Annotated in this window: 99 protein-coding genes, 1 tRNA gene, 1 pseudogene and 2 riboswitches (2 of these 103 running past the window's edge); of the genes and pseudogenes, 64 read left to right on the top strand and 37 right to left on the bottom strand. The window is 47.0% G+C overall.

Annotation, left to right across the window (positions count from 1 at the left end; genetic code table 11):
* The 8 genes and pseudogenes from nagB to HGH90_RS07715 all read right to left on the bottom strand — a co-directional run.
* Positions 1–1,438, bottom strand: a pseudogene (gene nagB / locus HGH90_RS07750) (glucosamine-6-phosphate deaminase) (its annotated part extends 494 nt beyond the left edge of the window); the annotation flags it as partial.
* Between the two features lie 239 nt (positions 1,439–1,677).
* Positions 1,678–3,975 (bottom strand): beta-N-acetylhexosaminidase, encoded by a 2,298-nt coding sequence (locus HGH90_RS07745; protein WP_211092849.1) that lies wholly within the window; start codon positions 3,973–3,975, stop codon positions 1,678–1,680.
* 98 nt (positions 3,976–4,073) lie between these two features.
* On the bottom strand, positions 4,074–4,844 hold the full coding sequence (locus HGH90_RS07740; protein WP_168762229.1) for an endonuclease/exonuclease/phosphatase family protein: 771 nt from the start codon (positions 4,842–4,844) through the stop codon (positions 4,074–4,076).
* A gap of 7 nt (positions 4,845–4,851) precedes the next feature.
* A complete protein-coding gene (locus HGH90_RS07735) occupies positions 4,852–5,736 on the bottom strand; it encodes an alkaline phosphatase (protein ID WP_211092850.1) in 885 nt (294 codons plus the stop codon).
* A gap of 108 nt (positions 5,737–5,844) precedes the next feature.
* Complete coding sequence (locus HGH90_RS07730; protein WP_168762231.1) at positions 5,845–6,600, bottom strand: copper homeostasis protein CutC; 756 nt, start codon at positions 6,598–6,600, stop codon at positions 5,845–5,847.
* A gap of 139 nt (positions 6,601–6,739) precedes the next feature.
* Entirely contained in the window at positions 6,740–7,795 is a 1,056-nt protein-coding gene (locus HGH90_RS07725; protein ID WP_168762232.1) for a N(4)-(beta-N-acetylglucosaminyl)-L-asparaginase, read from the bottom strand.
* A 45-nt stretch (positions 7,796–7,840) separates the two neighbouring features.
* Positions 7,841–8,806, bottom strand: coding sequence for an ROK family protein (locus HGH90_RS07720; RefSeq protein ID WP_168762233.1), 966 nt, complete (start codon positions 8,804–8,806; stop codon positions 7,841–7,843).
* Entirely contained in the window at positions 8,778–10,694 is a 1,917-nt protein-coding gene (locus tag HGH90_RS07715) for an MFS transporter (protein WP_211172583.1), read from the bottom strand. Before HGH90_RS07715 ends, HGH90_RS07720 begins: the two co-directional genes overlap by 29 nt.
* Before the next feature lie 197 nt (positions 10,695–10,891).
* Between HGH90_RS07715 and HGH90_RS07705 the strand changes: the two genes are divergently transcribed.
* Positions 10,892–12,211 carry a sugar MFS transporter gene (locus HGH90_RS07705; protein WP_168762234.1) on the top strand — a complete coding sequence of 440 codons (1,320 nt, stop codon included), beginning with the start codon at positions 10,892–10,894 and terminating at the stop codon, positions 12,209–12,211.
* 183 nt (positions 12,212–12,394) lie between these two features.
* Positions 12,395–13,558 carry a galactokinase gene (gene galK, locus HGH90_RS07700; protein WP_168762235.1) on the top strand — a complete coding sequence of 388 codons (1,164 nt, stop codon included), beginning with the start codon at positions 12,395–12,397 and terminating at the stop codon, positions 13,556–13,558.
* 76 nt (positions 13,559–13,634) lie between these two features.
* On the opposite strand, the gene HGH90_RS07695 is transcribed toward galK, so the two are convergent.
* Positions 13,635–15,029, bottom strand: a complete 1,395-nt coding sequence (locus HGH90_RS07695; RefSeq protein WP_211092852.1) for a Gfo/Idh/MocA family protein — start codon at positions 15,027–15,029, stop codon at positions 13,635–13,637.
* A gap of 256 nt (positions 15,030–15,285) precedes the next feature.
* Here HGH90_RS07695 and HGH90_RS07690 point away from each other — a divergent pair, with 256 nt between their 5' ends.
* The 12 genes from HGH90_RS07690 (at position 15,286) to HGH90_RS07635 (ending at position 30,276) form a co-directional block, all read left to right on the top strand.
* Positions 15,286–17,355 carry an alpha-L-fucosidase gene (locus HGH90_RS07690; RefSeq protein ID WP_169190760.1) on the top strand — a complete coding sequence of 690 codons (2,070 nt, stop codon included), beginning with the start codon at positions 15,286–15,288 and terminating at the stop codon, positions 17,353–17,355.
* A gap of 516 nt (positions 17,356–17,871) precedes the next feature.
* Positions 17,872–18,651, top strand: a complete 780-nt coding sequence (locus tag HGH90_RS07685; protein WP_168762237.1) for a GNAT family N-acetyltransferase — start codon at positions 17,872–17,874, stop codon at positions 18,649–18,651.
* A gap of 50 nt (positions 18,652–18,701) precedes the next feature.
* A complete protein-coding gene (gene argG, locus HGH90_RS07680; protein WP_211092853.1) occupies positions 18,702–19,892 on the top strand; it encodes an argininosuccinate synthase in 1,191 nt (396 codons plus the stop codon).
* A gap of 11 nt (positions 19,893–19,903) precedes the next feature.
* The gene (argC, locus tag HGH90_RS07675; protein ID WP_169190759.1) at positions 19,904–20,887 is read left to right on the top strand and encodes an N-acetyl-gamma-glutamyl-phosphate reductase; all 984 of its coding nucleotides are present in this window, start codon (positions 19,904–19,906) and stop codon (positions 20,885–20,887) included.
* Positions 20,888–20,916: 29 nt separating this feature from the next.
* The gene (locus HGH90_RS07670) at positions 20,917–22,044 is read left to right on the top strand and encodes an aspartate aminotransferase family protein (protein ID WP_168762239.1); all 1,128 of its coding nucleotides are present in this window, start codon (positions 20,917–20,919) and stop codon (positions 22,042–22,044) included.
* Positions 22,045–22,119: 75 nt separating this feature from the next.
* Positions 22,120–23,076 (top strand): N-acetylornithine carbamoyltransferase, encoded by a 957-nt coding sequence (locus tag HGH90_RS07665; RefSeq protein ID WP_168762240.1) that lies wholly within the window; start codon positions 22,120–22,122, stop codon positions 23,074–23,076.
* Positions 23,073–23,861, top strand: coding sequence for an acetylglutamate kinase (gene argB / locus HGH90_RS07660; protein WP_169190758.1), 789 nt, complete (start codon positions 23,073–23,075; stop codon positions 23,859–23,861). The genes HGH90_RS07665 and argB overlap by 4 nt, the downstream gene beginning before the upstream one ends.
* 3 nt (positions 23,862–23,864) lie before the next feature.
* Positions 23,865–24,929, top strand: a complete 1,065-nt coding sequence (locus HGH90_RS07655; protein ID WP_168762241.1) for a M20 family metallo-hydrolase — start codon at positions 23,865–23,867, stop codon at positions 24,927–24,929.
* 1 nt (position 24,930) lies between these two features.
* Positions 24,931–25,512, top strand: coding sequence for a GNAT family N-acetyltransferase (locus HGH90_RS07650; RefSeq protein ID WP_168762242.1), 582 nt, complete (start codon positions 24,931–24,933; stop codon positions 25,510–25,512).
* A 39-nt stretch (positions 25,513–25,551) separates the two neighbouring features.
* Positions 25,552–26,886 (top strand): argininosuccinate lyase, encoded by a 1,335-nt coding sequence (gene argH / locus HGH90_RS07645; RefSeq protein WP_169190757.1) that lies wholly within the window; start codon positions 25,552–25,554, stop codon positions 26,884–26,886.
* 239 nt (positions 26,887–27,125) lie between these two features.
* On the top strand, positions 27,126–28,274 hold the full coding sequence (locus HGH90_RS07640) for a TlpA family protein disulfide reductase (protein ID WP_168762244.1): 1,149 nt from the start codon (positions 27,126–27,128) through the stop codon (positions 28,272–28,274).
* 193 nt (positions 28,275–28,467) lie between these two features.
* A complete protein-coding gene (locus tag HGH90_RS07635) occupies positions 28,468–30,276 on the top strand; it encodes an alpha-L-fucosidase (protein WP_169190756.1) in 1,809 nt (602 codons plus the stop codon).
* Positions 30,277–30,342: 66 nt separating this feature from the next.
* Here HGH90_RS07635 and HGH90_RS07630 read toward each other — a convergent pair whose 3' ends face one another.
* Positions 30,343–32,718, bottom strand: a complete 2,376-nt coding sequence (locus tag HGH90_RS07630) for a TonB-dependent receptor (protein WP_168762246.1) — start codon at positions 32,716–32,718, stop codon at positions 30,343–30,345.
* 14 nt (positions 32,719–32,732) lie between these two features.
* Positions 32,733–32,826, bottom strand: a riboswitch (TPP riboswitch).
* A 133-nt stretch (positions 32,827–32,959) separates the two neighbouring features.
* On the opposite strand from HGH90_RS07630, the gene HGH90_RS07625 reads away from it, so the two are divergent.
* The 5 genes from HGH90_RS07625 to HGH90_RS07605 all read left to right on the top strand — a co-directional run bounded on the left by HGH90_RS07625 (position 32,960) and on the right by HGH90_RS07605 (position 36,186).
* Positions 32,960–33,364, top strand: a complete 405-nt coding sequence (locus HGH90_RS07625; protein ID WP_168762247.1) for a single-stranded DNA-binding protein — start codon at positions 32,960–32,962, stop codon at positions 33,362–33,364.
* 110 nt (positions 33,365–33,474) lie between these two features.
* Positions 33,475–33,546, top strand: a tRNA-Met gene (locus HGH90_RS07620).
* A gap of 100 nt (positions 33,547–33,646) precedes the next feature.
* Positions 33,647–34,516, top strand: a complete 870-nt coding sequence (era, locus tag HGH90_RS07615) for a GTPase Era (protein WP_211092854.1) — start codon at positions 33,647–33,649, stop codon at positions 34,514–34,516.
* Positions 34,517–34,573: 57 nt separating this feature from the next.
* Positions 34,574–35,887 (top strand): ribosome biogenesis GTPase Der, encoded by a 1,314-nt coding sequence (der, locus tag HGH90_RS07610; RefSeq protein WP_168762248.1) that lies wholly within the window; start codon positions 34,574–34,576, stop codon positions 35,885–35,887.
* 83 nt (positions 35,888–35,970) lie between these two features.
* A complete protein-coding gene (locus tag HGH90_RS07605) occupies positions 35,971–36,186 on the top strand; it encodes a hypothetical protein (protein ID WP_168762249.1) in 216 nt (71 codons plus the stop codon).
* Between the two features lie 100 nt (positions 36,187–36,286).
* On the opposite strand, the gene HGH90_RS07600 is transcribed toward HGH90_RS07605, so the two are convergent.
* Positions 36,287–37,159, bottom strand: coding sequence for a transglutaminase-like domain-containing protein (locus HGH90_RS07600; protein ID WP_168762250.1), 873 nt, complete (start codon positions 37,157–37,159; stop codon positions 36,287–36,289).
* 127 nt (positions 37,160–37,286) lie between these two features.
* Positions 37,287–39,635 (bottom strand): type I DNA topoisomerase, encoded by a 2,349-nt coding sequence (gene topA, locus HGH90_RS07595; RefSeq protein WP_168762251.1) that lies wholly within the window; start codon positions 39,633–39,635, stop codon positions 37,287–37,289.
* Between the two features lie 459 nt (positions 39,636–40,094).
* On the opposite strand from topA, the gene HGH90_RS07590 reads away from it, so the two are divergent.
* From HGH90_RS07590 to HGH90_RS07575, 4 genes are read left to right on the top strand one after another with little or no spacing between them, the layout of a single operon-like run.
* Positions 40,095–40,859, top strand: a complete 765-nt coding sequence (locus HGH90_RS07590) for a Rossmann-like and DUF2520 domain-containing protein (protein WP_168762252.1) — start codon at positions 40,095–40,097, stop codon at positions 40,857–40,859.
* Positions 40,860–40,903: 44 nt separating this feature from the next.
* Positions 40,904–41,425 (top strand): KdsC family phosphatase, encoded by a 522-nt coding sequence (locus HGH90_RS07585; protein ID WP_168762253.1) that lies wholly within the window; start codon positions 40,904–40,906, stop codon positions 41,423–41,425.
* A gap of 14 nt (positions 41,426–41,439) precedes the next feature.
* Positions 41,440–42,381, top strand: a complete 942-nt coding sequence (locus HGH90_RS07580) for a geranylgeranylglycerol-phosphate geranylgeranyltransferase (RefSeq protein WP_168762254.1) — start codon at positions 41,440–41,442, stop codon at positions 42,379–42,381.
* 2 nt (positions 42,382–42,383) lie between these two features.
* Positions 42,384–42,953, top strand: a complete 570-nt coding sequence (locus HGH90_RS07575) for a Maf family protein (RefSeq protein WP_168762255.1) — start codon at positions 42,384–42,386, stop codon at positions 42,951–42,953.
* Between the two features lie 59 nt (positions 42,954–43,012).
* Here HGH90_RS07575 and HGH90_RS07570 read toward each other — a convergent pair whose 3' ends face one another.
* The gene (locus tag HGH90_RS07570; protein WP_168762256.1) at positions 43,013–44,194 is read right to left on the bottom strand and encodes a homoserine dehydrogenase; all 1,182 of its coding nucleotides are present in this window, start codon (positions 44,192–44,194) and stop codon (positions 43,013–43,015) included.
* A gap of 96 nt (positions 44,195–44,290) precedes the next feature.
* On the bottom strand, positions 44,291–45,469 hold the full coding sequence (locus tag HGH90_RS07565; protein WP_169190755.1) for a trans-sulfuration enzyme family protein: 1,179 nt from the start codon (positions 45,467–45,469) through the stop codon (positions 44,291–44,293).
* A gap of 185 nt (positions 45,470–45,654) precedes the next feature.
* Positions 45,655–45,773: riboswitch (SAM riboswitch) on the bottom strand.
* A gap of 129 nt (positions 45,774–45,902) precedes the next feature.
* Between HGH90_RS07565 and HGH90_RS07560 the strand changes: the two genes are divergently transcribed.
* The gene (locus HGH90_RS07560; protein ID WP_169190754.1) at positions 45,903–47,186 is read left to right on the top strand and encodes a DUF2851 family protein; all 1,284 of its coding nucleotides are present in this window, start codon (positions 45,903–45,905) and stop codon (positions 47,184–47,186) included.
* Between the two features lie 101 nt (positions 47,187–47,287).
* Here the strand turns inward: HGH90_RS07560 and HGH90_RS07555 are convergent, their stop codons facing one another.
* Complete coding sequence (locus tag HGH90_RS07555; protein WP_169190753.1) at positions 47,288–47,695, bottom strand: OsmC family protein; 408 nt, start codon at positions 47,693–47,695, stop codon at positions 47,288–47,290.
* Between the two features lie 169 nt (positions 47,696–47,864).
* Between HGH90_RS07555 and HGH90_RS07550 the strand changes: the two genes are divergently transcribed.
* The 5 genes from HGH90_RS07550 to HGH90_RS07530 all read left to right on the top strand — a co-directional run bounded on the left by HGH90_RS07550 (position 47,865) and on the right by HGH90_RS07530 (position 55,747).
* Positions 47,865–48,701 (top strand): hypothetical protein, encoded by an 837-nt coding sequence (locus HGH90_RS07550; RefSeq protein WP_168762260.1) that lies wholly within the window; start codon positions 47,865–47,867, stop codon positions 48,699–48,701.
* A 36-nt stretch (positions 48,702–48,737) separates the two neighbouring features.
* Entirely contained in the window at positions 48,738–49,637 is a 900-nt protein-coding gene (gene lipA / locus HGH90_RS07545; RefSeq protein WP_169190752.1) for a lipoyl synthase, read from the top strand.
* Positions 49,638–50,045: 408 nt separating this feature from the next.
* The gene (locus HGH90_RS07540; protein ID WP_169190751.1) at positions 50,046–51,380 is read left to right on the top strand and encodes a TolC family protein; all 1,335 of its coding nucleotides are present in this window, start codon (positions 50,046–50,048) and stop codon (positions 51,378–51,380) included.
* A gap of 19 nt (positions 51,381–51,399) precedes the next feature.
* Positions 51,400–52,536, top strand: coding sequence for an efflux RND transporter periplasmic adaptor subunit (locus tag HGH90_RS07535; protein ID WP_169190750.1), 1,137 nt, complete (start codon positions 51,400–51,402; stop codon positions 52,534–52,536).
* Between the two features lie 28 nt (positions 52,537–52,564).
* On the top strand, positions 52,565–55,747 hold the full coding sequence (locus HGH90_RS07530; protein WP_168762264.1) for an efflux RND transporter permease subunit: 3,183 nt from the start codon (positions 52,565–52,567) through the stop codon (positions 55,745–55,747).
* A gap of 57 nt (positions 55,748–55,804) precedes the next feature.
* Here the strand turns inward: HGH90_RS07530 and HGH90_RS07525 are convergent, their stop codons facing one another.
* The gene (locus tag HGH90_RS07525; RefSeq protein ID WP_168762265.1) at positions 55,805–56,188 is read right to left on the bottom strand and encodes an SdpI family protein; all 384 of its coding nucleotides are present in this window, start codon (positions 56,186–56,188) and stop codon (positions 55,805–55,807) included.
* A gap of 86 nt (positions 56,189–56,274) precedes the next feature.
* Positions 56,275–58,974: an AsmA-like C-terminal region-containing protein gene (locus HGH90_RS07520; protein WP_169190749.1), complete on the bottom strand. Its 2,700-nt coding sequence runs from the start codon at positions 58,972–58,974 to the stop codon at positions 56,275–56,277.
* Positions 58,975–59,085: 111 nt separating this feature from the next.
* On the opposite strand from HGH90_RS07520, the gene HGH90_RS07515 reads away from it, so the two are divergent.
* The 6 genes from HGH90_RS07515 (at position 59,086) to HGH90_RS07490 (ending at position 63,483) form a co-directional block, all read left to right on the top strand.
* Positions 59,086–59,694: a TrmH family RNA methyltransferase gene (locus HGH90_RS07515; RefSeq protein WP_168762267.1), complete on the top strand. Its 609-nt coding sequence runs from the start codon at positions 59,086–59,088 to the stop codon at positions 59,692–59,694.
* Positions 59,695–60,102: 408 nt separating this feature from the next.
* Positions 60,103–60,696, top strand: a complete 594-nt coding sequence (locus tag HGH90_RS07510) for a hypothetical protein (protein ID WP_169190748.1) — start codon at positions 60,103–60,105, stop codon at positions 60,694–60,696.
* A 292-nt stretch (positions 60,697–60,988) separates the two neighbouring features.
* Positions 60,989–61,552, top strand: a complete 564-nt coding sequence (locus HGH90_RS07505; RefSeq protein ID WP_169190747.1) for a tyrosine-type recombinase/integrase — start codon at positions 60,989–60,991, stop codon at positions 61,550–61,552.
* Positions 61,518–62,210 (top strand): site-specific integrase, encoded by a 693-nt coding sequence (locus HGH90_RS07500; protein WP_169190746.1) that lies wholly within the window; start codon positions 61,518–61,520, stop codon positions 62,208–62,210. The genes HGH90_RS07505 and HGH90_RS07500 overlap by 35 nt, the downstream gene beginning before the upstream one ends.
* 31 nt (positions 62,211–62,241) lie before the next feature.
* Positions 62,242–62,670, top strand: a complete 429-nt coding sequence (locus HGH90_RS07495; protein ID WP_169190745.1) for an ORF6N domain-containing protein — start codon at positions 62,242–62,244, stop codon at positions 62,668–62,670.
* A gap of 51 nt (positions 62,671–62,721) precedes the next feature.
* Positions 62,722–63,483, top strand: a complete 762-nt coding sequence (locus HGH90_RS07490; protein WP_168762272.1) for an SDR family oxidoreductase — start codon at positions 62,722–62,724, stop codon at positions 63,481–63,483.
* A 1-nt stretch (position 63,484) separates the two neighbouring features.
* Here HGH90_RS07490 and HGH90_RS07485 read toward each other — a convergent pair whose 3' ends face one another.
* The 3 genes from HGH90_RS07485 to HGH90_RS07475 all read right to left on the bottom strand — a co-directional run bounded on the left by HGH90_RS07485 (position 63,485) and on the right by HGH90_RS07475 (position 67,657).
* The gene (locus HGH90_RS07485; RefSeq protein ID WP_168762273.1) at positions 63,485–64,054 is read right to left on the bottom strand and encodes an ester cyclase; all 570 of its coding nucleotides are present in this window, start codon (positions 64,052–64,054) and stop codon (positions 63,485–63,487) included.
* A 144-nt stretch (positions 64,055–64,198) separates the two neighbouring features.
* Positions 64,199–66,577, bottom strand: a complete 2,379-nt coding sequence (locus HGH90_RS07480) for a ribonucleoside-diphosphate reductase subunit alpha (protein ID WP_168762274.1) — start codon at positions 66,575–66,577, stop codon at positions 64,199–64,201.
* A gap of 105 nt (positions 66,578–66,682) precedes the next feature.
* Positions 66,683–67,657: a ribonucleoside-diphosphate reductase small subunit gene (locus HGH90_RS07475; RefSeq protein ID WP_168762275.1), complete on the bottom strand. Its 975-nt coding sequence runs from the start codon at positions 67,655–67,657 to the stop codon at positions 66,683–66,685.
* 450 nt (positions 67,658–68,107) lie between these two features.
* On the opposite strand from HGH90_RS07475, the gene HGH90_RS07470 reads away from it, so the two are divergent.
* Both HGH90_RS07470 and HGH90_RS07465 read left to right on the top strand, forming a co-directional pair.
* Complete coding sequence (locus HGH90_RS07470; protein WP_169190744.1) at positions 68,108–68,749, top strand: ATP-binding cassette domain-containing protein; 642 nt, start codon at positions 68,108–68,110, stop codon at positions 68,747–68,749.
* A 1-nt stretch (position 68,750) separates the two neighbouring features.
* Positions 68,751–69,878 (top strand): hypothetical protein, encoded by a 1,128-nt coding sequence (locus HGH90_RS07465; RefSeq protein ID WP_169190743.1) that lies wholly within the window; start codon positions 68,751–68,753, stop codon positions 69,876–69,878.
* Here HGH90_RS07465 and HGH90_RS07460 read toward each other — a convergent pair.
* Both HGH90_RS07460 and HGH90_RS07455 read right to left on the bottom strand, forming a co-directional pair.
* A complete protein-coding gene (locus HGH90_RS07460) occupies positions 69,873–70,436 on the bottom strand; it encodes an NADPH-dependent FMN reductase (protein WP_211092856.1) in 564 nt (187 codons plus the stop codon). The two genes, HGH90_RS07465 and HGH90_RS07460, sit on opposite strands and share 6 nt — an antisense overlap.
* Positions 70,437–70,469: 33 nt before the next feature.
* Positions 70,470–72,023: a hypothetical protein gene (locus tag HGH90_RS07455; protein ID WP_168762279.1), complete on the bottom strand. Its 1,554-nt coding sequence runs from the start codon at positions 72,021–72,023 to the stop codon at positions 70,470–70,472.
* 152 nt (positions 72,024–72,175) lie between these two features.
* On the opposite strand from HGH90_RS07455, the gene leuC reads away from it, so the two are divergent.
* The 6 genes from leuC (at position 72,176) to HGH90_RS07425 (ending at position 78,161) form a co-directional block, all read left to right on the top strand.
* Positions 72,176–73,573: a 3-isopropylmalate dehydratase large subunit gene (gene leuC / locus HGH90_RS07450; RefSeq protein WP_169190742.1), complete on the top strand. Its 1,398-nt coding sequence runs from the start codon at positions 72,176–72,178 to the stop codon at positions 73,571–73,573.
* Positions 73,574–73,584: 11 nt separating this feature from the next.
* On the top strand, positions 73,585–74,337 hold the full coding sequence (locus tag HGH90_RS07445; RefSeq protein WP_169190741.1) for a class I SAM-dependent methyltransferase: 753 nt from the start codon (positions 73,585–73,587) through the stop codon (positions 74,335–74,337).
* Between the two features lie 15 nt (positions 74,338–74,352).
* The gene (gene leuD, locus HGH90_RS07440; protein ID WP_168762282.1) at positions 74,353–74,952 is read left to right on the top strand and encodes a 3-isopropylmalate dehydratase small subunit; all 600 of its coding nucleotides are present in this window, start codon (positions 74,353–74,355) and stop codon (positions 74,950–74,952) included.
* 43 nt (positions 74,953–74,995) lie between these two features.
* Positions 74,996–76,075, top strand: a complete 1,080-nt coding sequence (gene leuB / locus HGH90_RS07435; RefSeq protein ID WP_168739482.1) for a 3-isopropylmalate dehydrogenase — start codon at positions 74,996–74,998, stop codon at positions 76,073–76,075.
* Between the two features lie 27 nt (positions 76,076–76,102).
* Positions 76,103–77,608, top strand: coding sequence for a 2-isopropylmalate synthase (locus tag HGH90_RS07430; RefSeq protein ID WP_169190740.1), 1,506 nt, complete (start codon positions 76,103–76,105; stop codon positions 77,606–77,608).
* A gap of 160 nt (positions 77,609–77,768) precedes the next feature.
* A complete protein-coding gene (locus tag HGH90_RS07425; RefSeq protein ID WP_168762284.1) occupies positions 77,769–78,161 on the top strand; it encodes a hypothetical protein in 393 nt (130 codons plus the stop codon).
* 2 nt (positions 78,162–78,163) lie between these two features.
* Here HGH90_RS07425 and HGH90_RS07420 read toward each other — a convergent pair whose 3' ends face one another.
* Entirely contained in the window at positions 78,164–78,841 is a 678-nt protein-coding gene (locus HGH90_RS07420) for a M15 family metallopeptidase (protein WP_168762285.1), read from the bottom strand.
* Positions 78,842–78,985: 144 nt separating this feature from the next.
* Between HGH90_RS07420 and HGH90_RS07415 the strand changes: the two genes are divergently transcribed.
* From HGH90_RS07415 to HGH90_RS07375, 9 genes are all read left to right on the top strand, one after another.
* The gene (locus HGH90_RS07415; protein ID WP_248276972.1) at positions 78,986–79,771 is read left to right on the top strand and encodes an SDR family NAD(P)-dependent oxidoreductase; all 786 of its coding nucleotides are present in this window, start codon (positions 78,986–78,988) and stop codon (positions 79,769–79,771) included.
* Between the two features lie 74 nt (positions 79,772–79,845).
* A complete protein-coding gene (locus tag HGH90_RS07410) occupies positions 79,846–80,595 on the top strand; it encodes a hypothetical protein (protein ID WP_168762286.1) in 750 nt (249 codons plus the stop codon).
* A 22-nt stretch (positions 80,596–80,617) separates the two neighbouring features.
* On the top strand, positions 80,618–81,469 hold the full coding sequence (locus HGH90_RS07405) for a fumarylacetoacetate hydrolase family protein (protein ID WP_168762287.1): 852 nt from the start codon (positions 80,618–80,620) through the stop codon (positions 81,467–81,469).
* 5 nt (positions 81,470–81,474) lie between these two features.
* Positions 81,475–81,804 carry an L-rhamnose mutarotase gene (locus HGH90_RS07400; protein ID WP_145671464.1) on the top strand — a complete coding sequence of 110 codons (330 nt, stop codon included), beginning with the start codon at positions 81,475–81,477 and terminating at the stop codon, positions 81,802–81,804.
* Between the two features lie 60 nt (positions 81,805–81,864).
* Entirely contained in the window at positions 81,865–82,692 is an 828-nt protein-coding gene (locus HGH90_RS07395) for an amidohydrolase family protein (RefSeq protein WP_169190739.1), read from the top strand.
* 20 nt (positions 82,693–82,712) lie between these two features.
* On the top strand, positions 82,713–83,495 hold the full coding sequence (locus HGH90_RS07390) for an SDR family oxidoreductase (RefSeq protein ID WP_168762289.1): 783 nt from the start codon (positions 82,713–82,715) through the stop codon (positions 83,493–83,495).
* 61 nt (positions 83,496–83,556) lie between these two features.
* A complete protein-coding gene (locus HGH90_RS07385) occupies positions 83,557–84,795 on the top strand; it encodes a sugar MFS transporter (protein WP_168762290.1) in 1,239 nt (412 codons plus the stop codon).
* A 62-nt stretch (positions 84,796–84,857) separates the two neighbouring features.
* A complete protein-coding gene (locus tag HGH90_RS07380; RefSeq protein ID WP_168762291.1) occupies positions 84,858–85,607 on the top strand; it encodes an MbnP family protein in 750 nt (249 codons plus the stop codon).
* Between the two features lie 8 nt (positions 85,608–85,615).
* Positions 85,616–86,665 carry a cytochrome-c peroxidase gene (locus HGH90_RS07375; protein ID WP_168762292.1) on the top strand — a complete coding sequence of 350 codons (1,050 nt, stop codon included), beginning with the start codon at positions 85,616–85,618 and terminating at the stop codon, positions 86,663–86,665.
* Between the two features lie 59 nt (positions 86,666–86,724).
* On the opposite strand, the gene HGH90_RS07370 is transcribed toward HGH90_RS07375, so the two are convergent.
* From HGH90_RS07370 to HGH90_RS07355, 4 genes are all read right to left on the bottom strand, one after another.
* The gene (locus HGH90_RS07370) at positions 86,725–87,303 is read right to left on the bottom strand and encodes a DNA-3-methyladenine glycosylase I (RefSeq protein WP_168762293.1); all 579 of its coding nucleotides are present in this window, start codon (positions 87,301–87,303) and stop codon (positions 86,725–86,727) included.
* Positions 87,291–89,492 carry a DUF4954 family protein gene (locus HGH90_RS07365; RefSeq protein ID WP_168762294.1) on the bottom strand — a complete coding sequence of 734 codons (2,202 nt, stop codon included), beginning with the start codon at positions 89,490–89,492 and terminating at the stop codon, positions 87,291–87,293. The genes HGH90_RS07370 and HGH90_RS07365 overlap by 13 nt, the downstream gene beginning before the upstream one ends.
* Before the next feature lie 100 nt (positions 89,493–89,592).
* Positions 89,593–91,428, bottom strand: a complete 1,836-nt coding sequence (glmS, locus tag HGH90_RS07360; RefSeq protein ID WP_168762295.1) for a glutamine--fructose-6-phosphate transaminase (isomerizing) — start codon at positions 91,426–91,428, stop codon at positions 89,593–89,595.
* A 262-nt stretch (positions 91,429–91,690) separates the two neighbouring features.
* Positions 91,691–94,057: a S9 family peptidase gene (locus HGH90_RS07355; RefSeq protein WP_169190738.1), complete on the bottom strand. Its 2,367-nt coding sequence runs from the start codon at positions 94,055–94,057 to the stop codon at positions 91,691–91,693.
* A gap of 102 nt (positions 94,058–94,159) precedes the next feature.
* Between HGH90_RS07355 and HGH90_RS07350 the strand changes: the two genes are divergently transcribed.
* The gene (locus tag HGH90_RS07350) at positions 94,160–94,693 is read left to right on the top strand and encodes a histidine phosphatase family protein (RefSeq protein WP_168762297.1); all 534 of its coding nucleotides are present in this window, start codon (positions 94,160–94,162) and stop codon (positions 94,691–94,693) included.
* A gap of 43 nt (positions 94,694–94,736) precedes the next feature.
* Here the strand turns inward: HGH90_RS07350 and mgtE are convergent, their stop codons facing one another.
* Positions 94,737–96,113: a magnesium transporter gene (mgtE, locus tag HGH90_RS07345; protein ID WP_168762298.1), complete on the bottom strand. Its 1,377-nt coding sequence runs from the start codon at positions 96,111–96,113 to the stop codon at positions 94,737–94,739.
* 58 nt (positions 96,114–96,171) lie between these two features.
* Positions 96,172–97,050: a bestrophin family protein gene (locus HGH90_RS07340; RefSeq protein ID WP_168762299.1), complete on the bottom strand. Its 879-nt coding sequence runs from the start codon at positions 97,048–97,050 to the stop codon at positions 96,172–96,174.
* Between the two features lie 125 nt (positions 97,051–97,175).
* On the opposite strand from HGH90_RS07340, the gene HGH90_RS07335 reads away from it, so the two are divergent.
* The 6 genes from HGH90_RS07335 to hutG all read left to right on the top strand — a co-directional run bounded on the left by HGH90_RS07335 (position 97,176) and on the right by hutG (position 103,824).
* Complete coding sequence (locus tag HGH90_RS07335; protein WP_145671451.1) at positions 97,176–97,577, top strand: SET domain-containing protein; 402 nt, start codon at positions 97,176–97,178, stop codon at positions 97,575–97,577.
* A gap of 200 nt (positions 97,578–97,777) precedes the next feature.
* Entirely contained in the window at positions 97,778–98,257 is a 480-nt protein-coding gene (locus tag HGH90_RS07330) for a MarR family winged helix-turn-helix transcriptional regulator (protein ID WP_145671450.1), read from the top strand.
* 30 nt (positions 98,258–98,287) lie between these two features.
* Entirely contained in the window at positions 98,288–99,856 is a 1,569-nt protein-coding gene (gene hutH / locus HGH90_RS07325) for a histidine ammonia-lyase (protein ID WP_168762300.1), read from the top strand.
* Complete coding sequence (gene hutU, locus HGH90_RS07320) at positions 99,834–101,501, top strand: urocanate hydratase (protein WP_168762301.1); 1,668 nt, start codon at positions 99,834–99,836, stop codon at positions 101,499–101,501. Before hutH ends, hutU begins: the two co-directional genes overlap by 23 nt.
* An 89-nt stretch (positions 101,502–101,590) precedes the next feature.
* A complete protein-coding gene (hutI, locus tag HGH90_RS07315) occupies positions 101,591–102,823 on the top strand; it encodes an imidazolonepropionase (RefSeq protein WP_169190737.1) in 1,233 nt (410 codons plus the stop codon).
* Positions 102,820–103,824: a formimidoylglutamase gene (hutG, locus tag HGH90_RS07310; RefSeq protein WP_169190736.1), complete on the top strand. Its 1,005-nt coding sequence runs from the start codon at positions 102,820–102,822 to the stop codon at positions 103,822–103,824. The genes hutI and hutG overlap by 4 nt, the downstream gene beginning before the upstream one ends.
* 3 nt (positions 103,825–103,827) lie before the next feature.
* Here the strand turns inward: hutG and HGH90_RS07305 are convergent, their stop codons facing one another.
* Complete coding sequence (locus HGH90_RS07305) at positions 103,828–104,658, bottom strand: CHAD domain-containing protein (protein ID WP_168762304.1); 831 nt, start codon at positions 104,656–104,658, stop codon at positions 103,828–103,830.
* 72 nt (positions 104,659–104,730) lie between these two features.
* On the opposite strand from HGH90_RS07305, the gene HGH90_RS07300 reads away from it, so the two are divergent.
* The gene (locus tag HGH90_RS07300; protein WP_168762305.1) at positions 104,731–105,318 is read left to right on the top strand and encodes a hypothetical protein; all 588 of its coding nucleotides are present in this window, start codon (positions 104,731–104,733) and stop codon (positions 105,316–105,318) included.
* A 117-nt stretch (positions 105,319–105,435) separates the two neighbouring features.
* On the opposite strand, the gene purU is transcribed toward HGH90_RS07300, so the two are convergent.
* Complete coding sequence (gene purU / locus HGH90_RS07295) at positions 105,436–106,302, bottom strand: formyltetrahydrofolate deformylase (RefSeq protein WP_168762306.1); 867 nt, start codon at positions 106,300–106,302, stop codon at positions 105,436–105,438.
* 36 nt (positions 106,303–106,338) lie between these two features.
* On the opposite strand from purU, the gene HGH90_RS07290 reads away from it, so the two are divergent.
* Together HGH90_RS07290 and HGH90_RS07285 are read left to right on the top strand one after the other, a co-directional pair.
* A complete protein-coding gene (locus tag HGH90_RS07290) occupies positions 106,339–106,827 on the top strand; it encodes a metallophosphoesterase family protein (protein WP_168762307.1) in 489 nt (162 codons plus the stop codon).
* Positions 106,828–106,853: 26 nt separating this feature from the next.
* Complete coding sequence (locus tag HGH90_RS07285; protein WP_168762308.1) at positions 106,854–107,897, top strand: DUF4421 domain-containing protein; 1,044 nt, start codon at positions 106,854–106,856, stop codon at positions 107,895–107,897.
* Here the strand turns inward: HGH90_RS07285 and HGH90_RS07280 are convergent.
* From HGH90_RS07280 to HGH90_RS07270, 3 genes are all read right to left on the bottom strand, one after another.
* The gene (locus HGH90_RS07280; protein ID WP_168762309.1) at positions 107,894–108,475 is read right to left on the bottom strand and encodes a TIGR00730 family Rossman fold protein; all 582 of its coding nucleotides are present in this window, start codon (positions 108,473–108,475) and stop codon (positions 107,894–107,896) included. The two genes, HGH90_RS07285 and HGH90_RS07280, sit on opposite strands and share 4 nt — an antisense overlap.
* A 9-nt stretch (positions 108,476–108,484) precedes the next feature.
* Positions 108,485–109,117, bottom strand: a complete 633-nt coding sequence (locus tag HGH90_RS07275) for a hypothetical protein (RefSeq protein WP_168762310.1) — start codon at positions 109,115–109,117, stop codon at positions 108,485–108,487.
* Between the two features lie 152 nt (positions 109,118–109,269).
* Positions 109,270–111,531: an aconitate hydratase gene (locus HGH90_RS07270; protein ID WP_168762311.1), complete on the bottom strand. Its 2,262-nt coding sequence runs from the start codon at positions 111,529–111,531 to the stop codon at positions 109,270–109,272.
* A 332-nt stretch (positions 111,532–111,863) separates the two neighbouring features.
* Here HGH90_RS07270 and HGH90_RS07265 point away from each other — a divergent pair, with 332 nt between their 5' ends.
* Positions 111,864–112,085 (top strand): PspC domain-containing protein, encoded by a 222-nt coding sequence (locus tag HGH90_RS07265; protein WP_145671437.1) that lies wholly within the window; start codon positions 111,864–111,866, stop codon positions 112,083–112,085.
* 165 nt (positions 112,086–112,250) lie between these two features.
* Here HGH90_RS07265 and HGH90_RS07260 read toward each other — a convergent pair whose 3' ends face one another.
* Both HGH90_RS07260 and kdsA read right to left on the bottom strand, forming a co-directional pair.
* Positions 112,251–112,652: a hypothetical protein gene (locus HGH90_RS07260; protein ID WP_168762312.1), complete on the bottom strand. Its 402-nt coding sequence runs from the start codon at positions 112,650–112,652 to the stop codon at positions 112,251–112,253.
* 63 nt (positions 112,653–112,715) lie between these two features.
* Positions 112,716–113,531, bottom strand: coding sequence for a 3-deoxy-8-phosphooctulonate synthase (gene kdsA, locus HGH90_RS07255; protein ID WP_186452541.1), 816 nt, complete (start codon positions 113,529–113,531; stop codon positions 112,716–112,718).
* 246 nt (positions 113,532–113,777) lie between these two features.
* Here kdsA and HGH90_RS07250 point away from each other — a divergent pair, with 246 nt between their 5' ends.
* Positions 113,778–114,716, top strand: a complete 939-nt coding sequence (locus HGH90_RS07250; RefSeq protein WP_168762313.1) for an NAD-dependent epimerase/dehydratase family protein — start codon at positions 113,778–113,780, stop codon at positions 114,714–114,716.
* 69 nt (positions 114,717–114,785) lie between these two features.
* Here HGH90_RS07250 and HGH90_RS07245 read toward each other — a convergent pair whose 3' ends face one another.
* Positions 114,786–115,343 carry the 3' end of a sulfate adenylyltransferase subunit 1 gene (locus HGH90_RS07245; RefSeq protein ID WP_168762314.1) on the bottom strand. Its footprint extends 690 nt past the window's final position, so only the last 558 of its 1,248 coding nucleotides appear in the window; the start codon falls outside the window, past its right edge; the stop codon is at positions 114,786–114,788.

Here is a 115,343-nt window from a genome sequence, read left to right as displayed (position 1 = left end):
GTGCGTTTTCTTCGGGAATACCCACGTAACGGCAGGTAGCTTTGGCTTCGCAACGACGAATCAATCCTTTGATAGCGCGGATTTCCGGGGTATCTTTCTGGCTTGGTTTCTTGGTGCGGATAAACGCTTTGGCCTCATCCAGGATCATAGAGCTCTTGCTCTTATCAATGTCGAACATCCCTTCGAACCCTACGGCAAAGTCGATAAAGCGCAGCAGGAACTCGTCTGTTACGGCGATATTACCGGAAGTCTGGTAAGCTACATGTACATCATGACCCTGCTCATGCAGACGGATAAAAGTACCACCCATAGAGATGATATCGTCATCGGGGTGCGGAGAAAAGATCAGGGCACGTTTTTTAGCCGGCTCTGAACGTTCCGGGTGGTGAGGCAACTGGGGACCAGGTTTGCCGCCGGGCCAGCCGGTAATGGTATCGCGGATAGCGTTGAATTCTTTGATATTGAGCTCATAAGCGGAACCGTATTGTACGATCAGGTCGTTCAAACCATTTTCGTTATAGTCCTTATCGGTGAGCATCAGGATAGGCTTGTTCAGCTTTAATGCCAGGCTGGTTACTGCTTTGCGGATCAAACCAGGGGTCCATTCGCAATCGCCAGTGAGCCAGGGTTCATTGAAACGGGTAAGGTCTGCTGCAGCTTGTTCATCGATGGTGAACTTGCAGTTAGGATGCTGCTGAAGCAGGGAGGCAGGCACCTGGTCGGTACTGTGACCTTCTACGGAGCGGCGTACAATTTTGGCTTTGTGCGAACCCCAGGCCATCAGCAAAATGCGTTTGGCTTTGAAGATGCTGCTAAGACCCATTGTAATGGCCAGACGAGGTACCTGGCTCATGTTAGGAAATTCGTAGGCGTTAGCCAAACGGGTACTGTTGTCGAGTGTTACCAGGCGGGTGTGGGAGTTGATATTGGCGCCGGGTTCGTTGAAACCGATATGACCGTTGTTACCGATACCCAGTACCTGGATGTCGATACCACCTAAGGCTTCAATGCGTTTATCATATTCTTCACAGTATTTTTTGATCTGATCTTTCGGGATCGTACCATCCGGAATGAAGTACTGGCCTTCCGGGATATCTACATGATTGAAGAGATGTTCTTTCATAAAGCGGTTGTAGCTCTGTAAAGCATCCGGCTCTATGGGATAATATTCATCCAGGTTAAAAGTAATCACATTTTTGAAGCTCAAGCCTTCTTCCTTGTGCATACGTACGAGCTCTGCGTACATGTATTTAGGAGTAGAGCCTGTAGCAAGTCCTAAGATACATTTTTGACCGGCAGCCTGCTTTTCGCGGATCAACGCGGCAATTTCCTGCGCCACTGCTTTGGAGCCCTCTTTGGCAGAAGGGTGTATTTCCACAGCAATTTGTTCAAAGCTGTCGATCAGTTCGATTTCCTGATGATTAATCGTCATTTGTAAACGTTTTTGATTAGATGCGGTTTAAAAACGAGCCGGAAAATTAAAGAATTTACTGCTAATGCACATTATCATTTAGCAATATTTAATTTTTTATTTCTTTAGCTTGTATGAAACCATTTAATATTTTGTCTCGTTAATATGTTTAGTATACAGCGGCTGAAAGCCGTATCACATATTTTGGTGTAGGAGTCATAAGATGAAAACCGTTAGTACAATTGCACTAACGGTTTTCTATTTTTCTAGTTGATGATCAACTCATCGGCAAACAGCCAGGCGCCATTTCCGGCTCCTGCTGCACCTGCAGGGATTTTACCAAAATTCTGCATTTGCAGTTTCACAAAACGGCCGCGAACCTGTTGCAGTTGTCCCCGTACTTTATTAATTCCCTGCTGTGTGAAAGTATTCTGTTTATACACTTCCTTAAAGGTTTTGCCATCGTCTGAAACCGAGAAAGTAACCTGTTTGGGAGGATAAATCCAATCGCCTTTTGCGTTGATGGTGTTAATACCTACCAGGTGAATATCCTGTAAGCTATCCAGTTCCACTATTGCCAGCATATCACCGCCTTTAAATCCGAACCACTCGCCATCGTTATAGGCCGCATTACCTTCAATACCGTTTACCAGTATAAAGTTGCTGACAGGGCTATGGCTCTTGTCGGGGGCTGTAGCCAGTGTTACCTTTTTAGCAATACCCTTATGGAAGAGGAATGTTTGGTTATACTCACCGCCAAAAGGTTTACCATCCAGGAATACCTGCGCTCGTACGGTACCGGATTTGGTGATCTGTACAGGTTGTGTATAAGGAGTCGCCTGAGGGGTAGGGGCGGTACTATCGGTTGTGAAAAATATTTTACCACCGTCCAGCTTGGCGGCCAGCACTACTTCCACCCCACCTTTGCCATTATCGACCGCTTTACCGGTCACTTCAAATACATGCTTGGCATAATTTACCTTTTTCAGATCGAGCCGTTTTACATGTACTTTCAAACGGTCTACAAAGTTGTCGTAGTTACGCTTGTCTTTAGGAGACCATAATACTTCTGCCAGTGCACAGGCACGCGGATAAGCCATGTACTCCAGGTAATCAGTGTTGCCGATGTATTCTGTCCACAGGTTGGCCTGTGCACCTTTGATATATTTTCCTTCTTCGGGGCTCAGTTCTGTTGGTACCGGCTCGTAGGAATATACCTGGCTTACCGGCAGGAAGCCGCCAATAGCCAGCGGTTCGTTGGGACTTTTAGATTGGTAGTGGTCGAAGTAGCAGTACTCTCCAGGCGTCATGATCACGCCATGTTTTTGCTGGGCAGCTGCAATACCTCCTTCAATGCCTCTCCAGCTCATCACCGTGGCGTTGGGTGCCAGGCCGCCTTCCAGGATTTCATCCCAGCCAATGATCTGCCGGCCTTTGCTGTTCAGATACTTTTCCATCCGGTGAATGAAATAGCTCTGCAGTGCGTGTTCGTCCTTCAGGCCTTCCTGCTTCATGCGGGCCTGGCATTTAGGACATTTCTCCCAACGTACTTTTGGGCATTCATCACCACCGATGTGAATGTATTTGCTGGGAAACAGTTCCAATACTTCATCCAGCACGTCCTGTAAGAACAGGAATACGCTGTCGTTGCCGGCGCAGTATACGTCGTCATATACGCCCCAGCGGGTACCTACTTCGTAGGGGCCACCGGTACATCCCAGGTTAGGGTAGGCGGTGAGCGCTGCGAGTGAGTGGCCTGGCATTTCTATCTCCGGGATAACGGTTACAAAATGATCAGCGGCATATTTCACTACTTCTTTCACCTGCTCTTGTGTATAATAGCCACCATAAGGTTTGCCATCGTATTTATTGTCGGCATAACGACCAGCCATGGTTTCCTTCCTTTTGGAAGCAATTTCCTGGAGGCGGGGATATTTTTTGATTTCGATGCGCCAGCCCTGGTCTTCTGTCAGGTGCCAGTGGAAGGTATTCATCTTATGCATGGCCAGCAGGTCGATATACTTCTTGATGAAATCAACGGAAAAGAAATGGCGGCCCACATCGAGGTGCATGCCACGGTAGGCAAATCGGGGAGCATCAGTAATGCTTACGCCCGGAATGTACAAGGCATGGGCCTTTTCTACCGGTAATAACTGGATTAAGGTCTGTACGCCATAAAAAGTACCCGCACCGCTGTTACCATTAATGATAACACTGTTGTGGTCTGTATTCAGCGTATATCCTTCGGCGTTAGTAGTATCGGTGCCGGTATGGAGAATGATCGCATTTTTATCGCCCTGGTCTTTAACTGCCAGTTCATAACCGGTGAGTTCTTTGAGCCATGCGTTGAATAAAGCGGCGTTTTTTTTGTCGCCATCGTTGTTGGCTACGATGATCGTTTGCTTATCTAGCAGGAAAGAATCTGCTTTTTCGCTGATGCTTGCCGGCATAGGAATGATGCTCACCTTGCCTTTGGGAGCAGTGACACCTTGTGTGCCCGAGCAGCCCCACAATCCCGCGAAGGCGGCGACCAGGCATAGGTGTAATACATTTTTCATTGTCATATAATGGATTGTTTTTTATAAAAGCTAAAGGCTGAAAGCAAAAGCAATTGTAGCGGACAGGTATTTAGCTTTACGCTTTCAACTTTCCGCATCCTGCGTTACTTCAGCTCCAGTTCACAGAGTACGGGCCGGTGATCGGATGCTACAGTTTCTTCGATAATACGTGCTGCCACCACGGTCCATTTGTGTTTGGGAGCTGCCATGATATAATCTATTTTGATCTTCGGCGTATCCGATGGGAAGGTAGGTCCCATCTGGGAGGTAGCATCAGCAAATACTTCTTTAAGTATAGCTATCTCCTTAGAAGCAGGCAGCGAGTTGAAGTCGCCTGCCATGATCACAGGGGTAGCGGTTTCTTTGAAGTAGGTAGCCAGTGCATTGGCTTGTGCAATACGATCGGTAGCGCGCTTCCCTGCGTCGAGATGGGTGGTGACGAAGCTCAGGGTACTGTCGTTCCCGGGTAATTTCACAGTAACAATGCCAGCTGCCCGGGGCTCATTGCCTTTGGTGGAAGGTAATGGGAGGGTAGTGCTGCTGTTGATAGGGTACCGGGAAAGGACACCGGTACCATATCCGCCGCCATCGAAGTCCATCGCTTTCACGAAATAGGTGTACATGCCTGTAATGGAAGCTAATTCCTTGAGTTGATCTGACTGGTGGGTACGGCCGGTAACGCTATCTACTTCCTGTAACGCCACCAGGTCGGGATTGGTGGCCAGTATTACATTGGCGATGCCCTGAACGTCCAGCACCTGCTTCATGTTTTCTGCATGGTGAATGTTGTAGGTCAGTACTTTCACTTTTTGTACCTGTGCAAAAAGTGTGAAGCTGGTAAAACATACCAGGGTACTCAGCAGCATTTTTTTCATAGCATTCTTATTTAAAAGCTTCCTTTACTGGTCTGCCCGTCCATACCTGTGGTGTTTTTAAACCAAAGATCCAGGCGAGCGTAGCCGCAGTGTCATAGGTCATTACACTGCTTTTAATCTCTTTATTTTTAGCGATGCCAGGCCCCCGGATGATCCAGGGAACCTGCATTTCTTCCATCGTTTTGCCACCATGTCCTTTGTTAATACCGCCATGATCTGCGGTGAGCAGGATAATGGTATTGTCCCACATGCCGGCATCTTTTACCGCCTGTAATATTTGTCCCAGCAGCACATCGTTTTTGTGTACCTGGTCAAAGTAAGGCGGAATGTTATGACCAATATTATGCCCCGTGTGATCCGGTTCATCTAAGTGGACGAACAGGAAGTCCGGTTTCTTTTCTTTAATATACGCAATAGATGCGGCTGTTGCTAAACTGTCGTTATCATGACAGGCCATATCCTTGTTCACGGCTGCTTTTGGGAAGAGATACCCGATTCCGCTCCAGCTGTAAATGACACCGATCTCTGATTGGGGTTTTTGTTCCCGCAACAGGGTGTAGATAGAGGGGAACATCCCATACTGATCGAGTTCCCGGGAGGGAAGTTCCGGTTTTTTACTATCCCATTCGGTATAGCCGTGTAATTCGGGGCCTGCGCCCATCACCATGGAAGCCCAGTTCACCGCACTGGAAGAGGGTAATACACTGCGGGCCTGAAGCGTCCATGCGCCCTCCTGCATCATTTGTTTCATGTTGGGGTTGTCGACCTTTGGAAAGCTGTAAGCCCCAAAGCCATCCATGCCAATCAGGATGACATGTTTTACCCCTTTGATTTGGGCTTGCGCAAAAAATCCGCCAAGCAACAAGCCCGTTGCAATGATTAGTTTTTTCATTTCGTTGTTCACTTTGTGTGGTCAGCCCCTGGCCGCCAGCTTATAATTAATAAATAAGGGTTTCAGATACAACAGCTAAAATCAGGATAGTCAGCTCAACAATGAGGGCTAAGATAATAATGTTTTCTCGCCAATTTCACGGATTAATGCGACTTCTTTTTTCTGGGTAACGGAGATACCGTATTCCGGAACGCCGGGAATCCCGCCCATGCTTACATTGGGATTTCTGTACACCATTTTACTTTCTTCGTAAGCTTTGGCGGTAGTGTGGAATTCGGTAATGCCGGTGGTTTGGATGAGTTGAGCAATATTGGTAGCGCGCACGCCGGAACCGGCCATGATGGCAATACGGTCGTTGGCGCGTTCCAGCAGGTCTTTGAGGAGTGCAGCGCCTTCTACTGCTGTATTGCGGGCGCCGGAGGTGAGAATACGTTCGCAGCCAATGGAGATAATATCTTCCAATGCTTCAAACGGGTTGTCGGTCATGTCGAATGCGCGGTGAAAGGTAACGCCCATGGGCCATGCCAGTTGGGTGAGTATGCGGCATCTTTCCTGGTCTACCCGTCCGTTGGGTAGCAGGATGCCGATCACTACGCCATTACAGCCCAGTTGTTTGCATAGCTCAATATCTTTTTTCATGACTTCAAACTCCAGGTCGGAGTAGAGGAAGTCGCCGCCGCGTGGGCGTATAATAGGGTAGAGATCTATTTTTACTTTTTCCCTGGCCAGTGCAATGGTCGCATAGCTGGGGGTGGTGCCACCTTCCAGCAGGTTGTCGCAGAGTTCTATGCGGTTAGCGCCTCCTTCTGCTGCAGCGAGGCAGCTCGCTACTGATGCGGCGCATATTTCGAGGGTAAAAGCCATATGATTGTTTTTAGGAGCGGAAAGCAGAAAGCAGAAAGCAAAAAGTTATTGAAGCGAATGACCTGTGCGAATTGGTATTCGCACTATTTACCCGCTTCAATAGCTTTTTGCTTTCTGCTTTCTGCTTTCCGCTCATTTATTAAAAGTAATGTTTACCATCAATTAAAATATTGCTGGTATCGCTGGTGCAAACGGCGTAATTGAATCCTTTTTGGAGGCAATAGGCGCCGTGTTCGCCTTTTTTATTGAGTGCGAGGAAACCCACTTGTATTTCTTTTGCTTTGGAAGGGCTTCTTTTCACAATGCGTTCTACTGCTTCCTTGCAGGCTTTTTCCGGTGGATAACCCTGGCGCATCAGTTCTACAACGAGGTGGCTGCCAACTATTTTAATTACTTCTTCTCCAACACCGGTGCTGGTAGCAGCCCCAACTTCGTTGTCCACATAGAGGCCCGCGCCAATGATGGGGGAGTCTCCCAGGCGGCCATGTAATTTGAAGGCCATACCGCTGGTGGTGCAGGCGCCGGAGAGGTTACCTTCGGCGTCCATGGCTACCATGCCGATGGTATCATGGTTATACACATTCCCTGGCAGCATCAGCGGATTGAAGGCGGTGGCGCCGTTGGTGGGTGTATAGGATTTGTTTTCTATGTTAATAACCGGTTTGTATTCTGATGTTTTAAGCCATTCCTTCCATGCTTTTTCCGATTCTGGTGTGAGCAGGTTTTCTTTCTGAAAGCCGTTGGCCAGCGCAAACTGCAGGGCGCCATCGCCTACCAGCATTACATGTGGCGTTTTTTCCATCACCATACGGGCTACGGAAATAGCGTGGGTAACATGTTCGAGGGCGCCTACGGAGCCGCAGTTGCCGTGTTCGTCCATGATACAGGCATCGAGGGTCACGCGGCCATCGCGGTCGGGATAGCCGGAATAGCCTACAGTGTGGTTATTGGGGTCGGCTTCGGGTACTCTAACACCTGCTTCAACGGCATCAAGGGCGCGCCCTCCTTTTTTCAGGATTTCCCAGGCGGCGGCGTTGGCGGCGCGTCCAAAATCCCAGGTCGATACCACGATGGGCTTTCCCTTTACGAATTTACTTTTCCCCTGTGAACGTGCAGGCGTTCCCGTTACTCCATCCAAAGAGAAAACAGCGGCGCCAAGGGCCGCTGTTTTCAGGAATGATCTTCTATCTTTCATAAAAAGCATTTTATATGCGTTTAGCTTGCAACACCGTGGCGGCAGCTAGTCTTTCATCTCCCATGCCAATGCGCTGGCGCCCAGGATCGCTGCATCGCTTTCTCTCAGTTCAGAGAACAGCAATTTAACTTTATTCTGGAATATCGGGAGCAGGTTCTTTTCCATATGTTCCCGCACAGGTTTCATGATCAGGTCGCCGGCTTTGGTGAGGCCGCCGAAAAGTACAATGGCTTCAGGGCTGGAGAACATCACGAAATTGGCGAGCGCTTCACCCAGTATTTTACCGGTGAACTCATATACTTCCATGGCCAGAGGATCGCCTTTCATGGCAGCTTCATAAATGAGTTTGGAGTTGATTTCCTCTTTGGTGTGTTCGCGCATCAGGCTGGGAGTGTCCGGACGGGTAGCCAGGAACTCGATGGCAGTGTTGGTAACACCGGTAGCGGAAGCGTAGGCTTCCAGCGAGCCATGTGCGCCGGTGCCCGGATGGTAGCGGCCGCCGGGAATCACGATACAGTGACCCAGCTCACCAGCAAAACCATCATGACCATAGATCAGCTGTCCGTTGGCAACAATACCGCTGCCTACGCCAGTACCCAGCGTGATCACGATAAAGTCTTTCATGCCCCGTGCAGCGCCATAAATCAGTTCTCCCAAGGCAGCCGCATTAGCGTCGTTGGTGAGTACGGTGGGCAGGCCAAATTTCTGTTCCAGTAAACTGGCCAGAGGTACAACACCTTTCCAGCGCAGATTTGGCGCATATTCGATATTACCGGTATAGTAGTTGCCATTGGGGGCGCCTACGCCGATACCTTTTATATTTTCAATACCTCCCACCTGCTCAATCAGCGCAGCCAGGTGTCCGTGTAATTCATCGAGAAAGCCAGATACTTCTTCATGTTGGTTGGTCAACATACGACCATCACATAAAATATTTCCCCTGCGATCTACAATTCCAAATTTGGTGTTAGTGCCTCCAATATCAATGCCCACCGCTAACTGCTGACTCATAATCAATACCTTGAGATTTTAAAATGGTTTTAACTCTAAATGCGAAGAACGCGAGATAAGCAAAGCACAGCGCCGGGATAATGTAAGAGGCGTGAATACCAATGCTTGAAATATCTGCCAGACCACCTTGTACCGGAGGTACCAGTGATCCACCAAGAATCATCATTACCAGGAAGGCAGAGCCCTGACCGGTATATTTACCCAGCCCTGCGATCGACAAGGCGAAGATGCTGGGCCACATCACAGAGCAGAATAATCCGCCACTGATAAAGGCAAAAGTAGCCAGCTGACCGGAAGTGAATAAACCGATGAGGATAGAGGCTACACCCAGCAGACCGAAGACCATCAGGGTTTTAGCAGGTTTATCCTGTCCCGCGAAGAAGCCGATAATCTGTACTACGATACAGATGGCATAGGGGAATAATACTGTGATATCGTTGCCTTTAATGCTGTTGGCGCCAAGAATTACGCCATACGCCACAAACGGAACGATGACACATAATATGTTACGTACGGTTTTAGAAACATTGAATACGCTGATGGCGCCTGTCCAGCGACCGATCATCATACTGCCCCAGAACAGGGAAACATAAGGATCCAGTTCTGATTCCGCCAATCCTTTTTCTGTGAGGAAGCCCGGATGTTTCAGTAAGGCGCCGAGGTTGCTGGCGATGGTTACTTCCACGCCTACGTAAATGAAGATGGCCAGCATACCCAGGATCAGCTGAGGATATTTCATGGCGCCCCAGCCTTCACTATTGTTGGCAGACGATATTTTAGTGTAGAAGAGGATGCCGATGATACCTACGATACCGGCGATGAAGAGTGGCAGTTCAAATTTCAGTACCAATCCCATGAGGATCAGGATGAACATGAAGGTGATACCGAGTAATGATTTCGTCGCTTTGGGCGAAGACTCAAACGCTTCAGTGTCCTGGCTTTCCGGCATCTTCACAAAAGCAAAGATGGCCGCGGCAATCAGGAACAGGGCAATCAGCAGGAAGTATAAAGTGTTGATCTTGCTGATATCTGTACTTACTTCTCCGCCTTTGATGTTACCGAAGAGCAGCATGCTCACGATAATGGGACCGATAGTAGTACCGAATGAGTTGACGCCACCTGCCAGGTTCAGGCGATGCGCACCTTTGGCAGGATCGCCGAGCAGGATGGCAAATGGGTTGGCAGCTGTTTGCTGCAGGGAAAATCCTAAAGCCACAATAAACAGGGCCATCAGGATCAGTGCAAAATAACCGAAAGTAACTGTTTGTTTATAGTCTGTATCCAGTACGGTGATCACCTTTTCCAGGTTGGCTTTGGTGAAGGTAGCCTTATACTGGTGATGCTCGTCGTCTTTGGTAAAGCCACCGGAAACTGCGGAAGCCAGCTGGGTATTGGAAGTATACTTCTCCGCTGATTCGTTGTTGCTGATCAACAGGGAGTAAGTGTCGGCCTCTTTCTCGCGGCGGATTTTCACCTGGCGGTCAGAAGTCTGTAACTGTTGATCTACCTGGAAACCGTTGATATCTGTGATGGTTTCTTTAATAGGAACAATCTTTTCTTTGTTGACACATGGAATCATGATTACTGATCCCAGTACGGAGATCAATAAACCGTAAATAATACCCTTTTTATACCCGATCTTATTCAGGATATCTACTTTCCTCGCCGTAGACGCCAGGTACAGGATCAGGGAGCCGATAAAGTAGGCGCTGTAAAAAGAGAAGTCGATCAGTTGAGACTCCAGTTGGGTAAGGTTAAAGTGCGATTTGCAAAAAGGGATAAAGATACTGTTGGACGCAGCCAGAAATCCCCAGAAAAAGAAAACCAGAATAAGCACAAAGAACGAAGGATGAGTACTTTGTGCGCTTTGTTTTGATTGCTGAGTCATAAACGTGTTAAGTTACAGTGAAATTTTGCCGGATAAATGTATAATTATTTTTTTAAAAATTTTTAAAAAGTAAAATAATTCTTGCAATTTACTAATTAGGTAAAACGTTTTAGCAAAAATATTTGCGAAATATACAAGAAATATAGGAGAAGTTTGACTATGTTCGTGTTTATCAAAAAAAATAATTCAGACAGATTATGTCCAACCAAACAGTAACAATGAACGTACCTACCAGGCAGGCCGGGTATGCGCAATCAATGGCCATTATCGGCATATTGTTCTTCGTATTCGGGTTTGTTACCTGGCTCAATGGCACCCTGATCCAGTTTTTCCAGATAGTGTGTGAATTGAATGTATCACAGGCGCTCCTGGTAACCATGGCCTTTTATATGGCCTATTTCTTCCTCTCCATTCCTTCTTCCATGATCCTGAATAAAACAGGGTTTAAGAATGGGATGGCTTTAGGACTCCTGATTATAGCCATTGGGTCGCTAGTGTTTATCCCTGCAGCCAATGCCCGTAGTTTTGGTATGTTCCTGACCGGGTTATTTATCCAGGGAGCCGGATTATCCTTACTGCAAACCGCTTCCAACCCTTACGCCAGTATCATCGGACCAAAAGAAAGTGCGGCCAAACGTATCAGTATTCTGGGCATCTGTAATAAAAGTGCCGGTGCATTAGCACCATTGATTCTCAGCTCTATCGTATTAAAAGGAGCTGAAAAACTGGAAGCCGATATCAAGGCAGCCGTAGATGCAGCACAGAAAAACGCTTTACTGGACAGCCTGGCATCCCGCGTTATCGGACCCTATGTAGCTATCGCCATCGTATTAACCATCCTGGCTTTCCTGCTCAAACGTTCTTCCTTACCTGAAATAGATACCAACACAGAAGATGAATCTACTGCTGCCGCTACCACCGGTAAAACCAGCGTATTCCAGTTTCCACAATTGCTGCTGGGCGTACTCTGCATCTTTGTATATGTAGGAGTGGAAGTAATGGCCGGCGACGTAATCGGTCAATATGGCAAATCCCTGGGAATGAGTGTAGACGATACTAAATACTTCACCACCTTTACCCTGGTAGCCATGCTGGTAGGGTATGTGATCGGTATTGCCACCATTCCAAAATATCTCAGCGGTAAAAAAGGATTACAGATTTCTGCCGTACTGGGCGTACTGTTTACCACTGCGGCTTATTTTACTACCGGCTTTTCTGCAGTAACTTTCATCGCCCTGTTGGGACTGGCCAACGCCCTGATGTGGCCTGCGATCTTCCCAATGGCGATTGATGGCCTGGGCCGCTTTACCAAAATCGGTTCCGCCCTGCTGATCATGGGTATTGCCGGCGGTGGTGTAATCCCCCAGATCTATAGCGGTATGTTCGATCAACACAGCATGTTCAGTTTCCTGTACAGCGCCAGCATCGACTTCAGACACGCCTTCCTGTATTGCATGGTGCCCTGCTATATCTATATTCTCTTCTACGCCTTGGTAGGAGATAAGATTGGTAAATAGCGCCGGAGGCTCAAAGAAAGCCTAAAGCAAAAAGTCTAAAGCAAAAAGCTATTGCGAAGAAGAATTTAGCGAGTATTTAAATTCGCTTTAATCATTCTCCACAATAGCTTTTTGCTTTGGGCTTTTTTTTCTGAATCATTATTTATATTTTTAGGTGTAAATTTTACGTTTAATATTTTTTGAATGATACAGAACACCAGGGAGCAGTTTATCCACTTATTTGAAAAAGAGCCGTTAATGGTTGTTTCCCCAGGAAGAATCAATCTGATAGGAGAGCATACTGATTATAATGATGGTTTTGTTTTACCGGCAGCTATCGATAAGAAAATAGTCTACGCTATTGCGCTCAATAATACCCGGCAATGTAATGCCCATGCGGTATTCATGAATGAAACCGTATCTTTTTCGCTGGACAATGTAAAGCCTACGCCAGGATGGATCAACTATCTCATGGGTGTAGTATACCAGTTACAGGAACGTGGATTACCTGTTCAGGGATTTGACTGTGTGATAGCAGGTGATATCCCGGTAGGGGCGGGCATGTCTTCCTCCGCTGCGGTAGAAGGTGGCCTGGTAGCCGCGCTGGACCACCTGCTCGGTTATGAGCTGGGAAGAATGGATATGGCGCTCATCGGTCAGAAGGCAGAACATACCTTTCCTGGTGTGAAATGTGGTATCATGGACCAGTTTGCCAACCTGCATGGTAAAAAGAACCAGGTAATGCGCCTGGACTGTCGCAGCCTTTCTTTTGAATATTTCCCGTTTAATTTCCCTGATTATAAAATTGTACTGTGTAACTCCATGGTACATCACTCCCTGGCATCCTCAGAATATAATGTACGCCGCCAGCAATGCGAGGAAGGCGTAAAAGCAATACAGGCAGGCCACCCGGAAGTTAAATCCCTGCGCGACGCTACCATGGCTATGCTCAATGAGGTGCAAGGACAACTGCCGCCTAAAGTATATGATCGCTGTGCTTATGTGATTGCAGAAATACAGCGGGTACAGGATGCCACTACCTTATTGAAACAGGGCGACCTGCAGCAATTTGGTGCCCTGATGTACGCTACCCACGAAGGGCTGAGCAAATTATATGAGGTAAGTTGCCCGGAGCTCGACTTCCTGGTATCGCTTGCAAAGCAAAGAAAAGAAGTTGCCGGCGCCCGTGTAATGGGTGGAGGCTTTGGCGGTTGTACCATCAACCTGGTAAAAGCCGACCAGGTGGACGATTTCGTGGCCTATGTGCAATCAGCCTATGAAAAGCAATATGGTAAAACTCCGGAGGTATATGTAACCACTATTGAAGATGGTGTAACAGTAGGAGCTGCCGTGGCAGCAGAAGCTTAAGCATAAAGTAATATAAAACGAAAGCAGCGAAGGAACCTGGTTCCTTCGCTGCTTTCGTTTTATGCGGTATTCGCTTTTAGTATTGATCATCCAGTGCAAAAATCGGCGTTCTGTTCATCCAGCGACCACGGGTGAAGTCAGGAATGAACTGTACGCTGCCGCTTTCTGCTACAGACTGTTCGCTCAACGGTGTGATGGCGTACCAGGTAGCCATGTCGTATACGTCGAGTGGATAAGGTGCACCGCGTTTTACACACTCCAGGAAAGAGTTGAGTACAAACCAGTCCATACCACCGTGCCCCGCGCCAGCAGCGTCGTTGGCATATTTCTTCCACAGGGGGTGGTCGTATTTGCCAAAGTAGCTTTCAGCATCTTTGAAATCGCCGGTTTTTTCCCATTCGTCGAATTTACTTTTCTTCTCGATATAAATAGACTGCTGGTCATCCATCCACAGGCCATTGGTGCCCTGTACGCGGAAGTTCAGGGAGTAAGGGCGCGGGGAGTTGGTGTCGTGCGATAACATGATGGTTTCGCCATTGTTGGTTTTAATCAGGGTAGATACGATATCGCCCAGTTTAAACTCTACTTTGGCATTAGGATGGTTTTCACCACCATTGTCAACGATGTATTTATGTAAACCGCGTGATTTGGTAGCCACGGAAGTGAGCGACAGCAAACGGTTACCGCGGTTAATATTAATCATGTTGTTGATCGGCCCCAGACCATGGGAAGGGTACAAATCGCCGTTGCGATGTACGGAGTGATTAGTTCTCCATTTGGCTTCGGACAGGCCTTTTTCACCAAATTCTACTCCTCCACCATAATATTGCTTGCCGTTGTTGAACTTCACGCCGCGCAAGTCGTGCTGGTAGCCGCCCTGCAGGTGGATCAGTTCACCGAATAAACCCTGGCGTACCATATTCAATACGGCCATTACGTCTCTGCGGTAGCACACGTTTTCCATACCGAATACAGGGATACCGGTTTGTTCACTGGTATTTACCAGCTCCCAGCACTCCTGGATGTCGGAGGCGCCACATACTTCCACAGCAGGTGTTTTACCGGCTTTCATAGCGGCGATAGCCATGATAGAGTGCCATTCCCAGGGTGTGGCAATCACCACTGCGTCGATATCGTCGCGTTTCAGCAGGTTACGGAAATCTTCCGGACCATTGGTGTATTCTGCTACTTTCTTTTTAGTGCCGTAGGCTTTTTCGATCATGGCTTTTGCCTTCGGAACGGTGAATGCAGTATCCGGATCTGCGAAAGCGATTACTTCCGCGTCTTCACGGTGAAGGAAGAAATTCAGGTGACCCAGTCCGCGTGCGCCCACGCCAATAACACCGATTCTTACTTTGGGTTTCTTCTCATTGGCAAATAATTTGGCTGAAGAGCCGAGCATAGAGAGACCTACGCCTGCAGCTACTGTGTTCTTCAGGAAGCTTCTGCGATGCAGTGGTTGTTTAATCATTGTTCAAAGTTTATCAGCGTATACATTAATACGTTAAGGAGGGACTAAATTTATAAAAATTGCTTTATCTATGCTATCCCTACCCACAATATTCTTACATTTTTGTGATAAACGGTAGTGCCGGGGGAGAAAGCGCCAGGCGGCCATATCCTGCTAAGGTGAAAATTCAATTATGAATAGGGAATTTGGGATTGGATCTGTATAGTTATCTGGTATATCTTCGCTTTCATCCGTAATCCGAAATTTACTGCTGTTAATGAAGAAAAAAACGTTACTCCTTGCAGGTTTGCTGGGCTTTAATATCGCGATGGCCCAGGAGATCAAGCCTTACGGCAGCTTGCCGTCAAAAGCGCAGGTGGCCTGGAATGACATGGAATATTACATGTTCATACACTTTGGTCCCAATACCTTCACCAATAAAGAGTGGGGACATGGAGATGAAGATCCGAAAGTATTCAATCCCACTCACCTGGATGCCCGTCAATGGGCGCGTACCGCCAAACTGGCCGGTATGAAGGGAATTGTGATTACGGCCAAACACCATGATGGCTTTTGTTTATGGCCCAGCAAGTACAGTACGCATACTGTGAGAGAAAGCGCCTGGAAAGATGGAAAAGGGGATGTGCTGGCAGAACTTTCTGCTGCGTGTAAAGAATATGGGTTGAAGTTCGGTGTATACCTTTCTCCCTGGGATCGTAACCATCCTGAATACGGTACCCCTACATACAACCAGGTATTTGCCAATACCCTCAACGAAGTGTTATCCGGCTATGGTCCTGTGTTTGAGCAATGGTTCGATGGCGCTAACGGCGGCAATATCAAACAGCCATACGATTGGAACCTGTTTCACAGCGTAGTATATAAAAATCAACCCAACGCCGTTATCTTCAGCGATGTAGGTCCTGGTTGCCGTTGGGTGGGTAATGAAAATGGTATTGCCGGTACTACCAACTGGAGCACGCTCAATGTAAAGGGTTTTACGCCCGGTGCTGGCGGCCCTCCTACCAAATCGCTGAATGAAGGTAATGAGGACGGCGAACAATGGATTCCTGCTGAATGTGATGTGTCTATCCGGCCAGGATGGTTCTACAGCCCCGATACCAACGATAAAGTTAAATCAATATCCCATCTGCTGGATATCTATTATGGTTCCGTAGGCCGTAATGGTAACCTGATCCTCAACGTGCCGGTTGACCGCGATGGGCTCATTCATCCGAACGATTCTACCCGGTTGATGGAGCTGCGCCGCGTGCTAGATGCTACCTTCAAAAACAACCTGGCAAAACAGGCTGTGGTGACTGCCACCCATACGCGGAGCAATAACGCGGCGGTGAAAGTAGCTCACCTCAATGATGGCACCAACGGCACCTATTGGGCTACCAGCGATGATGCCACCACCGCTGCTATTACCTTGACATATAAAAAGCCGGTTACTTTTAACCGCGTAGTACTGCAGGAATATATTGCACTTGGACAACGGGTAAAGGCCTTCAGTGTAGAAATACTGGAGAAGGGAAAGATGAAGGAAGTGGCCAGGGAAACTACTATCGGCCATAAGCGCATATTACTGTTACCGGATTATACCACCACGCAGGTGCGTATCAATATCCTGGATGCTAAGGCAGCGCCAGTGATCAGTGAAGTGCAGCTGTATAAGGCGCCTGGCGTGCTGGCTACCCCCGAAATCAGCCGGGACAAAGCGGGGCATATTAATATTACCTGTGCGTCGGCCGACCCGGTGATCCACTTTACTACCGATGGCAGCATGCCTGAGATGAAGTCGCCCGTATTTGACAAAAACACCCAGTTATCCTTACCGCGTGGAGGTACTGTAAAAGCGAAAGCATTTCTGAAAAATGGCAATGCGAGCGACCAGGCCATTGCTGCTTTTGATGTGGCGCCCGCCAAATGGCAGGTAATACAGGCTGATGCGGCAGCAAAGGACCATGAAGCGGGAGCTGCGATAGATGGTAACAAGGCTACCGTATACGTGACTGATCGCCAGGCGACAGCCAAATATCCGCATGAGTTCCAGGTAGACCTGGGCGAAACGCTTTCTCTGAAAGGATTTACCTATATGCCGGCTACGAGCGAATCTCTAGGCGGTATTGTATATGGATACGAATTTTACACCAGCACCGACGGTAAAAACTGGGGTAAGCCAGTGGCCAGCGGGCAGTTTGCCAATATTAAAAATAGTCCTGTGCAGCAAAATGTGGCTTTCAAGGCCACAGCAGCCCGCTACATCCGTTTTGTGGCGGTAGCGCCGGCAGATGCTTCACAGGATTGGGCCGGAATTGCCGAATTGGGAGTGATTACCCTGTAAGGAGCCCGGTACCCATATATTTAGTGAGTATGAAAAAAGAGATGGGCGAAGACAGGAGCGGGGCATTCCGTGCTTGTCTTCGCCCATCTCTTTCATACTCAATGTGAAAAATAATAATATATAAGACCTGCTTTTGCGTGTCAGCCGGACACCAGGAAGGTGGTTTGTTAAAATTCCTGCTTCCTTAAAAAAAATTCGACTATTTAAAAAGATATTGTTATAACTTTGCGGATAATCTAAACTAAAGACAATATTTATAACAATTTAACGCTGAACTGAAGTTGGAAAAAACCGCAACTCATACCAACATCTCTGCATATCATCCCGCTTTAAACAAAGGGGTATATTCTGTTGGGTTCAATGTCTTTAGATTCCTTTCCCGACGACCTAGAATTTGATAGCGCTTGTCTAAAAAATATTGGCCGCTATCGCACCGTGATTCCCCAATCATCCGGTGAGCCTTCCAGTAATGGAATTTCAATGTAGTTTATTGATTCACGATTTCAATTTAAAAAGTTGGAAAATCAACATATCATCGTTAGGGTAGCCACTCCTGACGATATTCACTATTCAAATACCATCACCGACGAGATGGAATCATCTGCCAAAGCAAGAGGAACAGGTATTGCAAAACGTTCTCCTGCTTATGTAGAGCTGAAAATGCAGGAAGGTAAAGCAGTGATTGCTGTTACTGACAAGGGCGACTGGGTAGGTTTCTGTTATATAGAAGCCTGGGGACATGAGAAATTCGTAGCCAACTCTGGTCTTATCGTGAATCCCGCCTTCAGAGGCCATGGCGTAGCTAAATCGATTAAAAAGAAAATATTTGAACTGTCCAGGGAGAAATATCCTGAGTCCAAAATCTTTGGATTAACGACCGGGCTGGCAGTAATGAAAATCAACTCAGAGCTGGGATATGAACCCGTTACGTATTCAGAACTGACCGACGATGAAGAGTTCTGGAAAGGATGCCGCAGCTGTGTGAATTTCGATATTCTCACCAGCAAGCAGCGGAAGAATTGCCTCTGCACAGCCATGTTATACGATCCGCTGGAAAAGCTGAAGGAAGCGGAAGAAAAAGCCATGGCGGAAAAAGCCGCTGCCGAAGCTACCGCTACTACGCCACAGCTGTCTGTCAACGCCAGCGGGCACATGCATCACGAACGCCGCCGCCGCAGATTTAAAGGAAATATAAGATTGTATGAGCGATGGTTGCGTTTTAAAAGATTTGTTTTGCTCAACAGCAAAAAAGAAGGTGGCGCCACCGGATCTAAAAAGAAATTTTTCCTGTTCTGATTACAGGCCTGTAAATATTGTTATCTGGAATTATAAAAAAAGATGTCATAATGAAAAAAGTAGTACTGGGATTTAGCGGAGGACTTGATACTTCCTATTGCGTAAAATATCTGACCCAAGAGAAAGGATATGAAGTGCATTCAGTGATCGTTAACACTGGCGGTTTTTCTGAAGAAGAGCTGCAGGAAATTGAAAAGCGCGCTTACAACCTGGGCGTTAAAAGTCATAAAACTGTTAATGCGATACGTTCTTATTATGATGGCGTAATCAAATATCTCATCTTCGGTAACGTACTGAAGAACAATACTTATCCACTGAGCGTAAGTGCAGAGCGTATGAGCCAGGCACTGGCCATCGCGGAATATGTGAAGGAAGTAGGCGCCGATGCAGTTGCGCACGGTAGCACCGGTGCTGGTAACGACCAGGTACGCTTCGATATGGTATTTCATATCATGATCCCCGGTGTGGAAATCATCACCCCGATCCGCGACATGAAGCTGAGCCGCGAAGAAGAAATCAGCTACCTGAAATCCAAAGGTGTAGACATGAACTTCGAAAAAGCCATGTACTCCATCAACAAAGGTATGTGGGGAACTTCCGTAGGAGGTAAAGAAACGCTGACTTCCAATGGTATGCTGCCGGAAGCCGCCTGGCCTACTCAGCTTACCAAACAGGGTGAAGAGCAGGTAAAATTAACTTTCGAAAAAGGAGAGCTCAAAGCAGTGAATGATCAGCCATTCGGTCACCCTTCTGAAGCCATTCAATATTTACAAACCCTCGCGGGTCCGTTTGCCATTGGCCGCGATATCCACGTGGGCGATACTATCATCGGTATCAAAGGCCGCGTAGGCTTTGAAGCTGCTGCGCCCATGGTGATCATCAAAGCGCACCACGCACTGGAAAAACACGTACTTACCAAATGGCAGCTGAGCTGGAAAGACCAACTGGCGCAATTCTACGGCAACTATATGCACGAAGGCCAGATCATGGACCCGGTAATGCGCGACATTGAAGCCTTCCTGCAAAACACCCAGGAAAATGTAACCGGTGAAGTATTTGTGACCCTGATGCCTTATCGCTTCCAGGTAACCGGTATCAATTCTCCGTACGACCTGATGAGCAGCAAGTTTGGTAAATATGGTGAAATGAACAGCGGCTGGAGCGGAGACGATGTAAGGGGATTCAGCAAAATTTTTGGCAACCAGACCATGATCTGGCACCAGGTTAAAAATTCTATCTAAATCAGCAGGTAATGGCAAACGATAAAAAAATAAAGGTTGGCATCATCGGGGGAGCAGGATATACAGGCGGTGAAATGATCCGGCTTTTATTAAACCACCCGGATGTAACCATTTCGTATGTACATAGCCGTAGCAACGCAGGTAACCCGTTATACGCTGTACATGCCGATCTGCTGGGGGAAACAGAACAATTATTTACCGGTGAACTTAGTAACGATATTGACGTAATGTTCCTCTGCCTGGGCCATGGCGAATCTAAGAAATTCGTGGAGGCAACAGATATAGCAGACCATGTGAAAATAATTGACCTCAGCCAGGATTTTCGCTTAGGCGAAACCGTGAAAGGCCGGACCTTTGTATATGGACTACCGGAAATGCAGCGCGACTTGATTAAAACCGCACAGAACATTGCCAACCCCGGTTGCTTTGCCACCGGCATCCAGCTGGGACTGCTGCCACTGGCTAAAGCCGAACTGCTGACAACGGTACATACCACCGGTATCACCGGTTCTACCGGCGCCGGACAAAGTCTGCAGTCCACTTCGCATTTTACCTGGAGAGCCAATAATATTTCTACTTATAAGGTACTGAGTCATCAACATCTGAAAGAAATACGACGAAGCCTGCAGCTCCTGCAGCCAGGCTTCGATGGTGAAGTTAATTTTGTGCCGGTACGGGGCGATTTCCCAAGAGGTATCTGGGTAACATCGTATCTGCACACCGACTTAACACTGGAGGCCGCTGTAAAGCTGTATAAAGATTTTTACGCCGGTCATCCGTTTACCCATGTAAGCGAAAAACAGATAGACCTCAAGCAGGTAGTGAACACTAACAAGTGCTTAATTCAACTGGAAAAAGTGGACGATAAACTGGTGATCCACTCCATTGAAGATAACCTGCTGAAAGGCGCTTCCGGCCAGGCTGTACAAAACATGAACCTGGTATGCGGACTGGATGAAACGGCGGGACTGAAACTGAAGTCCATCGTATTCTAAATGTTTTACCATTTTAATTTTTCGCCAACATGAAACTTTTTGATGTTTATCCTGTCAACGATATCATTATAGAAAAAGCCCTTGGATCCAATGTTTGGGATGATAAGGGTACACAATACCTGGATCTGTACGGTGGTCACGCCGTAATTTCCATTGGTCATACGCATCCGCACTATGTAAAGCGGTTAACAGACCAGCTGCATAAAGTAGGCTTTTATTCCAACTCTGTAAAGATGCCTTTGCAGGAGCAACTGGCGGCCATGCTGGGCAAAGTGTCCGGTAAGGAAGACTACCAGCTGTTTTTATGTAACTCCGGTGCGGAAGCCAATGAAAATGCATTGAAGCTGGCTTCTTTTTACAATGGTAAAAAGAAGATCATTGCCTTCAAAAAAGCCTTTCACGGCAGAACTTCCCTGGCAGTAGCGGCCACCGATAATCCGAAGATCGTAGCGCCGGTGAATGAAACTGACAACGTGGTATTTTTGCCATGGGAAGATGAAGCAGCGCTGGAACAGGCTTTTCAGCAATATGAAGTATCTTCTGTGATCATTGAAGGGATACAAGGTGTAGGCGGTATCAATGTAGCGAGCGAATCGTTCCTGCGGAAGATCCGGGCCTTATGCGACCAGCACAACGCAGTATTTATTGCAGACGCTGTACAGTGTGGTTATGGCAGAAGCGGTAAGTTTTATTCTCACGATTATGCAGGCGTGCAGGCCGATATCTATAGCATGGCTAAAGGTATGGGCAATGGTTTCCCGATAGGAGCCATCAGCATTGCGCCTAAATTCCAGCCGGTATACGGTATGCTGGGTACCACCTTTGGGGGTAATCACCTGGCTTGCGCCGCAGCATTGGCTGTGCTGGAAGTGATCCAGGAAGAAAAGCTGATCGAAAATGCCGCTACCGTTGGTGCGTACCTGATGGAGCAACTGCGCACCTTTGATAAAGTAATAGAAGTAAGAGGCCGGGGATTAATGATTGGTATTGAGCTGCCTGCTGAGCTGGCGCATGTGAGAAAGGAACTGCTGCATACGCATAAGATATTCACCGGCGAGGCTAAACCTAATGTGATCCGTTTGCTGCCTTCACTGGCGTTGACCAAAGCACATGCCGATGAGTTCCTCACCGCTTTCGGAAAAGAATTAAGTAAGTAACCAGACAAACAATATATATAGCCGGTAGTGTGCCTTTAAAATCTTTCCACTACCTGTTTAAAGCCTATAAGCGAAATGAAACAATTTATTTCTACAGCAGATGTTCCCAGTGTCCCGCGGTTGGTGGACATTGCGTTGAACTACAAGAAAGATCCTTTCAGGGATAAGGAATTAGGAAAGAACAAAACAGTGGGAATGATATTCCTGAATCCCAGTTTGCGAACACGGTTAAGTACACAGATTGCAGCGAAGAACCTGGGTATGGAAGCCATCGTGTTTAACATCGACAAGGAAGGATGGGCGCTGGAAATGAATGACGGAGTAGTGATGAACGGAAATACCACCGAACACGTAAAAGAGGCAGCCGCCGTAATGGGGCAGTACTTCGACATCATGGCTATTCGTACTTTTCCTGGTTTGAAGAATAAAGAAGAAGATTATACAGAGAAGTATATCAACCAGTTTATTAAGTATGCCGGAGTACCGGTAGTAAGCCTGGAAAGCGCTACCCTGCATCCTTTGCAGAGTTTGACAGATGTAATTACCATCCGGGAGAATTGGCAGCAAGCCCGCAAACCTAAGGTGGTGATGACCTGGGCGCCTCACGTAAAGGCGTTGCCACAGGCTGTTCCCAATTCGTTCGCCCAATGGATGAATGCCTGGGGAGAAGCAGACTTTGTAATTACTCATCCCAAAGGGTATGAGCTGGATGAGAAGTTTTCCGGTAATGCCCATATTGAACACGACCAGGATAAAGCCCTGCAGGATGCGGATTTTGTGTATGTGAAGAACTGGTCGTCTTACCAGGATTATGGTAAAATTACCTGCACGGATCCCAGCTGGACATTTACCAATGAGAAACTGGCACTCACCAATCACGCCAAAGTGATGCACTGCCTGCCTGTAAGAAGGAATGTAGTCATTGCAGACGAAGTACTGGATGGTCCTCAATCTATTGTGATTGAAGAAGCGGGTAACCGCGTATGGGCTGCCCAGGCTGTTTTGAGTGAAATACTGAAAGGTTCCTTATGATTGACTTATTTATCATTAAAGTAGGCGGAAACGTCATCGATAACCCGGCATTGCTGCAAACCTTCCTGGAGAAGTTTGCGGCAATACCTGGTAAAAAGATCCTGATACATGGCGGCGGGAAAATCGCTACCCGTATCGGGGATAAGCTGGGCATCGAGTCTAAATATGTAGACGGACGCCGTATTACCGATGCAGATACCATCGACGTGGTGACCATGGTGTACGGCGGATTGGTGAACAAGCAGCTGGTTGCCAAATTGCAGGCCAATGGCTGTAATGCGATCGGTTTAACCGGCGCAGATGCCAACATCATCCCTGCCGTAAAAAGACCCGTTAAGGAAATTGATTACGGTTTTGTAGGAGATGTATATACCGAGAAGCTGCATATTGCGCCCCTGCAAACCTTACTGGAAGCGGGTGTTACACCGGTGTTTGCACCGCTTACCCACGATGGTAACGGGCAAATCTTAAATACCAATGCAGATACTATTGCCTCTTCCCTGGCCATTGCCTTATCAGCCTTCTATAGCGTGCGCCTGATTTATTGCTTTGAAAAGAAAGGCGTATTGCGTGATCCGAACGATGATGAAGCGGTGATTAACCTGATCAACCAGGAAATTTACCAGCAGTTATTAGCAGAGAAAGTATTGTCAGACGGAATATTACCCAAGCTGCAGAATGCTTTCGGGGCTATTGGCAATGGCGTGAAAGAAGTACTGATAGGACATGCAGATGATGTGCTGAGTAATACAACAGCGCAAGTAGCGGGTACTTTAATATGCTAACCTATGTGGAACGAAAAATTATATGATGTGGCCGTGGCGCTGTTGAAACAGATGATTGCCACCCCTTCATTAAGCCGGGAAGAAGACGGCACCGCACAACTGATCAGTGATTTCCTGACAGCCATGGATATTCCGCACGAGCGGCATCTCAATAATATCTGGGCTTTCAATAAACATTACGACCCCGCCAAACGTAATATACTGCTGAACTCCCATCATGATACCGTAAAACCCAACCCGCAATATACCCGAGACCCATTTAGTCCGGATGTGGAAGATGGTAAACTGTACGGGCTGGGCAGCAATGATGCCGGTGGCTGCGTAGTGAGCCTGGTAGCTGCGTTCCTGCATTTTTATCATCGCAGTGATCTTAGCTATAACATCATTCTCACTACTACGGCAGAAGAAGAAATCAGCGGCTCCAACGGGATAGAAAGCATTCTGTCGCGATTGCCCGCTATCGACTTTGCCATTGTGGGAGAGCCTACCCAAACACAACTGGCGGTGGCAGAAAAAGGCCTGATGGTGCTCGATTGCACCAGCATTGGGAAAGCGGGTCATGCTGCCAGGGAAGAGGGCGAAAATGCACTGTACAAAGCATTGCCCGATCTGAACTGGTTTAAAGATTACCGTTTCCCAAAAGTATCAGATGCGCTGGGACCGGTGAAAATGAGCGTAACCGTTATCAATACGTCGAATAAAGCACATAATGTAGTACCGGCCGACTGCTCCTTTGTAGTAGACGTTCGTGCTACAGATCAATATACCCTGGAAGAGTTGCTGGATATTATCCGGGCAAACGTATCCTGCGAGGTAAAGCCAAGGTCTATGCGTATGCGGCCTTCATTTATCCCGATGGATCATCCGTTTGTACAGGCAGGTATCAGCATAGGAAAAACCTGTTATGGTTCCCCTACCACCTCCGACCAGGCCCTGATTCCAGCCACTTCTGTAAAGATGGGACCTGGCGATTCGGCCCGCTCTCATACTGCCGATGAATACATTTATTTGCAGGAGATCTGGGATGGTATTGATAGTTATATCCGTTTACTCGAAATGATACAATAATATGAACTTCGAGCCCGTACTGGAAAATAAACGCGTGTTACTGCAGCCCTTACAGGCATCGCACCTGGATGCCTTGTGGGAAATTGCTTCAGATGCTTCCTTGTGGGCTATCCAATTGTATACCATCGACAGTAAGGAAGACCTGGGGAAATATATCCAGGTCGCATTAACAGACCGGGCGGCGGGCATATCTATTCCTTTTGTGATCATCGACAAACAGGACAATAAGATAGTGGGATCTACCCGTTATATGGGGCTGTCTTTGCCGAACAAACGCACAGAAATCGGCGCTACCTGGATCACCCCTTCCCTGCATGGCTCGGGGCTGAATAAGGCGATGAAATACGCCATGTTGCGATACGCATTTGAAGAGCTGGAACTGAACCGTGTAGAATTCAAAACCGATGAGCTGAATACACAATCGCGTAATGCTATTCTGAGCCTCGGATGCACACAGGAAGGCATCTTTCGCCGGCATATGATTACCAGTACCGGCAGGATACGCAATACGGTGTATTTCAGTATGCTCCGGGAAGAGTGGCCTGAGGTGAAACAGCGGGTATTTGGTAAATATGATTTTTAATTTTGTACCGTTGTTACCGGTATAAAAAACTATAAGATTATGAAATTGTGGCAAAAAGATAAAGGTTCCCTGGCTTCCGTAGAACAATTTACGGTAGGGAAGGATCGTGAAATGGACGCTTACCTCGCACCCTTTGATGTGCTGGGATCTATGGCACATATCACCATGCTGCAAAGTATTGGGCTGCTGGAAGCGGAAGAACTTACCGTATTAAAGCAGGAGTTAAGAAATATCTACCATGAAATACAGGCCGGTAATTTTAAGCTGGAAGAAGGAGTAGAAGATATTCACTCCCAGGTAGAATTACTGCTGACCCGCCGTTTGGGTGAAGTAGGCAAGAAAATCCACAGTGGCCGTTCCCGCAACGACCAGGTGCTGGTAGACCTGAAGTTATTCCTGCGCCATGAGTTACAAACCATGGTGGAAGAAGTACTGGCGCTGTTTCATCTTTTGCAGCAAAAAAGCGAAGAATATAAAGGACACCTCATACCGGGATATACCCACCTGCAGATCGCTATGCCATCGTCTTTCGGATTATGGTTTGGGGCTTATGCAGAAAGTTTGGTAGACGACCTGACTATGTTACAGGGTGCTTATAAGGTGGTCAATAAAAACCCGCTGGGCTCCGCGGCCGGCTACGGCTCTTCGTTCCCCCTTGACCGTGAGTTGACCACTTCTTTGCTGGGCTTCGAAGCGCTGAACTACAACGTAGTGTATGCGCAGATGGGGCGTGGTAAAACAGAAAAGATCGTTGCTTTTGCTTTGTCAGGCATTGCCGCTACCATTGCTAAAATGGCTATGGACGCTTGTTTGTTCATGAACCAGAACTTTGGTTTCATCAGCTTCCCTGATGAGCTGACCACCGGTTCCAGCATTATGCCGCATAAAAAGAATCCCGATGTATGGGAGCTGATTCGTTCGCACGGCAATAAGTTACAGGCATTGCCAAATGAAATTGCGATGATGATTACTAACCTGCCTTCTGGCTACCATCGTGATTTACAGCTGTTAAAGGAAAACTTATTCCCCGCATTCCAAACATTGAAGGATTGTATCCGTATGAGCCGTTTGATGCTGGAAAATATACGTATTAAGGAAAATATCCTGGACGACGAAAAATACCAGTACCTGTTCAGCGTAGAGGTAGTGAATAACCTGGTGTTGCAGGGTACGCCTTTCCGCGAAGCCTATAAGCAGGTAGGTATGGACATTGAAAAAGGTACTTTTTCCCCGAAGAAAACAGTGGCACATACCCATGCAGGAAGTATCGGTAATTTATGCACCGAACAGATTGCGGCGCAGATGGACCTGGTAGTAAAAGGATTTCCTTTTGAATCGGTAGATAAGGCGCTGGAGCAGTTGTTGAATAAATAACCGTATTGTATACGATAATTCTTTTCAGAGAAACCGTCCCATGAGTAATGGCGACGGTTTCTCTATTTTTTAGTCAGGCTATCTTGTTGTTTTCTTGGCAATACTTTAACGTGTTGGTGGAGGTAATGACTGCGTGTTGATGATTTATTAGGTTATCTTAACATTGTTGAAATCCTCGGATATAGCGATCCTGACAAGCTGTGATGAGTTCCTGATCTGTAACCTCTTAAGAAATGTTAATGAAACGTATCTCTATTTGCAGTAATGTACTTTTAGGCCTGGTTTTCTTGTTCCCGGCAGCAGCCCATTGCCAGCATGGAGCTATATTAACCGGCATGTTTAAGGGAATAAAAAATAATGGAATGGTAAGTGTTTGTTCTTCAAAAGGCGTCCAGGATTCTGTTGTTATCAAAGATGGGGCATTCCGGTTTGACTTTCCTCCGCAAGAACAGTGGGAACTCTATTTTATTACACTCCATGGTAGCCCAATGCCATTTGCATTTCCTGTTTTTCTGGATGAAAAATCACGTTTACATCTGGTGGTTAGTAAAACACCAGATGGGTATGGGTATGCTTTTTCAGGCGACAAAAATGCGGAAGAGCAGGAAGATTTCTGGAAAGGATATGTTGGTGTTTCAACGGCATATCAGCAATTGGAAAAGGAAATAGCTGCTTCAGATACAACGGATACGCAAAAAACGGCGCAATTAAAAGCAGCATTGAGACGTAAAGAACAGCAGATAAATAATTACCCGGGAAATTGGGTGCTTAATCATAAACAAGTACCATTCAGTGCAGCCGCCATCTTTATGTTTATTCATCACAATATTAGTTTGGGAAGGGATACCGTTGCCGAACGCTATTTTGATGCGCTCTTGCCGGAGGCATTGGAAAATAACTATATAGCAGCAAGTCTGAAAAGCGATTTTAAATGGTTCAGCGACAAATATGCTACCAGTCCATTAGGAGGTAAAGCAAGGGCATTCAGTATTAAAGATACAACAGGAAATGCGATAACGTTAGATGGTATAAACGCGCCTTATTTGCTGATCGATTTCTGGGCGAGCTGGTGTGGACCATGTAGAGCAGATATACCTCGGGTAGCAGGAATATATGATAAGTATAAAGGACGTGGCCTGGACGTGCTCAGTATCTCCATGGATGAAAATCCGGAGAAATGGAAGGAAGCGGTGAAGGAGCACAAGATGGCCTGGTTACAGGGATCTGACCTTAAAGGAGGAAGAGATGGAATAGGATTCGATTACCAGGTTACCGGAATACCTTATTACCTATTACTGGATGCAAAGAGGAATATAGTATGGAGATCAACATGGGAAGCATACATGGATGATCTTGAATCAAAGTTGCAACAGATTTTTGGGAACTAGAAGTGTCTCTAATTATCATGATCACTCTTCGCCGTAGCAGCACGGTAATGATATCTTCCCGAAGAATAAACAAATATTGACAATTTAATGCCCGGATAACGGTAAATCTCCGGTTATTCGTTAATTCAATTGTGGCGGGCTGTATGGACGATGATCAGTTATTAATCTTCAACAACATCAACAGTTTGAACAAATGAAAAAGAGATTGCTGCAGGCATGCCTTTCGGGCGCGCTGTTTTTATCAACCAATGTTATGTATGCTCAGCAGGACGCCGGTTTGGTGGCCAATGCACAGGAGCCGGAAGCCATCAGGGATGCACGCATGCGCTGGTTCCGCGATGCCCATTTTGGTATGTTTGTCCATTGGGGCCTGTACAGTGTTGCCGCAGGCGAATGGAACGGCAAAAATTATGACGGCTGTGTAGAATGGTTACAAAATATGGCAAATGTTCCGGCAGCAGAATATGCCAGTAAGTTGACCCCCCTTTTTAAACCCAAAAAAGATTTCGCCAGGGAATGGGCTAAAACAGCCAAAGACGCAGGTTGCCGCTATGTGATCTTTACCAGCCGCCACCACGAAGGATTTGCGCTCCACGATAGTAAAACCACCACTTTTGATGCGATGGATGTGACCGGCCGCGACCTGTTTCGCGAAATCGTGAATGCCCTGCACGAACAGGGCTTACGGGTAGGCGTTTACTTTTCGCTGCTGGACTGGCACCAGCCCGATGCCTATGTAGAGCATGGTTTGCCTGCGCCGGGTGGGGTGAAGAATGATACCCGTGATAACGCGAAATATGTTGCTTACATGCATCAACAGGCGGAAGAGATATTTTCCAATTACGGGCCTATCGATGTAGTATGGTGGGATTACAGCTCCAAGGAGATTCAAGGCGAAAAATGGGGCGCTAATGCGCTGGTGGCGATGGTGAAAAAGCATCATCCCAACATCATTATGAACAATCGCTTATATGCCTTCGATAATAACAACGAATATACCCGTGCCAACGGCGACCTGGTAACGCCGGAACAGTTTATTCCTGAAACCGGCTTTAAGGGTATGGATTGGGAATCGTGCATGACCATGAATGGTACCTGGGGATACAGTAAGCATAACGATAAATGGCATACTGAGCAAGAGCTGGTGCGCAACATGATCGACATTGTATCCAAGGGCGGCAACTACCTGCTGAACGTAGGCCCCATGGGCGATGGTACTATACCTAGCCAGAGTATCATGTTGATGCATGGCATTGGCGATTGGATGCGGATAAATAGCGAAGCCATTTACGGTACACGGGCAAATTCTATTGGTCGCGTAAACTGGGGACGCATTACCACCAAGCCCGGCAAATACTTCCTGCATATTTTCAGCTGGCCGGCAGATAACCGTTTGTATGTGCCGCTGGCGCCGGATGCCGGTATGCAGCCACAGGCCTACTTCCTGGCAGATGCTGCCCGTACGCCGTTAAGTATCCAAACAGACGAGCGCGGTATATTCATTGACGTTAGTAACCATACCTTTAAAAGTAATAATGCCACTGTGGTGGAACTGGATGCTACTGGTAGCTCGTTAGTCTCCCGGGGTATATTCCCTGAAAAAGACGGCAGCTATGTATTGCAGGCCGGCGATGCGCAGCTGACAGGCGGTATTGTATATTCAGAAGGGGAGGTGCCTGCATTATGTAACTGGATGAATGTGGAAGATAAGGTCACCTGGCATGTAAATGTAAAGCAGCCCGGTGAGTATAAGGTAGTGTTAAACATGGCCTGTACAGATGCCTCCGCTGGCGCTAAGATCGAGGTTTCCGCGGGGAATACTGATTTGACCGATGTCGTAAAGAGTACCGATAATAGCTGGGGGGCTTATAAAGACCGGACACTGGGCACTGTTACTTTTGAAACCGCAAATGTTTATAATGTAGTAATAGCTGCTATCAATAAACCTGGTTTAGGCGTAATGAACCTCACAAAGATGCGTCTCATTCCTGTAAAAAAATAAATGCTCTTTTATGCAAAAAGGGGTGTTGATCGCTTAGATCAACACCCCTTTTATATGTTTATCTCCTTAAAAGCCTACGGTAACACCGGCAAAGAAGTTAATGCCAGCCATAGGATAGTAATAGCTGTCATAAGCCACCCGGTTGCCTTTCAGGTCATAGCTACTGTAAGTACTACCGTTGGGCTCATATTTGGTGTTGAAAATATTGTTCAGCATAAACTGTAATCCCAGCTCGCGGAATAACTGTTGCGGTACTACGTAGTTGATACGCAGGTTGCTCACAAAGTAAGGATCCAGGCTGCCATCTATATTGGAGGTGTTATCCATATACTGGCGGCTCACATATTTACCCAATACATCTACATTCAGATTTTTTACCGGCTTTACAGATAACGTTAAACCACCTACGAAAGAAGGAGAGAAGGAAATATTGGTCTTGTTGAACACCTGTGTATGTGTGGCGCCCAGCGAATCGTACGTAACGGCGTGATAGTCGAGTACTTTATTCTGGCTCAGCGCTGCATTGGCGGCCAGTGTTACGATGCTGGCCAGTTTCACGGTACCGTTTACTTCAATGCCCATACGATAGCTCTTCGGGATGTTTGTACGCATGTATGCTCCAACGTCAGTGAGCATACCGGTTTGTACCAGCTGGTTTTTATAGTTCATATAGTACACGTTGGCCTGGATGGCAGCGATGTTATTATTCCAGGAGTATCCGGCCTCTACATCGCGCAATACTTCCGGTTTGGGGGTAGCTACGCCATAATTGTTTTCAAAGTCGCCGCGGTTGGGCTCTTTGTTGGCGATGGCAATGGAAGCAAACACCCGGTTGGTAGGGTTGATAGCGTAGGAAATACCTGCTTTGGGATTGAAGAAATTGTAGTTGACATGTGCAATATAGGCAGGCGCAGCTTCGAATCCATCCATGTTGTACATGATATTACGGTATTGCATATCCACAAAGAGGCTGAGCGCACTGGTAAATTTATATTCACCTTTCCAGTAAACGTTGAAGTCGTTCTTTGCCGCAGGGTAGCGGTAATATTCGTGGTCTTTATCAAACTGGGTATCTGCCCAGATCACTTTACCGAAGTGGTCGCCGGTATACCTGTTCCAGCCGCCACCCAGGCTCCAGTTGAACTTTTCGCCGGTACGGTTTACAGAAAATACACTGCCATAGAAATAGTTGTCCAGCCATAACTGGTTGATTAAATCGGCAGAATCTCTTTTAACGCCATTGATGTTAACGATGGGAATGCCATAGTCAGCCAGGCTTTTGTGGCCATTATAATTTTCGTAATAGCCTCTTCCGCGGGTAAGATGGAAGGCTACGTTGAAATTTAAATTGGATTTGATTTCCTGGTTCAGGAACAACTGGTAATGATCCTGTTGGTAGTTGTCGGTTTGATTATCATAAGGGGCGCCTGGTTTGTCGGTGCCAGCCATGTTGTAAGTCCTGTCTGTGGCCAGTAAAGCTTTAGGCACGCCATACCAGGCCTGGTATGTTTTTTCTTTTCCGGAGAAGACATTAAGCCGTATGGCTGTCTTTTTAGAGATATATGCCGCGGAGGTATAGAAAGAGCGGAGGTCGGAAGAAGCACGGTCGATGTAGCCATCTGAGCTGATTTTAGACAGGCGTGCATCGATGGTAAAGTGATCGTTGATCAGACCGGAACCCGCTTTTACCGTATGTTTCCAGCTATTGAAAGAACCGTAGCTGTTGCTGATTTCGCCATAGGCTTTTTCATTGAATTCGTTAGTGCTGAGGTTGAGCGTAGCCCCAAAAGCGCCTGCGCCGTTGGTAGAGGTACCCACGCCACGTTGCAGTTGAATGCTGCTGACGGAAGAAGCAAAGTCGGGCATATTGACAAAGAAAGTTCCCTGCGACTCTGCATCATTTACCGGGATACCGTTCACTGTAACGTTGATGCGGGTGATATCGGAACCACGTACACGCATACCTGTATAACCTATACCGGTGCCGGCATCGGAGTTGGTCACTACGCCGGGTTGCTGATCCAGTAGTATGGGCAGGTCTTGTCCCAGATTTTGTTTTTTGATATCCGTTGCAGATATCGTGGTGTTGACGAATGGTGCGTTTTTACCTGCGCGGAGGCTGCTGATTTCCACGGGTTTTACCAGTAGCCCGGTTTCTTCCAGGGTAATATCCTGCAGCAGGGTATTGTTATGTGCCTGGATGGTGGTGCTGAAAGCCCTGAAGCCAAGGTAGCTGGCCGTGAGGGTATAGCTTCCTTTTTTAGGAAGCCGTATATTGAATTGACCTTTGCTGTTGGTTAATGTACCTGTTTGGTTGATGGAAATGGTAACGCCTTCCAGTGGCTGGCCATTGGTTTTGCTGGTTACCGTACCGGTTACTAGCGATTGTGCATGTAAAGCGCCTGCTATAGATAGCAGCGCTAATAACATTAGCTGTCTCATGTAAGTATATGTCTGTTTTCTGTTTTCGTCATTCCTAACCAGCATTACCTGGTCCAGGTTCATTGGGTGTGATCTCAGCCTGAAAGTAAGGCACCCCATGTGTTGTGTTAGTGCAAAGGTATAGCTGTAATCATTAAAAAGCAGAATTTATTTTTTGGTGGAGTGAAAATGGTGTAAATTCCATGGATACTTCTCTCAGTCATCTTTTATAAATTTTTAACCATTTAAATCTTTATTTCTGATGATCAAGCTTCAGTTAATCGGGCATTTAGGCCGCGATGTAGTGAAAAAAGAAGTCAACGGGGCCACAGTCTTTAATTTCCCGGTTGCCGTAAATGAGCGTTTTAAAAACGCGCAGGGTATACTGGAGGAAAGAACTACCTGGGTAGACTGTTCATTATGGGACAAGGGCAATGTAGCTCCTTATCTGACGCAGGGAGTGATGGTGTATGTGGAGGGCGCTCCCAAGGTGGAAGCGTACATAAGCAGCAACACCGGCGCTTTATCGGGTGCGTTAAGACTGAGAGTTTTTTCTCTACAATTACTCAGCCGCAGGGAAGAGGAAAGAAGAAAAGCTTTCACGGAGGTGCCCGTTCCTGAGGCAGAGCCCGTACAGGAACAGCCCGCTGACGATCTTCCATTCTAAATGTATGTTAAGCATTCCAATATGAAAGCCAACCATTTATGGTTGGCTTTTTCTATTTCTTTGAAAAAGATTTGGCGACAATTAAATTATTCTTATCTTTGCACCCTCATTGCGAGGTAGAGCAGAGGTAGCTCGTCGGGCTCATAACCCGAAGGTCAGTGGTTCGAATCCGCTCCTCGCTACAAACAGCGTTCAACGCATTAAAGAAATAAGGGCCGAAGAAATTCGGCTTTTTTTATTGGTACCAGTTCAGGGTGTCATAACAGTCTTTTAAATATCATCATGCATAAAGCAGGTTTTGTAAATATTTTCGGGAAGCCCAATGCGGGAAAGAGCACATTGCTGAATGCCATTATGGGTGAAAAGCTGGCGATTATATCTCCTAAAGTGCAAACTACCAGGCACCGGATTACGGGGGTGTTGACAGAGCCTGGTTATCAGATCGTGTTTTCTGATACTCCGGGTATCATCGATCCCAAATACAAGCTGCATGAGAAAATGATGGGCGCGGTAAAATCTGCTTTGGAAGATGCAGACGTGGCCTTATTGATTGTTGACGCCAAAGATTCGCTGGAGGAAAACCTGGAGCTGTTTGATTCCCTGAAGCTGAAAGTGCCGGTGATTCTCATCCTCAATAAAATGGATAATATCGTAAAGGAAGATATGGCTGTTTTATTGGAGCGTGCAAAGGCCTGGGGCAAAGCCACGGAAGTGGTAGCTATTTCTGCGATGCAGAAAAAAGGTATCAAAGAACTCTTGGCAGCTATCGTAAAGCTGTTGCCCGAAGCAAATGCCTTCTACCCGGATGACACGCTAACGGATAAGTCTACACGCTTTTTTGTAGCGGAGATGATCCGTGAAAAAATATTCCAGCTGTTCGAGGAGGAAATTCCTTATCACACCACAGTAATTGTTACACAATTCCAGGAGAAGGATACCCTCACGAAAATAACGGCGGAAATCATCGTTACCCGCGACACCCAGAAAGGAATTATCCTGGGAGAAAAGGGAAAATCTATCCGTGAGATAGGCACCCTGGCGCGCCAGGATATAGAGAAGTTTATAGAAAGAAAAGTATTCCTGGAGCTGTTTGTAAAAGTGAGAGGAAAGTGGCGGGATAACGATACCTTCCTGAAGGAATACGGTTATTAAAGAGTGAAAAATTCCTGGATGTATTATCCAGGTTAGTACGACAAAATATATAATAACATGGCAGGATTTACAGTAGCTATAGTAGGTCGTCCCAACGTTGGTAAGTCAACGTTGTTTAATCGTTTATTGGAACAGCGCAAGGCCATCGTAGATGACCAGAGTGGGGTAACCCGTGATCGTCAGTATGGTATTGCTGACTGGAACGGTAAAACCTTCAACGTAATTGATACAGGTGGATTTGTATCCAATAGTGACGATGTGTTTGAGCGGGAAATCCGCAAGCAGGCGAAAGTGGCCATAGAAGAGGCCAACCTGATTATTTTTATGTGTGATGTAACTACGGGCATTACAGACCTGGATTCGGATGTAGCAGATATCCTGCGCCGCACTTCCAAACCTGTATTACTGGTAGTTAACAAGGTAGATAACAGTCAGCGTCAGCTGGAAGCCACGGAGTTTTACAGCATGGGCTTTGAGCATATTTTCTTCCTCTCTTCTATGAGCGGAAGCGGTACCGGCGAACTGCTGGATGAAGTGGTAAGCCATATTACCCCTGAAATGGGAGAAGCTACCCTGAACTCAGATTTGCCTAAAATTGCCATTATTGGTCAGCCTAATGTAGGTAAATCATCTTTGCTGAATGCGTTGATCGGCGTAGAACGTAACATCGTTTCCGACATTGCCGGTACTACCCGTGATACGATTCATACCCATTACAATATGTTCCAGAAAGATTTTATGCTGATTGATACCGCTGGTATCCGGCGTAAAGCCAAAGTGCAGGAAGACCTGGAATTTTATTCGGTGATACGTGCCATCAAGGCAGTAGATGAATCAGATGTAGTGATGTTGCTGCTGGATGCAGAGAAGGGAATTACAGCGCAGGATCTGAGTATTTTCAGCCTGGCAGCGCGTAAAGGTAAGGGTGTGGTGATCCTGGTGAATAAATGGGACCTGATGGAGAAAGGTACCAACACTGCCCGCGATTACGAAAAAGAGCTGAAGCAGCGCCTGGCGCCATTTTCTGATGTGCCCATCATCTTTACGTCTGTAACAGAAAAGCAACGTATTTTCAAAGCGATAGAAACCGCGCTGGAAGTGTATGATAACCGCTTACGCCGGATACAGACTTCTGTGCTGAATGAAGTAATGCTGAAAGCGATCGAATCTTATCACCCGCCGGTAGTAAGAGGAGTGCCTATCCGCATCAAGTATGTAACGCAAATACCTACCCATACGCCGGCATTTGCATTTTTCTGTAATCTCCCCGATGATGTTAAAACGCCTTATCGTAATTACCTGGAGAACCAGATCCGCTCGAACTTTAACTTTAAGGGGGTGCCTGTGAAGATATTCTTCAGAAAAAAATAAACCTGCATAAATAGGGATTAGGTTTTGTATTTTATAAAATTTGCATACCTTTGCGCCGGTTTTAAAAAACAAAACGAACTAAAATGAAAAAATTATTTGTATTCGCAGTTGCCGCTGGTATGTTCTTCGTAGCTTGTAACGGTGGTAGCACTCCAGCTGCTGATTCTACTGCAACTCCAGCTGTTGACACTATGAACGCTGCTCCAGTAGCTCCAGCTCCAGCTGATTCTGCTGCTCACGTTGATTCTGCTGCAACTGTAGCTCCTGCTGCTGATTCAGCTGCAACTCCAGCTAAGTAAGATATTATTTCATATAATATATCTTTCTTGCAAGAAATTAAGAAGCCCATCGCTTATGCGGTGGGCTTTTTAATTGCATATAAAAAAGGGAAAAATATATTTAGTCTTCCAGTATACTCGCGAGGTTCATTAGTTCGTCCTGCTTGTATGCATCTTTATCATCCCGGAAACATTTGGATAGTTCTTCCAGCAGGAACTGGATAATCCGTTTGTTAGACTGTGGTTTAAAATAAGAGGGAACGGAAGGTACCGATACTCTTTTAAGGTAAGTATCCACGTCCTGCTGCGTATAAATTTGCCCCTGGATAGGATCTATAAAGAACAGGATGCGGTGGTCGGCAGGATCTACCGGTACAGAAAAATCGATGTAGCTATCGAAATACGCCAGGATAAACTGCCGGGGTATATTAACGGCATATACGGGCAGATCCAGCATGGCGCAGAGGCTTTGATAGATGATACCATTGGTAATGGGATTACCTTTCTTGGATTCTATCACCTGGTTAACGAAAAACTGGTTTTTACGCTGGTAGGATACTTCTTCTCCTTTTAGTCCAAAATAATTATACACCATGCTGTTCAGCACATTGATCTGTTCCAGTGGCGTCAGGTAGTTATTCAGTTCCAGCCAGATATTGCGTTTAATCCGATCTATTTCTGCTATAATCTGTGTGTCTATGAGGTCGGGAAACTGATACCGGGATGCCAGTATAGCTCCCTGCAACAAGCCCTGGGAATCTGAAAGTCCCCACGCACGTACCGCCGCCTGCAAATCCTGGTAATGTACCCGATGAATGAGCAGCTCTATCCTTTCCTGAATAGCCTCGTCAACTGTATTCTCCCACAAATTCTCCAGATTGGGAATGATATCTTTACCGTACAGTAATATCTTACTGGCAACAGTGTCAAATACCTCCAGATCAGGGTCATCCAACAGGTGGAACAAAGCGTTTATTTCTCTGTTTTCGTTCATGCCATTATTATGATCAGGTGGTAATCATCAAATAATGTGATCCTGTTGGCAAATTAAATAATACGCACATCACTCACACTGCAGTTATTTTCCTTGCCTTCATTTTTCATCATCTGTTACCACGGCTTTATTCAGCTTTCTTTTTACGAGGTGGCGCTTTCTTCTTCGGTGGATTAGCTTTCACATCTTCAATGATTGCTTTGGCTTCTTCCAGGGTGATGTCGGCAGCCGTTTCAATTTTTTCTTTCGGTATTTTATAATTCTTCAGGCCTTGCTTAATGTACGGGCCATAAGGTCCTTTCAGTATCTGGATCTTTTCCTTTTCGAATATCTTAATGGTGCGTTCGTCTTTAGCCGTACGTTTTTCTGCGATCAGCGGAGCTACTTCATCCAGCTCCACGGTATATGGATCCATTTCCTTTTTCAGGGAATAGAACTTTTTATCATGTTGTGCATAAGGTCCGAAGCGGCCAATATTGATGATCACATCTGTGCCTTCAAACAGTCCCAGGTTGCGGGGCAGTTTAAACAACTCCATGGCTTCTTCCATAGAGATGGTTTCAATGCTTTGTGTAGCTTTCAATTTAGCAAAACGAGGTTTTTCCTCGTCTTCCACACTGCCGATCTGGATCATGGGGCCGTAGCGTCCCATACGGGCTACCACCGGTTTGCCGGAGGCGGCGTCTACACCCAGGGGGCGTTCGCCTTTCACTCTTTCAGCATTTTCCAGGGTGTTTTCCACATCTTTATGGAAAGGAGAATAAAACTCTTTCAACATCTTATTCCACACCTTTTTACCGCTGGCAATTTCATCAAATTCCTCTTCAATTTTGGCGGTAAAGCCATAGTCCATTACGTTGTTAAAGTACTGGTTGAGGAAGTCGGTAACGATCATACCCAGGTCGGTAGGGAATAACTTGGATTTTTCTGCACCTGTATTTTCAGCTTCTGTCAGTTTGCTGATCTTATCGGCTTTCAGTATCAGGATGCGGAAATCTCTTTTTACACCTTCTTTATCTCTCTTTTCTACGTAATTACGTTTCTGTATAGTGGTAATAGTAGGTGCATAGGTAGATGGACGGCCAATACCCAGTTCTTCCAGTTTCTTTACCAGGCTGGCCTCTGTATAGCGGGGAGCCGGGCGGGAGAATCTTTCGGTGGCCTTCATTTCTCTCAGGTCCAGGGATTGTTTTACCGCCAATGGAGGTAAGGATCCTTCCTGTTCTTCTGTTTCATCTTCGTCATCGTGGCCTTCCAGGTATACTTTCAGGAAACCATCAAATTTCAATACTTCTCCACTGGCGGTGAGTTCATCGTGGTTGGTAGAGATGTCGATTTTTGCGATGGTTTTTTCCAGCTCGGCATCTGCCATCTGGCTGGCGATGGTACGTTTCCAGATCAGTTCGTACAGTTTGCGGGTATCGCTGTCCTCTACCGTGGCGTTTTCCATGTAGGTAGGACGGATGGCCTCGTGCGCTTCCTGTGCGGATTCGTTTTTATTTTTGAATTTACGGTGCTGATGATATTTTTCGCCAAAGCTGGCCTTGATCGCTTTTTCGATTTCAGTGATGGCCGTATCTGACAGGTTTACCGAGTCGGTACGCATGTAGGTGATATTACCGCTTTCATACAGCTTCTGGGCCAGCAACATGGTTTTGGAAACGCTGTAACCGAGTTTACGGCTGGCTTCCTGTTGCAGGGTAGAAGTGGTGAAAGGTGCTGCCGGCGATTTTTTGCCCGGCTTTACCTGGATGTCTTTTACTGTATAGGCGGCGCCAACACATTCCTGCAGGAATTTTTCGGCATCTTCTGCGGTCTTAAATTTACCAGGACCTTCGGCTTTGAAGGAAATGCTCTTGCCATTGATGTCTTTACCGGTAAACCACGCTTCTACTTTAAAGGTGCTAACCGTCTGGAAAGCATTGATTTCTCTTTCTCTTTCTACGATCAGCCTCACTGCTACCGACTGCACACGGCCGGCAGAAAGGGAGTTGCGCATGCTCATTTTGCGCCATAATACCGGGGAAATTTCAAATCCCACGATACGATCCAGTATACGGCGGGCCTGTTGTGCGTTTACGCGGTCCATATCCAGCTTGCGCGGATGCTGAACAGCATTCTCGATGGCCGGCTTGGTAATTTCGTGAAAAACAATACGCTTGGTAGTTTTTGGATCCAGGTTCAACACCTCACACAGATGCCAGGAAATGGCTTCTCCCTCACGGTCCTCATCCGTTGCCAGCCATACCTCATCGGTATCCTTCGCCAGCTTCTTCAGTTCCTTCACCACTTTTTCCTTGTCGTCCGGGATCACATACTTCGGCTTAAAGTTATTTTCTATGTCTATCCCCATGTCATCCTTCTCCAGATCACGTATGTGACCGAAGCAGGACTTGACTTCAAAGTCTTTGCCCAGTATTTTTTCTATGGTCTTGGCTTTCGCCGGGGACTCAACTATAACTAAATTTTTTGCCATGTATGCTTCTTTAATGTGCTGCTAAATACGCAAAATTCTGTGAAATAATTACTTCAATGAATTCTGCAATGATATAAAATTATATTGATATTGGTTGATATGGTACCCATTCACACCAGATATTTTCCGCCGGGGATATATAATATGGTAACCATTCATGATGGTTCGTTATCAAATAATTAACTATTCAGGCTTATAGAAAGACATCAAATGCCGGTCATTAATATAGATGATACCAGTTATTCCCGAGGGTGGTTAAAGATAATGAAACTATTAATATCGCTAATATTGGAAAAAATCGGCCAATCGGTCACGGCCAGATCCACCTCGTTGATACAATAGTCTTTATATTTGGGAACGCGTGCAAAAACGGCGCACCCATTAAATCGCGTATATTAGAAAAGATAAACCCTCCTGTATGGCGGTTGACAGATGGGTATTAATTTAAAACTAATTACAATGGATATAGTCATAGTTGGCACTGGCAATGTAGCACATTGTTTCGGACAGCTCCTGAAGATTCATGGCCACCAGGTAAAGCAGGTAGTGAGCCGGCAGCTGGAGCATGCACGGGAATTGGGGGAAATGCTGAACGCAGCTTATACAAACGATTTGCAGGACATTAATATGGACGCCGACATATACCTGCTGGCGGTAAGCGACTCGGCCATAGCGGAGTTAAACGATGAATTACGCCTGGGAAAGCGTATTGTAGCGCATACCGCCGGGGCAGTCCCTTTATCCGCTATCTCCCGGATATCGTCCAATACAGGCGTGTTGTATCCTTTACAGTCTATCCGCAAGGAAATTAAAAGTTATCCACCTATCCCGGTCATGCTGGAAGCCAGCAGCGATGAAGTGCTCCGGCGCCTGCAGGCTTTGGCGCAGAGTATTTCCGGCAGTGTAACTGTTACCACCTCGGCACAGCGGCTGAAATATCACCTTACCGCGGTATTATGTAACAATTTTACCAATCACCTGATTGCCCAGGCGAAAGCTTACTGTGAAGCCGAGCAGCTGGATTTCAGCTTGTTGCAACCCATTATAAAGGAAACTTTCGACCGCCTGGAAAAGTATCCGCCTGAAACGGTGCAAACAGGGCCCGCCCTGCGCCAGGATGAAGCTACCATGCAGCTGCACCGGCAGTTGCTGGCCAGCAACGAATACCTGCAGCTGGTATACCAGGTGATGTCTGACGCTATTTACCAGTTTCATAATAAATAGAGAATTACTGAGCTGTTAATCCGTAATTGGCTATTTTTGGCCCCATGAACGTATTGGCTTTATTTAAATCTATCCGCACTTTTGTGTTGGATGTGGACGGTGTGTTAACAGATGGTACCCTGCAATTGCTGCCAGGAGGAGAGATGTCCCGCAAAATGAATATCAAGGACGGTTATGCCATGCAGCTGGCGGTAAAAAAGGGATACCGGGTGGTTGTGATCTCTGGGGGAAAATCGGAAAGCGTGGTAAGCAGGTTACAGGGATTAGGTATAAAAGATATCTATACCGGTGTACTTGATAAAAAAGAAAAGTTACAGGATTATGTATTTGAGCTTGACCTGCGCTGGGATGAAGTTTTATATATGGGAGATGATATCCCGGACTACCAGCCTATGCAGCTTGTAGGATTACCTACCTGCCCCGCAGATGCAGCACCGGAAATAAAAAGCATTTCAAAATACATATCCCCTCTGCCCGGAGGCCACGGATGCGTAAGAGAAGTAATGGAAAAAGTGCTTAAACTGAACGGACATTGGTTAATGGATGAAGGAATTGCATCGAAATAATAAAAGAGAAAACTATGAAGCTCTGGGCTGCATTTTTTAAACTGATCAGGTACCCAAACCTGGTATATATTGGCCTTACCCAGTTTTTACTGCAGTATTGTGTAGTAGAACCGGTATTACGCAGCTCCGGGGAAGAGCCCTCCCTGCCTGTTCCCCAATTTGTATTATTAAGTTTGTCGACCATACTGGTGGCGGCAGCCGGTTATATCATCAACGACTATTTCGATATCAACATCGACATTGTGAACAAGCCGGATAAGATGATATTGGATAAGGTTATCAGCCGGCGCTGGGCTATGGCCTGGCATACCATGCTGAATATGGCCGGCGTTTCGTTAGGCTTCCTGGTAGCCTGGCGTATTGGCCAGTTTTACCTGGGCTTTACCCAGGTAGTATGTTCCCTGTTGCTGTGGTTTTATTCTACCTCGTTTAAAAGACAGGTACTGATCGGTAACGTGGTCATTTCCCTGTTAACCGCATTAGCGGTAGTAGTGGTAGGATTCTATGAAAAACAGATCTACCATAGCTTTGAAGCCATCATGTCGGCTACCGGCCGCAAACTGATCCAGGTAATAGGCGTATATGCCTTGTTTGCTTTCCTGATTTCAATGGTCCGGGAGATAGTGAAAGACCTGGAAGATATGATGGGCGACAGCAAAGATGGTTGCCGCACCCTGCCGATTGCCTGGGGGGTACTCGCCGCTAAACGCTTGTGTAATGTGCTGTTGCTGGCATTGGTAGTGATCATTGCCGCAGTAGAAATCCGCGTGTGGATATTGCAATGGTATATTGCAATTGCTTACCTGCTATTGTTTGTACAACTGCCATGCCTATACGTTTACCTACAGCTGAAGAAGGCTACATTGCCGGCGCATTACCATAAGGTAAGCACGTTGGTAAAAGTGATTATGCTGACAGGCATTTTATCAATGATATTTTTTAAACTGTATTTATAGTGATGTATAAAGGAACACCTGTTATCCTGGCTTCCCAGTCACCGCGCAGGAAGCAGCTGCTGGAACAGGCGGGCATCCCTTTCGAGGTAAAGGTGGTGGAAACGGCAGAAACTTTTCCTCCGGGATTGGCCATTGCGGATATCCCGGTGCATATTGCCCGTCAGAAGGCCATTGCCGTAGAAGCATTGTGTGCGGATACTGATATTATTATTGCTGCAGACACCGTAGTGGTATTGGATGATACCATTATCGGAAAGCCGAAGGACCGGGAAGATGCCATTGCTATTCTTTCCCGCTTAAGCGGGCGGGAACACCGGGTAATTACCGGGGTGGTAATCCGGAAAGGCGCTGAGGAAACCGCTTTTTCCCATACAACGGCTGTGCACTTTAATCCTTTAACTACTGAGCAAATCAGCTGGTATGTGGATCAGTTTAGGCCTTATGATAAGGCCGGCGCTTATGCCATACAGGAATGGATTGGCGCGGTGGGGATTGATCGTATCAACGGCTGTTTCTACAATGTAATGGGACTGCCGGTGAGCAAGGTAGTAGCTGCATTGAACCAGATGTAATTCGAACGGCGCAGGGAACTGCGCCGTTTTCATGATTGGTTTTTGCTTACTTAATATATTTACTCCAATATGAGGACATTCACGTCTTTATTTTTCAGCCAGCCGGCTTCCTTCAGCTTCTGTAGGTTAATCGTACCTACTACATAACGCCATTCTGATGATTCATACTTTTCAGAGATGCTGAAAAACTCTGCGAGGTCTACCTGGTTAGGTGTCTTATATCGCAGGTATATTTTCAGTTTTACATCGTTAGTAAAGCTGGGCTGATTATTTTGTTTAATCTTTTTATACTCGTAGCGATAGTTGTACAGCAGGGCGGAAATATCCGACAGTACGGCACTACCGGTGGCGGTACCGCCGGCTCCTTTACCTACAAAGAACTGTTTATCGGTGAAGGCGCTTTCCAGCAGGATACCATTGTATTCGTTGTACACATCAAAGAGCAGGTTATGTTCTTTGATCAGGTGCGGCAGTACATAAGCAGATACATGGCCATTCTGGCGGCGGCACTGTGCAATCAGCTTGATGGTACAGTTGCGTTGTTTGGCAAACTGTATATCAAAATCGTTCAGGTGGTGAATACCGAAATTGAACACTTCTTCCGGTTTTACGAAAGTACCGAATGCGTGCAGGAGCAGGATAACGATTTTAAATTTAGGATCATATCCTTCAATGTCGAGGGTAGGGTCCGTTTCGGCGAAACCCAGGTCCTGCGCTTGTTGCAGGGCTGTTTCGAAGCTGAGGTTTTCTTCGAATATTTTCGTGAGAATATAGTTCGTTGAGCCGTTACAGATACCTTCTACTGCATTGAGCAGATCATTGTCGTAGTATTCTTCCAGGTTACGGATAATGGGAATACTGGCGCAGCTGGAAGCTTCATACAGGAAGGGCACTTTATTTTCGGCCTGTAACTGGTACAGGGTAGGCAGGTTTTCTGCGATCATGCGTTTGCTGGCACTTACTACGGCTTTACCGTTGCGGAGGGCGGTGCTTACGATTTCAAAGGCTGCTTCTGTATCATTGATCAGTTCTACTACAACGTCAATGGTAGGATCTTCCAGGATTTCGTTTTTATCCGTAGTAAAATAGCTGCTGTCGATGGGTCTTGACTTGTTGGGATCTTTAATACATATCTTTTTGATACGTGCATTAATGCCCTTGGTTCTGTTCAATACTTCATAGAGGCCTTGTCCTACGACGCCGAATCCGAAAATACCTAAATTGATGATCTTATTTTCCATACTTTTTTTGAGCTTTCGCCTTTGGCAGTGAGCCTTGATACTACCAGGATTGATCAGGTACCGGAGGTGTCAAAGTTGCTGCTAACTGTCAACGGCTTATTGTAAAACAGTGATTTGCTTGCCGGCTGGATGATTTAGTTTATCCAGTGCCTGTTTCAGGTCGTTGATCAGGTCATCGGCATCTTCAATGCCTACTGATAAACGGATACAGGAGTCCTGTAGACCTGTTTTTTTCCGGAATTCTTCCGGGATGTTGCGATGTGTCATGGTGGCCGGGTGGGCCAGCATACTTTTTACGCCGCCGAAGCTTTCTGCCAGTTTAAATAGTTTAGTGGCATTTACGATGCGGATCGCGTTTTTTATGTTATCGCTTTTCAGGGAAAAGCTTACCAGTGCGCCATAGCTTTTTTGTTGTTTACGGGCAATATGATGGTTTTTGTGTGTAGCCAGTCCGGGATAAAATACTTTATCCACTGCCGGGTGGGTAGCAAGCCAGTTGGCGATAGCCGAAGCGTTGCTGCATTGTTTTTCGAACCGGAGGTATAGGGTTTCAACGCCGCGTATGGTAAGCCAGGCTTCAAACGGGCTTAATATACTCCCCGAAATATTTTGATTATAGCGGATCTGATCGGCCAGTACTTTAGAATTGGCTACTACCAGTCCGGCTATCACGTCGCAGTGGCCTGCCAGGTATTTGGAGGCGCTGTGTATCACGATATCGGCGCCCAGTGTTAGCGGTTGTTGTAACAGGGGGGTGCTGAACGTGTTATCTACTACCAGCAGTATATTATGTTGTTTGGCGATTTTACTGATAGATTTTATATCAGAAATGCGCAGTGTTGGATTGGTAGGGGATTCCAGCCAGATGATTTTGGTATGGGGGGTAATAGCCGCCAGTACTTTATCGAGGTTGCTGGTATCTACGAAATTAACTTTGATACCGAAGCGTTCAAACATGTGGTTAAAGATCTGGAAGATGCCACCGTAGGTGTCTTCCACTGCCATGATTTCATCGCCGGTCTTTAACAGCTTCAGTACCGCATCAATGGCCGACATGCCGCTGGCGAAAGCAAAACCTGCGAAACCTTCTTCCAGGTTGCAGATCAGGTCTTCCAGCACTTTTCTCGTAGGGTTGTTGGCCCTCGAAAACTCAAAGCCTTTATTGATGCCCGGTGATTCCTGCACAAAGGTGGATGTTTGATAGATAGGCACAGAAATGGCGCCTGTCAGTTCGTCTACCGGAATGCTATGAATCAGTTGTGTAGCTGTTTTCATTTGTCAAAATATTTTAATGATGTTCAATGTGCACAAAAATCTGCTGCAACTTTATCATTAAAGATCAACTTAAACAACGACAAATCCATGAATGGGGCGGGAAGTGGGCATAAAAAAAGCTCTTCCATGGTGTTGGAAGAGCTTTCTTAGAAAGTTATATATAGCTGTGAAGTATAATCTCTGCCAACTTATCTTTCCTCACGCTGTAGCGTGGGGCAGGAATTAGCACCTTTTTCCTGACCGTAATCAGGAAAGGTTGCTAAGGCATCGCAGGGCCAAGTCCCTCCGCCTTTCTGGATAAGTGATGTGTAAGAACTGGCGCAAAGGTAATATCACTTTTATCAAAATTCCAAATTGCGGTTACAATTTATTTATTAAATGATGATTTATTACCTTTGAATGATATTATTTTATACCCCAATCCTGTTTGTTTATGTTTGTTAATCCCCCGCTCTCAGAGGAGCTATTCCAGCATATCTGGGCCTTCCGGCTATTCCGCCAGGATCATTTGACAACTGTTACCGGGGAGCCGGTGGAGATATTACATCCTGGTGTACTCAATCATCATGGAGGACCTGATTTTTCCGCTGCCCGTATCAGGATAGGAACCGCCCTGTGGATTGGGCAGGTAGAGCTGCACCTGCGTACGTCGGATTGGTTCCGGCACGGGCACCAGCATAATCCGCAATATGGGCGGATCATACTCCATGTAGTATTTATACATGATATGCCGGGTAAGGGTATCCCGGGCGTTCCTTGCCTGGAGCTACAGGAGCGTATTTCCAAGCTGCTGCTGCAGCGTTATGAAGCGTTGCGGAGCCTGGCGCCTTTTGTGCCCTGTGCTGCCCAGGCGGCACAGGTGCCCCCGCTTACCTGGATCAGCTGGAAAGACCGGCTGCTGGCCGAACGCTGGGAACGAAAGATCAGTGGTTTGCAGTCCTGGTTACTGGCCACACATGGCAACTGGGAAGAAGTGTGTTACTGGGCCATTGCCCAGAGCTATGGTATCCCGGTAAATGCAGCACCATTTCTGCAGGTGGCCCAATCCCTTCCCTACAGAACGCTGATGCGGCACCGGCACCAGCAAATCCAGCTGGAAGCCTTTCTTTTCGGCCAGGCGGGGATGCTGGAAGCAGCCCACACGGATGCTTACGCATTGCAGCTACAGGATATTTTTACGCATCTGCGGCATAAATACCGGCTCCAGCCTATGGCAGCGCATCAGTGGAACTGGCTGCGCATGCGCCCTGCCGCCTTTCCTACGGTGAGACTGGCTACATTGGCAGCCTTGCTGGGAAAGACCACTCACATTTTTTCCCAGCTACTGGAGGCGAAAGATATGACAGCGCTGGAACAGCTGTTTTTCGTGCAGCCGTCTGCGTACTGGCGCACGCATTATCGTTTCGGTCAACCGGTGGCGCAAGCCCAATGCCCCGGCCGGCAAGCAGTACATACTATTCTTATCAACACGGTATTGCCGCTCCTGTTTTTTTACGGACAGCAAAAGCAACAGAAATACTACCAGGAAAAAGTGCTTCACCTGCTACAGCAGTTGCCGCCGGAAAAAAATAATATCACCCATCAGTGGGCATTGCTGGGGGTGAAGCTGGAAAATGCCCTGGAGTCGCAGGCCCTGCTGCAGTTAAAGCAATACTATTGTAATGAGAAGAAATGCCTGTATTGCGCTATAGGAGCGAAGATCATTAAAGGAGCGTAAAGCGAAAAGCTATTGTAGCGAATGACCAATGCGATTTTAATTCGCTAAGATCATTCGCTACAATAGCTTTTCGCTTTTCGCTTTATGTTTTCGCTTTCCGCTTACCAGTTAAACGTTACATCCTGCACTAAATCCGGGTGCAGGCTTTTAGCCACCGGGCAGGTAAGCGCAGCTCTTTCGAGGATGGTTCTTTCTTTTTCACCCAGGTTGTGGCCGGCAGGTAAATCCATTACGATGGTAACGCCGATAATGCGACGGGGGTCGGAGCCCATAATTTTTTGTACACTCACTTTGGTACCTTCAATATTCCATCCATTATCCATCGCCTTGATGCCCATGATGCTGAGCATGCAGGAACCCAGGGCGGAGGCTACCAGGTCGGTAGGGGAAAAACGTTCTCCTTTTCCACGATTGTCTACAGGAGCGTCTGTTTCGATCACTGTACCGGATTGCAGATGGGTAGAAGTCGTACGTAATTCGCCGTTATAAATAATTGATGCCGTTTGCATAGTGCTTGCTGTTTTTATGATCAGACAGTAAAATTAAATGTATTTTTAGTATAAGTGTAATATGGCAGGCGGCGGCGCTGTTAAACTCAAAAAAAATTGGCTACGTTTGTAATATATACATAACAATACCTTTGATAAAGCGTTAATTTATATATAATAATAGCCCACTGTGAAAAAAATATACTTGATCCTGTTTTTAGCGACACTATCCGGCGGTTTATTTGCTCAAACCACGACTCCTGCTCCTGCTACCAAAGCCCAGAAGGAGAAAGAGAAGGAACAGCGTAAGCTGAAGAAGATTGCCATTTTCCGTGAGCAGGAAGAGGGGGAAAATGTGTTTCAGCGCGATTTTTCAGCCGGTGCCCGTTTAAATACAGATGGCTGGTCCGGTTTCGTGGAGAAAGGATATCGTAAAAGCCGGAAAAAAGTGACTTATTTCCAGATTGAGTTTTCTGAAAAGAAAAACAACAAGGAATACAAGCAAAATGGAGGTTATTCCTTTACGCAGCGGCCTTATATATTTGGTAAACAGAATAATTTTTACCCGGTGAAGCTGGGTATCGGGCAACGCTACCTGATTGGCGGCAAAGCCAATAAGAATGGGGTTGAAGTTGATGCGATCTACTATGGTGGCTTGTCCCTGGGGTTGTTAAAACCTTACTATGTAAACGTACAGGATCCTGCGGGGGATAATATCGACTTAAAGTATAGCGACCAGAATGCCAATCTTTTCCTGAATAAAGATAAGATCAATGGAGCAGCAGGCTTCGGCAAGGGCTGGGACAATCTGAGTGTGGTACCTGGTGCTCATGCCAAATTGGGTCTCCGGTTCGACTGGGCCCATTTTAATGAGGTGGTAAGTGCCCTGGAAATTGGGGTAAACGCTGAGATGTATAGCAAAAAGATACCTATTATGGTGCCGGTAAATGGCACTGACTACAATAAACAGTTCTTTTTTAATGCATATGTGGGCATTCAATTCGGAAAACGCTGGAATAAGAGATAAGTATTAACTTTGCTTTTCTAAAGAAAGGAATAAGCGATGCAAGAACTACCCGTAATAGCCGCCGAACCGGCTACCACAAGAGTAAAGAAGCCTGACTGGCTGCGCGTTAAATTACCGATAGGCGAAACTTACAAACAGGTAAGAAACCTGGTTGACACCCATAAATTGCATACCATCTGTGAAAGCGGCAATTGCCCTAATATGGGCGAGTGCTGGGGCGCAGGTACCGCTACTTTCATGATCCTCGGAAATATCTGTACCCGTAGCTGCGGTTTCTGTGCCGTAGCCACCGGCCGCCCGGAACCGGCAGATTTTGATGAGCCTCAACGGGTGGCAGAAGCTATTTACCTGATGAAGGTAAAACATGCCGTTATCACCTCGGTAGACAGGGACGAACTGAAAGACGGTGGCTCTATCATCTGGGCTAACACCATCAATGCGGTAAGAGCCCTCAACCCACAAACCACCATGGAAACCCTGATACCGGATTTTCGTGGTCAATGGGAAAATCTCCAGCGCATCATCGATGCGGCACCTGAAATCGTGTCTCATAACCTGGAAACGGTAGAACGCTTAACCAAACAGGTAAGAATACAGGCAAAATATCACCGCAGCCTGGAAGTAATCCGCCGTTTGAAAGAAGGCGGTATGCGTACCAAAAGCGGTATTATGCTGGGACTTGGAGAAACCAAGGAAGAAGTAGTACAGGCTATGCAAGACCTGTACGACAACGGATGTGATGTGGTAACGCTGGGGCAATACCTGCAGCCTACCCCTAAACACCTGCCGGTAGTGCGCTTTGTACATCCCGATGAATTTGCCGAGCTGAGAGAGATTGGTTACAACATGGGCCTCGATTACGTAGAGTCAGGACCGTTAGTAAGATCTTCCTATCATGCAGAGAAACATATTTTCAGCGGTCGGAATAAAGGATAACTGGAGCTGATTCTCACTGAATTGTTAAAATCCACCCCTATGGGTGGATTTTTCTTTGCATAACATTATCTTAGCGCCCGAATTTACTTTTACCTAAGCAACGATAAGTTGTTCTACCTACTTCACTGTTAAACGTTGATACAGATACCTGGAACCACACCTGAAAACCGTGCTGACTAGTTTCAGATAGTATCGGATAAGCAACTCTCATATCAACCTGCCTGTTGGCTGTAGTAACTACAGCATAGACATGTTTTTGCAACTAATAATAATGTTACATAGATGTAAATCGTCTATGCAACAACCGGGGGAACAATGCTGCCATGTTATAAAAATCTGACTCGTTTTTATACGGGTATTATTCCCTTTCGATTGGTACAATGATGAACTGAATGTCAAAAGCCTTTTATGAAAAGAGCATTTTATTTTTTAGCTGTAACGTGCGGGATGTTTATCTCCCCGCAGGTATTTGCACAGCAACCTGCCGATTCCCTTTTAACCAGTGCCACGCTACAGGAATGTATCCAGTATGCGATTGCCCACCAGCCTGTCATACGTCAGTCGCTGCTGGATGAAGCCATTACTGATAGAACCGTGAAGAGTAAGCTGGCCGACTGGTATCCACAAATCAACCTGGATTATAATATCCAGCACTACATGGAACTGCCTACTTCCATTTTCGGTGGCAACCCTACAAAAGTAGGCGTGGCCAATACTTCTACGGCGCAGTTTGGGTTGAATCAGAATATTTTCACCCGCGACCTGCTACTGGCTACCAACACGGCAAAGGAAGTGCGGAAACAAAGCCGCCAAACCACCACGCGCAACCAGATAGACCTGGTAGCCGATGTCAGCAAAGCCTACTATGATGTATTGCTGACAGCAGAGCAGATTAATGTACTCAATGAAGATATCACCCGGCTGGAACGTAGTCTGAAAGACGCGAATAACCAATATGCCAGCGGCGTGGTAGATAAAATAGATGCCAAGCGGGCCACTATTTCACTGAACAATGCGAAAGCCCAGCAAAAATCAGCCAGGGAACTGCTCACCGCCAAACAGGCCTACCTGAAGCAGTTAATGGGATATCCTGCCAACAGCGGCGATGTACCGCTGGTACAGGACTCCTCCTCCCTGGCAGCACAGGTAACAGGGGAAGATACCCTGCTGGTTGCTGACTATAAGAACCGTATTGAATACCAGTTGCTCGAAACCCAACAAAGCCTGCAACAGGCCAATGTGAAATACAATAAATGGAGTTACCTGCCTACCGTATCGGCCTTTGTAAACTATGCATTTGCCTACCAGAGCGCTGATTTCGGCAAATTGTACAGCAACGATTATCCTAACTCGCTGCTGGGATTGAAATTGTCGTTGCCTATTTTCCAGGGAGGAAAACGGGTACATAATATCCGCATGGCGGAATTGCAGTTGCAGCGTACACAATGGGACTTTGCGGCATTAAGAAGCCAGATCAACTCACAGTATGCACAGGCTATGGCTACTTATAAAAGTAACTACAACGATTACCTGACGTTGAAAGAAAATGTGCAGATGGCGAAAGATGTTTATGACATGTTACAGTTGCAGTATAAAGAAGGGATCAAAACCTATCTCGATGTGCTGATTTCCGAAACGGATCTGCGTACAGCACAGCTAAATTTTTATAACTCTATGTACCAGGTGCTGTCCAGCCGGATAGATCTGCAAAAAGCATTAGGAACCTTAACAGCTAATTATTAAAATGGTAACCGGAACGGATATGAAAAAAATGAACAACATCGTCTTAATCAGTGCTGCCACTATACTGGGCTTTGCGGCTTGTAAAGGTCCCGGTCAGAAAGGCGCACCTGTTATTCCCCCTACACCGGTAAATGTTATCGCCGCTACAGAGGCGCCGGCCGTTTATTATGATAAATATCCCGCCACCGTGGTAGCATTGAACCAGGTAGAACTGCGTTCCCAGGTATCAGGTTTTATTACGGGTATCTTTTTTAAAGAAGGAGAAATTGTGCAGAAGGGAAAGGTGCTGTATGAAATAGACCGCCGTAAATACGAGGCCGCCTATCTGCAGGCACAGGCCAATGTAGCCAGCTCCCGTGCCAGCTTTGAGAGGGCAAAGAAAGATGATGACCGTTACCAGCGCCTGGCCGACCAGGATGCGGTAGCCCGCCAGATTGTGGATAATGCCAAGGCTACCCTGGAAACTTCCCGCAGTCAGCTGGCAGCGGCAGAAGCCAATCTCGCAGCGGTACGTACAGATCTCGATTACTCGCTCATTAAAGCGCCGTTTACCGGACGCATTGGTATTTCCCAGGTGAAACTGGGCGCCCAGGTGAGCCCTGGCAGCACCCTGTTGAACTCCATCTCCAGTGAAAATCCAATTGCGGTAGACTTTGTGGTAAATGAAAATGATATCGCCCGCTTTGCCGCGTTGCAAGGCAATGCCGCTACCAGCGATTCTACCTTCCGCTTACAGCTGTCTAACGGCGCCGAATACACGCATGGTGGTAAAATACTAGCTATTGACCGTGGCGTGGATAATCAAACCGGTACCATCCGCGTACGTATTGAATTTAACAATCCCGATGATCAGCTGAAAGATGGGATGAGCTGCGTACTTCGCGTACTCAACGATCAGTCGGGCCATCGCCTCGTGATCCCGTACAAAGCGATCACAGAACAGATGGGCGAATACTTCGTATTTGTGGCTGGCGACAGTACAGCTACACAAAAGAAAGTACACCTGGGCCCTAAGATCGGCGATAGAATAGTAATCATGGACGGTATACAGTCCGGTGAAAAAGTGATAGTAGAAGGCTTCCAGCGCTTGCGTGATGGCGGCAAAATACAGATAGGAATACCTGCAGCACCACAAGACGCCGCAGCGAAGAAATAGTTTATCAGTAGAATCAACAGCGAAGATCATGATTGCAGATACTTTTATAAAACGACCCGTAACAGCGATAGTAATTTCTATCGTGCTGGTATTGGTGGGGATATTGGCGATGATGAACCTGGCCATTGGCCAGTACCCAGAAATTTCACCCCCCACCGTACAGGTAACGGGTACCTATACCGGTGCAGATGCACAAACGGTAGAACAAACCGTGGCAACGCCGGTAGAGGTACAGGTGAATGGTACGCCTGGTATGACATATATCAATACCAACAATACCAGTAGCGGACAAATGAGCATGACGGTTAACTTTGAAGTAGGTACCGATATCAACATAGCCGCACTGGACGTACAGAACCGCGTAGGAATTGCACAACCCACCCTGCCACAGGAAGTACAGCGTTTAGGCTTAACCGTTAGGAAGCGTAACCCCAGCATCCTCATGCTGGTAGCCCTGTATTCTCCCAAAGGCACACATGATATTACCTTCCTCGACAACTATACCAACGTATATGTAAAAGATGCGTTGCTGAGAGCAAAAGGAGTAGGGGATATCTTTACACGTGCAGATGATTTCAGTATGCGTATATGGCTGAAACCTGATAAGCTGGCGGAAATGGGCGTTACAGCCGACGATATCCGTGCTGCCCTCGCAGAGCAGAATGCGCAGATCACCGCGGGGTCCGTGGGTGCGCCTCCGCAGCAAACCGGTCAAACCTTCGAATACAACATCTTCACCAAAGGGCGTTTATCCACACCGGAAGAATTTGGTAACGTGGTGGTAAAAACCCGTCCCTCCGATGGAACGCTAGTATACCTGAAAGATGTAGCCCGCGTGCAGTTGGGTAAATTTAACTATGCCGGTAATAACTTTGTGGATGGCAAGCGTGCAGCCTACCTGCTCGTTTACCAGGCTCCCGGCAGCAACGCCATTGAAACGGCGAAGAACGTAACTGCCGCCATGGAGGAACTGAAAAAGCAGTTCCCTTCTGATGTGGAATATGTAGTACCATTTGAATCCGTGTCCGTAGTAAAAGTATCTATCGAAGAGGTATTGCATACCCTGGTAGAAGCGCTGATCCTGGTGGTGATCGTGGTATTCCTGTTCCTGCAAAGCTGGCGCGCAACACTGATCCCCGTATTGGCCATCCCGGTATCCATTATTGCCACCTTCATCTTCTTCATACCACTGGGTTTTACCATCAATACCTTAACGCTGTTCGGTTTCGTGCTGGCCATCGGTATTGTGGTGGATGACGCCATTGTGGTGGTGGAAGCGGTACAGCATAATATTGATCACGAGAAAATGACGCCACGGGATGCCACCGCGCAGGCGATGAAAGAGATTTCCGGTCCTGTAATCGCGATTGCGCTGATCCTGGCGGCGGTATTCGTTCCGGTAGGGTTTATACCAGGTATCGTAGGGCGTTTATACCAGCAGTTTGCTATCACCATTGCCATCTCTGTAATGATCTCCGCATTTGTGGCGTTATCATTAACACCGGCATTGTGTATCCTGTTGCTGAGACCCATGCACCTGGATAAGGATTCCAAAGGGTTGAATAAGTTCTTCTACAAGTTCAACCGCTGGTTCGGGCATACTACTTCCCGTTATTCCATGGGGGTGAAAAAGAGTATCCGTTATTTCCGGTTTGTAGTGGTGATCCTGATCTGCATATTTGTAGGTACCATGATGCTGTTTAAGAGCAAGCCTACCGGGTTTATTCCTACAGAAGATGATGGACGTATTTATATCACTTTCGACCTTCCTGAATCTTCGTCTACTGAACGTACCCTGGCGGTAATGCAGCAGATGATGAAGGACCTGGATCATACTGAAGGTATTGCCCACTATGCGGCTTTGGGAGGCTTGAACGTAGTGAACTTTGCAACCAAATCTAACAGTGCTACCATCTTTTGTCAACTGAAGCCATGGGATGAGCGTAAGCCGGATTCCCTGCAAGTATTTGGCTTGGTAGCTGCGTTGCAGAAGAAATTGTCGAAGTACAAGGAAGCGAATGTGGTGGTGATTCCGCCACCGGCTATACCGGGGTTAGGTTCTACCGCTGGTTTCTCGTTTGTACTCGAACAAAGGGGAAGCGGTGAAGTAAAAGCATTTGAAGGGGTGCTACAGAAGTTCCTGGCGGCGGCTAACAGCCGCCCTGAAATTGCCAAGGCATTTTCCTTCTTTACGGCTCGTACACCGGGCTATCAGCTTGATATTGACCGTGAAAAGGCAAAGAAAATGGGCGTGAAGATATCGGATATTGCTTCTGCCCTGCAAACGTATATGGGTAGTGCCTATATCAACGACTTCACTATTTACGGCCGTAACTTCCGCGTGGTAGCACAGGCGGATTCTACTTACCGTGGAGATATCAAAAATCTGAACCAGTTATTTGTGCGCAATGCGGCGGGTTCTATGGTGCCGTTGAGTGCATTGACTTCTTATAAAGTGATAGAAAGCGCCCCGGTGATTTCGCACTATAACCTGTTCCGTTCTGCGGAAATCAACGGTAACCCTGCGCCGGGATATAGTTCCGGAGATGCGATCAACGCATTGAAAGAAGTGGCGGCGCAAACATTGCCGGATGGATATGGATATGAGTTTTCCGGTTTGAGTCGCGAGGAGTTGTTGTCGGGTTCCAAAACCGTTTACATCTTTGCCTTGTCAATCATCTTTGTATTCCTGTTCCTAGCCGCTTTGTACGAAAGCTGGTCGGTGCCCTTCTCGGTACTGCTGGCCGTGCCTATTGGCGCCTTTGGGGCCATTACGGTGCTAACCTTCCTGCCTAAGCTGAGTAACAACGTATATGCGCAGATTGGTTTGATTACGTTGATTGGTTTGTCGGCGAAGAATGCCATCCTGATTGTGGAGTTTGCGAAGGAGCGTGTAGACAGGGGCATGGACCTGATTACCGCGGCGGTGGAAGCAGCCAAGCTTCGTTTGCGCCCCATTATCATGACGTCTATGGCATTCCTGCTGGGTATCCTGCCGCTGGTATTTTCTTCCGGCGCGGGTGCGGAAGCGCGTAAAACTATGGGATGGACGGTATTGGGTGGTATGTTTACCGCTACCTTCCTGGCCATTTTCATTGTACCAGTGCTTTTCGTAGTGATTACGCGACTGGCATATGGTAAAGAGAAATTGCAAAAGATGAAGGAAAGCTATCAATCTGTACCTGAACATGATGTACAGGGAAAGCTTTAATAGTATTAGGGTTTATAATTACAGGTGGGCGTTGCGAAAGCAGCGCCTTCTTTGTTTTTATTCGGGAAGTATGCGGTTACCGTCTTTATCGAAGTGACGGGTGAGCTCCCACTCGGTATCGCCCACCATGTACATAGTACCAGCTACCACGGCACCGATGGTAATGTACAGGAACCAGTCAGATTGCCGGTCGAAAACCAGGGCACAGGCAATACCTGTCAATATCAATATCACGCCTATACGACGGGAGATATAGGCCGCGTATTCATTGGCGGAACGCCACATTTCAGGCGTTTTGGTAGACAGGAAACTGCGGTAGCCGTACCATGATTTGGTGCTTTTGGGTGGGTAGCGGTGAATAAAGAAGCCCATGAAAAAGAATAATGCACCCGCAAAGATAGCAGCGTTACACCAGGTAGAGTGGAGGAAAGGTAACAACATGGTCCGGGGTTTTGGTTACCATAAGTTACGGAAAAAAAGTGAATATAAGTTCGGTCCCACTACAGGTGGGACCGAACTTATATTCATTAGTGTTTGGTGGTATCGGCGGTATTGTTCTTCTTCTTAAACAGACCGTTTAAGGTATTCTTCACAGATTCGCCGGCTTGTTTACCCACATTTTCCAGCGGTTTACCGTTATGTGCGGAATCTTTTTTACCGCTGAGCTGATTTTTTAACTCGTCTTTCAGGGTGTTGACGGCGGTATTTTTGATCTGGTTCAGGCTGTCTTTTACCGTGTTTTTCACCGTATCTATTTTATTTTTTACCAGTTCAGCTGCCTGGTTTTTCAGGCTGTTGGCTGATTCGCGTAAGTCGGTTTTTACGCTGGGCTTCATAATGTTTCCGCTCATTAACACCTGTAGGTGTACGCTGTCGCCGATATTCACAGGGATACCTTTGCTTTGCGCCTGCGATGCCAGGCTGTTGATCAGGTTATTACCAGCAGCGCCCATCAGGCTGCGTGGGAGGGCCAGTTGCAGGGTATAGTCGAGAGACTGGTCAAATCCATGCGAACCGGCAATATCCATACGCACACCGTTAACTACTACCTTAAATGGATTCACTTTCACACGACCGTTTTCAAAGGCGAAATAGTTTTTAATATCACGCAGCGACAGGTCTTTCAGCTGGGCTACATTCAGGGTGTTGGCGAGCTGGTCTACCGGGGCAAATTGTTTCAGGAACCCCTGGATCAGTAGCAGGTTGCCATCTCCGGTAAGGGTATTTAGTTCGGGCGACATATCCTTGCCCAGTTTACCGTGCATAGTGAGCTGGGAGGTAATTTTACCGGAGAGGAATTTACCGATAGGCATTAACTTTTGTACCGTATTGAAGGTGTTGAACGTTTGCTGTACATCGAGGTTCTGTACATTGTATGCCAGGTTAATATCCGGGTTGGTTTTGCTCGCTTTGGTGCTGTAGCTGCCGTTGATTTCCATAGTACCCTGCAGGGCATTGGCTTTGAGCTGCTGCATGGTCACCGTTTCATCTTTTACCAGCAGGTTACCGGATACATTAGTGAGATCGGCTTTATCGTAGTGGATTTTATTAACGGTTGTTTGCAGGCCGATGTTCAGGTTGGCCGGCACGGCAAACGGCATGGCAGTGGCGCTGTCTTTCTTGGTGGTTTCTTTGCTGGCGGCAGGAGTAGAACTGGTTGTTCCCATCCATTTATCCAGGTTGATTTCATCGGCTTTGAAGTTCAGCTGGCCATCCAGGGGAGCATTTTTCAGCGTATAGGCGAGCAGGTTATTAACTGCGCCATTGGCTTCGAAATTAGTGCCCAGGTATTGTCCGTTCAGTTCTTTTACCGTTACATTTTTCGGATTGAACTGTAAGAAGAGGTTATTCACTTTTACGCCGTCTGGATAATCCTTGCTTTTATAGAGCATATTGCTCAATTGCAGGGTGCCAGCGGCATAGAAGCGATCGTATTGTTGTTTTTCGATGGCGCTCATATTGCCTTTGGCGCTGATATCGGCATCCAGCAGGCCGGTTAGGTTAGTGCCTGCCTCCAGTTTCACGAACTGGCTGATTTTGGAGAGGTCCAGTTTACCTTTGGCCGCGGCATCTACGTATAGGTCGGATACCGGTGTTTTAACCAGCATGCGCAGGTCCAGCGGGGTATTATCCATTTCCAGGTGGCCGGTAGGCATATCTACCACGGTATGATCAGGAACGCCATCAGGGTTGCTGATTTTCATGGCTATCTGGATATTCTTCACTGGCTTAGGCAGATCCGGATATTGGAAGAAACCATCTTTTACATTCAGATCCAGTCCAAATGACGGCATTTGCGTAGGGGAGTAGTTGCCCTTTACGAACCCGGCAAAGGTGGCGGTACCACTGGTTTTTATCTTATCGAAATCTGTTTTATATACCGCAGGCACCAGCGACAGCAGGTCCTTGAAGTTGGTGGAAGGCGCTTTAAAGCTCATATCCATACCATAGGTAGAGTCATTTACCAGCCTGAAGAGGCCTTGCAGGGCCAGTTCCAGGTTATTGAGCGAAGCTTTACCATCTTTCAGGGTATAGGTACTGGTTTTGTTATCGATCTGGATACCTGCATCCAGTTTGGTTTTTACCTGCGATAAATACGGGATGAGGCCATACCGGAAGGTAATACCATCGGCGACGGTACTGGTTTGCAGGAGGAATTGGTCCTGGGTGAAGTCGCCCTGTCCCTGGTGGGTAAGGCCGGTAACCAGCAAGGCCATATTACCCTGGCGGTCTTCATAGCTGATCCAGGCATCTTCAATTTTATACTGTTGCAGGCTGAGGGCAAATTTACTTTGCGCAGTATCTGCCGAATGTGCGGCTGCCGTATCAGGTTTCATGATATTCCAGTTGGCGGCGCCATCTTTATTCACAATGGCGTGTATGCGTGGTTGTGAGAGCGCGATATTGTAGATATCCATCTTGCCGCCATTGATAACGCTCATCAGGTTGAGCGCCACGTCTATTTGTTTGGCAGCCAGCAGGGTATCGGAAGAAAATTCGCCGGTACCTACTACCTGCAGGTTTTCGAGTCCTACCGACAAACGGGGAAAATGACGGAATAAGCTGATATCCACGTCTTTAAAATCCACCTTGGCAATGAGCCGGTTATTTAGCTCTGTTTTTACAATGGCGATAATTTTGTCTTTGAAGAAATAGGGAATGGCGAAAGCGGCCACTATCAAGACCAGTACTGTGATGCCCACAATTTTCAGGATCTTCTTGAGCATAGGTTAATTTTTGTTTTGGGGGTGAAGATAAGCATAATGTGGAAAGCAGGAAATAGGGGTGTAAATACCATCTCTGGGCTATTTTGTACTTTTGCGCCATAATAGCAGCATATGACACCAGAAAGAAGGGAAAGGCTACTGTCGGTTTTAAACAGGCGGCAGGCAAATTTAACAGTCGTGTTGGAGGATGTACAAGATCCTCATAATGTGTCGGCCGTGATGCGTACCTGCGATGCCGTGGGCATACAGGACGTTTATATTATCACTTCCCGGGAACCCCGCAGGAAGAACTGGGGACACCGGAGCAGCAGCAGCGCCAAACAATGGCTCACCATCCATGATTTTGATAATGCCGCCGAGTGTTTTGCGGCGCTACGCCGTCAATACGATAAAATATTAACCACCCACCTGGCTGCCGATGCAAAGAGTCTTTATGACATCGATTTTACCGGTTCTATAGCCCTGGTTTTTGGGAATGAACAAAATGGAGTTAGCGAGGAAGCCCGCGCCCTGGCCGATGGCAACTTCATTATTCCGCAAATGGGTATTATCCGTTCGTTAAATATTTCCGTTGCATGTGCCGTGAGTATTTATGAAGCCATGCGCCAGAAAACACTGGCGGGGCATTATCAGCAACAAGGATTGCCGGATGCGCAGTATAATAGTTTGTTGGAAGAGTGGGGGTTTAGGGGAGAGGAATTGGAGGAGGAGCAGAAGTAGGGGAGCTATATCCTTTAAAAGTATAATTTTTTTTTATTTAAATGTTTCGCTTACCTTCATAAGGTAACGTTAATCAGTGAACTATAATCCCGATTTTTGACAATTAATTCTCTGTACTTGTATTTCACTAGCGTCAACCAATATATTTTAAAATGAATAGTTAACACCAGCTAGCAGCTGAGTCATTTTATATCCTATACAATATGTTTAGTAAGTGTTTCCCTACATTTAGGCAATGTTCTTTGCCCTTTTGATTATTTATTTCCCCTCTTTTGTTGTGTTTGTTTACCTCCACCTCTGCGCAGAGTAATTTAGTGGGGATAACAGATAATATTAAGAATGTAACTCCTGAGGCGGCACTGCTTCCTGTTATACCTGGATGAAAGCATAGAGCAGGATGATCGCATCATGGATTATCAGCGGAAACTAAGTGCAGGTAAGGTAAACGGTACTGCCGAACAACAGGCCCGCCAGTTGTTACAGAATGTGCAACGTATATTAAAACCGGTAGCCGTCCGTAATCCTTACGCAGAGCTGTTAAAGATACCGAAGGAGGTTTTTAAACAGCGCCGTACCAATGTGCATTACCTTGCCTTTATAGAAGTGATTACCTTTTATAAGCAATACCAGAGGGAGTTACAGGCGGACCCGCTAACAGGCGAATGTTATATTGAAACAACCATAGATGATATAAGGCAGGCCAATGAGCTGATGAAAGGCATACTGTTGCGTAAAAGCGATGAGCTGAGCGGTGCTACCCGTCAATATTTTGAGCAGCTTAAAAAGTACCTGGAAAGCAGTGGTGAAAGGACTTTTACCAATAGTAGTATCCGTAATGTGCTGCGTGTTCCGTTAAGTACGGTAAAACGCCATCATACCGCCTTGTTACAGGTGGGCTACATACGGCAGGTGGAAAACCGCTACACTAAAGCATATCACTATGAAGTATTGAGTTATGAAGAATACCAGCAGTTACAGCAACGTATTGTTACTACTGGATGAAGTGACAGAAGGGCTCAATAGCTCACCAGCAGCCCATCAGATCAGTGAGCCGGATAAACGTAAGAAAAAGAAGCAGTTAGCCTAACGGCTCACGTTATACGAAGCAAACATACCGCACACAAAAATTTATTGTCATGAAACAGCTTGACTTAAAAAGTGAGGCCTACCGTTATATTGTCCAAAGTTACGGCGAATGGTTAGGTACACTTGTTTACAATGGGCAAACTGTTTACCAGTTGCCCAGCCATGTACAGGAGTTCCTGTATTACGCTGAAAGCAAGGGTTACATCAGTTGGATATACACCTGTTTAAAGATCATTATTATAAATTAAAGGGTCGGTCTAATCAGCGCCGGGGTGGCGGGTTAAGTAATAGCTATCTAAATAAACATTTACAGGCGTTACAGAAGTTCGGGGACTACCTGCGGCAAAGCGGCAGGCTACTGCTTCCCAAGCTGGATATACGCACAGAGAGCGGAGAAGGCATCATCACAGATGTGTTAACCCAGGAGGAAATAAAACTACTTTTTGAAACTACCTACCAACCCTATGAATCCCGTAAACATGATAAGGGCAGCCAGTTTTATGAAACCATGCAAATGCGTGATCGTGCCATGCTGGCCGTGTTCTATGGTTGCGGGTTAAGAAGGAACGAAGGTTATCATCTTGATACCGGTGATATACACTTCCATAACTCCCTGTTGCATGTATGTAAAGGCAAAGGTCATCAGGAACGTTTTGTTCCGCTTACCCGTCAGGGGCTTACCTACCTGGAACAGTACCTGTATGGTGCGCGTCCTTATTTTATCAACGGGAAACAGGATGCCCTGTTTGTTGGGTATAGTGGTCGGCATTAAAGATAACCCCGCCAGCAGCATCAAGATACAGGGCATTAAACGCCGTTCTTATTATGATATTTTAAGTCCTGCATCACTGGAAGAACTGTATCAGAATTATACTACTAATATCACTCATGAACCCGGAAAGATGGTACCACCGCGGGAGTTGAACATTTTGTCCAGACGTCGTAACAGGGTAATAGTGGGGCTGTTGGTGTATCAGGGTTTACGTGTGGAAGAAGTGGCAGCATTAAAAGTACCTGATTTACAGTTACGGGAAGGTAAGATTATGATACATGCCAAACGAAGAACTGCGGCCAGGAATATGACGTTAGAGAGCTTCCAGGTGTATGAGATAATGGACTACCTGTATGAAGTAAGGAAACAGCTTTTACCGGAAGGAATAGTTACAGATCAGCTTTTTGTACAGCGTGATGGTGGTCGGAATTTTTATGGGGTTACTCATATGTTATTAAAGCAGCTACGGCAGATCAACGGGAGGATAAAGAATCTTGATCAGATCAGGACCAGTGTTATTATCCGCTGGTTAAAAGAGCATGATCTTAGGAAGGTGCAATACCTGGCAGGTCATAAATACGTAAGTTCTACAGAAGCATATAAACAGAATGTGCTGGATGGCTTACAGGAGGCTGTAACCCGCTACCACCCGCTATAAGAAGTATTTACTATAATCTTATATTTTAATCATGAGTAAAGAAAGAAACGAAATGGTTTTACCTGATGAAGTATTGATCAGTGAAATCTATTACATCAGAGGCCATAAGGTAATGTTAGACCGTGATCTTGCAGAGTTGTATGATGTAAAGTCAATACGGTTAAGGGAACAGGTAAAACGTAATATGGTCAGGTTCCCTGAAAACTTTATGTTCCAGTTGACGGATGAAGAGGTGGGAGGCATGGTATCGCAAAATGCGATACCATCCAAAAAGCACCTTGGTGGCTCTCTTCCGTATGTTTTTACTGAACATGGCGTGTTAATGCTGGCTAATGTTCTGCATAGTGAACGGGCTATGCGCTCTCCAATAACGATACTTCCAAGCCAGCATTTCGACGGCTTCCTGATGATCGAAATCAGTATTAATAATGATGATAGTCATTTTTGCCCGCGCAAGTAGTACCTAACTTGAAACAGCGAGATATTTTATCAAACTCGAAAATTTTCGAATATGGAAGCTACATTCAATAATAAAGTGGCTATTGTTACGGGAGGAAGTTTTGGGATAGGCCGCGCAACAGCGATAGCTTTTGCAAAACTTGGTGCGTCGGTAGTGATCGCAGACTGTGTAGAAGATACAAAACAAGAAACATTATTACAGATAAGAGCGGAAGGCGGTAAGGCAATATTTGTAAAATGTGATGTGAGTAAACCCGCTGATGTTACTGCGTTGATTGACAAAACCGTTAGCACATATGGCAGATTGGACTTTGCATTCAATAATGCAGGTATTGAGGGTACCGCTGCCGCTACGCGGGAATGTACATTGGAAAATTGGGAAAGGACATTGGCTGTAAATCTTACTGGTGTCTGGTTGTGTATGAAATATGAGCTGTCTTACATGTTACAGCAGGGTAGCGGTGTTATAGTTAATTGTGCATCTGTTGCGGGATTGATAGGTTTTCCCACACTCCCTGCATACGTAGCCAGTAAACATGGTGTGGTGGGGCTGACAAAAACCGCCGCCCTGGAATATGCAAAATCTGGCATCCGGGTAAATGCCGTATGCCCAGGTGTGATCAGAACGCCTATGATAGATCGTTTTACCGGAAAAGATAAGCGTGCGGAGCAACAGTTCCAGGATATGGAACCAATAGGGCGCATGGGAGATCCCGCTGAAGTAGCAGCAGCGGTAGTATGGCTTTGCTCAGATAATGCATCCTTTATTACAGGTACTGCTTTGCCGGTTGATGGCGGATGGACCTCGCAATAAATTATTTCCCCAATCCAATCTGCTTCATCATCGACGCATTATCCCAAAACAACATTTCTTCCTTCATTTTACCATGCTCCCAGTGGCCTACTGTACACATCGATAAGTGGAATGACTTACCGGTAGGTGCTATCGTTTTCCCATCTCCCACAGGCATAGGCTTACTGAAAGTGCCAGTCATTACCCCTATTACGCAGGTCCAGTCGCCGGAACCAAATCTAACGGGGTGTTCTTTGATTTTGGTGTCGGGCGCAAAGGTAAAGAGTGGTTCCAGTTGTTTGATATGATCGGGGAGCCCTTTAGTTTGGCTACCATCGGGGTAGGTGACTACAATATCCTGCGCGTGGCTGACACTTAAGGAATCCCATTGCTGGTGGCTGTAGAAGTCAAAGTCGAGGGTGTCGAATCGTTGCAGTCTTTGTTGGGTGAGGGCTGCATCGTCGGTATATTGTTGTAATACTTTCTGTAAGGAGTCCACCTTTTGTTGGAGGTTATTGTTGCTATTAGTGTTTTGTTGACAGCTGCTTATAATTGCTATGAGCAATAGCAGGAGTAAGTACTTGCTTTTCATAAGGAGAGTGTTTTGTATTTAATAACAACGGAGTATGGTGGTTGGTTGCATTCCTTCAAACAGGTGGTATCACAAGGTGTGATACCACAAAAAAATCCCCACCGCTGTAGCGGTGGGGATTTGCATTTATACTTACATAAACCCTTATGCGCTGCAGGTAACGCAACCTTCTTCCATGGTACATACCGCGCCCACAATAATTTCTTCTTCCTGGTTGCCACCGCTGCCGGCTGCCACCACAGGTTGAATTTGCTGACCGCCTTGTTTTTCCACGGTAAATTGTACCGCCTGGGCAGCTGCTTGTGTACGCAGGTAATACATACCTGTTTTCAGTCCTTTCTTCCAGGCATAGAAGTGCATGGAAGTCAGTTTACCGGTGGTAGGGGTGTCTACGAACAGGTTCAGTGACTGTGACTGGCAGATGAACGCACCGCGGTCGGCGGCCATGTCAATCAGGTTACGTTGCTTAATTTCCCAAACTGTTTTGTACAGTTCTTTGATATTGGCTGGTATTTCGGCAATGTTCTGTATAGAGCCATTGTGCGAAATAATTTTAGTCTTCATGTCATTATCCCACAGGCCCAGTTCTACCAGGTCTTTCAGCAGGTGTTTGTTTACCACTACAAATTCTCCACTGAGTACACGGCGGGTGTAGATGTTGGAAGTGTATGGCTCAAAGCACTCGTTGTTCCCCAGGATCTGGGAGGTAGAAGCGGTAGGCATTGGCGCCAGTAACAGGGAGTTACGGATGCCGTCTTTTACGATCGACTCTTTCAGGGCAGCCCAGTTCCAGCGGGAAGAAGGTGTTACGCCCCACATGTCGAACTGCAGAATGCCTTTGGAGGCTGGTGAGCCTGGGAATGTTTCGTAAGCGCCGTCTTTCTTGGCCAGTTCGTGGGAAGCAGAAAGGGAAGCGAAGTAGATGGTTTCAAATATTTCGCTGTTCAGCTTTTTAGCTTCGTCGCTTTCAAACGGATAACGCATCAGGATAAACGCATCGGCGAGACCCTGTACACCCAGACCAACGGGGCGGTGGCGCATGTTGCTGCGTCTGGCCTCTTCTACCGGGTAGTAATTGTGGTCAATGATTTTATTCAGGTTGAGGGTAGCCTGGTAGGTTACCTCGTATAATTTTTCGTGATCAAATTTACCGTCAATAACGAAGCGTGGCAGGGCCAGGGAAGCCAGGTTACATACGGCTACTTCGTCGGAGGAAGTATACTCGATGATTTCTGTACAGAGGTTGGAACTCTTGATGGTACCCAGGTTCTGCTGGTTGGATTTGCGGTTGGCCGCATCTTTATACAGCAGGTAAGGATTACCGGTTTCGATCTGTGCATCCAGGATAGCAAACCAGAGGTCTTGTGCTTTCACGGTTTTGCGGGCACGGCCTTCTCTTTCGTATTGCTCGTAGAGGGCTTCAAAGGTTTCACCCCAGCAGTCGTGCAGTCCTGGCGCTTCATGTGGACAGAACAACGCCCAGTCGCCATTGGATTCTACACGTTTCATGAACAGGTCGGGCATCCAGAGGGCGTAAAACAGGTCGCGGGCGCGCATTTCTTCTTTACCGTGGTTCTTGCGCAGATCCAGGAATTCAAAGATGTCGGCATGCCAGGGTTCCAGGTAAATAGCGAAGGCGCCTTTACGTTTACCACCGCCTTGGTCTACATAGCGTGCGGTATCGTTGAATACGCGCAGCATGGGAATGATACCGTTGGAAGTGCCGTTGGTACCGCTGATATATGAACCGGTAGCGCGGATGTTATGAATGCTTAAACCGATACCGCCGGCGCTTTGGGAAATCTTAGCCGTTTGTTTCAGGGTATCGTAGATACCTTCAATGCTGTCGTCCTGCATGGTGAGCAGAAAGCAGGAAGACATCTGTGGTTTAGGCGTACCTGCGTTGAAGAGGGTAGGCGTGGCGTGTGTAAACCAGCGCTCGCTCATCAGGTTATATGTTTTGATGGCAGCGTCAATATCGTCTTTGTGGATACCTACGGCTACACGCATCAGCATATGTTGCGGGCGTTCCTGTACTTTACCGTCTGTTTTCAGCAGGTAAGAGCGTTCGAGGGTTTTGAAGCCGAAGTAGTCATAGGCAAAGTCGCGATCGTAGATGATGCTGGAATCCAGGATATCTGCATTTTTTCTAATGATCTCCCACACGTCATCAGATAGCAAGGCGGCTGATTTACCGGTTTTAGGATCAATGTACTCATACAGTTTCTTCATCGTTTTGGAAAACGACTTGATGGTATTTTTATGCAGGTTACTTACTGCGATGCGGGAAGCCAGCAGGGCGTAATCCGGGTGTTTCGTGGTGAGGGAGGCCGCAGTTTCGGCGGCGAGATTATCCAGTTCGCTGGTGGTGACCCCATCATACAAACCTTGTATCACTTTCTTTGCTACATCTATCGCATCAACATATTCTGTATTGAAACCGTAACACAGTTTTTCAATACGCGCAGTAATTTTGTCAAATTTTACTGCTTCTTTTCTTCCATCTCTTTTGATTACGAACATGGGTTTGTGAATTTAGGTTTTAACTGTCAGCCGTTTGCCAACAGCCAAAGAGGTTAGTAAATATGAATTTTGTTCGCTGCCCTGTGTTGCGCAGGGCCATTCCTACTAGAAGTCTTCTTCCAGGCTGAAGGTCTGAGCTTCCTTGCTGCCGCCCATTACACCTGATTTTTGATAATCTCCCACACGTTTCTCAAAGAAGTTGGTCTTACCCTGTAATGAAATCATTTCCATGAAGTCAAATGGGTTAGCCGCATTAAATATCTTGCGATAGCCCAGTTCAGCGATCCATCTGTCGGCCACAAACTCGATGTATTGCGACATCAGTTCGGCGTTCATTCCGATCAAACCAACTGGCAGGGCTTCCGTAATAAATTCTTTTTCATAGGATACGGCATCACGGATGATGGTATGTACCTGTTCTTCACTCAGTTTGTTTTCCAGCATGCTGTACAATAGGCAGGCGAATTCGCAATGCAGACCTTCGTCACGGCTGATCAGCTCGTTAGAGAAGGTAAGTCCGGGCATCAGTCCTCTTTTCTTTAACCAGAAAATAGAGCAGAAGCTACCACTGAAGAAAATTCCTTCTACGGCGGCAAAGGCTACCAGGCGCTCTGCAAACGTACCGTTCTCAATCCAGCGCAATGCCCATTCGGCTTTCTTTTTCACTGCGGGAACGGTGTCGATGGCGTGGAATAAACGGTCTTTTTCTGCCGGATCTTTCACATAAGTGTCGATCAACAAAGCATATGTTTCAGAGTGAATGTTTTCCATCATGATCTGGAAACCGTAAAAACAACGGGCCTCCGGGATCTGTACCTCACTCATAAAATTGACTGCCAGGTTTTCATTTACGATACCGTCGCTGGCGGCAAAGAAGGCCAGTACATGCGATATAAAATGACGCTCCCCATCATTCAGGGAGGCCCAATCTTTCAGGTCACTACTCAAATCTATTTCCTCGGCTGTCCAGAAACTGGCTTCATGCTTTTTGTATTGCTCCCAGATTTTCGGGAATTTGATCGGCAATAACACAAAACGCTCCTTGTTCTCTCTTAGAAGAATTTCATTCTCGTTACTCATCGTTAATTATTTATATGGGTACTGTCGAAAGGTTTTTGGTTTTTCTGATTGGGGTCAGCATACTGACATCTACACGCTTCCTCTGCCACCATTCATATTTCAACATCTCTGCATCCTAAAAATCCATACGCTCAGGATTACAAATGTAAGCATCCGGTTAAGGGATGGAAGATATAGTTTTCAACAGGTGTGGAAAAACAGTGGGAACATTATCGGAACGCAGTGATGTAGCATGTTTCACGGTTTTTGTATACCTCGCATATGCAATATCATTTGCATGTGAAAAAGTGGTGTAAAAAAGAATAGATATATGACAATTTTTTTTCCTTTACGGCTAAATCCATGACCTTCAATAGGAAAAAAGCCCGAAAAAATTTTTGTTAAAAAGACTTCCCCTTATAGATATATATGCGTTAATTTTTCATATTTACACCTTTAAGATATACACATATGTCCGACCCGGTTATCGCCCTTCATGCGGTTAAGAAAAATTACCAGGATGTTCCTATCCTGGATATCCCCCGATTGGAGCTCTCAAAGGGCATCTACTGGCTGCAGGGCGAAAATGGCGCCGGCAAAACCACCTGTATGAAAGTAATGGCCGGGCTCATTCCCTTCAAAGGCGAAATCCTCCTGCAGGGAAATGTGAGCAGTCGCCAGCACCCGGTACAGTTCCGCCGCTTGATCAACTACGCCGAAGCGGAGCCGTTATACCCGTCTTTCCTTACAGGGCGCGACCTGCTCGAGCTGTACCTCAATACCAAAGGGGGCGACCGGGAAGAGATACAGGATATCAGTGAAAGAATGGGTGTGGATATCTATGTGAATAACCCGGTAAGCAGCTACTCCAGCGGCATGCTGAAAAAGCTGTCCCTGCTCCTGGCCTTTACCGGCACCCCCGCCCTCATCCTGCTCGATGAACCCCTCATCACCATCGATACCCGCGCACTGATGGTACTATACGACCTCATTCGCACCTATAGCGCCAAAGGCGTTTCTTTTTGCATTACTTCCCACCAGGCACTGGACGAGGAAGAATTAACGGTCACGGGCACACTGAAAGTAGCTCATAAAAATATTACGCTCAGTTAATATGCGTACCACATCGGCTATACTCAGTAAGATATTCACGCAACGATTCTATATTCAGAATACGGGCTTTTTCCTGGTACTGTTTTACCTGCTCTTCGGCGTAGTCAACGGCGCCAACCTGATCGCCTATCACAAAGCGCTGATGCTCGGCTTCCTGGGAAACTACTCGTTCCTGCTCCTTGTCATGCTGCTATGGACATCGTACGCACTCAAATGTGTAGGATTTATCCTGAAAACATTCCAGCTGCAGGGATACGATTTCCTTTTTCCTACCATGGGCAGTGTCAGCAAACCGGCACGCATACGGTTATGGCTGCTGCTGCATACCGCCATCTATATGCCGGTGCTGGTATATGCGGGCATCGCCCTCATCGTGGCGGTACAATACCAGTATTATGTGCCCGCAGCCCTGATCGTGGTATTGAATATAGCCAACTGCGTTTGGCCGTTGAGGTTATATGAACGGAAACTGGCACAACCAGATATTCTTTTTTTTACCGGCCACCTGCAACGCTGGCTCAACCGGCACTTTACCAAACCGCCGGTACTTTTCTTCCTGTATGAGCTGTTCACCAATTTCCCGCGCCGCATCGTCAGCACTAAATTATTTTCTGCCGGCGTACTGTGGCTTACTTTCCTGATTATGGAGCGAGGGGAATATTTTGACCTGCGTGGATTGCAGATAGGAGTGATGGTAAGCGTCATGATTCATATGCAGCTGATGGTACATCATCGCGCCTTTGATGATACGTATCTCCACTTCATGGAAAACCTGCCTATACGCCTGATCAACCATTATGCCCGGCTTATAGGCGTATATGTAATTATGTTTTTACCGGAAATGGTGATGCTTGCAGTTAACGGCTATACGAAAACTCCCATAGGAGGGCTCATCACCGTCTTTTGTACAGCGCTGTCGCTGCTCATCTTATTCCGCTGCCTGTTATATTTTTCGAAAATGAATCCGGAAATTCATGTGAGATATACGATGCTCACCTCCTTCATCGTATTGTTCATGATCCTCGGACATTATGAATGGCCGGCTATCCTGTTGTTACAGGCAGCATCGGCCATCATTTTCTTTAAAAAATATCGTTCGTACGAGCCTTATATTCCACCGGAATCATGACTTCATCTTATCGCTCAGCTTAGCCAGCGACTCCAGCAGCAACGGGAATTGTTTAATGAGGAACTCGTCGGTTAAATTACCGGCCTCGTCAAATTTATGTTGCGCATGTGCAATCATAATTTCCGGTTTGTTGATAATATAAGCATTGAGGAAAACCATTACCTGGCGCAGATGATACTGCATGCGGGCCGTACCGATTTGTCCCTGTGAAGCACCCATAATAGCCACGGCTTTTTCACTGAAGGGTTTATCAGGATGCCGGGAAACCACGTCTATCGCGTTTTTCAATGCACCAGGCACGGAGTAATTATATTCAGGCGATATAATGATTACCCCATCCGACTCTTTTATTTTCTTCACCAATGGTACTACCTGCTCGGGCAACTGCTCGGTGTGCAGATCGGCATTATACAGCGGGATATTATCGTAATGTACCTGCTCAATGTGAATGTGCGAGGGCGCCAGCTGCTGCAGGGCTTTTAAGGCCATCGTATTGTAGGAACCCTTGCGTAAACTCCCGGAAATGGCGACAAAGTAATAGTGTTTTTCGTCAGACATATGCTCATCATTTTGGCCGACGAATATATACATTTATATGCGTTTCTCTTTATTCACAAACTTACGGTGGATAACTTCCTGCACAGGGATGCCTTCAATTTTACTTTCCAGCCAGGAAATGATGTCCAGGTACAGGAAGGAACGGCGTTCATACGGATCCTGTGAAATCTGTTCCAGCCTGTCTTTCAGGTCGGCAAAGGCATTGCGCAACGCTTTCGGATTGGCATAGATATACCGGCGCAGGAATTTCATAATTTCTTCCATCACCAGGCCAAGGTCTTTGTGTTTGGAAATGAAGTGATACACCGATTTAATCAGGTATTCTACCAGGCTGTAGTTTTCCAGCTCGTAATGCGCGATCAGGTGCAGGATACGGGCGAAGCATTGGATATCGGCCCGCAGGTTACCTATCTTCAGGTTAATGATTTTATTGAGATAAACAATGGCTTTGCTGTTATCTCCGCTACCAAAGTATAAACAGGCTATCTTATAGTAAAACACCAGCACCCGGTGCTGGTCTATTTTCAGCGTATGTTTACTGATCTCTGTTTCCAGTTCTGGCACCATTGCCAAGCCCTGGCTGAAGGTGCCTTCCAGGAAGTAACGGTTGATTTTGGCGGTATACAGGTATACGAAAGCCGAGGTGCGGGTATTCTCATGAAAATTATCCTGGTTGGCCTGTATAAAATCTTCCAGGTCCTGCAATGCCGCTTTGAATTTTTCGAAATTGGAAGTATAAAAATGGGCGGTGAGCAGGTTATGCTGCGCTTTGATGTACAGGTCCATATCGGTTTGCTGCAGGGAAGGGTATTTACGGAACAGGTCCACCCATTTCTGCGTATAACGGTAATACATCAGGAAATCCTGCAGGATATAGTAGTACCAGCTGGAGGCCTGGTACATATATACTTTTTCGTAAAAGCTCATATGCGCATGCTGGAGGGCCGGCAGCTGGCTTTCAAAAAAGGACTTCACCATTTCCCCATCCCGTTCATTGCGGGCATGGCCGAGTTTGAGGTACAGCCCATACATGCGGAGCGACAAGGTGGAGAGGCGGCTGATATTGGTAAGCTGTTGCTCGATCTGCCGGGACTCGCTGCTGAGCACTTCCGCCCGGTTTTCCAGGCTGCGGGTAATATGACGCGATTCAATCAGTTTCTCAAACTCTACAATTTCGTAAGTCAGCATTACTTCTTCCTGCTCCATGGCCATGGACTTGGCTTTGGACAGTATTTTCAGGCTCTGGTTATACAACCCTTTGTTGTACAGCACCCGCGCATGGTCCAGCTGCTCCCGGAGGTCGATCAGCGGATCTTTCTGCTTGTATAATTGTCTTAAACTGGATAACAGGTGTTTGTAAAGATGCGCCTTTACATTCGACAGCTGCTGTTTCTTGATATCGGTGATTTTCTTCAGTATCTGCTCCTCGTCATATTCCTTCATTTTGTCCAACGTGGTAAAAAGTTGGATGAATAAGACGTCTTCCTTGGTATTGTTTTTATTGAACGCCAGCTGAAAATTACGTTTTTCGGCTTTTGTGAGTGTTTTTATTAATATGAATAAGGCATCACTTTGACTGTTGGGCATCGTTATTAAAATCTTGTAAGTTACTGATAAACAATGTTTTAATGTGTATCAAGTGCTGTTAAAGGTTGTAATTAAAGCAAATTTAGCAATATGGCATTTATTAATGACCATTAGATTTGAAGGTATAAACAATTCTAAAAGGAAGCAAAAGGATGGGAAAAACGTTATTTGATAAAATCTGGGACAGTCACATTGTGGCGAGCAAGCCGGGGCATCCCGATGCCGTGTACATCAATACACACTTTATCCACGAGGTAACCAGCCCCCAGGCATTTGATGGATTACGTAAGCGTGGCATCCCGGTATTTCGTCCGGCCAAAACCAGGGCCACCGCCGACCACAACGTACCTACCTTACACCAGGATCAGCCCATCAAAGAGGCTTTGAGCCGCCACCAGGTAGAAATGCTGACCAAAAATACCAGTGAATACGGCGTAGAGCTGTATGGTTTAGGTCACCGCTACCAGGGTATTGTGCACGTGATAGGTCCCGAGCTGGGCATTACCCTGCCAGGGATGACCATCGTTTGCGGCGACAGCCACACCAGCACCCACGGTGCTTTTGGCGCCGTTGCCTTTGGCATTGGCACCTCCGAAGTAGAGCAGGTACTGGCTACCCAGTGTATCCTGCAATACAAGCCTAAGCGCATGAAGATCGAAGTGAATGGACAACTGGGCAAAGGCGTACTCTCGAAAGACATCATTCTGTATATCATCTCCAAAATATCCGCTTCCGGTGCTACCGGTTACTTTGTGGAATATGCCGGAGAGGCTATCCGCAACCTGAGCATGGAAGCCCGTATGACCATCTGTAATATGAGTATAGAGATGGGAGCGCGCGGCGGACTCATTGCTCCGGACAGCACCACATTCGATTATATCAAAGGCAGGGAGTTTGCTCCCAAAGGCGCCGACTGGGATAAAGCCCTGGAATATTGGAAAACCCTGTACTCCGATGCAGACGCCACTTTCGACAAAGTGCTCACCTTCGACGCCGCAGATATAGAACCGCAGATTACCTACGGCACCAATCCAGGTATGGGCATGGGCATTACCCGCCATATCCCTGCCCTGGAGCAACTGGAAGAAAAGGAAAGGCCTTCTTTCAAAAAATCCCTCGAATACATGGACCTGCAACCCGGCGCTGAACTGCTGGGTAAAAAAGTAGACTACGTATTCATTGGCAGCTGCACCAACTCCCGCATCGAAGACTTGCGGCTGGTGGCCGATTTCGTGAAAGGCAAACACAAAGCCGACGACGTGGTGGTATGGATTGTACCCGGCTCCAAACAGGTAGAAGCACAGGCAAAAGAAGAAGGCATCGACAAAGTCTTTGCGGAGGCAGGCTTCCAGCTGCGCGAACCCGGATGTTCCGCCTGCTTGGCCATGAACGAAGACAAAGTGCCTGCCGGTATGTATTGCATCTCTACTTCTAACCGTAATTTCGAAGGTCGTCAGGGGCCTAATGCCCGCACCTTCCTGGCCAGCCCGCTCACCGCAGCAGCAGCGGCCATTACCGGCAAAGTAGCAGACGTAAGGGAATTATTATAAAAGCAACAACGATGGCAGATCAATGGAACGCTGAATTATATAAGGAGAAACATGCCTTTGTATTTGAATATGGCAACAGTCTGATCGACTGGCTGCAACCCCAGGCTGGAGAACAAATCTTGGACCTGGGCTGTGGTACCGGCGAGCTGACGGCGCAACTGGCACAATGCGGCGCGGAAGTAACAGGCATAGATGCCTCCGCCGCCATGATTCAAAGCGCCCGTGCGCATTTCCCGGACATCCACTTTGAGGTAGCCGATGCCACGACTTTCGTGCTGCCAACGGCTTTCGATGGTATCTTTTCCAATGCCACCCTGCATTGGGTGCAGGAAAAAGAGAAAGCGATTGCCCGCATGTACGCCCAGCTGAAAAAGGGCGGCCGCCTGGCGATTGAAATGGGCGGGAAAGGCAACGTAGAAAGTATACTTGCCGCCCTGGAAAAGGCTATGCAGCAAAGAGGATATAGCTATGCGCCCTTCTGGTACTTCCCTTCCCCGGCAGAATATACTACCCTGCTGGAAAAAGCCGGGTTCCGGGTAGACCGCGTACACTTCTTTGACCGTCCTTCCAAACTGGTAAACCCCGAAACCGGCATCAGTGATTGGCTCGAAATGTTTGGGCAACATTTCTTCGCCACTGTACCGGAAACCGATAAAATGGCCATACTGGCGCAAGTGCAGCAAGAAGTAGCGGGGCAGCTGACGAAAGACAACGCGCTGTATGCCGATTATGTCCGCTTACGGGTGGCTGCCACAAAAATTTAAAATGTAATATTCACCATGAGTAAAATATTCCAACATCTCGTTTCACCTGCGGTACCTGTACCGATCGAAAATATAGATACCGACCAGATCATCCCGGCACGATTCCTGAAGGCTACCACCCGGGAAGGCTTCGGGGAAAACCTGTTCCGCGACTGGCGTTACGAAGCCGATAATACACCTAAGGCCGACTTTGTCATGAACAACCCGCTCTATAGCGGTAAAATCCTGGTAGCAGGAAAGAATTTCGGATGTGGATCTTCCCGGGAGCACGCAGCCTGGGCTATTGCCGACGCAGGTTTTAAAGTGGTAGTGAGCAGTTTTTTTGCAGACATCTTCAAAAATAACGCCCTCAACAACTTCATCCTGCCCATCCAGGTAACAGATGCTTTCCTCGACAAAATATTTGAAGCCATTTCAGCCAATCCAAAAGCGGAGCTGGAAGTAGATCTCGAAAACCAGTTTATCCGCATTGTAGCTACCGGCGAAAAAGAAAGCTTCGACATTAACCAGTATAAAAAAACCTGTTTAATGAACGGTTACGATGATATCGATTACCTGCTCAGTCTCCGCAAGGAAATCGAACAATACGAAACCACCAGACCATTTAATTTCTAACCGTTAAATACTAACGAAAAAATAGCTAACTAAATAAAGCTTTATGGGCGTTGAGAAGAAAATATTAGTAATACCCGGTGATGGGATCGGACAGGAAGTGACGGCATGGGGACAAAAAGTGCTGATGGCGATTGCACAAAACTATCATCACACTTTCACTTTCGAAGAAGGGATTATGGGGCATGTAGCAATTGAAGCTACCGGCAACCCGCTTCCCGACGAAACGTTGGAAAAGGCCAGGCGTTCAGATGCCATCCTCTTCGGGGCTATCGGTCATGCCAAATACGACAACGATCCTACACTGAAAGTAAGACCAGAACAGGGATTGCTGAAAATCAGGAAAGAACTGGGACTATATGCTAATCTTCGCCCGATAAAGTTGTTTGATGAATTGCTGGAAGCTTCCAGCATTAAACCGGAAATTCTGCGCGGAGCGGATATCCTTTTCTTCCGGGAGCTGACCGGGGATGTATATTTCGGAGAAAAGATCAGGACTGCCGACCGTAATACCGCGTCCGACCTGATGATCTATCATCGTTATGAAGTAGAGCGTATTGCCCGCAAAGCATATGAAGCTGCCCGTACCCGCCGTAAAAAGCTTTGCTCTGTAGATAAAGCAAACGTACTGGAGGCCAGCCGCCTTTGGAGAGAAGTAGTACAGGAAGTGGCCAAAGAATATCCCGATGTGGAAACAGAACATATGTTTATTGATAATGCAGCTATGCAGCTGATCAAGGACCCTAAACGCTTTGATGTAGTGGTAACTGGTAACCTGTTTGGTGATATCCTCACAGATGAAGCGTCCCAGATAGCTGGTTCCATGGGGATGCTGGCATCTGCTTCCGTAGGTGACAGCACTGGCTTCTACGAGCCTATTCATGGTTCTGCACATGATATTGCCGGTAAAGGTATTGCCAACCCGCTGGCATCTATCTTATCTGCTGCCCTGCTGCTGGATATTTCCTTTGGGCTGAAAACCGAATCACAACGGGTGATTAAAGCGGTAGAAGCTACACTCAGACAAGGTTTTAGGACAATGGATATTGCCAACAAACATACGGTTAACGATTGTATCATGGGCACCGATGCAATGGGTGCCAAAGTATTAGAGAATCTGAATTAATCATTCAATAAAATTATTACACCTATCATGGATAAAAATCGTGTATACGTCTTTGATACCACCTTGCGTGATGGAGAACAAGTCCCTGGCTGTCAGCTGACAACTGTAGAAAAAATTGAAGTAGCGAAAAAACTGGAAGCTTTAGGCGTAGATATTATCGAAGCCGGTTTCCCTATTTCCAGCCCTGGTGATTTCCAGAGCGTAGTGGAAATATCCAAAGCAGTATCGGAACCCGTTATCTGCGCTCTTACCCGTGCCAATACCAAAGATATCGACGCCGCCGCCGATGCGTTGCGTTTTGCTAAACGCGGACGTATCCACACCGGCATCGGTTCCTCCGATATGCACATCAAGTATAAATTCAACAGTACCCGGGACGAAATCCTGGAACGCGCGGTCGCCGCAGTGAAGTATGCCCGCAAGTTTACTGATGATGTGGAATTTTATGCAGAAGATGCCGGCCGCGCCGACAACGAATACCTGGCGCGTATGATTGAAGCGGTGATTGCAGCAGGTGCCACCACCGTAAATATACCAGATACCAACGGGTACTGCCTCCCGGATCAATATGGCGCTAAAATCAAATACCTGGTAGATCATGTGTCCAATATCGATAAAGCGATTATCTCTGTTCACTGCCACAACGACCTGGGATTGGCTACTGCCAATACCATTGCCGGTGTAATGAATGGCGCCCGCCAGGTAGAATGTACCATTAACGGCATCGGCGAACGTGCCGGTAATACTTCCCTCGAAGAAGTAGCCATGATCCTGAAAACGCACCATGCGCTGGGATATCATACCAACATCAACTCAAAAGGTATCTACGAAATCAGTAACCTCGTGGAAACGATGATGCACATGCCGGTGCAGCCTAATAAAGCGATTGTAGGCCGCAATGCCTTCGCGCATAGCTCCGGTATCCACCAGGATGGAGTACTGAAACACCGTGAAAACTACGAGATCCTGAATCCTGAAGACGTAGGTATCAACTCCAACTCCATTATCCTCACTGCCCGCAGCGGACGGCACGCCCTGAAGCACCATCTGCAGCGCCTGGGCTATAACCTCGAAATCGTAAACGTAGATGAAGTGTACCAACGCTTCCTGGTATTGGCCGATTCCAAAAAGGAGATCAGCGATGCCGACCTGTTACAGCTCATGGGCGATGGCGACGAAAAGAATTACGATGATAAAGCGATTAAGGTAACCCTGTTACAGGTGGTATGCGGCGATCCGCTCCGCCCAATGGCCACTGTAAAACTCAAAATTAACGGGGAAGAAAGGGAAGCCAGTGCAGCCGGTAATGGCCCGGTAAATGCTACCATCAACGCGATCCATAATATTGTGAAAGATGAGATTGAACTGGATGAATTCAATATTCAGTCTATGCGCGGCGGTAGCGAAGATGTAAGTAAAGTTAATATGCGGGTAAAACATAACGGCATGTCGTATTATGGTTTTGGTATTTCTACCGACATCGTAAATGCTTCTGTGCATGCTTATGTAGATGCCTTGAATAAAATATATTAAGCGGCAGAAAGCGGAAAGCAAAAAGCTATTATGGAGGAGGATAACTAAAGCGATTTTAAAATATTCGCTGGGATCATCCTCCATAATAGCTTTTTGCTTTCCGCTTTCTGCTGTAACTTTTATGGCGGGTTCACGTTATACAGATATATAATACGACCCGATGAGAACAGCGTTTATACTACTAACAGTATTATTGGTATTCCCTGCCTGTAAAAAAGATAGTGATAACTGCACCCGTTATGGCAAAATTGATATTGGCAGTGTCAGATATATAGGAACCAGCAGGGGAGAAGCAGGACAACAGGGGGCCGCCTTTTTCGATGTTACCTGTGGGGTTCCTAATGGTTGTTATTCAATCAATAAATTTATATTAACAAAAGATAAGGATACTATTGTTGTTGGAGCGGAATCTGTTCTGAATACCTGTATTGCCTGCATCCTCGAGCCGATCTCCGTTACCAAGAATTTTGTATTTACCCCCAGTACTGCCGGAACTTATTATATGAAGTGGAAGGGAATACCCAACCGTATAGACACTGTTTTTATCCGTTGATCTTAAAAGAAGATATCCATCAGGGGATATTTTTTATAATCTGGCAGGTAATAATGCCACCATTCTGTAGAACTTCCCTTAAATCCATGTTGTTTCATGGTATCCCGCAGTAGTTTGCGGTTGGCAGCCACCGCCGGGTTGGCAGGCGTATAGTTTTCATGTGCTTTCAACGTAAAATCATCGAAGTCTGTTGGCATGGCCACCGGCTTATTGGTTTTCAGGTCTACCATGCTGAGATCGACGGCCACGCCCCGGTTGTGCCCTGATCCTTTGCGGGGATCGGCGGCATAGAGGTCGTTGGGCACTATTTTAAACATGGCCTCCGTTACATGGTAGGGGCGGTACGCATCATATATTAATAACCCGTACCCTTTTTTTCGTAACGCTTCCTGAACGGCTTTCAGCGCTTTGGCGGCGGGTAGTCGCAGGTAGATATCGGTCCGGGTATACAGGCGTTGTTTGGTAAAGTTATTCGTGGTGGCATACCTGATATCCTTTTTGATACCGGGGATATAATGCTCCAGGTTTACCAGCTGCTGGGTGCTGTCATTTTTTACTAATTGTTCGTATTGTTGCGGGGAGTTGAGCACCGCTAATCCGTATTTGTTAACAGGTATTTTCTGCGCGTTTGCCTGGCCGGTAATAGCGCCCAGCAGTGGTAATAGCAATCGTATTCTCATGTCCTTAAAATTCTCAAAAAAGCGCCAAATTCGCACCGAATTATTGAATTTTGCGAAAATAAGGCAAGAAAGTATGAAATACAGTGAAAATACAATTGTAATCGCCTTATATTAATAGGTATTTTAGAACCCTTAAAATTTTTAATGATGGAACTGTTCAGATTAGATAGTAAAGTGGCGGTTATCACAGGTGGTGGTAGCGGCATAGGACAGGCAATAGCGAAAACATTTGGCGCGCAGGGTGCACAGGTGCATATCCTGGAGTTGAATGAAGATGGTGGAAAGACTACAGCGGAGGAAATCAGGGCAGCAGGCGGTCAGGCTACTGTACATGCCTGCAACGTAGCCGACCAGGCAGCAGTGATCCGGGTAATGGACGGTATTGTGAAAACAGCCGGAAAACTGGATATCCTGGTGAATTGCGCTGGTATTGCACATGTGGGAAATTTGGAGAATACTACAGAACAGGACTTCGATAGGGTATACCAGGTCAATGTAAAAGGAACTTATAACTGCATGTATGCAGTGATTAAACAGATGAAAGCGCAAGGCGGCGGGGTCATCCTCAACGTGGCCTCCATTGCCTCCAGCGTGGGTATACCAGACCGGCTGGCCTACTCCATGAGTAAGGGGGCGGTATTGACGCTGACATTATCGGTAGCGAAAGATTACCTGGGCGCCAATATCCGATGCAACTGCATATCTCCCGCCAGGGTGCATACGCCGTTTGTAGACGGGTTTATTGCCAAAAACTATCCCGGCAAAGAGGCGGAAATGTTTGAAAAACTGAGTAAAACACAGCCTATCGGACGCATGGCCAAACCAGTAGAAGTAGGTAACCTGGCTTTATATCTCTGCTCTGATGAAGCAGGATTTATTACCGGTACCGATTATCCAATTGATGGCGGTTTTATCAGGTTGAATAATTAATAGAATGAGGTGTCAAAGTGCGGATGATTACCCGTATCTTTCGATTTATTCATTCATTAATTTTTAATTATATCATGCAACAATTTCGGATAGGTCTGGCAATCGCATTGGCCATATTTACTGCCTGTAACAGCGGCAATCAATCTGCAAACAGTAAACCCGGCGCAGATACGTCTGCTGTAGTACCGGCTACCCCCGCAGGAAAGATAGCGGTTAGTATTGCTAACCGGGATAAAGATACAGCGCTGGTCACCATCAACTTTCAGCTGAATGGTCAGACCAAGGAAAAGACCTTCGAACAAAGTATTTTAAAAGATGTATCAGATGCCGACCTGTACAAAGTGTTGTGGGATGCGCCTAACAGCTGTTATATCGGCGTATTGAAAGCTAACCACCAGCCACGTTATTATCACGCCTCCGTGAGTGATAAAAATGATCTCAAGATATTATGGTTTGCTTCTCCGTCAGAACGTATCTGGGGCTATATGGAAAATACCATGGGACTGGGTAAAGTATCTGCCGGCAGCGACATGGTACAGCAATACAAGAAAAATTTCCAGTCAGGCAACATCATTGGCGATTTCATTGCAGAAATTAAGCCCAGTGCTTCACCGGATAGCCTGGAGTTGTACGTGGAATTTGGCGGTATCAGAAAAAGCATGTTTATGGCCGTTCCCAAGGGCTCTAAAGGTGTGATCCAACCAACCGGCCAGCCAGATCATGTGTATTTCTCCTTTGTAAAAGATAACAAAGCAGAACCGATGATTGATCTGCATGTAGAAAATGGACGGTTGCAGGTAAAAACATTGAAAGAAATTAAGTAAGCATAATAAAAAATATATTGAAATGAAACTGATCAGGTTCGGTTTACCGGGAGAAGAAAAAGCAGGCCTTGTAACAGATGCCGGTATGTTTGATGTGAGTGCATTTGGAGAAGACTACGGAGAGAAATTCTTTGCCACCAACGGACTGGAGCGCCTGGCTGCCTGGTTTGCCCAGCACGCCGGCGAATGCCCGCAGGTACCTGCAGGCACCCGCCTCGGAGCCCCTATCCAGCGCCCTTCTAAAATCATTTGCATTGGTCTCAACTATGCCGACCACGCCCGCGAAACCAATGCTGCTATTCCCGCAGAACCTATCGTGTTCTTCAAAAGTACTAGCGCACTGGTAGGCCCCAATGATAACCTGGTGATTCCCCGCAACAGTGAAAAAACCGACTGGGAAGTGGAATTGGTAGTCGTGATTGGTAAAAAAGCTTCTTATGTAGAAGAAAAAGATGCGCTGGATTATGTAGCTGGTTACTGCCTCCACAACGACTATAGCGAACGGGCTTTCCAGATTGAAAGAGGCGGACAATGGGTGAAAGGAAAAAGCTGCGATACGTTTGCTCCCCTGGGCCCATGGTTGGCTACCAAAGATGAGATTGCCGATGTAGATAATCTTCGTTTATGGCTGACCGTTAATGGCCAGAAAATGCAGGATGGCAACACCTCCAACTTCATCTTCAATGTACCATACGTGGTGTCTTACCTTAGCCAGTTTATGACCCTGCTCCCGGGAGATATGATTTCTACCGGTACACCGGCAGGAGTGGGCCTGGGTATGAATCCACAGGTATACCTGAAAGCAGGCGATGTTATTGAACTGGGTATCGATGGCCTGGGTACTTCCAAACAAACAGCAGTAGCTTATAAATAACCGGTATGAAAAGATATTGTCTGGCACTGGACCTGGTAGATGATCCGCAGTTGATCAGTGAATATGAAGCATATCACCGCAACGTATCTGCCGAAATCAAGAAAAGTATTACGGATGCCGGTATTACGGTCATGGACATTTACCGCATCGGTAACCGTTTGTTTATGATCATGGAAGTAGATGATACCTTTTCTTTTGAACGTAAAGCAGCCATGGATGCGGCCAACCCCGCGGTAAAAGTGTGGGAAGACCTGATGTGGAAATACCAGCAATCCTTGCCGGTAGCCAAAAACGGCGAGAAGTGGATGATCATGGAACAAATTTTTGCATTGTAATACCACCTGCTCCTGTCCTCTGTGCATAACGGCGGACGGGAGTATCATACCAATACTCATATGGTTATTGACGCACACCAACATTTCTGGCAGTATCAGCCGGTTCGGGATGCCTGGATAGATGAATCCATGGAGGTAATCCGCCGCGATTTTTTACCGGAAGATTTAATACCGGTGCTGGAAGATAATGGCGTTCATGGCTGTATAGCCGTACAGGCCGATCAATCGGCCGAAGAAACTTCTTTTTTGCTGTCGCTCGCCGAAAAGCACGACTTTATCAAGGGAGTAGTGGGCTGGATCGACCTGCGGGCAGATAACATCCAAGAGCAATTGCAACAGTATGCCGGTTACCCGCTGCTGAAAGGCTTCCGTCATATTGTACAGGCAGAACCGGATTTCAATTTCCTGCTGGGAGAAAATTTTTGCCGTGGTATCAAAGCATTAGCGCAACACCAGTTCACCTATGATATCCTCGTATATCCAAAACAGTTACCAGCCGTAGAAGAATTTGTACAGCTGTTTCCGGACCAGGCGCTCATCATCGATCACCTGGCCAAACCGTATGTTAAGACCGGTGAACTGGCAGAATGGGCGGCACAAATGCGGCGCATCGCCCAGGCCCCACATGTATACTGCAAGTTGAGCGGACTGGTTACTGAAGCCGACTGGCAGCAGTGGAAGCCGGCGCATTTCCGGCCCTTCCTGGAGGTGGCTTTGGAAGCATTTGGCCCAAACAGGCTGGTATATGGCTCCGATTGGCCCGTATGCCTGCTGGCAGCGCAATACCATGAGGTGAAACATATCGTCACCGATTTTATCAGCACCTTATCAACATCAGAACAACAACAAATAATGGGAGGTAATGCCTGCTCATTTTATCATCTATAAAAAATAATATCATACACACTATGGATTTAGGATTACAGGAGAAAGTGATAATAGTTACCGGTGGCGCTAAAGGCATTGGAGAAGCCATATCTAAACTGGTAGCTGCTGAAGGAGGTATTGTAGTAATTGCCGGCAGAAGTACGGCAGACAATGAAAAAACAGTCAATGACATCATCGCCGCTGGTGGCAAGGCACTCGCCGTTACCGCCGAGCTCGGACTGGTAGACGACTGCAGAAAAGTAATCACTGAAACCGTAGCTAAGTATGGCAAAATAGACGGACTGGTAAACAATGCCGGCGCCAACGACGGCGTAGGACTGGAAAGCGGTAGCCCGGAACGATTTATGCAATCATTGCAAAATAACTTATCCCACTACTACAACCTGGCTCATTTTGCATTGCCTTACCTGAAAGCGACCAAAGGAAATATTGTAAACATCGGTTCTAAAGTAGCCACCACTGGTCAGGGTAATACCAGCGGTTATGCGGCTTCCAAAGGCGCTATCAATGCACTTACCCGTGAATGGGCGGTAGAAATGCTGCCGTATTCCATCCGTATCAATACCGTGATTCCAGCCGAAGTATGGACGCCATTGTATGAAACATGGATCAATTCCTTACCTAACCCGCAGGAGAAGCTGGCATCCATCACGGCCAAAATTCCATTCGAAAGAAGAATGACCACTTCAGCAGAAATCGCTAACACCACCGTGTTTTTGCTGTCGCCACGTTCATCTCATACAACCGGACAAATAGTTTATGTAGATGGCGGTTACACCCATCTCGACAGATCCATCAGCTAAGGAACAAGAGCAGCAACCGTTAACATTTATACATTTTATCTGAAACATTAAATTCTTCGTTATGGCCGGAGGCGCAGTAAGTAATTCCACCTATACCAGTACCAAGGATACCGGTGCAAAGCCGGGTAGCTACCTGTTCCCGTTTATTTTAGTGACTAGCCTGTTTTTCCTGTGGGGACTGGCTTATGGTCTGTTAGATGTGTTGAATAAGCATTTCCAGGAAGTATTGAATATTACCACCAAACGTTCTACCTTATTACAGGGAGCTTATTTTGGTGCTTATTTCCTGATGGCACTGCCAGCAGGGATGTTTATGAATAAGTTCGGATATAAGAAAGGTATTATCCTGGGGCTGATGTTATACGCCATTGGTGCTTTCCTGTTTTATCCGGCTGCCAATGCACTCAATTTTGATTTTTTCCTGGCGGCATTATTTATCCTGGCTTGTGGATTAGCTTGCCTTGAAACCGCTGCCAATCCATATGTAACGGTATTGGGGGCTAAAGAAACCTCAGAGCAGCGACTTAATTTATCGCAGTGTTTTAATGGACTGGGATCTTTCCTGGGGCCTATCATCGGCGCCAAATTGTTTTTTGGTAGTGGCAGTAATGACCTGACTACAGTAAAACTGACCTATATCGCTATTGGCGTGGTGGTATTATTGATTGCAGGATTCTTTTACAGAACGCCACTGCCCGAAATTAAAGAAGCGGAGCAAGAGGGAAAGGAAGTAATGGAAGATACCCGCCCGCTTTTTGCCCACCGTCACTTTGTACTTGGCGTAGTAGCCCAGTTTTTTTATGTGGCGGCACAGGTAGGAGTGGGGGCGCTTTTTATCAATTACGTTACTGCTTACTGGCATGGCATTTCCACCGAAAATGCGTCTTACCTGCTGTCCGTAGGCATGGCTTTATTTATGGGAGGCCGCTTTGTGGGTACGGCGTTAATGCGCAAGGTTGCACCTAACCAGTTACTCGCTATTTATGCGTTTATCAATATGTGTTTATGCGCTTTTGTGATGACGGGTAATGGGGCGCCTTCTGTGTATGCGTTGATCGCCGTGTTCTTCTTCATGTCCATCATGTTCCCGACCATTTTTGCGTTGGGTGTAAAAGACCTGGGAAAAAATACCAAGCGGGGTGCTTCCTTCCAGGTAATGTCTATCGTGGGAGGTGCTTCTGTGCCTTATGTAATGGGTATTGTTACCGAATGGCAATCACTGGCTATTTCCTACGGCATTCCTACTGTATGCTTTTTCATCGTGTTCTTATACGGTTGGAAAGGGTATAAGAGAGTATAACCAGTTATTTCTTTTTTATATATAATCCGCAAAATCATGTAACTTCCTGTAAAAGAGGATACATGATTTTGCGGATTTTTTTTGCCTATGCTGGCTGGTTTCTGCTGGTAACCATCCTGTTTGCCGGCGCTCCCGGCCACGGTGACTCATCACTGCAGCTGCATATCACGCATATCATGGGAGCACAGCCACTGGTAAGAAACCAGGTAACTTATACCAATTCCTCCGGCGAGCCTTTTACGATTAGCCGTTTCCGTTATTTCCTTAGCAATTTTTCCCTGGAAACCGTAGATGGTAAAAGAAGTATTTTGCCTCTATCTTATTTCCTGGTAGATGATGCTATCGACAGTTCTAAAATAATACGGTTAGATAACATACCCGCCGGGCAATATAAGAGCATTCGTTTTCTTATTGGAGTGGACAGTATCCGCAATGTAAGCGGTGCACAATCCGGGGCACTGGCAGTAGAATCGGGCATGTTCTGGACCTGGAACAGCGGGTATATTATGGCGCAGATAGAAGGGCATTCCCCGGTAATAACGTCTCCCACGCAGGAATTCCTGTTTCATACCGGTGGTTATAAAGCCGCCAACCAGGTATTGAAATATGTGGTGCTTACCTTTCCTCAGCCATTATCCATAACCACTGGAAAACAACCACAGGTGCAGCTCAGTGCTGACGTAGCCAAATGGTTTTTGCCAGATACCGTGAGCTTTAAACAGGTAGCGGTCATCATGGCGCCCGGCGTGAATGCACGTAAGGTAGCCAGTAATTACCAACATATGTTCCGGGTAACCGGTATATCCGACTAACAGCATACATGAAGTATAAAGCGATATATATCATAGCAGTGTTTTGTGCCTGGCTGGCGCTGGTACAGGCGGGTGCCCAAAAATCTCGCCGTGGCGACCCTGCGCCTTATTTTTTGCAGCTGCCATCCCACTTTCCCCGGCCGGCATATGACTTCTCCCGCAATCCGCTTACCAAGCCCGGCGTAGCGCTGGGCCGCTTTATGTTTTATGATTACCGCCTGTCGAAAGACAGCACCGTATCCTGCGGCTTTTGCCATCAGCAATTTGCAGCATTCGGACATTTTGATCATGCGCTGGCACATGGGGTGGCCGGTCAGCAGGGCATGCGTTCCGTACCCACGCTGTTCAACATGATCTGGCAAAAAGCTTTTATGTGGGATGGCGGCGTGAATCACCTCGAAATACAGCCGCTTACGCCGCTCACCGATCGTAATGAAATGGCCATGGACCTGAAAGAGCTCTTGCAGAAAATGCAGGCAGATCCCCAGTATCGTAAAATGTTTAAAGCTGCCTTCGGTTCTCCCGAAATTACCAGTGAGCGTATGTTTAAGGCATTTACACAGTTTATTGCCACCATGGTATCTGCCAATTCCAAATACGATAGTGTTATGCTACACTTACCGGGGGCCAGCTTCTCAGATGAGGAAAAGGCTGGCTATAGCGTATTCCGGGAAAAATGCGCTGCTTGTCATAAAGAACCGCTGTTTACGGATCTAACCTATCGCAGCAACGGGCTTCCCTATCTGGCCGCCCTAAACGATGTAGGACGTATGAAAATCACCGGCAACACCGACGATAATCTTCGTTTTAAGGTGCCTTCCCTGCGTAATATTCTCAAAAGCGCCCCTTATATGCACGATGGCCGTTTCTTCGATATTTTCCAGGTATTTGACTTCTACGACCATGGTATAAAAGTAACTCCCACCACCGATCCCCTGGTGAAATCAGGTATCCCGCTTTCCGACCGGGAAAAAAGGCAGCTTTACTTTTTCCTGAATACGCTGACAGATTATTCGTTTTTGAGTAATAAGGAATTGAGTGAGGTATTGATTAATTAGTTAGGGTAATAAAAAAGCGCCCCCATGAAATGAAGGCGCTTACTGTATTTTTCGCATATTTACTTTTTTCCTTTACCGCTCCTCCAGCAATCAGCCACATGATCATCCACCATCCCTACAGCCTGCATATACGCATAACAAATGGTAGATCCCACAAATTTAAAACCCCGCTTCAGCAGGTCCTTGCTCATGGCATCGGAGATGGCTGTTTTGGCAGGCACTTCCCCCATGGTTTTAAAGTGGTTGTGAATAGGCTGGTGGTTGACAAATGACCAGATATACTGGTCAAAACTGCCGAATTCTTTTTGAATGGCAAGAAAAGCTTTTGCATTGCCAATAACGGAGTTTATTTTAAGGCGATTGCGGATGATGCCCTCATTAAGCATGAGTTGCTCCACCTTTTTTTCGTCGTACTTCGCTATTTTTTTAGCATCCCAGTTACTGAATGCTTTGCGGTAGTTTTCTCTTTTGGTGAGCACGGTGTACCAGCTAAGCCCTGCCTGGGCCCCTTCCAGGCAAAGCATTTCAAACAGGTGGGTGTCGTCATGATTAGGCGTGCCCCATTCCTGGTCGTGGTAGTCCTGGTAAAGCTTGTCTTTACCTGCCCAGCCGCAGCGTTTTTTTTCTACAGTTCCCATTCTCCTATAATTTGATGTACTTTTTCTTTATAGGACTCAAGGTCGGTAATAGTTTGATTAATGAAGCTATTATTTTCCAGGCTGCCTACTACTGCATTCATTTCTTTTTCACTTTCGTAGGCCAGTTGACGGAAAGGATTTTTGTAATCCTTTTCGCGGGAGCGTTTTATCTGTATCGTAATCCACTCCATAGTGCGGGTGGTTTCATTCATCCACTCTGCCAGCAGGGCGGGTGTTAAATCTTTCAGTGATACTTCTTTAATGTCCAACAGGGCGGCGATAGCATGCTGCAGTTTATCGGCGGCATAGTCGCTGCCTATTTCTTCATAAGCGGCATGTAGCTGCGGCCAGCTGCTGATTTTATTCTTCTTGATCTTCGATTTGAGCAAGGTCACGGTATCTGCTTTCATCAATTGTCCACCGATATTTAGCCAGTCGCCCCGTTTCGCGGTTTTGGCAACTGCCTGTAAAGCCAGGAAGGACGGCTTGTTGGCGGCCAGGATATTTTTGATACCGTAGAGTACAATCATTTCCCGGAATACCGGGTAAGCCCGGTGTACCTTGAGCAGCTGTACTTCGCGGGAACTGTTCTCAAAGCCGGTAGTGAGGATATGCAGCCTGGATACTTCTTCCTGGTGATGCAGCAACAACTCTTTCCCTTTTTTACGTAGATCCTTTTCCGTTAGTTCCTTTTTGGGTGTATTTTCCGAAAGGGCATACCACGCTTTCCCCGTAGCTATTTCCATGATGGCCAACGCCTGGAACATTTCTTCTACAGAGTCGGGCGCCAGGTAATCGTATTCAATGAGCTGCACTTTATCGGTACGTTTGTCGCGGTCTACATACTTCCAGGAATTGCGGGCAATGGCATACATATTATGAAGAAACCAATAACCGGGGATTACCTTGAGCCGGTTATCATGTTCATCATTTACCACGAGACTGAACGGAATAGGGATATTCAGTTCAGACATATAGTTGCCTTTGGAGATCAGTGTGAAGGTGGCAAATTTAGAGTTGTGTTTCAGGCTCACACAGAGACCCGGCCAGAATCCCCGGCCGGCAATGATTTCGCCGTCAGCACCGCGGGAGTTGTGATTGGAACCAATGGTGGCGCCGGCCGCCATATTGCTCTGCCCCATGATCAGCGCAGCGCAAAGGAACGAGTTATTATGATGTTGTTCATGTGCCGGGAAAATTAATGAGTTCAATACTTCGCAGCAGGAAATGGTGGCATTGTTGCCCAGGTACGAGTTGATCAGTCGTGCACCATACTTGAGCTGGGAATGCGAGGCCATCACAAAGCGAACGGCTTTAACGCCGTAGAATACGCGGCATCCGTAGCCAACCACACCGTTTACCATTTCGCAGCCTTCTCCTATCTGGGAAGAGGCGTCGGCGCTGCTGTTGATAGTAAGGTTTTTTAACTTGTTGGCTCCCTTCAGATAGGCATCCGTACCAATGGTTACATCTTTGATCATCTTACAATTCTTGATCACGGTACGATCTCCAACCATGCCATAATACCCACGTCTCTTATCGAATTGTTTTTCGGTAAAGTTTTTAAACTGCTGTTGCAAGGTGTCATCATCGCGGTAGCGGGTCCACAGATAAGCATCTCCGGGCAGCATGCCATCAAAGGGCATTACGCTTCTTCCACCATTTTCGTTGCAAAGCTCCATCCAGATGCGGCCATTTTCATTTTCCCCTTCTTTCACAATACCATTCCCGAATTTGGCATAGTCGGTGGTAGCCATTTCATTTACATTGGCTACGATGACTTCGTTGCCGAGTATATAATGCGACAAATAGTTCACGTTATGTACTACTACGTTATCCCCGAAATCGCAGGCGCAGATGGTGCTGTTGTACAGTCCTACCGGCATACGCAGGTTATGAAACTCCAGGTAGTAAGGCTCCAGTTTACCGATACGTACCATGCCAAAGAAATGGCAGTGTTGTACCAGTTGCGGGTTAAATTCATCGGATACAAATATGATGTTCCAGTCGTCTGAAGTGTTGTCATTACGTACCAGTGCTTCTACTTCATAAGCGGTCAGCTTACGGTACTGGTCTTTCCGGCTCCATTGCTCGTTACGTAAATAATATTCGTCTTTGCCTTTTGGTAACGTGGTTTCAATAAAATTATACCCCAGTTCGGAAAGGGGTCTTTTCTGGATGTTATTCATGGATATAACTTTTAAGAGCTGGAGGCCATTGACTGTCCGCTTCCAACATACCTGATGAAAACGGATATGTTGGAAGGCGGCCAGCAATGATCAGCAGCAGTTATTCTACTGTCACGGATTTCGCAAGGTTTCTGGGTTTATCAACGTCCAGTCCCTTTAATACGCCTATATGATAAGCCAGTAATTGTAATGGTATAACAGAAATGATAGGAGCTACCATTTCATCGGCAGCAGGCACAAAGATCACATCGTCTGCCATAGGCGGAATGGTTTGGTCACCTTCGGTAACTACGGCAATGACTTTACCTTTGCGTGCTTTTATTTCCTGGATGTTCGACACTACTTTTTCATAGTAACTGTCTTTAGTAGCCACTATGACTACCGGCAGGTGTTCATCTACCAGGGCAATAGGACCATGCTTCATTTCTGCCGCCGGGTATCCTTCTGCGTGGATATAAGAAATTTCTTTCAGTTTCAGGGCGCCTTCCAGGGCTACCGGGAAATTGTATCCGCGGCCCAGGTAAAGGAAGTCGCGGGCATCTTTATATTTATCTGCTATCTTTTTTACCTGGTCGTCCAGTTTCAGCGCCACGGCTACTTTTTCTGGTACCTGGTCCAGTTCGTCCAGCAGGTGTTGAAAACGTTGAGGGGTGATGGTGCCTTTGTCTGCCGCCAGTTTCAGGCCTACCAGGCAAAGTACGGCCAGCTGGGCAGTAAAGGCTTTGGTGCTGGCTACGCCAATTTCAGGGCCTGCATGCGTATAGGCGCCGGCATGTGATAAACGGGCGATGGAAGAACCTACCACGTTACATACGCCCAGGATGATAGCACCTTTTTCTTTGGCGCTTTCTATAGCTACCAGGGTATCAGCAGTTTCGCCGGATTGTGATACAGCAATGATTACATCGCCTTCACCCACTACCGGGTTGCGGTAACGGAACTCAGATGCGTATTCTACTTCCACCGGGATACGGCACAACTCTTCAATCATATACTCCGCTACCAGCCCGGCGTGCCAGGAGGTACCGCAGGCCACGATGATAATACGTTTGGCATTGCTGAGCACATCGGCATACTCGCGCATACCTCCCATGGTGAGCGTACCGTTTTTGGCATCCAGGCGTCCGCGTAAACTATCGAAGATCGTTTGCGGCTGTTCAAATATTTCTTTCAGCATGAAATGATCATAACCACCTTTTTCAATAGCGGCCAGCTCTATGTCCAGCTGCTGTATGTAAGGTGTTTGCCTTTCATTGGAAATATTTTTCAGGATCAGCTCATCGGCTTTGATGATCGCTATTTCGTAGTCATTCACATATACTACTTCTTTCGTATACTCGATAATGGGAGAAGCATCAGATGCCAGGAAATGTTCTCCTTTACCCACGCCAATAACCAGCGGGCTTCCCTTACGGGCGGCAATCAGGGTATCCGGGTTATCTTCATCGATCAATACGATCACATAAGCACCTACCACCCTTTTTAAAGCAATGCGTAGGGCTTCTTCGAGTGAACACTGGTTTTGTTTTTTGATCTCTTCAATGAAGTGAAGCAAAACTTCAGTGTCGGTATCGCTGTGAAACGTATGTCCCTGTTTAATCAGTTCCTGTTTTAACTGCACATAGTTTTCGATGATGCCATTGTGGATCATGGCCAGTTTACCGTCGCCGGATAAGTGCGGGTGAGCATTCCGGTCGCAGGGCTCTCCGTGGGTAGCCCAACGGGTATGCCCGATGGCGATATGACTGCGCATATCTTTACCTGCCACGAATTCTTCGAGCGCGGCAACTTTATCTTTTCTTTTGTATACCTGCAGCCCGTCGTTAATAAGGGCTACACCCGCGCTGTCATAGCCACGGTATTCCAGTCTTTTGAGGCCTTTTAATACTACCGGGTAGGCTTCTCGCTGCCCGATATAAGCTACTATTCCACACATAAGGTTTTTGGATTTGTGCTAAGGTTTATCATTGCAATATCGCATTAATTGTTAAAATCACATCAGGAAATGTGAATATTGTTTAAGTTAAAGATATGGTCTGCGTGCATTCTACGATGGTCCTAAAGTAAAATGAAAAAGGGAATACAGTGAACCTGCAGGAGAAAATTAAGATTCCTTAACATTCGTCCATATCATTCACTGTATTCCCTTGCTAAATTTTTTTTACCGAGATAACTAAATAAAAAAAATTAAAATGCCTTTACGGTTTTAAGAGCGTACTCTCAAACAACAAAAGTATTCTTTTATATTCATCTGTCCAGCTGCTGGGCGTAATAAATCCGTGATCTTCTACCGGATATACCGCCAGCTCCCAGTTATTCTTACCTAATTCTATCAATCGTTGCGATAAACGCACGATATCCTGGAAATGCACGTTGGTATCTATCATACCATGACACATCAGCAGTTTACCCTGCAACCCCTCTGCGAAATAAATAGGAGAGGAACGGCGATACGCAATACTGTCTGTAAATGGCTCATTCAATATATTGCTGGTATAACCGTGGTTATAATGCGCCCAGTCGGTAACAGAGCGCAAAGCCGCACCGGCTGCAAAGGTGCCGGGTTGGGTAAACATGGCCATGAGTGTCATAAAGCCACCATAGCTGCCTCCATAAATCCCGATACGCCGCGCATCGACCTGCAATTTTTCTGCCAGATATTTAGCGCCATCTACTTCGTCGTCCAGGTCTTTGCCACCCATATGCCGGTAAATACCAGTACGCCAGTTGCGTCCGTAACCCGCGCTGCCACGATAGTCCATGTCCAGCACCGTATATCCTTTATCGGTAAGCAGGTTGTGAAACATATATTCCCTGAAATAGCTGCTCCACCATTTGTGCGCATTTTGCAGGTAGCCTGCGCCATGTACAAATATTACGGCCGCCCCATTGTTTTTGGCAGGATCGGGTGTATACAGGCGGGCATACACGGGTTGTTGATCGCGGGCCATAAAAGTGATCACCTGCGGGTCGCGCCAGGGATAGGATTTGAACTCATCCGATTGTCCCAGCCGGGTTACCTGTACCGGCTGACTACCCGGGTTGTTAGGCTGCAGGTATAGCTCCCAGGGCTTGTTGGAATAAGAATAACGAAATGCTAACCACTTGCCATCCGGAGATACCTGCACTTCATTGGCGCCGGGCTGCGTGGTAATTCTTTCAGCCCTTCCTCCCTGGACAGGCATGCGGTAAAACTGTTTTTCTCCCGGATGTACTTCGTTGGTGGTGAGATAGAAATACTTTTTATCGGGCGATAGCTGCACGTCCTGTATCTCGTATTGACCGCTGGTCAGCTGTTTCACCCCGCCGTTGTTCACGTTTACCGTGTACAGGTGGGAATAGCCGGTGGCCTCCGACTGGAACCACGCGGTATTTTCATCTATCCACCCAATGTTGCCATTGCCCCAGTCGATACCCGGACCGCCAATCCAGGCCTCATCCCGCTGCCGGTTCAATGTTTTTAAGGTACCTGTTGCCGCATCCAGCAATACCATCCAGCGGTCCTTATTGTCCTGCGAACGCACTTCCGCAAGGGCATGCGTGCCCTGGTCAGACCACCAGGGGCCGTTCACCTGCACGTCCCTGACTACGGGCGTATCCTTTTTCGTATAGTCTTTTACGTAATCCGGCTGATCTTTTATCCCCGGCAGGTCGCTAGTTTTAACCGGCAGTACGGTATCACGTTGCCGGTCGTATACATAGCTTTCATAGCTACCCTGGGGCGACCCTACTTTATCGCGTGCGGGGATATCGGTGGTATAACCGCTGGCCGTCACGAATTCAGGAACAATAGTATTACGTACACCGGAAGGCGCTGTATACAAGGTATAGGTAATGAATCGCCCATCGGGACTGATACCGATGTTATAAAGGGATTTGTTTTGCAGGTACAGGCGGCGCAGCGCTGCCGGCTCATGTGCTTTATTGAAGGCGGTGGTGGCGTCTTTCTTAGCCTTACGGTCGCGTACAACCTGCATCAGCGCCAGTTGCTGGGCTTTCAGCGTTTGTTCTTCCATGTTGCCCGCTTTACGCTCGTCGCTATCCACAGGTTTGCTGCCGTTATCAAAGCTGGTCAACTGGCTGATCAACCCGCTGGTACGGTCCCACGCAAATAGGTCGTTGTTTTGCTGGAATACTATCTGTTTACCGCCAAAACTAAACACAGGGCTGGTTTCCGTGGCGACAGTACTGGTAATACGGGTCAGTTTCCCTGTTTTTATCTCCAGTAAATAAATATCTCCCTGGTAGCTATAGGCCAGTAAAGTTTTATCCGTGTTATAGGCGCCGGAGGCCCTGGCCTTGATGAGGGCTCTTTCGGCAGCATCGGTTTTACGGGGCGTGTTGTTCTTTGTACTGGCGTAGTACAGGGAGTCGCTCAGCTGTTTATCCGGGTTCCAGTCGAAGTACACGGTTTGGTTGTCAGTACCCCAAAAAACATGATCAGGAGAAGTGCCTATCCATTTCGGATCTCGCATAATCTTTTCTACCGTAAGCGGCCCGGCTTGCTGGGCAAAGGTGCTGTTGGCTGATAAAAAAATAATGGCGGGTATTACCCAATATCTCATAGTGGTTCATTAATTTGTTGGGGAATAAATGTAACAGTTTAATCATAAATTGACATAAGTTTTGGATGGACGTACTGCGGTCATCTGTTTTAAATCCGCTTTATGCGCACAATGCCAATATTGCTTTCCCTCTTGCTGCTGATAGCCTGTCAGCCCAAACAACCGGTGCGGCAGCCCATACCGGTAGCGGAAGACACCACTTTTTTAACCGGCACTTTTTATATTGTACGGCATGGAGAGGAATGCCCGGGTCCGGATTCCGTACTCACCGCTACCGGCAACGCCCGGGCAGGAGCCTTATATAGACTGTTAAAGGATTCGGCGCTGAATAAAATTTATACCACGCCCTATAAAAGAGCGGTGGCCACGGCCGACAGCCTGCGTATGCGGTTGCATCTCGACACCTGCTTTTACCAGGCAGATACCAGCGGGGAGTCTTTTATTTACCAGGTAACGCGGCATGAAGACTGGGGCAAACGTATCCTGGTGGTAGGGCATGCACACACAATCATCCCACTGCTGCGAAGCCTGAAAGTGAGTCCCGCCAGGGATTCTATCCGGGATACGGAATACGATAAATTATTTATAGTCAGAAAGAGTAAGGCAGAAACAACGCTGAAAGAGATCAGCTTCTGATAAGGAGTTGAAAGCCGTAAGGTAAAAGCCGGAGGCTTTTACCTTATAACAATATTCCCCTCATCAGGGTATAAGCCACGGAGAAGTAAATCAGTAATCCCGTTACGTCTACCAGGGTAGCTACAAACGGGGCAGAGGAGGTAGCCGGGTCGGCCCCGCATTTTTTAAGTACCAATGGTAACATTGATCCGGAAAGGGTACCCCATAATACTACGCCTACCAGCGAAATGCCCACTGTAGCGCCAATCAGCACCGTGTGAGCGCCATAGGTATGGAACAGGGTATTCCATAGCAGGATACGTATAAAACCAATACAGCCTAATACGCCACCCAGTAGCAGGCCAGAGAGAATTTCCCGGCGCATCACCCGCCACCAGTCGGTTACGGTAATTTCACCCAGGGCCATGGCCTGTATAATCAGGGTAGAAGCCTGGGAACCGCTGTTACCCCCGCTGGAAATAATGAGGGGTACAAACAGTGCCAGCACTACCGCTTTGGCTATTTCGTCTTCAAAAAATCCCATGGCGGTAGCGGTCAGCATCTCCCCGATAAATAATACTACCAGCCAGCCTACACGCTTTTTTACCAGCTTCAGCAAGGGCATATCGAGATAAGGCTCATCCAGGGCCTCGGTACCACCAATCTTTTGAATATCTTCTGTATGTTCTTCGTTGGCGATCCACAACATATCATCGATGGTCACAATGCCCAACAGGATGCCCTGGTCGTCTACTACGGGTAAGGCTACCCGGTTTTCCATCCGGAATACCTGGATGGCTTCTTCCTGGTCATCGTTGGCATGCAGGGATACAAACCGGTCGTCCATCAGGGTATGTACCACTGTATCAGTAGATACCAGCAGGAATTCCCGTATCCGGAAGTCATCCAGCAGATGGCCTTTTTCATCGATCACATATATTACATCGATCGTTTCACTGTCTTTTCCATATTCCCGGATATAATCCAGTACACGCTTTACCGTCCACTCTTCCCTCACGGCAATGTAGTCGGGCGTCATGATACGGCCTACGCTGTTTTCCTTGTAGCCCAGCAGCGACAAGGTGATACGTCTTTCTTCGGGATCGAGTAATTTAATTAGTTCTTTTACCGCCTCGCTAGGCAATTCTTCCAGGAAAGCGGTGCGGTCATCCGCTGGCAGCTCATTCATCAACTCCGCGATCTTGGCGGCCGATAAAGTCCGGATCACGTCTTCCTGCAAGGGAAAATCCAGGATGCGGAAAGCCGCTGCCGCTCTGCTGATCGACAGGTTATTGATAATCACATCGGCTTCATCCGGATCTTCGTGAATCAGTTCGGCTATATCCGTTATCAGCTGATCATCCAGGTATACTGACAGCTCGCGGTAATTCTTTTCATCTGTCAGTGTCTGGAATTTTTCCAGTAAAGCTTCATTTTCCATGTACAAATTGCCTCTATCTGCGAAAATAAGTTAAAATAGCACGCTGCCGGGACAGTCGTTATAATAATTCTGATACATGCAGCCGGATATTGCCGCAAATGGTATCCAGGGGCAGGTCGTTGGCATCCCAGCCAAACGGATCCTCAATTTCTTCTGCGATCAGCTCCAGGCTGGCCAATACAAAGAATACGAATACAATCATGGGCACAATCAGGTAGCCCAGGCTGAATACATATCCAAATGGCATGGACATCACGTAGAAGAATATAAACTTTTTAATAAATGCACTGTAGGAAAAGGGGATGGGGGTATTCCTGATCCGCTCGCAGGCGCCGCATACATCTGTGAAGTTCTGTAACTCGCTGTTGATCACAATCAGCTGATCGCCGCTAATGTCGCCACTGCGGTATAGCTCCATGGTTTTGCTGGTGATTTGTAAGGCCAGCTGATTAGGGACATGTTTGGAGGCATCTGCAGCAAATGCCTCCTGGCCGGGCAGGGCTTCCATTTCGGCGGCTATATAGCTTTTGCGCAAATGGTTCTTGAGGCTGTAGGCAAAATTGGGAATCATTACTTTATAAAACTGCCGGGCTTCAATATTACCTGCCGGTAATACGGCCTGCAGCTTCATGGCCAGGTTACGGCTGGAATTGACGAGCGCCCCCCATTGCCGCCTGCCTTCCCACCACCGGTCGTATGCCGTATTGGTGCGGAATACCAGCAGCAACGAAATCACAAAACCCAGCAAACCGTGCATGAGGGATATGTTCTTCACCTCGCTGTTGGCCGATAATTTCCATACCGACAACTCCAGCCAGGCAATGATGGTGGCGTAAACAGCCAGGGCAATAAACATGGGAAACAGCTTTCTCACCGTATCCGCTTTGTGGATACGGAAAATAAACGTAAACCATTCTTTTGGGTTATAATTGATCATAATACAGGTTCATGAAAGGCAAAAAAAATATTTTCCGGGCCGCAAACCTAAATTTTTTCAACATGATTTTGATAACTTCTTCGTTTAACTTTACTTTACGTCTTCTTATTATCTGAAATAGCGCTATGATAAAGCCGTACTTGTACATTGACAAATCGAAGGGCAGAGGCAGAGGAGTATATACTACCGAAAATATTCCGGCTGGAACAAGAATAGAAACATCCCCCGTACTTGTTCTCTCTAACAGCGATACCGACATTGTGGACCAGACCAGGCTCCATAATTATATTTTTCTCTGGGGACCGAAAGAAACCAAATCCTGCGTGGCACTGGGCTTTTGCTCCATCTATAACCACGACTACCACCCTAACTGTGAGTATGAAATGGATTTTTCTGAAGAAACCATGAGCATCATCACCCTCCGTGAAATCAAAAAAGGAGAAGAACTTTTTATTAACTATAACGGCGATATCACCGATACCTCCCCGCTTTGGTTCGATGTGAAAAAGAAACAAAAAACTAAATAATCAGCGCTGAAAGCGGAAGGCAGAAAGCAAAAAGCTATTGCAGCGAAGATCTGCGCGGATAAATATCCGCTGTAATCGTCCGCTAGAATAGCTTTTTGCTTTCTGCCTTCCGCTTTTTGCTTTTTCCATATTTCTTTTGTAATATTGTATAAGTGCTTATATAAATTGAATTGTATAAGCGCTTATGTAAATAATAAGATATGTCATTCTATCCATCACTAGGCTATCTCGTCTTTGGCAGCCGCCTTCGCCGGTTGAGTGAATACTTCCTCATGGAAGTAAACAAAGTATATGAACAGGCAGGCATTGCCTTCGACGCCAGCTGGTTCCCCGTATTTTACCTGTTGTCGAAACAACAGTCCATCCCCATGATCGATATCTCCGAACAGTTGGAAATATCCCATTCCGCCGTTAGCCAGATGGTCACTAACCTGAAAAAGAAAGGACTGCTGAAAACTACCCCCTGCAAAGAGGATGGACGCCGGCAGCTGGTAGCCTTCTCTAAGAAAGGAGAGGAACTGCTGCACCAGATACAACCCATCTGGGAAGCCATTACCAGCGCTATGAATGAACTGGCCATGGAAAACAAACAAAGCCAGCAGGTACTGGCAGCCATCGCACAAATTGAACAGGCCGTGCAGCAAAAACCGTTGTCAGAAAGGATTAAACAACAACTTTAATACATCATACACCAGAAAAATCTTCCTAATATGAGTGACATTTTTAAGTATGGTATTGACCAGCTCACCGTTGCCACCGCCATTGACATTGCGGCCGGCAAAGTGAAGGGAATACTGATACCGGAAGTCATCAACCGTGTACAAACCAGCTTCGGGTATGTGCAAACCATCGTGGCCCAACATACCACGGTATATGGTATCAACACCGGCTTCGGCCCGCTCTGTGATACCAAAATATCTGAAGAAGATACCCGCGCCCTGCAGTACAACATCCTGCAAAGCCATAGTGTAGGCGTAGGAAATCCTATCCCGGAAGAAGTGGCCCGCATCATGCTGATCACTAAAGTGCATGCATTGGCACAGGGCTTTTCAGGTATAGCATTGTCTACCCTGGAACGGATCATCTGGCATATTGACCACCAGGTAACACCGCTGGTGCCTGAAAAAGGCTCTGTGGGCGCCTCCGGCGACCTGGCGCCATTGTCGCACCTCTTCCTTCCGTTGATCGGCCTTGGCCTCGTATGGTACAAAGGACAGAAAACCGATACCGCCGCCATGATGCAACAGGAAGGTATACAACCCATTGTACTGGGGCCCAAAGAAGGACTGGCACTGATCAATGGTACACAGTTCATCCTGTCGTTTGCTGTAAAAGCCGTGCAGCGCCTCCACAACGCGCTGGAAGCAGCCGATATCATCGGCGCCCTTTCCCTCGAAGGACTCATGGGCACCGCCAAACCTTTCGATTCCCGCTTACACGCCATCCGTCCTTTCCCCGGCAACCAGCTGGTAGCGCACCGTCTGAAAACATTGCTCGACCATTCAGAAATCATGTCATCACATGTGGATTGTGGCCGCGTACAAGACCCATACTCCCTGCGTTGTATGCCACAGGTACATGGTGCGTCCCGCACCGCCTGGCTGCACCTGCTCGAACTTACTACCATAGAGCTGAATGCCGTTACCGATAACCCGATTATCTTCAGCGCGGAAGATACTATCAGCGGTGGCAACTTCCACGGACAGCCCATGGCTCTTCCCCTGGATTACGCCACAGTAGCGGCTGCGGAGCTGGGCAATATTTCCGACCGGCGCTGTTATATGATGATCGAAGGAAGATATGGTCTGCCTAAGCTCCTGATCCAGGATGCCGGGCTTAACTCCGGTTTCATGATTCCACAATACACTACCGCCGCCCTGGTAACAGAAAATAAAACACTTTGTTTCCCTGCCAGCGCCGATAGCGTACCTACCTCCCTCGGCCAGGAAGATCACGTATCCATGGGGTCTATCAGCGGGCGAAAACTGAACCAGGTGATCGACAACCTGGAATACATACTGGCCATAGAATTACTGTATGCCGCACAGGCGGTGGATTTCCGCCGGCCGCTGAAATCAGGCCCTGTGCTGGAAGCCGTGCATCGCTATACCCGTGAACAGGTAACGTTTGCCGCTAAGGACCGCATCTTCGCCAACGATATTGCCGCCCTCCATCATATCATCACCAATCAATCGCTGGTACGCGTAGCCAATGAAGCCGCCGCCAGTCATCAACTTAACTTAAACGGAGTTTACAATGACCAGTTTGGACTTTATTAAAACCTACGCAGCCCACCCGCATTACAAGGCGCCCCGCGGTACCCAGCTGCATGCCAGATCCTGGCAAACAGAAGCGCCGCTGCGCATGTTACTCAATAACCTGGATGCCGAAGTAGCCGAAAACCCCGATGAACTGGTAGTATACGGTGGTATAGGCCAAGCCGCCCGCAACCGCGAAGCCCTGCAAAAAATTATTGAATCACTGCTGGTACTGGACGACCACCACTCCCTGCTGGTGCAGTCGGGGAAACCAGTGGGTATTGTACGCACCCATCCCCAGGCCCCGCGCGTAATGCTGGCCAACAGCAACCTGGTTCCCAAATGGGCTACCTGGGAGCATTTCAACGAATTAAGAGCCAAAGGCCTGATGATGTACGGGCAAATGACCGCCGGTAGCTGGATCTATATTGGTACACAGGGCATCTTACAAGGTACCTATGAAACCTTTATGGAATGCGGCCGTCAGCATTTTAACGGCAACCTTTCCGGCAAACTGCTGGTAACTGCCGGTATTGGCGGTATGGGCGGCGCTCAGCCCCTGGCCGCTACCATGGCGGGCGCTGTATTCATCGGTGCCGACATCGATCCTACCCGTATCCAGAAAAGACTGGATACCCGTTATATCGATCGCATGACGTATTCTTATGAAGAAGCCATCCAATGGGCTAAGGATGCCCAGGCGAAAGGACAGGCGCTCTCCATTGGCCTGGTAAGCGATGCCGGGGATATGCTGGAAAGAATGCTGAAAGACAATATCATTCCAGATATCCTCACCGACCAAACTTCCGCCCATGACCCGCTGAATGGTTATGTGCCCAATGGTATGACGTTGGCAGCAGCATTGGAACTCCGTAAACAGGATCCGGCCAGGTACCGCGAATTGTCGCTGAAAAGCATGGCCCGACACGTTGGCTTCATGCTGCAATTACAGCAAAAAGGCGCCATTACTTTCGACTACGGTAACAACCTGCGCGAGTTTGCCAGGGAAGGAGGAGAGCCCAACGCCTTTAATTTCCCCGGCTTTACGCCCGCTTATATCCGTCCGTTATTCTGTGAAGGAAAAGGACCTTTCCGCTGGGTAGCCCTCTCCGGCGACCCGGAAGATATTTATACCACCGATCGCGCACTCATGGAAGCATTTCCTGAAAATACCCACCTGATCAACTGGTTGAAACAAGCGCAGGAAAAGGTAGCCTTCCAGGGCCTTCCCGCCCGCATTTGCTGGCTGGGCCTCGGTGAACGCGAAAAGGCCGGCCTCATTTTCAATGAGCTGGTGAGAAACGGGAAAGTAAAAGCACCCATTGTAATTGGCCGCGATCACCTCGACTGTGGCTCTGTGGCTTCCCCCAACCGAGAAACCGAAGCGATGCTCGATGGGTCCGATGCCGTGAGCGACTGGCCATTACTCAACCTCATGGCCAATACCGGCGGAGGCGCCACCTGGGTTTCTTTCCACCACGGTGGTGGCGTAGGCATGGGATATTCTCAGCATGCCGGAATGGTAGTACTGGCCGATGGTACTGATCGCGCTGCCTCCTGCCTGAGCCGCGTACTGTTCAATGATCCCGCACTGGGCATTTACCGCCATGCAGACGCCGGCTATGAAAAGGCACAGGAATGGGGAAGAAAGTTTGAAATTTATTAGAGAAGCATAAAGCATAAAGCCATGGGTACTATATTCGCATTCATCATTCGCGCCAATGGCTTTATGCTTTATGCTCAAAAAAATAAACCATGAAAACATTACTCGGTCCTTTCACCCAAATATTGCCCATGACAGATTTGTCGCTGAAGGGCGCCCTGCAGGATGAGCAGCTCAAGGTGATAGAAAAAGGAGGCGTGGTGTTGGAAAACGGTGACATCGTTGCGGTAGCAGATTATAAGTCGCTCCTGCAACGGTACCCCGACAGTGAAATTGCTTTTATAGATACGCCCATGGTATTGCTGCCAGGATTTATCGATTGCCATACCCATATCTGTTACGACGGCACCCGCAATCGCGACTATGCTATGCGCATTGCCGGAAAAAGCTACCTGGAAATAGCCCATGCCGGCGGCGGTATCTGGGATTCGGTCACCAAAACACGTATAGCCGACCTCGTTACCCTTACCGAGAATACGGTAGCCCGGGCTAATCGCCATTTAAAAGAAGGTGTTACCACCATTGAAGTGAAAAGTGGTTACGGCCTCAACGAAGAAAGTGAGTTAAAAATGCTGCGGGCTATCCAGCAGGCAGCGCTGCATACAAGCGCTACGCTGGTGCCCACCTGCCTGGCCGCACATATGAAGCCCCGCGACTATAACGATTCGGAAGAGGCTTACCTGCAATGGATCCTACAGGAACTATTGCCCCTATTGAAACAGGAACAGCTGACCCGGCGTGTGGATATTTTTATTGAAGAAACAGCTTTTTCTGCTACTGCGGCTGCCTCCTTTTTGCAAAAGGCCCTGCAGCAAGGCTTTGCGGCCACCGTGCATGCCGATCAATTCAGTGCGGGCGGCGCTGCTGTAGCCGTTAACGCCGGCGCCTTATCTGCCGACCATCTCGAAGCCAGCACAGAAAAAGAAATCGCTTTACTGGCAAATTCTGATACGGTTGCTGTAGTTTTGCCTGGTGCTTCGCTGGGACTGGGCATGCCTTATGCGCCGGCCCGTAAGTTGCTGAATGCTGGCGCCTGCGTTGCTATTGCCAGCGACTGGAACCCCGGATCAGCGCCAATGGGCGACTTACTCGTGCAAGCTGCCGTAATGAGCGCCGCAGAGAAATTGTCTACAGCAGAAGTACTGGCCGCACTGACCCTGAGAGCCGCCCCGGCCCTGCAGTTACGCAATGCCGGTCAACTGGTACCCGGCTATATAGCCGACTTACAGGCTTATCCTACTGCTGATTACAGAGATATCCTCTATTATCAGGGTAAGATGAAACCTGTTATGGTGTGGAAAAAAGGAGAACTAGTATCAATATGATAACAAAGGAAAGCTATCAGCCTACTGCAGCAAATACCTGGACAGGCCGCACCGACGGCACCGAACCGGATTTGCTGCGCTGGCACCAGGTAATAAAAGTAACAGACTTGCTGCAGGAACCATTGCCCGCATTACTATCCGGACAGAAGGGCATTGCCCTGCTGGGCTTTGCCTGCGATGAAGGTGTTCGCCGTAACAAAGGCAGGGTAGGCGCCGCAGAAGGGCCCACGGCGTTACGCAAGGCCATCGCCGGTTTCCCCGTTCACTTCAACGCCCAAACGATATTGCTGGATGCAGGAGATATTGTATGTGTAAACGGAGAACTGGAAAATGCACAAACCGTACTTCGCGAAGCTGTACAAACGATACTGCTTGCCGGCTACCTCCCGGTACTGCTGGGTGGCGGACATGAAATTACGTATGGTCATGCCAGTGGTATACGCCAGTTTGTAGCACCGCAACAGGTAGGATTCATCAACTTCGATGCACATTTCGATATCCGAATTCCTGATGAACAGGGCGCCAGCTCCGGCACCGGCTTCTGGCAGCTCGCACTGGACTGCAAACAGGCGGGAACGCCTTTTCATTACCTGGCCCTCGGTATACAAAAACTGGGTAATACCCGGCAGCTGTTCAATATCGCCGGAGAAGAGGAAGCTACCTATGTAAGCGCAGACGCTTTCCACCTGAATGATAAAGACACCCTGTTTGCCGCCATTCAACATTTTCTCAGCCAGGTTGATAAAGTGTATCTCACTACCTGTTTGGATGTATTTGCCGCTCCTTTTGCACCGGGCGTGAGCGCTACCGCCTATAATGGTATTATACCCGGAGGGTTGTTCCTGCAATGCTATCGTAAAATCTTACAAAGTGGAAAGGTAGCAGGTGCTGATATTGCAGAACTGAATCCTTCACTGGATATCGACAACCGCACAGCCAGGCTCGGGGCTGCCCTCATTTTTGAAACAGTAATGGCCTATTGTGGAGAGTTTAGTTTTTAGCTGTTAATAGCTGATTTCCATCAACGTTTTTATTTGCCTGGAACACTGCAACAGCTGGGCTTTGACATCAGCTCTTAAGCGTAGCTGCAGTTGGCGTGCCGCTTCCGGCAATGTTACTTTCTCTTTCTTTAGTTGGGTAATGGTATGACCTACAAACAACGACAATTCGCTGGTATCGTGCCATTGCCCCAGCAATTCACCCGCCTTGCCGGCATGTTTGGTCAACGTATCCGTGTAGGTGGTAGGCAACACTTCCGTCAGTATGGTCAACTGGTAATACAATGACTTTACACGCTTTCTTACCTCATGCCATTCCGCATGATGTACCCTACCGACCGGCAAAACAATTTGCTGATGCTGTTGGTAGAGATATTGGCGGAGCGCCTCGGTAGCGGCAGTTTTATCCATTTCCTCCATGGCCTTGCTGAAGCGCTCAGGCAAGGTTTTCAGCTTTTTCAATGAAGTATGTTTGACGGTGACCTGTAGCAGGTCGATAGCAGTGGTATGTTTCTTTTGTAGCAATAAATGCGCAAACGAAAAACGCCAGGCAACTTTCTTTTCGTACAGGCGCAGGTGCTTTCCCTGCAGGTGGGCATCCCTGGAGGCTCCGCCCACAGATTGTATCAACCTTGCGGCGTGGAGGTGCTTTCCTGCACCGAAAGAATAGTCTGGCAATTGTTTGGCAAGGGCGAAAAATGCCCGGAGCTTTTTTACGCCCACCCGGAGCCGGTGTACGGCATCTGCATCGCCCGGCGTTTGCTGCAGGGTATCGTACGCCGATATCACCGTATCGCACTCTTTACGTAAATACTGATATAATGCGGTAAGTAACATGCTTATTAAAGTTAACATAAAATCCGCCGCTATCCCGGGAAATTCAATATTTTTGTCCAAAATTGTTATGTTATGCAACTAGTCCCCAAAGTAGCAGCAGCATTGCTGTTATCTGTATTGTGCCTTCCCGCGGCAGCACAAAAGATTAAACTGGTAGACGGTGATCCGGCTGTATTAAAAGACCAGAAAGAACTCAATGTCGAATTTACGTATGATCACCTGTCTGTTGGTAAAGACAGCGAGGAAGATTATGTACAGAAGAAAACAGCTGAGTACAATAAGAAGGAGCCAGGTAAAGGCGACGCCTGGGCCAAAGCATGGGTAGCCGACCGGGCTTCCCGCTATGAGCCTAAGTTTGATGAGCTGTTTAATGACAATGGAGACATTAAGGCAGGTAGCTTCCCCAATGCGAAGTATACCCTGATCTTTCACACCACTTTCATTGAGCCGGGATTCAATGTAGGCGTGGCCCGCAAAAACTCCTATATTGATGCGGAAGTCCTTATCGTGGAAACCGCCAACAAGGGTAAAACCCTGGCAAAAATATCCGTAGACAATGCCCCTGGCCGTATGATGGGATTCGATTTCGATACTGGTATGCGCATCACGGAGTCGTATGCGGTAGCCGGGAAAAAACTGGCTAAGTTCCTGGGTAAATAAGCAGAGGGCTGAAGGCGCAAGGCAAAAAGCTATTGTGGAGACTGATCTTGGCGAATATTAACAATCGCTCTGGTCGTTCTCCATAATAGCTTTTTGCCTTGCGCCTTCAGCCTTCTGCTAAAATACAATCGTTTTATTGCCGTGTAGCAATACCCGGTTTTCCACATGCGCCTTCACTGCCCGGGTCAGCACCTGCCGTTCAATATCCCGCCCCAGCATCACCAGGTCTTCCACAGTATGTTTATGGCTTACCCTGGCTACATCCTGTTCTATAATGGGGCCTTCGTCCAGCTCATTGGTTACATAGTGGGCGGTTGCGCCAATCAGTTTAACACCTCTCGTATAGGCATTCAGGTAAGGCCGCGCGCCGGCAAATGCAGGCAAAAAAGAATGATGGATGTTGATAATCCGTTGCGGATACCTGCCTACAAATTCCGGGGATAATATCTGCATGTACCTGGCCAGTACCGTAAAATCAATTGTATGTTCTTCCAGTAAGCGAATGGCCGCCTGTTCCTGGGCTGCTTTATTATCAGGATTTACCGGGAGATAGTGAAATGGAATCCCCATGGCGCTGCAATCATTTTCCAGTTTAGTGTGATTGGAGATCACCAGCGGAATTTCTACCGGCAACTCCCCGCTTTTCCATCTCCATAATAATTCCAGCAAACAGTGATCATAGGCAGATACAAGGATAGCCATGCGTTTGCGCTGATCGCTATAATCTATCTTCCATTCCATATGCAGCGGCGTAGCTACGTCCTCCTGGAAAGTGGCTTCCAGCCTGGCTTTGTCCAGCTCGTCCAACTGAAACTCCATACGCATGAAAAATAAACCCTCCCTGGGATCAGTGCTGTGTTGGCTCGCATCAAGTATATTTGCACCGGATTGGTAAAGAAACCGGGACACCCCGGCAACAATACCAGGCCTGTCGGGACAACAGATCAACAGGCAGGCAGTGATAGGTGTAGTGTGTTTTGACATATAGTTACCAAAATAATAATATTAATACAATCTCTCTTGAAAAAGATAGGACTCATGTCGGATACCCATAGTTACCTGCACCCACAGGTATTCAAATACTTCGAAGAAGTAGATGAAATCTGGCATGCCGGAGATATCGGCAACGTAGAGCTGGCAGATAAACTGGAAGCCTTCAAACCATTCAGGGCCGTTTACGGTAATATCGACGGTGCGGATATCCGTATACGTTACCCGGAAATATTACGTTTTAACCTGGAAGAAGTAGAGGTGATGATGACACATATTGGCGGCTACCCGGGAAAATATGCCCCAGGCGTAAGGGAAATATTAAAAAAGCACCCGCCGAAACTCTTTATCTGCGGGCATTCACATATTTTGAAGGTAATGCCAGATCCGGCCCTGCATTTGTTACACATGAACCCGGGCGCCTGCGGCCAGCAGGGCTGGCACAAAGTGAAAACATTATTGCGTTTTCAGCTCGATAACGGCAATATTCAACAACTGGAAGTGATTGAATTGCCCTGATCATCGTTTTCTTAACCTACAACTTTATGACGCATCGTATTTTGTTATGCCTGATGATAACTCTTTGTATGGGGACTGTGGTAACACAGGCCCAGGGCAGGTTTCTCCGTTGGCTGAAAACAGATAATGACTCTTCGTATATCGATGAACATACAGAAGATATTACCTTCCGCTTATACGGCTCCCGTAAATTTACCAAGTACGACATCTCCGACCGGAAGCAAAACAAACATATACTGTACCGGCCCAATACCCCGTTCAATATTGGCTTTGGCGCCAACTACCGTTTTATCGGCATCAACCTGGGATTTAACCTGCCGTTTATCAACCGGCATAATGATAAGTTTGGGGAAACAAAATATATCGATCTGCAATCGCATATTTACCTGCGTAAGCTGGTAATAGATTTTTACGGACAGTCCTACAGGGGTTACTACATTGCCAACGCCCAGGGCGTGTTTGGTAAAGAGTATGCCGGGCAACATCCTTATCCCCAACGCCCCGATATTAAGAACCTGGGTTTAGGACTAAATGCACAGTATATCTTCAATGATAAACGCTTTTCTTACCGGGCTTCTAACCTGCAGAATGAGTACCAGAAAAAGAGTGCCGGCTCTTTCCTGCTGGGAGGTGAATTCTTCGTGGGCAGGGTAAAAGGCGATTCCTCCCTGATACCCTCCAATATGGTGGATACCTTGTTTTTGCGGGACGAACATTACTATAAAACCGGTATATCGTCATTGGCAGCCAATGCGGGGTATGCCTATACTTTTGTGCTGAAGCAGCATTTCTTTTTATCAATGTCGCTCACAGCGGGCCTGGGAGGCAATATTACCACCTTATACCTGGAAAACGGGGAGGTGAGCCGTAAAGGCGGGATTCAATTCAGTAATACAGTACGCGCGTCTATTGGTTATAACTCCAACCGGTATTTTGCCGGGATACACTATGTAGGCATGTCTATACGTAGTGGCATGTCTATTCCGCACACCTATCAAACCTTTGGTACCGGCAACTTCAGGGTAAGCCTGGTACGCCGCTTTACCCTAAAGAAGCCGCTCTGGAATTAGCTCTGTGCCGGCGTAATCCACTTGGTTCCTGCCGGGGGCTGATATTGTTCCAGTTTTGATAACAGCTCATCGATATCGTCGCTGCATAGCAGCATATCCCGGTTGGCGGCGCTGAGAAAACCCTGCTGGCTCATGTGATGGGATAGGGCAATGAGACTAGCATAAAAGCCGTTTACATTCAGCAGGCCGATAGGCTTTTTATGCAGGCCCAATTGCCCCCAGGTCAGCACTTCAAATAATTCTTCCATCGTGCCAAAGCCCCCGGGCAAAGCAATCACCCCGTCGCATAATTCATTCATCTTTGTTTTGCGCTCATGCATGGTATCTACCAGTATCAATTTAGTAAGACCTGTATGCGCCAGCTCTTTTTGCTGCAGAAAATGAGGTAATACGCCTATCACTTTTCCGCCTGCCTGCAGGGCGCCATCCGCTACAGCTCCCATCAGCCCTACCTTTGCACCGCCATATACCAGCGTAAGCTTGCGTTGCGCCAGGGCAGCACCCAAGAGGGTGGCCTGTTGCAGGTATGCCGCGTCGTTTCCGCTGCTGGAGCCACAAAAAACTACAATACTTTTCATGTCATTCAATTATAAAGTGTCTATTTCCGCCTGGATATTTTGCCGGGCGCGTGTTTCATATAATTCCCGGAAGGCAGGGGTATGGTAAATAGCCGGCGCCTCCAGGAAACGCTGTAATAATCTTTTTCTGCCTGGTTTATACACCGGGTCAGGATAGATGATATATTCAGCTCTGATTTGCCTGGCATATTCCTGGTACTCCTCCGGAGCTGTACCCAGTATAGCCAGGTCGAAGTCCAGGAAATAATCGAGGTCCCGGTTGTTCAGGGTATTGATATGTGTTTTGGTGGCGAGGATAAACTCACTGACCATCGTTATTTTTTCCGCCGGGTAGTAAATCTGTTGCAGATGCCGTTCTGCCGCCTTGGCGCTTTGTTCTTCGTTATCTTTAAACAGGATATTATATTCCATATCATGAAAGAAGATGGCAAACAATACAGCTTCCGGATCGCTAATGGCCGCTTTATGGGTTTCCAGCAGGGATATCAGCTGGCGAAGATGGGTAAGATTGTGATAAGTCCGCTGGGAGCCGCCATACAGCATAGTCAGGTATTCAAATTGATAATCTACCAGCGAGGTATCTATGGTCAGGGGCTGGTGTAGTTGGGTCCAATGGATCTTTAAATCGTTTTCGGTGAGCATAGTCAGGTGCTTTTTGCTGGCACAAGTTAACGATAAAGCGTAAAGCAAAAAGCTATTGTGGAGAATAACCAAAGCGATTTTTAGATATTCGCTAAGATCATTCTCCACAATAGCTTTATGCTTTACGCTTTTATGCTTTACGCTTTTATGCTTTACGCTTTCTGTGCACGGATAACGTTCAGTGCGCCACCTGCTTTAAACCACTCAATCTGTTGTTCATTATAAGTGTGGTTTACCGGGAATTGCTCTGTGCTGCCGTCTTTATGATGAAGCTCAACAGTCAGTTGCTTACCAGGAGCAAAGGTAGTCAGACCCAGGATATCGATGGTATCATCTTCCTGGATTTTATCGTAGTCTTCTTTGTTAGCGAAGGTCAGACCCAGCATACCTTGCTTTTTCAGGTTGGTTTCGTGGATACGGGCAAAAGATTTTACCAGGATAGCACGAACACCGAGATGACGTGGCTCCATTGCAGCGTGTTCGCGGCTGGAACCTTCACCATAGTTTTCATCACCCACTACAACAGCACCCAGACCAGCAGCTTTGTAAGCACGCATAGTAGCTGGAACCGCACCGTATTCGCCAGTCAGCTCATTCTTAACGGTATCAGTTTTATCGTTGAATGCGTTTACCGCACCAATCAGCATGTTATTGGAGATGTTATCCAAGTGACCACGGTATTTCAACCATGGACCCGCCATAGAGATATGGTCGGTAGTACATTTACCTTTTGCTTTGATCAGCAGTTTCAGACCTTTCAGGTCAGTTCCTTCCCAGGCCGGGAATGGAGCCAGGAGCTGCAAACGATCGGAAGTAGGGGAAACAATTACCTGAACGCCGCTACCATCTTCAGCAGGAGCCTGGTAACCGGCATCTTCTACTGCAAAACCTTTCACCGGCAGTTCAAAACCTTTAGGTTCATCCAGCTTCACCTTTTCGCCTTTCTTATTGGTCAGGGTATCAGTCAGCGGGTTGAAAGTCAGGTCACCGGCGATAGCCAGCGCAGTTACGATTTCTGGAGAAGCAACGAATGCGTGGGTAGAAGCCAGACCATCATTTCTTTTCGCGAAGTTACGGTTGAAAGAAGTGATGATAGAGTTCTTACGGTTTGGATCATCAATGTGACGAGCCCATTGACCGATGCAGGGGCCACAGGCGTTAGCCAGTACCACACCGCCTACCTGTGAAAAAGTATTCAGCAGGCCGTCTCTTTCGATGGTAAAACGAACCAGCTCAGAACCTGGAGTGATAGTATATTCAGATTTCATATCCAGTCCTTTGTCGATGGCCTGTTGAGCCAGGGATGCAGAACGGGAAATATCTTCGTAGGAAGAGTTGGTGCAGGAACCGATCAGGGCTACTTCCAATTTCTCAGGCCAGTTATTTTCTTTCACTGCCTGCGCAAATTTGGAGATAGGCCATGCCAGATCCGGGGTGAAAGGACCATTTACATAAGGTTCCAGTTCATCCAGGTTAATTTCGATTACCTGGTCGTAGTATTTTGCAGGATCAGCATACACTTCAGCATCCGGACGCAGGTGTTCTTTCACCGCATCAGCTGCTGCAGCTACTTCTGCTCTGCTGGTCAGTTTCAGGTAATCTGCCATTTTCTGATCGTAAGCGAACAGGGAGCAGGTAGCGCCGATTTCAGCACCCATGTTACAAATGGTAGCTTTACCAGTTGCGCTGAAGGAATCAGCACCTTCACCGAAGTATTCAACGATAGCACCGGTACCACCTTTTACAGTCAGGATACCAGCTACTTTCAGGATAATATCTTTTGCAGAAGTCCAACCACTCATTTTGCCGGTCAGTTTCACACCGATCAGCTTTGGCATCTTCAGTTCCCAGGGCAAACCAGCCATTACGTCTACTGCGTCGGCACCGCCCACACCAATAGCCACCATACCCAAACCACCTGCGTTAGGAGTGTGGGAGTCGGTACCAATCATCATACCGCCGGGGAAAGCATAGTTTTCCAGTACCACCTGGTGGATGATACCAGCACCTGGCTTCCAGAAACCAATACCGTATTTGTCAGAGATAGAAGAAAGGAATGCGTAAACTTCTTTGTTTGTATCGTTAGCAGTCGCCAGATCTTGAACAGCGCCTACTTTAGCTTGTATCAGGTGATCACAGTGTACTGTTGACGGAACCGCAACTTTGTCACGACCTGCGGTCATGAACTGTAGCAACGCCATCTGGGCAGTTGCATCTTGCATCGCTACACGGTCTGGAGCAAAATCTACATAGGATTTGCCTCTTTCAAAAGGTGTAGAAGTAGGTGCGGATAAGTGTGCGTATAAAATCTTTTCGGCCAGGGTGAGCGGACGACCTAACATTTTCCGGGTCGCTTCCACTTTACCCGGTAATGCCGCATACACTCCTTTAATCATGTCAATATCAAACACCATGATAAAAAAAAATTTAAGAGCGGTTAAAAATTGGTTGCAAAATTACACTAAAAACAACAAGTTTTTAAATTAAATACTTAAGAGATACACACTGTGCATAAACTTCCTATACCGGTAGCATATCGCCAAATGCTTGCTACACACGGGAAACATACTTTAATGAATTATTAAAAAAAGTTATATTAAATTTATACACCCTGCTTTGAGGGCTACAATAGGGTATATCAAAGCCCCTCCTGGCGGCAAATTGCTGATATTCAGGATGCTAAACCGGTGAAGAGAAGGTTCCTTTACAGTTTGTTTTTCCAGCCGGAATTCGATAAATTTGAACTATGAACCGGATTAAAGACTTTGTGGAATGGAAAGCGTTCGGGGTTTGCACCGCTATCGGTGATAAACTGGGAGTTGCCACATCCCGCATACGCTTCTTTTTCATCTATGCCACTTTCCTTACAATGGGTTCCCCCGTCATTGTTTACATGATCCTTGCATTCTGGGTAAATATGAAAAATTACATCCAGAATGCCAGAAGGAACCCCCTTCGCTATCTCTGATAAATAAACTATAAGTATTGCTTGTGGATAAGCATTGAATACACCCGTGTAGAAATGCCGGGTAAGGGTAGGGCTATGCTGCACCACATCGTTTAAGCAATGCGGCGCCAGTGTATTAGTAAAAAACACCGGCCACACATACTGTGTGGCCGGTGTTTTTTACGTTTATTCCAGGTGGAAATTTGTCATGCCGTGATAGTGGTTCTGAAGCTCGTTCAGCGTGATCGGCGCATTCAGATTCCTGCTTTCATCCCGGTAGTGCAGCTGAAGCAGGGGTTTATGCCCTTCTTCAAACATTCTTACCGAGAAAGGTCCTCTTACATATAAAGTACCTCCTGCGGGCGACGAAGCAGTTTCATCTTTGTGAAACTGTAGTTTCAGCAAGGTAGCTTCCGTCAAATGAACTGGCAACAGGTTGTCCAGGTCATACCAATACTCATTTTCATCCGTAGCTACCAACACTTTCTTATCCTCATGGTCTACCTGCAAAATCTTTCCCTCTTTTTCCGTGCCTCCATAGTTTGTGATAACGGTATCACCTGATTTTAATTCGTGAATGCTAATCATAGTGAACAGAGTTTTTATGTCCTATGAATTTACGGAAAAAAAGCTGAAAGCATAATGCGCTATTTAGCGCACTACCTTACGGATTTCTACCAGTTTCTCCAGCAGTTCTTCCAGTAGATCGAGGCGCAGCATGTTGGCGCCATCAGATTTTGCTTTGGAAGGGTCGGGGTGTGTTTCTATAAACAAGCCATCCGCACCGGTAGCAATAGCTGCTTTGGCGATAGTGCTGATCATTTGCGGGTTACCACCGGTTACACCGCTGGTTTGGTTAGGCTGCTGCAGGGAGTGGGTACAATCCATTACTACCGGCTCACCCAGGTGCTTCATAATCGGAATATTGCGGTAGTCTACCACCAGGTCCTGGTAACCGAAAGTAGTACCACGCTCGGTCAGGATGATATGATCATTACCGGCGCCCTTGATTTTTTCTACGGCAAATTTCATGGACTCTCCGCTGAGGAATTGTCCTTTCTTTACATTCACCACCTTGCCGGTTTCTGCCGCTGCCAGCAGTATGTCTGTTTGACGGCACAGGAAAGCCGGGATCTGTAATACATCTACATAAGCCGCTGCCATAGCCGCTTCTGCTGCAGAGTGAATATCGGAGGTAACAGGAACATTAAATGTTTTACCAACTTTTTGTAACAGCTCCAATCCTTCTACATCGCCAATACCGGTAAAGGAATGTACGCTGGTACGGTTGGCCTTACGGTAAGAGGCTTTGAAGATATAGGGAATCTGTAAACGTTTACAGATCTTCGTTACTTTTTCCGCTACTGTCATCAGTATCTCTTCTTCTTCAATTACACAGGGACCAGCAATCAGGAAAAAGTTCTCCGGGTTGTATTGCTCTTTAAATAATGCTTTTAAGTGCTTCATATCTTGAAAAAATTGGGTCATTTAATTGAAGGGGCAAAGATAGGCATTATCCGGTAAAGGCATGGGTGGAAAGGAGTACATTTACCGTGATTGTCATGGTATTGTAATCCAAAACCATGTGCGCTGCTCATTTGTATTTTTATTGTTATGACATTGTCATCCGCTGAGGTGCCGTGAGTGGAAATAGCGGCGAACCCGTTAATATTACGGTCCGATTTAAAAAGTAGCTTACAATTATATTTTTGTATGAAGAAAGATAAGATTCTGGTCATTGGCGCCTGTGGACAAATTGGCGTGGAGTTGACATTGGCCTTAAGAAAGATGTATGGAGATACCAACGTGGTGGCTTCTGATCTGCGGGAAGAGCATGATTTGCTGAAAGGAACAGGCCCCTATGTGTCGCTGGATGTGATGAACAAGGAAATGCTGCATGTGCTGGTGATCCGTCACAATATTACCCAGGTGTACCTGCTGGCAGCCATCCTGTCGGCTACGGGTGAAAAGAATCCGCTGCTGGCCTGGCATATCAATATGCAAAGCCTGCTGAACGTACTGGATATTGCGAAAGAAGAAAACCTCGACAAAGTATATTGGCCTAGTTCCATTGCGGTATTCGGACCTAACTCTCCCGCGCAGGACACGCCACAGCACACCATCATTGAGCCTACTACCATTTATGGTATCAGCAAGTTTGCCGGTGAGCGCTGGTGCGAATACTATAACCACCGTTTTGGCGTAGATGTAAGGAGCCTGCGTTACCCCGGCCTGATCAGCTACAAATCAGCACCCGGCGGCGGTACTACCGATTACGCAATCGAAATTTTCCATGAAGCCAAGGAACATCAGCAATATACCTGCTTCCTTTCCGAAAACACCTACCTCCCTATGATGTATATGCCGGATGCGATCAGGGCAACGATTGAACTGATGGAGGCGGATGCGGCTAAAATCAATGTACGCTCTGCCTATAATCTTTCGGCAATGAGCTTCTCACCGAAAGAAATAGGTGCAGAAATTAAAAAGCATATTCCCGGGTTTACGATGGCTTATACGCCGGATTACCGCCAGGAAATTGCAGACGGATGGCCAAACAGTATTGATGATACACAGGCCCGTCAGGATTGGGGCTGGAAACCAGAGTATGATCTGGCCCGCATGACGGAAGATATGCTGAAGAACATTTAGTATATCTGTAAAATAGAAGAAGCAGCTAAGTTATCCCATCTTAGCTGCTTCTTTTTTATGTGGATATCATTAATCAATAAATCCTACCGCTACCGTGGTGTTGTTAAATTCATCGATAAGGATGAATGCACCATTGGCCGGATTGTTCTGATAAGCATCGGCAAATATCGGGGCAGCAGTCTTAATGGATACTTTTCCGATATCATTCAGGCCCATCTCTGTTTTATCTGCTTTCTGCAGGTGATTGGTAACGTCTGTAATATACTGGATCTGCTGTACTTTCGCCTTCACCCGGTTAACGCCATGCTGCAGTAAATACGTTTTACCATTGGTCAGTTTTTGCTGGTCCATCCAGCAGATATTAGCGCTTACTTCTTTCAGTTGCTGCGGTACATCGGTGGTTTTTACCAGCATGTTACCGCGACTGCTATCTATTTCATCTTCCAGGGTAATCACAACACTTTCACGTGTGCGCGCTACCGTTAGTTGCTTTTCAAATTGCTCAATCGTTTTGATCCGGCTTTTTTGTCCCGATGGCAATGATATCACCTCATCGCCTACATTAAAATGACCGCTGGCCACTTTACCGGCAAAGCCACGGAAATCGTGGTATTCGGTAGTTCGGGG

Origin of the sequence: Chitinophaga sp. Ak27, assembly GCF_012726295.1 — a bacterium.
Lineage (GTDB): Bacteria > Bacteroidota > Bacteroidia > Chitinophagales > Chitinophagaceae > Chitinophaga.
Note: the sequence above shows the minus strand (reverse complement) of the source record. Positions and strands in the feature narration are given on the sequence as shown.

What these genes read in the sequence shown, in the direction of transcription:
- HGH90_RS07650 (WP_168762242.1), top strand. Translation starts at nt 24,931, where the DNA reads ATGAACTTCGAGCCCGTACTGGAAAATAAACGCGTGTTACTGCAGCCC.
- HGH90_RS07445 (WP_169190741.1), top strand. Translation starts at nt 73,585, where the DNA reads ATGGCAGATCAATGGAACGCTGAATTATATAAGGAGAAACATGCCTTT.
- HGH90_RS07735 (WP_211092850.1), bottom strand. Translation starts at nt 5,736, where the DNA reads ATGAAAAAACTAATCATTGCAACGGGCTTGTTGCTTGGCGGATTTTTT.
- HGH90_RS07560 (WP_169190754.1), top strand. Translation starts at nt 45,903, where the DNA reads ATGTTTGTTAATCCCCCGCTCTCAGAGGAGCTATTCCAGCATATCTGG.
- HGH90_RS07350 (WP_168762297.1), top strand. Translation starts at nt 94,160, where the DNA reads ATGCGCACAATGCCAATATTGCTTTCCCTCTTGCTGCTGATAGCCTGT.
- HGH90_RS07385 (WP_168762290.1), top strand. Translation starts at nt 83,557, where the DNA reads ATGGCCGGAGGCGCAGTAAGTAATTCCACCTATACCAGTACCAAGGAT.
- HGH90_RS07630 (WP_168762246.1), bottom strand. Translation starts at nt 32,718, where the DNA reads ATGAGACAGCTAATGTTATTAGCGCTGCTATCTATAGCAGGCGCTTTA.
- HGH90_RS07400 (WP_145671464.1), top strand. Translation starts at nt 81,475, where the DNA reads ATGAAAAGATATTGTCTGGCACTGGACCTGGTAGATGATCCGCAGTTG.
- hutH (WP_168762300.1), top strand. Translation starts at nt 98,288, where the DNA reads ATGAGTGACATTTTTAAGTATGGTATTGACCAGCTCACCGTTGCCACC.
- HGH90_RS07415 (WP_248276972.1), top strand. Translation starts at nt 78,986, where the DNA reads ATGATGGAACTGTTCAGATTAGATAGTAAAGTGGCGGTTATCACAGGT.
- HGH90_RS07555 (WP_169190753.1), bottom strand. Translation starts at nt 47,695, where the DNA reads ATGCAAACGGCATCAATTATTTATAACGGCGAATTACGTACGACTTCT.
- HGH90_RS07380 (WP_168762291.1), top strand. Translation starts at nt 84,858, where the DNA reads ATGATTTTGCGGATTTTTTTTGCCTATGCTGGCTGGTTTCTGCTGGTA.
- HGH90_RS07670 (WP_168762239.1), top strand. Translation starts at nt 20,917, where the DNA reads ATGAAACTTTTTGATGTTTATCCTGTCAACGATATCATTATAGAAAAA.
- kdsA (WP_186452541.1), bottom strand. Translation starts at nt 113,531, where the DNA reads ATGAAGCACTTAAAAGCATTATTTAAAGAGCAATACAACCCGGAGAAC.
- HGH90_RS07420 (WP_168762285.1), bottom strand. Translation starts at nt 78,841, where the DNA reads ATGAGAATACGATTGCTATTACCACTGCTGGGCGCTATTACCGGCCAG.
- HGH90_RS07275 (WP_168762310.1), bottom strand. Translation starts at nt 109,117, where the DNA reads ATGCTCACCGAAAACGATTTAAAGATCCATTGGACCCAACTACACCAG.
- HGH90_RS07365 (WP_168762294.1), bottom strand. Translation starts at nt 89,492, where the DNA reads ATGAATAACATCCAGAAAAGACCCCTTTCCGAACTGGGGTATAATTTT.
- HGH90_RS07740 (WP_168762229.1), bottom strand. Translation starts at nt 4,844, where the DNA reads ATGAAAAAAATGCTGCTGAGTACCCTGGTATGTTTTACCAGCTTCACA.
- HGH90_RS07600 (WP_168762250.1), bottom strand. Translation starts at nt 37,159, where the DNA reads ATGAACGAAAACAGAGAAATAAACGCTTTGTTCCACCTGTTGGATGAC.
- HGH90_RS07375 (WP_168762292.1), top strand. Translation starts at nt 85,616, where the DNA reads ATGAAGTATAAAGCGATATATATCATAGCAGTGTTTTGTGCCTGGCTG.
- HGH90_RS07405 (WP_168762287.1), top strand. Translation starts at nt 80,618, where the DNA reads ATGAAACTGATCAGGTTCGGTTTACCGGGAGAAGAAAAAGCAGGCCTT.
- HGH90_RS07260 (WP_168762312.1), bottom strand. Translation starts at nt 112,652, where the DNA reads ATGATTAGCATTCACGAATTAAAATCAGGTGATACCGTTATCACAAAC.
- argB (WP_169190758.1), top strand. Translation starts at nt 23,073, where the DNA reads ATGATTGACTTATTTATCATTAAAGTAGGCGGAAACGTCATCGATAAC.
- HGH90_RS07530 (WP_168762264.1), top strand. Translation starts at nt 52,565, where the DNA reads ATGATTGCAGATACTTTTATAAAACGACCCGTAACAGCGATAGTAATT.
- HGH90_RS07425 (WP_168762284.1), top strand. Translation starts at nt 77,769, where the DNA reads ATGAGAACAGCGTTTATACTACTAACAGTATTATTGGTATTCCCTGCC.
- HGH90_RS07535 (WP_169190750.1), top strand. Translation starts at nt 51,400, where the DNA reads ATGAAAAAAATGAACAACATCGTCTTAATCAGTGCTGCCACTATACTG.
- argH (WP_169190757.1), top strand. Translation starts at nt 25,552, where the DNA reads ATGAAATTGTGGCAAAAAGATAAAGGTTCCCTGGCTTCCGTAGAACAA.
- HGH90_RS07265 (WP_145671437.1), top strand. Translation starts at nt 111,864, where the DNA reads ATGAACCGGATTAAAGACTTTGTGGAATGGAAAGCGTTCGGGGTTTGC.
- HGH90_RS07305 (WP_168762304.1), bottom strand. Translation starts at nt 104,658, where the DNA reads ATGTTACTTACCGCATTATATCAGTATTTACGTAAAGAGTGCGATACG.
- galK (WP_168762235.1), top strand. Translation starts at nt 12,395, where the DNA reads ATGATACAGAACACCAGGGAGCAGTTTATCCACTTATTTGAAAAAGAG.
- HGH90_RS07730 (WP_168762231.1), bottom strand. Translation starts at nt 6,600, where the DNA reads ATGGCTTTTACCCTCGAAATATGCGCCGCATCAGTAGCGAGCTGCCTC.
- leuC (WP_169190742.1), top strand. Translation starts at nt 72,176, where the DNA reads ATGGGAAAAACGTTATTTGATAAAATCTGGGACAGTCACATTGTGGCG.
- HGH90_RS07475 (WP_168762275.1), bottom strand. Translation starts at nt 67,657, where the DNA reads ATGAGTAACGAGAATGAAATTCTTCTAAGAGAGAACAAGGAGCGTTTT.
- purU (WP_168762306.1), bottom strand. Translation starts at nt 106,302, where the DNA reads ATGTCAAAACACACTACACCTATCACTGCCTGCCTGTTGATCTGTTGT.
- hutI (WP_169190737.1), top strand. Translation starts at nt 101,591, where the DNA reads ATGAAAACATTACTCGGTCCTTTCACCCAAATATTGCCCATGACAGAT.
- HGH90_RS07570 (WP_168762256.1), bottom strand. Translation starts at nt 44,194, where the DNA reads ATGGAAAATAAGATCATCAATTTAGGTATTTTCGGATTCGGCGTCGTA.
- HGH90_RS07580 (WP_168762254.1), top strand. Translation starts at nt 41,440, where the DNA reads ATGAAGCTCTGGGCTGCATTTTTTAAACTGATCAGGTACCCAAACCTG.
- der (WP_168762248.1), top strand. Translation starts at nt 34,574, where the DNA reads ATGGCAGGATTTACAGTAGCTATAGTAGGTCGTCCCAACGTTGGTAAG.
- HGH90_RS07655 (WP_168762241.1), top strand. Translation starts at nt 23,865, where the DNA reads ATGTGGAACGAAAAATTATATGATGTGGCCGTGGCGCTGTTGAAACAG.
- HGH90_RS07640 (WP_168762244.1), top strand. Translation starts at nt 27,126, where the DNA reads ATGAAACGTATCTCTATTTGCAGTAATGTACTTTTAGGCCTGGTTTTC.
- HGH90_RS07575 (WP_168762255.1), top strand. Translation starts at nt 42,384, where the DNA reads ATGTATAAAGGAACACCTGTTATCCTGGCTTCCCAGTCACCGCGCAGG.
- mgtE (WP_168762298.1), bottom strand. Translation starts at nt 96,113, where the DNA reads ATGGAAAATGAAGCTTTACTGGAAAAATTCCAGACACTGACAGATGAA.
- argG (WP_211092853.1), top strand. Translation starts at nt 18,702, where the DNA reads ATGAAAAAAGTAGTACTGGGATTTAGCGGAGGACTTGATACTTCCTAT.
- HGH90_RS07465 (WP_169190743.1), top strand. Translation starts at nt 68,751, where the DNA reads ATGCGTACCACATCGGCTATACTCAGTAAGATATTCACGCAACGATTC.
- HGH90_RS07705 (WP_168762234.1), top strand. Translation starts at nt 10,892, where the DNA reads ATGTCCAACCAAACAGTAACAATGAACGTACCTACCAGGCAGGCCGGG.
- HGH90_RS07625 (WP_168762247.1), top strand. Translation starts at nt 32,960, where the DNA reads ATGATCAAGCTTCAGTTAATCGGGCATTTAGGCCGCGATGTAGTGAAA.
- HGH90_RS07495 (WP_169190745.1), top strand. Translation starts at nt 62,242, where the DNA reads ATGAGTAAAGAAAGAAACGAAATGGTTTTACCTGATGAAGTATTGATC.
- HGH90_RS07480 (WP_168762274.1), bottom strand. Translation starts at nt 66,577, where the DNA reads ATGTTCGTAATCAAAAGAGATGGAAGAAAAGAAGCAGTAAAATTTGAC.
- HGH90_RS07300 (WP_168762305.1), top strand. Translation starts at nt 104,731, where the DNA reads ATGCAACTAGTCCCCAAAGTAGCAGCAGCATTGCTGTTATCTGTATTG.
- glmS (WP_168762295.1), bottom strand. Translation starts at nt 91,428, where the DNA reads ATGTGTGGAATAGTAGCTTATATCGGGCAGCGAGAAGCCTACCCGGTA.
- HGH90_RS07485 (WP_168762273.1), bottom strand. Translation starts at nt 64,054, where the DNA reads ATGAAAAGCAAGTACTTACTCCTGCTATTGCTCATAGCAATTATAAGC.
- HGH90_RS07340 (WP_168762299.1), bottom strand. Translation starts at nt 97,050, where the DNA reads ATGATCAATTATAACCCAAAAGAATGGTTTACGTTTATTTTCCGTATC.
- hutG (WP_169190736.1), top strand. Translation starts at nt 102,820, where the DNA reads ATGATAACAAAGGAAAGCTATCAGCCTACTGCAGCAAATACCTGGACA.
- topA (WP_168762251.1), bottom strand. Translation starts at nt 39,635, where the DNA reads ATGGCAAAAAATTTAGTTATAGTTGAGTCCCCGGCGAAAGCCAAGACC.
- HGH90_RS07725 (WP_168762232.1), bottom strand. Translation starts at nt 7,795, where the DNA reads ATGAAAGATAGAAGATCATTCCTGAAAACAGCGGCCCTTGGCGCCGCT.
- HGH90_RS07330 (WP_145671450.1), top strand. Translation starts at nt 97,778, where the DNA reads ATGTCATTCTATCCATCACTAGGCTATCTCGTCTTTGGCAGCCGCCTT.
- HGH90_RS07695 (WP_211092852.1), bottom strand. Translation starts at nt 15,029, where the DNA reads ATGATTAAACAACCACTGCATCGCAGAAGCTTCCTGAAGAACACAGTA.
- HGH90_RS07590 (WP_168762252.1), top strand. Translation starts at nt 40,095, where the DNA reads ATGGATATAGTCATAGTTGGCACTGGCAATGTAGCACATTGTTTCGGA.
- HGH90_RS07525 (WP_168762265.1), bottom strand. Translation starts at nt 56,188, where the DNA reads ATGTTGTTACCTTTCCTCCACTCTACCTGGTGTAACGCTGCTATCTTT.
- HGH90_RS07745 (WP_211092849.1), bottom strand. Translation starts at nt 3,975, where the DNA reads ATGACAATGAAAAATGTATTACACCTATGCCTGGTCGCCGCCTTCGCG.
- era (WP_211092854.1), top strand. Translation starts at nt 33,647, where the DNA reads ATGCATAAAGCAGGTTTTGTAAATATTTTCGGGAAGCCCAATGCGGGA.
- HGH90_RS07390 (WP_168762289.1), top strand. Translation starts at nt 82,713, where the DNA reads ATGGATTTAGGATTACAGGAGAAAGTGATAATAGTTACCGGTGGCGCT.
- HGH90_RS07665 (WP_168762240.1), top strand. Translation starts at nt 22,120, where the DNA reads ATGAAACAATTTATTTCTACAGCAGATGTTCCCAGTGTCCCGCGGTTG.
- HGH90_RS07520 (WP_169190749.1), bottom strand. Translation starts at nt 58,974, where the DNA reads ATGCTCAAGAAGATCCTGAAAATTGTGGGCATCACAGTACTGGTCTTG.
- hutU (WP_168762301.1), top strand. Translation starts at nt 99,834, where the DNA reads ATGACCAGTTTGGACTTTATTAAAACCTACGCAGCCCACCCGCATTAC.
- HGH90_RS07410 (WP_168762286.1), top strand. Translation starts at nt 79,846, where the DNA reads ATGCAACAATTTCGGATAGGTCTGGCAATCGCATTGGCCATATTTACT.
- HGH90_RS07510 (WP_169190748.1), top strand. Translation starts at nt 60,103, where the DNA reads ATGGATTATCAGCGGAAACTAAGTGCAGGTAAGGTAAACGGTACTGCC.
- HGH90_RS07635 (WP_169190756.1), top strand. Translation starts at nt 28,468, where the DNA reads ATGAAAAAGAGATTGCTGCAGGCATGCCTTTCGGGCGCGCTGTTTTTA.
- HGH90_RS07270 (WP_168762311.1), bottom strand. Translation starts at nt 111,531, where the DNA reads ATGGTGTTTGATATTGACATGATTAAAGGAGTGTATGCGGCATTACCG.
- HGH90_RS07430 (WP_169190740.1), top strand. Translation starts at nt 76,103, where the DNA reads ATGGATAAAAATCGTGTATACGTCTTTGATACCACCTTGCGTGATGGA.
- HGH90_RS07500 (WP_169190746.1), top strand. Translation starts at nt 61,518, where the DNA reads ATGCCCTGTTTGTTGGGTATAGTGGTCGGCATTAAAGATAACCCCGCC.
- HGH90_RS07490 (WP_168762272.1), top strand. Translation starts at nt 62,722, where the DNA reads ATGGAAGCTACATTCAATAATAAAGTGGCTATTGTTACGGGAGGAAGT.
- HGH90_RS07355 (WP_169190738.1), bottom strand. Translation starts at nt 94,057, where the DNA reads ATGAGATATTGGGTAATACCCGCCATTATTTTTTTATCAGCCAACAGC.
- HGH90_RS07690 (WP_169190760.1), top strand. Translation starts at nt 15,286, where the DNA reads ATGAAGAAAAAAACGTTACTCCTTGCAGGTTTGCTGGGCTTTAATATC.
- HGH90_RS07470 (WP_169190744.1), top strand. Translation starts at nt 68,108, where the DNA reads ATGTCCGACCCGGTTATCGCCCTTCATGCGGTTAAGAAAAATTACCAG.
- HGH90_RS07455 (WP_168762279.1), bottom strand. Translation starts at nt 72,023, where the DNA reads ATGCCCAACAGTCAAAGTGATGCCTTATTCATATTAATAAAAACACTC.
- HGH90_RS07280 (WP_168762309.1), bottom strand. Translation starts at nt 108,475, where the DNA reads ATGAAAAGTATTGTAGTTTTTTGTGGCTCCAGCAGCGGAAACGACGCG.
- HGH90_RS07370 (WP_168762293.1), bottom strand. Translation starts at nt 87,303, where the DNA reads ATGGGAACTGTAGAAAAAAAACGCTGCGGCTGGGCAGGTAAAGACAAG.
- HGH90_RS07585 (WP_168762253.1), top strand. Translation starts at nt 40,904, where the DNA reads ATGAACGTATTGGCTTTATTTAAATCTATCCGCACTTTTGTGTTGGAT.
- HGH90_RS07460 (WP_211092856.1), bottom strand. Translation starts at nt 70,436, where the DNA reads ATGTCTGACGAAAAACACTATTACTTTGTCGCCATTTCCGGGAGTTTA.
- HGH90_RS07720 (WP_168762233.1), bottom strand. Translation starts at nt 8,806, where the DNA reads ATGAGTCAGCAGTTAGCGGTGGGCATTGATATTGGAGGCACTAACACC.
- HGH90_RS07395 (WP_169190739.1), top strand. Translation starts at nt 81,865, where the DNA reads ATGGTTATTGACGCACACCAACATTTCTGGCAGTATCAGCCGGTTCGG.
- leuB (WP_168739482.1), top strand. Translation starts at nt 74,996, where the DNA reads ATGGGCGTTGAGAAGAAAATATTAGTAATACCCGGTGATGGGATCGGA.
- HGH90_RS07715 (WP_211172583.1), bottom strand. Translation starts at nt 10,694, where the DNA reads ATGACTCAGCAATCAAAACAAAGCGCACAAAGTACTCATCCTTCGTTC.
- HGH90_RS07285 (WP_168762308.1), top strand. Translation starts at nt 106,854, where the DNA reads ATGACGCATCGTATTTTGTTATGCCTGATGATAACTCTTTGTATGGGG.
- HGH90_RS07605 (WP_168762249.1), top strand. Translation starts at nt 35,971, where the DNA reads ATGAAAAAATTATTTGTATTCGCAGTTGCCGCTGGTATGTTCTTCGTA.
- leuD (WP_168762282.1), top strand. Translation starts at nt 74,353, where the DNA reads ATGAGTAAAATATTCCAACATCTCGTTTCACCTGCGGTACCTGTACCG.
- HGH90_RS07565 (WP_169190755.1), bottom strand. Translation starts at nt 45,469, where the DNA reads ATGAAAACAGCTACACAACTGATTCATAGCATTCCGGTAGACGAACTG.
- HGH90_RS07250 (WP_168762313.1), top strand. Translation starts at nt 113,778, where the DNA reads ATGAAGAAAGATAAGATTCTGGTCATTGGCGCCTGTGGACAAATTGGC.
- argC (WP_169190759.1), top strand. Translation starts at nt 19,904, where the DNA reads ATGGCAAACGATAAAAAAATAAAGGTTGGCATCATCGGGGGAGCAGGA.
- lipA (WP_169190752.1), top strand. Translation starts at nt 48,738, where the DNA reads ATGCAAGAACTACCCGTAATAGCCGCCGAACCGGCTACCACAAGAGTA.
- HGH90_RS07515 (WP_168762267.1), top strand. Translation starts at nt 59,086, where the DNA reads ATGACACCAGAAAGAAGGGAAAGGCTACTGTCGGTTTTAAACAGGCGG.
- HGH90_RS07335 (WP_145671451.1), top strand. Translation starts at nt 97,176, where the DNA reads ATGATAAAGCCGTACTTGTACATTGACAAATCGAAGGGCAGAGGCAGA.
- HGH90_RS07540 (WP_169190751.1), top strand. Translation starts at nt 50,046, where the DNA reads ATGAAAAGAGCATTTTATTTTTTAGCTGTAACGTGCGGGATGTTTATC.